The sequence below is a fragment of the Pseudonocardia sp. genome (assembly GCF_050250275.1).
Classification (GTDB): Bacteria; Actinomycetota; Actinomycetes; order Mycobacteriales; family Pseudonocardiaceae; genus Pseudonocardia.
The window spans coordinates 52415-145968 of sequence record NZ_JBFWOY010000016.1 but is presented as its reverse complement, the minus strand read 5'-3'; the positions used below and the strand labels follow the sequence as shown (position 1 = coordinate 145968).

Here is a 93554-nt window from a genome sequence, read left to right as displayed (position 1 = left end):
TCGCTCGCCGCCGCACCGACGTCATCTACGCCATGCTCCGCGACCGGCGCCCCTACGCACCACCGAGCGTCCCGACGCTGCCACCAGTGGCCGCAGCCGCTTGACAACCCCATAGAGACACCCCCCGACACCGGTGAGGCGGCGATGGACGGCATCGCGCGGGTCCTCTCCCCGGACGGCGAGCCCCTGCCCGACACGGCGGGGCCCGGCGTTGCCGCCGCCCGGCTCGGTGTCGAGGCGTGCGTCGTGACGCACCGGTCGGTCACCGCGACGTGGGACGCGCTGGTCCGGGTGATCGCCGCCCAGACCGCGATCTGGGCCGCCGTGCTCGACTTCGACTTCCAGCTCGCCACGATGCTCGACCGCAACCCGCGGAAACTGTCGTTGCACGAGCTCGAGGAGCGGTCGACGGACCTGCTCACCCTCTACGAGCGGGTGCAACGGTTCCGCGCGGAGATCGAGATGATCCCGCTGCACCTCACCGGCCGCGACCAGACGATCTGGAACCGGGTCAACGACGTGTGGCGGCTCAACGATCAGCTGTCGTCGCTCGACACGGGCCTGGGCGTGTGCGAGCACGTCCATGCCCACACCACGACCTCGCTCACCACCCGGCAGGGACGGTTCCTCAACGGTGTCGTCCTCGCCGTCACGATGCTGAGTCTCGCCACCTTCGGGCTGACGGCATGGGACTTCACGCAGAAGAACTTCGACGCCTTCCACTGGGTGAGCCTCGTCGTCGTCGCGGCGTCGCTGGTCGTGTCCGTCGTGCTGTTCCTGCGGGTGTGGACGCGGGCGACGGGCCGCGTGCCCCCCTGGACGCGTCGGCGCGCAGGCCCATGACGTCCGGGTCCTGGGTCCGCATGGGGTGTTCCAGGGATGCGGGACGCGGGCCACAACCGTGACGCCAGGTGCTTCGACGAGGGCATGCTGCAGCATTGACGAGCGCAACTGATGCGCAATACTGTTGTGTTGTCTACCACACGACATGCGCTATGCGTGCGTCGCCGACCGAGGGACTCACACGATGACCGCCAACTCCCAGCAACGGGTTCCGCAGACCCCGATCACCATGGAGGCGTGCATGATCCTCGCCTCCGGACCCGAGGACCAGTTCTGGCAGGCCCAGGAGCGCATGGGGCCGATCGTCGCAGCACAGCCCGGCTTCCGCGCCGTCATCGGCGGCCCGATCGCGGCATCGGGCTGGATGTACTTCTGCGGCAAGTTCGACTCGGCGTCCGACATGGACGCCTGGTACGACAGTCGCCGGCACAAACCTGTGATGGACAAGGCGCACACCACCTGGTTCGACGCCTTCTACATCCGCAAGTGGCGGGAGCTCGAGGCGGGGGAGCAGTTGGCCGGACCGCTGTTCAACGAGACCGCGATCGTCCCGGCCGAGGCGCTGCCGGCCGAGCGCGTCGATGCCCTCGTCGACTCGCTCCGTGAGGCCATGACGCGCCACGGCGCGCTGCCCTTCGAGACGCTCGCCGGCGAGTACGAGGGGCAGCCGTTCCAGTTCGTCGGCCCGCTCGAGGAGTTCCCCGTCGTCGCACCGGTCCGCTACCTGCTGGTGTCGCACTGGAGCGGCCCCGAGGCGCTCGACAAGTGGTTGAGCTCGCCGGAGTACGCGGCCCTCGCCGAGCTCGGCGAGGTCACCACCGAGACCCTGGTGCAGGTCGTCCACGACGCGGGCGAGCGTGAGGGTCTCAAGGCCGACGGTTCGCAGCGGGGCTGGTCGCGCGCCGCGTCGGGCGGCTGACCCGGCCGGCAACTCATGGGGACGAGGGCGGCGTCGATCCCGGCGCCGCCCTCCGCGTCGGCCGGACCCGTCGATCGTCATCGACCCGGCGGCGCCGTCCGACCGTTTGCTCCCGCATCAGCGGGGTGGGCCTCCCCGCCCACCCGCTTCGTCGTCGGCCGCCGGTGCGGACGGGCTGTCGCGCAGGTGCCCGGGCCGGGCGGCGACGACCCGGTCCCGGGCGCCGGGCGCAACCTTGCGCCAGCCGATGCGCGACGTCCGCGCCGGGCCCGGCCTCGGCGCCCTCGCGGCCGCGGGCTGCACCCCGGTCGCCGACGGCGGCGTCCACAGGCGCGACGCCGGTCGGTACCCCGGGACCCGGCCGTCGCAGCGGGCACGGCCGGCTCGCCGCAACCGACCCGGCGTCGCTGTGGCCGTCGGCCGGTCGGCTGATCGCCGGACCCGCTCCCGGCACGCGATGAGCTCTCCGGGCGGAGGTTTCGCCCGAGGTGGCCCGGGCCGGGGTCGAGGACCTGCGCCGACGTCGTTCGTCCGCGCGGGTGCCACACCCGACGTCACGTCGGGCTCGTGACCTTCGAGAAGGCTGGAACGTTTAGTCTGCTCGTGGCAGTGACGCCGAGAACATACTCGTCGAGGATGTCGACGCTGCGAGGTCCATCTTCCATGAGTCTCGGCGGCCGACCTTCCCCGGCGACGGACCATGCCCACGGGCCGCAATGCGTGCGGGCCGGCCCACATCTAGGAGAGTGAATGCGCGACACCACCGAGGACGCCGAATCCCCACCGGCCGCCGCGACTGTTCCGATGCGGATCGCGGTGGCGTCCGAGTCCGCCAAGTCGGAGACCCGGGTCGCGCTCTCCCCGGAGACCGTCGGCAAGGTCGTGGCGCTCGGTTACGGCGTGACCGTGCAGTCCGGTGCGGGTGCGCTGGCCGGGTTCGACGACGCCGCGTACGTCGGGGCGGGCGCCGAGGTGGTCGACGGGCCGGTCTGGGACTCCGACGTCGTCGTGATGATCAACCCGCCCGAGCCGGAGGAGATCGGCAAGCTCCGGTCGGGGTCGGCGCTGATCGCGATGCTCGCGCCGCGGTTCTCCGAGGAGCGCACCGCCGCGCTCGCCGCGCAGGGTGTCACCGCGCTGTCGATGGACGCGGTGCCCCGCATCTCGCGCGCGCAGTCGATGGACGTGCTGTCGTCGATGGCGAACATCGCCGGCTACCGCGCGGTGATCGAGGCGGCGCACGCCTTCGGCCGGTTCTTCACCGGCCAGGTCACCGCGGCGGGCAAGGTGCCGCCGGCGAAGGTCCTGGTCGCGGGCGCCGGTGTCGCGGGGCTCGCGGCGATCGCCGCGGCCAACAGCCTGGGCGCGATCGTGCGGGCCACCGACCCGCGCGCCGAGGTCGCCGACCAGGTCAAGTCGCTGGGGGGTGAGTACCTGGCGGTCGAGGTGGAGCAGGAGGCGTCCACCGACGGCTACGCCAAGGCCACCTCGGAGGCCTACGACAGGCGGGCGGCGGAGATCTACTCCGAGCAGGCCGCCGACGTCGACATCATCGTCACCACGGCGCTGATCCCGGGCCGCCCGGCGCCGAAGCTGATCACCGCGGCCGACGTGGCGTCGATGCGTCCCGGCTCGGTGATCGTCGACATGGCGGCCGCGCAGGGCGGCAACGTCGAGGGTTCGGTGGCCGGTGAGGTCGTCACGACCGAGCACGGCGTGACGATCATCGGCTACACCGACCTCGCGGCCCGGCTGCCCGCGCAGGCGTCGCAGCTCTACGGCACCAACGTGCTGAACCTGCTCAAGCTGATGACCCCGGACAAGGACGGGCGGCTCGCGCTCGACCTCGACGACACCGTCGTCCGCGGGCTGACGATCGCGCATGCGGGGGAGGTGCTCTGGCCGCCGCCCGCGGTGTCGGTGAGTGCGGCGCCCGCGGCCCCGCAGGCCGCCGTGGCGCCGGCGGAGAAGGCCCCGGAGAAGGAGCGGTCGCCGCTGGCGAAGGCGCTCCCGCCCGTCATCGGCGCGGTGGCGCTGTTCCTGGTCACGGCGTTCGCGCCGCCCGAGCTGGCCGGGCACCTCACGGTGTTCGTGCTGGCCATCGTGATCGGGTTCTACGTGATCGGGAACGTGCACCACGCGCTGCACACGCCGCTGATGTCGGTGACCAACGCGATCTCCGGGATCATCGTCGTCGGCGCGGTCCTGCAGATCGGCAGCGCCGGCGGCAACGGCCTGGTGCTGGGGCTGGCCGCGGTGGCGACGCTGTTCGCGTTCATCAACATCGTCGGTGGCTTCGCGGTGACCCGCCGCATGCTGTCGATGTTCTCGCGCAGCCCCGGGAGGAGCTGAACCATGCAGACGTGGACGACGGCGGCGTACCTGATCGCCGCCCTGCTGTTCGTGGTCAGCCTCGCCGGGCTCTCCAAGCACGAGACCTCCCGCTCCGGTGTCGTCTTCGGCATCGCCGGGATGACCATCGCGCTGGTCGCCACGGCGATCGTGGCGTTCGGCTCGGCGTCGGGGCTGGGCATCACGCTGCTGCTGGTGGCGCTGGTCATCGGCGCGGCGATCGGCCTGTGGCGGGCCCGGGTCGTGGAGATGACGGGCATGCCCGAGCTGATCGCGCTCATGCACAGCTTCGTCGGCCTCGCGGCCGTGCTCGTCGGCTGGAACGGCTACCTCGAGGTCGAAGGCGGCGCGGGCGGAGCCGGCGAGGCGCTGACCGGCTCGCTGCTGGGCATCCACCACGCCGAGGTCGCCATCGGCGTGTTCATCGGCGCGGTCACCTTCACCGGCTCGATCATCGCCTACCTGAAGCTGTCGGCCAAGATCAAGTCGGCGCCGCTGATGCTGCCGGGCAAGAACGTGCTCAACCTGGGCGCGCTGGTCGTGTTCGCGGCGTTCACCGTGTGGTTCGTGATCAGCCCTGCCCTGTGGATCCTCGCGGTCCTCACGGTGCTGGCGCTGCTGCTCGGCATCCACCTGGTGGCCTCGATCGGCGGCGGCGACATGCCCGTCGTCGTGTCGATGCTCAACAGCTACTCGGGCTGGGCCGCCGCGGCGTCGGGCTTCCTGCTGGGCAACGACCTGCTGATCATCACCGGCGCGCTCGTCGGCTCCTCGGGTGCCTACCTGTCCTACATCATGTGCAAGGCGATGAACCGCTCGTTCATCTCCGTCATCGCGGGCGGCTTCGGCGCGACGTCGTCGACGGCGGCCGCGGTCGAGGGCGAGCACCGCGAGGTCACCGCCGCGGGTGTCGCGGAGCTGCTGGCCGACGCCCGCTCGGTCGTCATCACCCCCGGCTACGGCATGGCGGTGGCGCAGGCGCAGTACCCGGTCGCGGAGCTGACCCGCAAGCTGCGCGACGCCGGCGTGCACGTGCGGTTCGGCGTGCACCCCGTCGCGGGGCGGCTGCCGGGGCACATGAACGTGCTGCTGGCCGAGGCGCAGGTGCCCTACGACATCGTGCTGGAGATGGACGAGATCAACGACGACCTCGCCGAGACCGACGTCGTCCTCGTCATCGGCGCCAACGACACGGTCAACCCGGCCGCGTCGGAGGACCCGGGCTCACCGATCGCCGGCATGCCGGTGCTGAAGGTGTGGGAGGCCAAGGACGTCATCGTGTTCAAGCGGTCCATGGCCACCGGCTACGCCGGTGTGCAGAACCCGCTGTTCTTCCGGGAGAACACCCAGATGCTCTTCGGCGACGCGAAGGCGCGCGTCGAGGACATCCTCGCCGAGCTCGGGGCCCACGTGCGCACCGGCTGACCTGCACGGCCACCACGCTCGACCACGGACTGCTCCCGGGGCGACCCGGGAGCAGTCCTGTGTCGGGGGTGGTCGGCCCGGCAGCCATCACCGGGCACTAGAACGTCGTGCGGCGAGCGCTACTCCCCGGCGTCGGGGTCGACCGCCTCCTGCGCACGGACGGCGATGGGTGCACCGGCGAGGTCCTCGTCGTTGCAGAGCAGCTTGACCTCGTAGTAGACCCCCTCGGGGCTGTCGTCGTAGTCGAGATGGACGCCGATGACGTCGACCGGCTCCCCGAGCCACTCCTGCACCTCGCGCAGCCAGCGGGCCGATCGCTCCAGTGCCGAGGGCAGGTCGTCGTCGCGGAAACCGACGGGTCGGAACGGTACGTCCTGGATCGCGTCGTGGCGGTGCAGCGGGCGGGGCAGACCCCGGGCCAGACCGGCGTCGTCGAGGTCCAGGGCGACAGAATTCTCACGCACCCGCCAAGGATGGCCCGCGGACCGTGGGCACGGCAAACACGACGACGCCGACGGGTGGGTCTGCGTCGGCGAGCCGCGCCCTGCGGCGCGCGGTGGCCCGGTGCCCACCGCGTGACCTGCGCGGGGCGATGCCGCTCCCGCGCCGCCCGGTCACGTCGACCGGAGGCGCAGCGCGAAGGGGATCGCGACCGCGCCCATGAGCAGCCCGCCGACGAGCGCCGAGCCGGGCCGCCCGAAGAAGGCGACGTGGGCGAGGACCGACGACGCGTACACCCACAGGTAGAGGGCCGCGGCGGGGCGGCTGACGTCGCCGGGGGCCGGTAGCAGCGCGTGCAGGATGCCGACGATGACGACGGCCACCAGCACCCAGCCCACGAAGTTGGTCAGCGGAACACCCGGGACGAGTGGGAGGCCGGGTGCCGGGTGCGTCCATGCCCAGTGCCCGGCGTCGACCATCTGCGGGTCCAGGAACACGTCCCAGGTGGCCAGGGCGAGCCCGCCGACGACTGTGACGCCGACCCTCGACGTGGCCAGGGCACGGCCCACGACCAGCGCCGGCCACGCCATCATCAGCCAGGCCAACGGCACGACGACCGGGACACCGATCAGCTCCGATCCCAGGGTGCCGGTGTAGGTGTACTCCCCGAACGGCACGCCCGTGGACACGCCGACGGCCTCGGCGACCAGCCCGACGCCACCTGCGACGGCGACCAGGGTGGCGGCGCCGCGCAGCCCGTGCCTGCGGGCGCAGTCGGCGAGCGCGGCGGCGGCGAAGACCACCACCGACAGCACGGTGACGGGGGTGCGCCAGGTGTCGGCGGTGAGCGGGTACGCGACCTGGACCAGAACGGCCGCGGCGACCAGGGACCAGGTGGCAGCCCCTTCCCGGGGCCGGCGGGCCAGGACGGTGGGGGAGCGCGACACGTACGACCTTCCGGCTCGGGCGCCGGTTCGGCGACGGGCCCGCGACGTACCCGGCCCCGCCACGGGCAAACACCGCTGTGACCCCGAGCGGCGCCGCGCCGCCCGACGCCCGCGGCTCTAGAGTCGGGCAGGGACGGTTGGTGCCAGGTCGACCACGGTGACGAGGACGGGTGATGGACGGGCTGGGGACCGGTTCGGCGCCGGTACGCGCCGTCGGCGGCGCGGTGGTGCGGACCGGTGCGGCGCTCGCCGTCGCCGCCACCCTGCACCAGCTGGTCAACCTGCGGTTCCTGCGTCGACCGCCGGCCGATCCGCCCGACGTCGACGAGACGGTGTCGATCCTGGTCCCCGCCAGGGACGAGGCGCACCGGGTGGGTGCCGCGGTGGCCTCGCTGAGGGCGCAGACGGGACTGCGCGCCGCGGAGGTCCTCGTCCTCGACGACGGCTCGACCGACGACACCGCGGCGGTCGCGGCCGCCGCGGGGGCCCGGGTGCTGACCGGCACCCCGCCGCCGCCGGGGTCACTGGGCAAGCCCCACGCCTGCGCGCAGCTGGCGGCGGCGGCCCGCGGGACGGTGCACGTGTACGTCGACGCCGACGTGGTCGTCGACCGCCGGGCTGTGGCCGCGGCGGTCACCCTGCTGCGGGAGGCCCACCTCGACCTGGTGTGTCCGTGGCCCCGCCAGCTCGCCACGGGGTGGGCGGCGCGGCTCGTGCAGCCGCTGCTGGCGTGGTCGTGGATGGTCACCCTGCCGTTGCGTGTCGCGGAACGCTCGGCCCGGCCGTCGATGGTCGCCGCCAACGGGCAGTTCCTGGTCGTCGACGCGGCGGCGCTGGAGCGCGCCGGGGGATGGGCGGCGGCGGACGCGGTGCTCGACGACATCGCGCTCGCCCGCGCGGTCCGCCGCGCCGGGGGCCGCACCGGGGTGGCCGACGGTTCCACCCTCGCGACGTGCCGCATGTACGACGGTTGGGACGAGGTGTCCGCCGGGTACCGGAAGTCGTTGTGGAGCGCGTTCGGCATCCCGGTGGCGGCGCTGCTCGCGCTGGTCTACGTCGTTCCCGCGCTCGCCGCGCTGCGTGGGTCCCGGGCCGGCCTGGTGGGTTACCTGGCGGCGGTCGTGAGCCGCGCCGTCGCGGCCGGCCGTACCGGCACCCGGGTCTGGCCTGACTCGTTGGCCCACCCGGTGTCGGTCGGGCTGGTGCTGGGCCTGCTCGTCGCGTCGCGGCGTGACCGGGCCGCGGGCAGGTTGTCGTGGAAGGGCAGGAAGGTGTGAGCCGGGTGGTCGTCGTCGGGGCCGGGCTCGGTGGGCTCGCCGCCGCGGCCCGGCTCGCAGCCGCCGGTCACCGGGTGGTGGTGCACGAGCGGGCGGCCACGCACGGCGGCAAGCTGGGGGCCTACGCCCGGGACGGGTTCACCTTCGACACCGGCCCGTCGCTGCTGACGCTGCCGCACGTGCTCGACGCCCTGTTCGCCGAGACGGGTGGTCACGCCGAGCTCGACGTCGTCCCCGTCGACCCGGTGTGCGCCTACAGGTTCTCCGACGGCACCCGTCTCGACATGCCGCACGACGCCGCGCAGGTTCCGGCCGCCCTCGACGCCGCGCTCGGGCCGGGCCGTGGCGCTGCCTGGTCGCGGCTGCACGCCCGCTCGGCCCGGCTGTGGTCGCTCGTCGGCGACCGGGTGCTGCGTGCCCCGTTCACGGGTGTCCGGGACCTTGCGCGGCTCGCGGGCGGCCCCGGCGACCTGCGGCTCGTCGCGCCCTGGCGCACGCTGGCGGGCCTCGGGGCGAGGATGCTGCCGGACCCCCGGCTGCGGACGTGGTTCGACCGTTACTCGACCTACTCCGGCTCGGACCCGCGGCGCACCCCGTCCGTCCTGTCGGTCACGCCCTACGTCGAGCAGCACTTCGGCGGCTGGTACGTCCGCGGCGGGCTGCGCGGCATCGCCGACGCCGTGCTGAAACGCTGCGTCGACCTCGGCGTGGCCGTGCACCTCGGGTCCGAGGTGACCCGGGTGAGCACGGTGGGCGGACACGTCACGGGAGTCGACGCCGCCGGCGGGTGGGACGCCGCGGACGTCGTGGTGTGCAACGCCGACGCCCACCACCTGTACGGCGACCTCGTCCGCGACCCGGCCGCGGCACCGGCGCGGCGTGCGCTGCGCCGCGCGCCCCGCTCGTCGGCGGGTGTCGTCCTGCTCCTCGCGCTCGACGGCCGCGCACCCGGGCCTGCGCACCGGGTGTTCTTCTCCGCCGACCACCACGCGGAGTTCGACGCGATCTTCGGCGTGCACCCGCGGCCGGTCCCGGACCCGACCGTCTACGTCCACGCCCCCGACGACCCGGCGCTTCGCCCGGACGACCACTGCGAGGGATGGTTCGTGCTCGTCAACGCCCCGCCGCACGATCCCGGCCGCGGCGTCGACTGGGACACGCCCGGGCTGGCCGAGGCGTACGCCGACCGGGTGCTCGCGGTCCTCGCCGAGCGGGGCGAGGACGTCCGCGACCGGATCCGGTGGCGCGAGGTGCGCACGCCGGCCGACCTGGAACGCGCCACCGGTGCACCCGGCGGGGCCATCTACGGGACGGCCTCGCACGGACCCCGGGCCGCGCTGCTGCGCCCGGCCAACAGGTCCCCCGTGCGGGGGCTGTACCTGGTCGGCGGGTCGGCCCATCCCGGTGGCGGGCTCCCGCTGGTGCTGCACTCCGCCGAGATCGTGGCCCGGCTCATCGGGGCACCGACCTGACGACGCCGACGGCCAGCTGCGCCAGTCCGACGCCCGCAAGTATCGCCCCGATCACGGTGCAGGCCGTGGCCCACTGCCAGCCTGTCAGCGGGGTACCCGCCGGCATGACCCCGGTACCGAGCGCGGCCACCAGCACCACGACGACACGGGTCGGCCGCTCCGCGACGGTCACCGCCCCCTGTCCTGCCATGCCCGCGGCCTGGGCGCGGGCCCGCACGTACTCGTGCAGCAGCACGGTCGCGCCGACGCCGACGCACCACCAGCCCGGTGCGCCGAGCCGGAACAGGACGGCCACGAGCAGCAGGTCACCGAGGCGGTCGGCGACGGCGTCCACGACCGCGCCGAGCGGGCGGGCCCGGCCGCTGCGCAGGGCGACGGCGCCGTCGAGCCCGTCGAGCAGGCCACCCACGACGAGGAGGAGCGCCGTCAGCAGCGGCCATCGCGTCGTGGCGACGGCGCCGGCGAGCGCGACCACCCCCAGCAGCGAGAGCACGTCCGGGTGCACCCTCGACAGGGGGCGGGCCAGCCACTGGACGAGCGCCACCCAGACCCGCGCGGGCAGCGGTACGCGGTCCATCCCGTGCAGGCGGGCCCAGCCGTCGACGCCCGTCGCCCGGTCCGGCCCCGCCACCGCGACAGCCTCGCACCCGGCCGCGGTGCCCGCCGGGGGCGTGGCGTGAGCAGCGTCCGCTCGTTCGTCCGCGAGGCCGGCCGGTCGTTCCCCGGCAGCGACGTCGCGCTGTGGGCTGCCGGCGCGACGTTCTTCGGCATCCTCGGGCTGGTCCCGCTCGCCCTGGTCGCGCTCCGGCTCGCGGGCGCCCTCGTCGGTGCCGATGTCGTCGCGGCCGGGATGGACACCGCCGTCACCGGGCTGCCCGGTGGGCACGGGACGGCCGAGGCACTGCGCACCCTGACCGCCACGGCGCTCGACCTCAGCCCGCTGCAGACCCTCGTCGCCCTGTTCCCGGCCAGCCTCTGGGGCGAAGGGCTGCGCCGGGCGTTCCTGCAGCTCTCGCCGCGCGACAGCGAGCGGCTGACCGGGTGGCGGGGCCGGCTCGGCCTGCTGCCGGTGGTGCTCGCCGCGCCCGTCCTCGTCGCCGGGGTCCTGGCGTGCGCGCCGTTCGTCGCCCCGCTCTACCGGGGTGGTGGCTGGTCGCTCGTGCTGGGCGTCGTCGTCGCGTTCCACGTCGTCTGGATCCTGGTGTCGATCGCGCTGGTCCTGGTCTACGCCTCGGTGGCGGCCGAGCGGCCGGGCGTCCGCGCCCTGCTGTGGGGCGGTTTCGGCACCGGCTCGGTGCTCGCCGGGTTCCTGCAGGGGTTCCTGCTGTTCCTGGCCATCCCCGTCGAGTGGTCGCTGCCCTTCGGCGGGCTCCCGGTGTTCGGGGCCGTCGCGGCCCTGGCGCTGTGGCTCTACCTCCTGCACATCCTCGTGCTGCTCGGCTACCGGGTCACCCTCGTGCTGGACGGGGTGCTCGGCGCCGGGCGCGGAACGGAACACCGGCGGTGAGCCCGCGCTGCGGCACCCCCACGATCTCCTCCGCGGCCGCGCCCACCTCGGCGAGGACGTCGTTCGCGGCGAGCACGCCGGTCAGCGCGGCGCGTTCCATCAACCCGGCCACGAACGGCGACTCGACGAAGTCACCGGCCAGGCGCACCCCGCGGGCGTCGGTGCGCACCCCCGGCCGGGTGCCCGCGGACCCGGGCGGGAACGCCGGGGCGGTGGCCTCGAACTGCTCGTGCCGGTGGACGACGCCCACGTCGCGGGTCTCCGGCCACAGCTGCCCGAGCTCGTCCCGCATCCGCGCGGTCGCGGTGGCGACGTCCGGGGCCGAGCAGGCGTAGGAGTGCAGCTCGACGACCGCGCCGCCCGTCCGGGCCGCCCACTGCGCCGACGGCTCCTCGAGTCGTGAGTAGACGGTCACCGAGTCCAGGGTCGGCTCGCCGCTGACCGCGCTGAAGACGGCACGTTCCGCCGCGACGTCCCGGTCGAGCCAGAGGCGGGCCACCGCGAACGGCGGCGCCGTGCGCAACGCGCCGACCTGCGCGGCGAGCCGCGGCGCGGCCCCGGCGGCGTCGGGGGAGTCCGCGAGCAACTGCCGCAACGCGCCGGGGTCGAGGGCCAGGACGACGTGGCGGAACGTGTCGGTGCCGGAGTCGGTGTCGAGCCGCCAGCCGGGCCCGTCGGGGGCCAGCCGGCGCACGGCGGCGCCGGTCCGCACCACGGCACCGTGACCTTCCAGGTGGCGGCGCAGCGGCGCCCAGATCGCCGTGAGGTGGTCGGTGGCAGGGGCGTCGAAGCCGATGCCCTCGGGATTGCCCAGGAAGTAGAAGTGGAACATCGCGACGAGCTCCGCCGCGGACAGCCCGTCCTGGTCGCAGAAGAAGGACCGCGCGAAGGCCTCGAACAGCATCTGCCGGGCCCGCTCGGGCATCGCGAGCCGGCCCAGGAACGCGGCCGCCGACTCGTGGTCGAGGTTGGCGGTCCCAACGCGGTCGTAGGACAGCAGCGCCATACCGGCCTCGGGGTCGGCGGCGGCCATGTCCCGCACGCCCAGGCTGGGTGACCGGGTGAGCAGCGCGAGCAGGTTCAGCGGCGGCGCGGCCGGCAACCCGCTCAGGTCCTCGTCCGGCCAGGACCGGGAGATCACCGGGTACCCGCCGACCGGGGTCAGGAAGCTCAGCGCCGGGTCGATGCGCCGCAGCACCGCCCGCCATGTGTAGTAGTGCCGGAAGAAGGCGTGGAACCCGTGCTCGACGACCTGTTCCGAGCCGTCCGGCAAACTGTCCGGCCATGCGCCGAGCCGCCCTCCCAGGGTGTCGGCCGCCTCCAGCAGGGTGACCTCGGCGCCGCGTTCGGCGAGGACGACGGCCGCGCTCGTGCCCGCCACCCCGGCCCCGACGACGGCGACGCGGGTCCCGGCCGGCACCGCGCGTGGCAGCGTGGGATCGGGGATCACCAGCCTGCGCGGGCGCATCCGCAGCGGCGCGGCCCGGCTGCGCAGCTCGTCGATCACCGGCGACCTCGCGGGTGGGCGCGGGCCACGCCATACGTGCGCGGTCGTCGGGGGTCGTGGGTACGCGTCACCGCGTCGACCCGAAGGAGCGGTCGGCGCAGCCGGCCGTGGGGCGGGATCATCGGGAACCTCCGGGGCGCTGGTCAGCGTTCAGCTACCCCGCTCCCCGTGGGTCGAACCACGGGGGCGCGTCAGGAGCCCGCGAGCGCTGCCCGTACGTCGTCGGGCCACGGGATCGCGGCCGGGGCGTCGGGCGTGGCGTTGACGACGGTCGTCGACCCGGCCGCGGCGACCGTCGTGCCGGAGCGGACCTCGAAGTCGTAGCGCATCGACGTCGTCCCGACGTGCCCGATGGTCAGGTCGATCTCGACCTCGTCGCCGAACCAGAGCCGGGCCCGGAAGTCGGTCTCGTAGCGCACGCGGGGGATGCGGCCGAAAAGGCCGGCGAGGCCGAGCCGCCCGAGCAGCTCGGCTTCGGCCGCCTCGACCCAGCGGAGCACGACGCCGTTGTAGTGGTGCCCGGAGGCGTCGGTGTCGGACCACTCGACGGTGCGCCGGATGGTGACGGCCGGCCGGGTTGCCGCCGCGGTCACGCGGTGACCGTCGGGGTGGGGTCGGTGAACGCGTACTCGCCTCCGAGCAGCGCGCCGCCGAGGGGCGCGACCGCGGGCAGGCCGAGGGCGCGCAGCATCCGGTGTGTCGTCGCGACGGCCGCCGACAGCACCGGCTTGCCCAGCAGCTGCTGCACCTCGTCGATGACGTCGAGCGAGGGCATCTGCACGCACGCCGACAGCACGACGGCGTCGGCGTCGGGCCGGTCGAGCTCGCGGGCGTGCGCGATCAGCCCGCGCGGGTCGAGGGCGGCGACGTCGAGGTTGCCGGGCACGCCGAGCGCGCGGTGGTCGAGCACGGTGACGCCCTCGGCCTCGATGTAGTCGACGACGGTGCGGGTCAGCTCCGGCAGGTACGGAGCGATCAGCACGATCCGCCGTGCGTCGAGCACCCGCAGGCCGTCGACGAGGGCACCGGCGCTGGTCACGACGGGTGCGGGGCCGCCGTTGTCGACGGTCCGCCCGTGCAGCCGCCGCTGCGACTCGCGGTGGTAGCCCGGGCCCATGCTCATGATCGCGACGAGGCAGGCGTAGCCGAGGACGTCGACGCGGGCGTCGGAGAGCTCGACGGCGCAGCGGTCGGACTCGCCGTCCATCGCGGCGAGCTCGTCGGCGGTCACCCGCGTCATGCGCATCCGGCTGGAGTGGAAGGTGAACCGTTCCGGCGCCACGGTCTCCCGTGCGCGCAGCAGCGCCGGGATCTCGGTCTCCATCGTCACGTTCGAGCTGGGGACGATCTGGCCGATCCGGTAGGGGCGGGTCATCGGGCGTCCACGACCGGGTTGCGCAACGTGCCGATGCCCTCGACGGTCGCCTCGACGACGTCGCCGGGGCGCAGGAACTGCGGCGGGTTCTGGGCCGCGCCGACGCCCTGGGGCGAGCCGGTGGCGATGACGTCGCCGGGCTCCAAGGTCATGCCGGAGGAGATGTCGGCGATCAGCTCGGCGACGGTGAACAGCATGTGGGCGGTGTTGCCCTTCTGCTTCACCTCGTCGTTGACCTTCAGCCCCAGGGCGAGGGTCTGCGGGTCGGGCACCTCGTCGGCGGTGCGGACGGCGGGGCCGAAGGGCGCGTAGGAGTCCTGGCCCTTGGAGAAGAACCACTGCCCGGAGCGGCGCTGGTCGCGCGCGGAGATGTCGTTGACGATCGAGTACCCGAAGACGTGCGCGAGCGCGTCCTCGCGCGACACCTTCCGTGCCGCCCGGCCGATGACGACGGCGAGCTCGCACTCCCAGTCGAGCTGCTCGGTGAGGTTGCCGTCGTGCAGGATCGGCTCCCCGGGCCCGACGACGGCCGTGGCCGGTTTGGAGAACAGCACGGGCCGCGTCGGCAGCTCCTTGTGGGTGTCGAGGGTCCGGGCCGACTCGTCGACGTGCTCGACGTAGTTGAGCCCGACCCCGACGATCTTCCCCGGGCGGAACGGGGCGTGCAGCCGCACGGAGTCGCGGGGGGTGCGGGGCCCGTCGAGGGCCGGGAGATCGGCGCCGAACAGGGCGCGCAGGTCCGTGACGTGCGCGGACAGGTCGACGACCTCGTCGCCGTCGAGGGCGCCGGGGCGGCCCGGGCCGCTGTCGGTGGAGAAGGTGACCAGGAGCATCGGGGTTCCCTTTCAGACGGTCTGGCGGCCGTCGTTGTCGGCGTAGGCCTCTTCGCGGTAGAAGCCGAGCGAGCGCATCACCGGGAAGTCGGTGAAGGAGAACAGGCACGCGTCGTCGGAGGTGTCGGCGTTGGCGTGCTCGTGCCAGGCCCACGACGGGATCACGAAGATGTCGCCCTCGGTCCAGTCGTAGCGGACGCCGTTGATGATCGTGTGGCCCGCGCCCTTGGCGGCGGTGTAGACCTGCGAGCCGACCTGGCGGTGGGCCAGCGTGTGCTCGCCGGGGCGCAGCATCTGCATGTGCGCGCTCATCGTCGGCATGACGGATCCGCCGGTCAGCGGGTTGGAGTACTCCATGATGATGCCGTCGTAGGGGGAGCCGTCGGAGGCCTTCGCGGCGTTCTGCAGCGCCTCGTAGGTGGGTTCCCACGGGTAGGCGGTCAGCGGTGAGTACCGCTTGTCCCACGGGTCGCCGACCGGGCGCAGCTGCCCGGCGCCGTAGGTGAGCACCGAGGAGTTCGTGACGCCGTCCTGCTTCTGGCGGACGTCGGGGTGTACCTCGTAGAACGGCGCGTCCAGCGCGTTGACCAGCGGGATGTCGAGCCCGTCCTGCCAGATCACGGCGCCGTCGGCCTCGAGGCCCTCGTTGCCGTGCTCGTGCCAGGTCCAGTTCGGGGTGATCGCGAAGTCGCGCGGACCGACCGTGAGCTTCTGCCCGTCGACGATCGTCCAGGCGCCCTCGCCCTCCAGGACGAACCGCAGTGCCGACGCCTGGTGGCGGTGCGCGGTCATCGACTCGCCGGGTGCCATGACCTGCAGGCCGGTGTAGAGCAGCCCGCAGGTGGCGGCGATGTCGCGCAGGTCGGGGTTGTAGAGCGCGACGACGCGGCGGCCGGCGTCGTCACCACTGACCAGTCCCAGTGCCTCCAGCACGAGGGGCCGCAGGTCGGCGTAGCGCCACAGCATCGGGCGCGAGCGCGGCTGCGGGTACCAGGGCTCGATCTTGTTGGCGATCTTCCACAGGGCGCCGGCCTCGAGGTCCTCGAGGCGGCGGTAGTAGGCCTGCAGCTCCGCGGTGTCGCGCACCCTGGCGCGTCCGAGGACGTCGTCACTCAGGTCGGTCATCACGTCTCCTCGTCTCTCGTCGCCGACTCAACATAGCGTCTTTTCGACGACAGCAACAGATGCTAATGTTGCGTTCAGTCGACCAGGGTCAGGAGTGAGGAATATGAGGATCGCCGTCGTGGGTGGAGGTCCGGGCGGCCTCTACCTCGCCGCGCTGGCGAAGCAGCTCGACCCCGACCGCGAGGTCGTGGTGTTCGAGCGCAACGCCGTCGACGACACGTTCGGCTTCGGCGTCGTCTTCTCCGACGAGACCCTCGACGGCCTGGAGCAGGCCGACCCGGTCCTGTTCGCCGCGTTGTCGGCCCGGTTCGCCCGCTGGTCCGACATCGACGTCGTGCACCGCGGCGAGACGGTCACCTCCGGCGGGCACGGGTTCTCCGCGATCAACCGCCGCGTCCTGCTGGAGCTGCTCGCGACCCGCTGCGCCGAAGTGGGCGTCGACCTGCGGTTCCGCTCCGTCGCCCCGCCCGTCGAGGCGCTGCGCACGGACTACGACCTCGTCGTCGCCGCCGACGGCGCGCGCTCGGCCATCCGCGCCGCGCACGCCGACGTCTTCGGCCCCGAGCTCGACGTCCGCAGCGCCCGCTACATGTGGCTGGGCACCGACCGGGTGCTCGACGCGTTCACCTTCGTCGCGAAGCAGACCCCGCACGGAACGCTGATGGTGCACTCCTACCCGTTCTCCGACCAGCGGTCGACGTTCATCGTCGAGACCGCCGAGAAGACATGGCGCGCACTGGGTTTCGACGCCGTCGACGCCGACTCGCTGCCGCCCGGCGCCAACGACGAGGCGAGCATCGCCGCGATCGCCGAGCTGTTCGCCGACGAGCTGGGCGGCGCCGCGCTCGTCGCGAACAACTCGAAGTGGCTACGGTTCACCACCGTCCGCAACCGCCGCTGGCACGACGGCAACCTCGTCCTGCTCGGCGACGCCGCGCACACCGCGCACTTCTCCATCGGCTCGGGCACCAAGCTCGCGATGGAGGACGCGCTCGCGCTCGCCGCGTCGCTGCGCCGGTACGCCGACGTCCCCACCGCGCTCGCGGCCTACGAGGCCGAGCGCCGGCCCGTCGTCGAGTCGACGCAGCGCGCCGCGCAGGCGAGCCTGGAGTGGTTCGAGGACGTCGACCACGTGACCGGCCTCGACCCGCAGCAGTTCGCGTTCAACCTGCTCACCCGCAGCCGCCGCGTCACGTTCGACAACCTCGCGGTCCGCGACCCCGAGTACGCCACGCGCGTGCGTACCCACTTCGCGCCCGGGGCGCCCCCGCTGTTCCAGCCGTTCCCGCTCGGGAACCTGGTGCTGCCCAACAGGGTCGTCGCCGCACCGGTCACCGTCGATGCCGCCCGCGACGGCGTTCCCGGCGACGCGGAGATGCTCCTGCTGTCGGCGGCCGCCGTCGGGGGAGCGGGGCTGGTGCTCACCGGCGGGACGGCTGTCGCCCCCGACGGGCGCGCGTGCGCGCAGAGCAGCGGGCTGTGGTCCGACGCGCACGTCGCCGCCTGGCGCGCCATCACCGACCGCATCCACGCGACCTCCGACGCCCGGGTCGGCGTCCAGCTCACCCACGCCGGGCGCCGCGGCGTCGCCCCCGTCGCACCGACGCCGATCCCGTACCGCGACGGCGACCCGGCGCCCGGTCCCGTCGACGAGGACGGCGTCGTCGCCGCCTTCGCCGCGGCCGCCCGCCGCGCCGCCGACGCCGGGTTCGACGTGCTCGAACTCCACGCCGGGCACGGCCACCTGCTCTCGTCCCACCTGTCGCCGCTCACCCACCCCGGCTCCCTCGCCGACCGGTTGCGGTTCCCGCTGCGCGTGCTCGACGCCGTCCGCGCCGTCTGGGCGGGCCCGCTGCTCGTCCGCATCTCCGCCGTCGACCACGCACCGGGCGGGCAGACCGTCACCGACGCCGTCGAGATCAGCCGGGCGCTCGCCGCACACGGCGCCGACATGATCGACGTGTCGTCCGGCGAGGTCGTCGCCCACCAGCGGCCCAACTACGGCCGCAGCTACCAGACCCCCCTCGCCGAGCGGATCCGTCACGACGCCGGCGTCCCGGTGATCGCCGTCGGCGGCATCTCCACCGCCGACGACGCCAACTCGATCGTCCTGGCCGGGCGCGCCGACCTCGTCGGTGTCGGCCGGGCGATGCTGCACGACCCCGCCTGGGCGCTGCACGCCGCGGTCGCGCTGGGCTGGGACGAGATGCCGTGGCCCGCGCACCTGCGCGCAGGCGCCGCACCGCCACCCACCGCCCGGCGGGTCCCGCCGCGGCTCACGCTCACCGATCCCGAGCCCGTGCCGGTCCACCGGCGCTGGCGTCCGCTGCTCACCTCGGCGAAGGGCTGACCGCCATGCTGGAGCTGCCGCGTTTCACCGCCGCCGCCGTCCAGGCCGCACCCGTCTACCTCGACGCGACGGCCACCGTCGCGAAGGCCGCCGACCTGGTCGCCGAGGCGGCCGGGAACGGCGCGACGCTCGTCGCGTTCCCCGAGGCGTTCGTGCCGGGGTACCCGTACTGGAACTGGACGATGAACCCGGTGCAGGGCTCGCCGTGGTTCGAACGCCTGTACCGTAACGCGATCGACGTCCCCGGCCCCGAGGTCGACACCCTGCGCGACGCGGCGCGGCGCCACGGCGTCACCGTCGTCATCGGGGTGAACGAGCGCGGCGCGCACAGCCTCGGCGTCCTCTACAACACGATGCTCACGATCTCCCACACCGGCGAGCTGATCGGCGTGCACCGCAAGCTCGTCCCGACGTGGGCGGAGAAGCTCACCTGGACCGGCGGCGACGGCAGCTCGCTCGTCGTGCACGACACCCCCGTCGGCAAGCTCGGTGTGCTGGCCTGTGGGGAGAACACCAACACCCTCGCCCGGTTCGCGCTGCTGGCCCAGGGCGAGCAGGTGCACGTCGCCTCCTACATCGCGCTGCCCGTCGCGCCCGAGGACTACGACATGGCCGAGGCCATCGCGATCCGCACCGCCGCGCACGCCTTCGAGGGCAAGGTCTTCTCGGTGGTGGCGACGTCGGTCGTGTCCGAGGAGATCGTCGACGCCGTCGCCGGTGACGACGAAGCCGTCCGCAAGCAGCTGTCCCGTCCCCGCAACGCCCTGTCCGGCATCTTCGGGCCCGACGGCCGCCCCGTCGTGGAACCGCTGATCGACGACGAGGGCATCGTCTACGCCGAGATCGACCTCGCGCGCAGCATCCAGGCCAAGCAGATGCACGACATCATCGGGCACTACAACCGGTTCGACGTCCTGTCGCTGCACCTCGACGCGACGCCGCGGGTGCCGCTCGTGGTCACGGGCCGCGCGGACGTCGTTCCCGGCGAGGACACCGACGCAGGGGAGGTCGAGCGATGAGCGCCCACGTCGACACGTTCTGCCGCGACGGGCTGCCACCGGCCGGGCAATGGCCCGAGCTCGTGTTCGACCTGCCCGAGCTGCGCTACCCGGCCCGGCTCAATGCCGCGACCGCCCTGCTCGACGACACGATCGCCCGGTTCGGCCCCGACCGCCCCTGCCTGTGCTCGCCCGCAGAGACCTGGACCTACGGCGAGGTCCTGGCCCGGGCCAACCGGATCGCGCACGTCCTCACCGCCGACCTCGGCGTCGTCCCCGGCAACCGGGTCCTGCTCCGCGGTCCCAACACCCCGTGGCTCGCGGCCTGCTGGCTCGCGGTCCTCAAGGCCGGGGCGGTCGCCGTCGCCACCATGCCGCTGCTGCGCCGCCACGAGCTCGACAAGATCGTCGCGACGGCCCGGCCCACCGTCGCGCTGTGCGACGAGCGCTTCCTCGACGAGCTCCCGCCCGAGGTGCCGGTGGTGTCGTTCGGGAAGGACCTGCAGGCCCGCTGCGCCCGGCACCCGGCGACGTTCGCCGACGTCGAGACCGCCGCCGACGACGTCGCGCTGCTCGCCTTCACCTCGGGCACCACCGGCCGCCCGAAGGCGACGATGCACTTCCACCGCGACGTCCTCGCCATCGCCGACACGTTCTCCGCGCACGTGCTCGAACCCCGCCCCGACGACGTGTTCTCCGGGACCCCGCCGCTCGCGTTCACCTTCGGCCTCGGCGGGCTGCTCGTGTTCCCGCTGCGGGCGGGCGCGTCGGTGCTGCTGGTCGAACGCGCGACACCCACCGAACTGGCCCGGACCGCCGCCGAGCACGGCGTGACCGTCCTGTTCACCGCGCCGACCGCCTACCGCGCCATCCTCGAGACCGGCGACGGGCACCTGCTCGCCGGTGTCCGGCGCGCCGTGTCGGCGGGGGAGGCGCTGCCTGCCGAGGTGGCCGTGCACTACCGCGAGACCGTCGGACGGCCGTTGGTCGACGGCATCGGCGGCACCGAGATGCTGCACGTGTTCATCTCCGCCGCCGGCGACGACGCCCGCCCCGGCGCCACCGGCCGCGTCGTCCCCGGGTTCCGCGCCGAGGTGCACGACGTCGACGGCCGGCCCGTCCCCGACGGCACCCCCGGCCTGCTCGCGGTGAAGGGCCCGACCGGCTGCCGCTACCTCGACGACCCCCGCCAGACCGACTACGTCCGCGACGGCTGGAACATCACCGGCGACGTCTACGTCCGCGACGCCGAGGGCTGGTTCCACTACGTCGCCCGCGCCGACGACATGATCGTCTCCTCCGGCTACAACATCGCCGGCCCCGAGGTGGAGGAGCTGCTGCTCACCCACCCCGACGTCGTCGAGTCCGGTGTCGTCGGCGCGCCCGACCCGCAGCGCGGGTCGGTCGTCACCGCGTTCGTCGTGCTCCGCGACGGCGTCGCCCCCGGCCCGGCGACCGCCAAGGCACTGCAGGACCACGTCAAGGCCGTCGGCGCGCCGTACAAGTACCCGCGCCGGGTCGAGTTCGTGGATGCGTTGCCGCGCAACGCCTCCGGCAAGCTGCTCCGGGTCGCGCTGCGCGAACGCGCGGCGGCGGCCGCGGCGGGTCCCGGGAGCCCGGCCACCAGCCCGGCCCCACGCACGCCCGCCACCGCATGACCTGACGAGCGCGACGTCCACCTGCGCACCGCGCCGGCCGCCTCCGCCGCGACCGACGACGAGCAGCGGGCCGCGGACGCGTTCGCCGCCCCGCACCCGGGCCGGGCCGGGCCGCCGCGACGGACACCTGATGCAACCGGCCCCGGGTGCGTCACACTGGCGGCCCGATGTGCGGTTCGGCGCGTCGACGAGTGTGGCGCCGCCCGGGCGGCCCGGCGTCCGGGAGGTCGCGTGCAGAGCTGGGCCGTCCGTCTCGACACCCGCGACGTCGACCTCGCGCGCGACCAGGTGGCCCGCTCCTACTGCCCGCACGCGCTGGCACCCATGGGCGGCGGGTTCCACGCACGGCACGCCGAGGCCGGCTCGGCCGACCTCGGCGTGTTCTCCCTGTCCTACGGCGAGGGCGCGGTGACGGTGCGACCGGAGCCGTTCGGCGACTTCGTGCTGTTCTCCCGGCCGCTCGCAGGAGCGCTCACGGTGCGCGGATCGGCGGGACCGACGACCGTCGCCCCGGGACGGACCGTCGCGCTCGACGCCCGCACCGCGCACGACCTCGACTTCGGGCCCGGCTGCCGGCTGCTGACGATCAAGCTCCCCACCACGCTCGTCGGCCGCGCCGGCGCCGCCTCCGGGCGGGCGGGGGACGTCCGCACGGGTACGGCGGGCGATCCGCGCCCCTGGGACGCGGTGACCCGGCTGCTGCTGGCCGACGTCGTCCCGCAGGGGCTGCTGCACACCCCGTTCGGCGCCTCGGTCGCGCAGCTGGCGGCCGTCGCCGCGCTCGACTCCTTCGGGGTCGCGCAGGCGCCGGACCGTCCACGCGCAGCGGCCGCGGACGTCGTGCGCCGGGCCTGGGAGTACATCGACGCCCACGCGGGCAACGGGATCGGGCTGCTCGACATCGCCGAGGCGGCGGGCGTCGCGCCCCGGACCCTGCAGGACCACTTCCGCGACCGGCTCGGCGCCAGCCCCACCGCACACCTGCGCCGGGTCCGCCTCGAACGGGCCCGCGCCGACCTCCTCGCAGGCCGCGGCGAGACCGTCGCCGCCGTCGCGTCACGGTGGGGGATCGGCAACCTCGGCCGCTTCGCCGCCGAGTACCGCCGCGCGTTCGGCCGCTCCCCGTCCGACGACCTGCGCCGCTGACCCGTGCGCCGCGTGATGTGGCCGTGCCGCGCCCGGCGGACAGGGCAGGCCGTGCGCCGCGCCTAGCCTCGCCGCACATCCCTCGACACCGGAGGCCCGCATGAGCACCTACGTCCTCGTCCACGGCTCCTGGCACGACGGCAGCCTGTGGGAGCCGGTCGCGACCCACCTCACCGGCATGGGCCACGACGTGCACACCCCGACCGTCGCCGGGCACGGCGCCGGCGTGCCCAAGAACGTCACCCACGACGACTGCGTCGCCTCGATCGTCGACCACATCACCGGCGCCGACCTGCGCGACGTGATCCTGCTGGGGCACAGCTTCGGCGGCACCGTCATCGCCCGCGTCGCCGAGGAGATCCCCGACCGGCTCCGGCGGCTGATCTTCTGGAACGCGTTCGTCCCGGCGCCGGGCAACAGCCTGCTCGACGAGGTCCCGCCGCACTACCGGGACCTGTTCGACCAGCTCGCGGCGGCGACCGACGACGACACGATCGCGATGCCGTTCCCCATCTGGCGGGAGGCGTTCATCCAGGACGCCGACGCCGAACTGGCCGCCTCCACCCACGCCCGGCTGTCGACGGAGCCGTACCAGCCGTTCCGCGACAAGCTCGACCTCAGCCGCTTCTACGCCTCCGAGCTGCCCAGGAGCTACATCAACGCCACCGAGGACACCGCGCTGCCGCCGGGTGAGTGGGGCTGGCACCCGCGGATGTCGAGCCGGCTGGGCCTGTACCGGCTGGTGCAGCTGCCGGGCAGCCACGAGGTCATGTTCACCGCGCCGGAGCGGCTCGCCGTCGCCATCGACCAGGCGGGCCGGGACTGAGTCAGCCGGCCGCGGGCAGCGAGTCCGCCGGCCCGAGCAGGGCCTCGACGTGGCGGGCGGCGGGCTCGCGCAGCCGGGCCGACAGCGCCGCGAACAGCTCGTGGGCGCGCTCGCCGTTCCATCCGGCGGGCAGCAGGTCCAGGGGCAGGCCCGGGTCGGCGTAGGGCAGCCGCCGCCACGCCGTCAGCATGTCGACGAGGTCGACGAACGCGCGGGCGTCGTCGTCGGGGCCGCCCGCACCGGCGAGCCAGCGCGCCCCGACGGGCTCGAACCGCTCCAGGAAGTCGGCGTAGAGCGCCTGCAGCCCGTCGAGATCCCACCACGACGCGACCAGCCCGGCCAGCTCGCCGCCCGCCACGTGCGGGCCGGTGAAGACCTGCGTGAACCCGGCCAGGCCCGCCCGCTCCAGCGTCTCGACGGTCGCGGTCTCCAGGTGCCGCGGCGCGATCCAGGTGCCGGGGGACACCGTGCCGAAGCCGAGCCGGGTCAGCGTCGAGCGCAGCTGGTAGCGCTTGGCGCGCTCGGTGTCGGGGACGGAGAACACGACGAGCACCCAGCCGTCGTCGGCGCGGCCGCGGGTGTGCCCGAAGATGCGCACGTCGCCCTCGGCGAGCAGGCCGTGGGCGTCCGCGGACAGGGCGTACCCGGCGGCGTCGGCGCGGCGCTCGGCGTCGACGAGCCCGCGCCGCTTGAGCCGGTGGATCGCCGACCGCACGGCCTGCACGTTGATCCCGACCTCGCCGAGCAGCCTGACCAGCCCGGCGATCGGCAGCCAGCCACCGCGCTCGCGCGCGTAGAGGCCGTACACGGTGAGGATCAGCCGACCCGGCTGGCCGCCGGCACCTGCGCCGTCCTCCGCCTCGATCGTCACGGGGCAACCCTACTGGCGCCGCTCACCGGCGCCGCTGCAGCGTCTGCGACGCCACCCGCCGAACCGGTACCCGCGTGACGTCGCTGATCCCGGCGTTCACGAGACCCCGGCCGTCGCGCAGGCGCCGGTGGCGATGGTCGCGGCCGGAGGTCCTGCCTGCGGTGTCAGCCGGGCGCGCCCGCCCGATCAGGCAGCGGGCGGCCCGTAGGTCATCCGAACCACGCCGTTGTCGTAGGTCTCGGTCTCGAGCAGCCGCAACGGGATCCGCTGCCCGGCGCCGAAGAGCTTCTCCCCGTCTCCCAGCGAGACCGGGTAGACGAACAGGTTCAACGTGTCGACCAGCCCGTCGGCGAGCATCGCCCGGACCAGCACGGCGCTCCCACTGACGTAGATGCCCCCGTCGACGGAGTCCTTCAGCTCCTGGATGCGTCGCGGGTCGTAGGGGCCCAGCACGGTCGCGTTCTCCCACTCCAGAGGATCGGCCAGCGTGGAGGTCACGACGTGCTTGGGTGTGCCGTTGAAGAACGCCCCGCCGGACTCCACGTCGTGCCCGCGGGCCGACCACGCCGGGTAGAACCCTTCGTATGTGGTGCGCCCCAACAGGATGGCCTGGTCGCAGAGCTTGCCGATGGCAGCCCCCATCGCTTCGGTGAAGCCGTACTCCGCCGTCCACGACGGGTCCTCGATCACGCCGTCGAGGCTGATGAACTCGTGCACATCGATGGTCCCCACGATGATCGTCTCCCAGGGTCAGTCGGTCGGGTCGTCAGCAGTGACCACCGCGGCGCCCCGAACTCATCTGTGAGTCTCGGATCTGCTCGCCCGGTCTGCCGGATTCTCTGTGATCGTCCCGGGCGGTGGCGGCGTTCGGGAGCGTGCCGCTCCACGCGAGGACGACAGAGGTGCTCAGGGAGCTCTGGCAGCGACGACGGCGGGACGACCGGACCGCGCCGGCCCTGGACGTCGCCGCCGGCGATGTCGCGTCGGCCACGGAAATCGTCGAGCGCCGGCAGGCGATCGAGGGCCTACGACGCGACCCGGGCGCACGGCGCCGAGACGTTCACGCTGCTCATGGCGCCCGCCCGCGCGCTGGGGGGCCGTCCCGGCCGCCGCGGCCACGCCGACCGCACGGCGGGACGCCGCTACCTGGGACGCGAGTCGCGCTGCGCTGCGGGAACAGCTCACTAAGCTGCGAGGGTGAGTCCAGTTTCGGGCGATTCGCCTACCCCCACGACGTCGGTCACACCCCCGGACGAGCCGCCCGGTCCCGTGCCGGCGCCGGTCCGGGTCAGGCGGCTGTGGCCTGCCATCGCTCTCGTGCTGATGCTGTGGCTCGCCGTCGGCGCGATCGGCGGCCCCTTCCAGGGCCGGCTGGCGGAGGTACAGACCAACGACTCGAGCACCTTCCTGCCCGCCGACGCCGAGTCGACCCGGGCCGCCGAGGAACAGCGGACGTTCACCGGGCCCCAGCCACTGCCCGGCGTCGTCGTCTTCGAACGCCCCGGCGGCCTGACCGCACAGGACCTGGACACCATCCGTGCCCGCGCCGCGGACGCCGCCCGGTCACCCGGGGTGGAGTCGGTCTCGCCGGTCATCCCGGCCCCCGACGGGGGCGCCGCCCAGTTCATCGCCTTCTACCCCGCCGACGCGCGCGACGGTCTCGACGAGACGGTTCCGCAGCTGCGCGAGACGATGGCCGCGGGCCTGCCCGCCGGGCTGACCGTGCACGTCACCGGACCGGCCGGCCTCGCCGCCGACCTGAGCGCCGCGTTCGCCGGGATCGACGGCCTGCTGCTCGCCGTCGCCGCGGGCGTCGTCGCGCTGATCCTGCTGATCGTCTACCGCAGCCCGCTGCTGCCGGTGCTGGTACTGCTGTCGGCGGGACTCGCGCTGTGTCTCGCGGTGCTCGCGGTGTACCTGCTCGCCGACGCCGACATCATCACGCTGTCCGGCCAGACCCAGGGGATCCTGTTCATCCTGGTCGTCGGCGCCGCCACCGACTACGCGTTGCTGCTCATCGCCCGCTACCGCGAGGAGCTGCGCCGCACCGAGTCCACCTCCGCCGCGATGCGCAGCGCGTGGCGGGCCACCGTCGAGCCGGTGCTGGCGTCGGCGGGCACCGTCGTGCTGGGGCTGTTGTGCCTGCTGCTGTCGGGGCTGAACTCCAACCGTGGTCTCGGACCCGTCGCCGCGCTCGGCATCGTCGCGTCGGTCCTCGCCGCGCTGACCTTCCTGCCCGCCGCACTGCTGCTGTTCGGGCGTGCCGCGTTCTGGCCGTTCCGCCCGCGTGCCGGCACTGCCGAGGCCACGAGCGGGCTGTGGGCGCGGATCGCCGCCGCCGTCGGCCGCCGGCCGCGGCGGCTGTGGATCGTCACCGCCCTCGCGCTCGGCGTGCTCGCCGCGTTCGTCCCGCAGTTCCAGGCATCCGGGGTCGCCCAGTCCGACTTCTTCGTCGACAAGTCGTCGGTCGACTCCGTGCAGGGCCAGGAGGCGTTGAGCAGGCACTTCCCGGGCGGGACCGGCTCACCGGCCGTGGTCTTCGTGTCGGCGTCGGCCGAGGAGCAGGTCCTCGCCACCGCACGGACGGTGCCGGGGATCGTGTCGGTCGACCGCGGCGAGGACCGCGTCGTCGACGGGCGGGTGCAGCTCGACGCCGTACTCGCCGACCCGGCCGACAGCGAGGCGGCGGTCGCGACCGTCGCCGAGCTGCGCCGCAGCCTGGCCGCCGTCCCCGGCGCGTCCGCGCTGGTCGGTGGCGTCACGGCCACGCAGCTCGACACCCAGGAGACCGCGACGCGCGACCTGCAGGTCGTCGTCCCGGCGGTACTGATCGTCGTGTTCCTGGTGCTGGCGCTGCTGCTGCGGGCCCTGGTGGCGCCGTTGCTGCTCGTCGCCACGGTGGTGCTGTCGTTCGCCGCGACCCTCGGGATCGGGGCGCTGGTGTTCAACAACGTCCTGGGCCTGCCCGGGGCCGACCCCAGCGTGCCGCTGTTCGCGTTCGTGTTCCTCGTGGCGCTCGGCGTGGACTACAACATCTTCCTGATGAGCCGCGTGCGGGAGGAGACGACCAGGGTCGGGACCACGGAAGGGGTTGTCCGTGGGCTGCGCGTCACCGGTGGCGTGATCACCTCGGCGGGTGTGGTGCTGGCGGCGACCTTCGCGGCGCTGGCCGTGCTGCCGATCCTGTTCCTGGTGCAGATCGCGTTCCTCGTCGCGGTCGGCGTCCTCGTCGACACGCTGCTGGTCCGCTCGATCCTGGTCCCCGCGCTCACCCTGGACATCGGCCGGCGGGTCTGGTGGCCGTCGGCACTCGACCGGCCGGCCCGGACCGCGGACGCCGCCCCCGCACACGAGCGGACGGGCTGACCGGCCCCGCCCGTCGGCGACCCCGGCCCGGGTGCCGCCGCCGGGCCCGTCGGGACGTGAGCCGTCCCGGCCGTCGGGCGAGGTGGCGGCGGGGGGTTGAACCGGCGTCCGGTGGGAACGTCCAGCCGTGCCCATCTCCGATCTTCCCGAGCGGGTCGCCCCGTGAGGGTGCATCTCCTCGCCCCGGGCCCGCCCGACCACGGGGTCGTCCGGCACTCGGCAACGCTGGCCCGGCTGCTGCTGGGGAGCGGGGCGGAGATCGTCGACGACGCACCCGCCGCCGACGTCGTCCACGTGCAGTTCACCGACGCCCTGTGGGGCCCCGACATCGCCACCGCCGCGGGCGGGTTCGCGGAGTGGGCGACGAGGGTGCGGGCCCCGCTCGTGGTCACCCTGCACGACGTCCCGGGCGGGGACGTCGACCCGAGGCGTGACGAGCGGCGGTGCCGCGGTTACGCCCGGGTCCTCGCCGCGGCCGACGTCGTCGTCGTGTCGGCCGCGCACGAAGCGGCGAAGGTGACCGCCATGAGCGGACGCCAGGCGGTCGTCGTGGGGCTTCCCGTCGAACGCCTGCCGTGCGGCCCCCGCCCGGACTGGGCCGACCGGCCGACGCTCGGCGTGCTGGGGTTCGTCTACCCCGGCAAGGGCCATGACGACGTGGTGCGCGCCGCCGCGGCCCTGCCGCAGCGGCCGCGGGTCGTCGCGGCGGGCGCGGTCAGCCCCGGCCACGAGGCGGTGCACGCGGACCTGGATCGCCGCGCCGCCGCGCTGGGCGTCGACCTGGTCCTGACCGGGCGGCTCGACGATGCCGCGATGGGTGGCGCGGCGCGCGCGGTGACCGTGCCGGTCGTGCCCGGCCGCGCGGTCAGCGCGAGCGGAACGCTGGCGACGTGGTGGGCTGCGGGGAGGCGACCGCTGGTCGCGGACGGCGTGTACGCCACGGACCAGGCGCGCACCTACCCGGACGCCCTGGTCCTCTACCCGCCGGGCGGCCTGGTCGCCGCGGCGGCCGCGGCCCTGGCCGGACCCGCCACGACGCTGCTGACGGGTCCGCGGACGTGGCCCGACGCGGCCGCGGCCCATCTGCAGGTCTACGCGAACCTCCAGGGGGTGCGGTGCTGACCGACGTCCTGGTGCCGCACAACCGGTGGGACCTGCTCGCGGGCCGGCCGGTGCCACGGCCGCGGGTGAGTGTCGTCGTCGTGCACTACGACCAGCCGCGCCAGCTCGCGCTGACCCTCGCCGCGCTCCGCCGCCAGACCCTGCCGCCGCTCGAGATCGTCGTCGCCGACGACGGCTCCCGCGAACCCGTGCGCCCCGGCGACGGCCCGGTCCCCGTCAGCGTCGTGCGGCAGGAGGACCTGGGCTTCCGCGCCGCGGCGGCCCGGAACGCGGGCGCCGCCCGCACCCGCGGCGAGGTACTGGTGTTCCTCGACGCCGACACCGTGCCCGAGCCGGGTTTCGTGGAGGCGCTGACGGCGCCGGTCGCGCTCTGCCCGGACGTGCTGGCCGTGGGCCGCCGCCGGCACGCCGATCTCGTGGCCCTGGCCCCCGGCGACGATCCCGCGGCCGCGCCCGAGTTGGCGGCGCCGCGGTGGCTCGCCGACGGCTACGCCCGCTCGGGAGACCTGCTGCACGCCGACGGTCGCAGTTTCCGCTTCGTCATCAGCGCCGTCCTGGCCTGCCGGCGGTCCCTGTTCGACGACCTCGGCGGTTTCGACGAGCGCTTCGTCGGCTACGGCGGCGAGGACTGGGACCTGGCGTACCGGGCGTGGAACGCCGGCGCCGTCCTCGTCCACCGGCGCGACGCCGTGGCCTGGCACGACGGTCCCGACTGGGCCGAGCGCGACGTCGCGCGCGGGCAGAAGGAGGCGGAGGCCGCGCGGCTGGCCGAGCTGATCCCCGAGCCGGGCACCCGCGGTGGTCACCCGGCCGGCGAGCTGCCCGACGTGCTGGTGGAGCTCGGCGTGGACACCGCCGGTGTGCGCGCCTCGCTCGACGTCGCGACCCATCGCGACCTGGCGATCCGGCCGCTCCACCGGCCGTGGTCGGCCGATCAGCTGCGCCGTGCCCGGGCCCGTGTCGTCGTCCACGACGTCCTGCCGCCCTCGGCGATCGCGGACGCGATGCGGTTGCTCGAGGGCCGGGACGCGGGAGAGATCACGATCGTCGACGCGGGCACCGGTGCCCACCTCGCCGACCTGACCAGCACCCGCGCCGAGGGCCGGGCGCGTCGCTGGGCGGGTTCGTCGGGTCTACCCCGCGACGAGGTGGTCCAGCGTGCCTTCGGCAGGACGACCTGCCATGTCCGCAGCGCGACCGGGCGAGGCGCGCCGTGACGGCCGCGGAGGTCCGTCGAAGGATCGGCCCCGTCGTCGCCGCCGCCCGCCCCGCTCGCACGCGGCCGGCCGGTTCGTCCTCCGTACCGGGTTTGGGTCCCGGTGCCGGGGGCAGGCGATGGGAGCGCCGCGTCCCGCCGGCGCCCGAGCGGTCCAGCAGCGCGCCGCGATCCCGGCACACCCGATCCCACACCGGAGGTTCGTCCGTGTTCCTGCACCGCCAAGAGCTGCAGTTCAAGTCCACCCCCGACAAGCCCGACGCCGTGTACGCGCGCAAGCTCCAGGAGGTGCTGGGCGGGCAGTACGGCGAGATCACCATCGCCATGCAGTACATGTTCCAGGGCTGGAACATGCACATCCCCGGCAAGTACCGCGACCTGGTCTTCGGCATCGCGTCCGAGGAGATCGGGCACGTGGAGATGCTCGCGACCATGATCGCCCAGCTGCTCGAGAAGTCGCCGCTGGGCATCACCTCCGATGCGGTGCAGGACGATCCGACCGTCGCCGCGATCGTCGGCGGAACCGATGTCCAGCACGCGATCGTCGCCGGTGCGGGCGCCCGGCCCGTGGACAGCAACGGCAACCCGTGGCAGGGCTCCTACATCACCGGTTCCGGCAACCTGCTGGCCGACTTCTCGCAGAACGCCGCCGCGGAGATGCAGGGACGGGTCCAGGTCGCGCGGCTCTACCACATGACCGACGACACCGGCGTGCGCGATCTGCTGGCATTCCTGCTGGCCCGCGACACGATGCACCAGAACATGTGGCTGGCCGCCGTCGCGGAGCTGCAGGAGGAGGGCGCCGAGAAGCTGCCCGCGCCGAGCAACTTCCCGCAGTCCCAGGAGCACACCGAGGTCGCCTACCAGTACCTCAACTTCTCCGATGGCGCGCACGCCGGCGACGGCCGCTGGGCCAAGGGCCCCAGTCCCGACGGGAACGGTGAGTTCACCTACCACGACGGGCCGACGACGAGCGTCCCGATGCCCCCGCCCACGCATCCGGACAGCCGCTTCTACGGCACGACCGAGCTGCCCAATGCCGTGGAGAAGGTTGCCGGGGCGGCGCAGGACGCGTTGAACAAGGAGTAGCCGTGGTCTCCGCCGCCCGGTACGGCCCGGTTCCCCGATGATCCCGCCCTTCGGCCGGCAGCACGAGCCCGTGCTCGACGACGACATCGTCCGTCCCCACCGGCCTGGGCGAGGTCCCAGGGGCGGCCGCGCCGGTACGCGGACCCGTCGGCGGGTGCGGACCGTCGCCGCCGTGGTCGGTGGGGGCGTCCTGCTCGTGCTCCTCACCGCCGCCGACGACCGGCTGCAGCTCGTCGTCGCGGTCGTGCTCGTCGGCCTGGGCATCGTCCTCGGGCGGCGCGCCGCCCGGACGCCCTGACCGTTGCGGCGGGGTCCGCGCGACCGGGCCCGGGCGCGACCTCGGTTCCGGGTGCCCGGCCCCGGGGTGGGCGACCGCGGGCCGGCGGCCGCTGCGCAGCCGGCCCGCGGTGGCTCAGCCGTCCCCGGAGCCGGAGCCGCTGTCGCCGGAGCCGTTGTCGCCGGAGCCGTTGTCACCGCTGTGCTCGGCCTCCCAGGCGCGGACACCGCCGAAGCCGTAGGTGGGGCCGTCGTAGCTCTGGCCGCGCGCCGCGAACTCCTCGGACGCCTTCACGACCTGCACGGTGTCGCCCATCTGCAGGTAGTCGTACCAGGCCTTGGCGTCGTCGGCGGCGAGGTGGATGCAGCCGCCCGACGCGGCCTCGGGGTTGCCCTCGTGGAAGGCGATCCCGCCGTCCTCGAAGAACACGCTGTAGGGCATGGGGTCACCGACGCCGTTGGTGAAGGACTCACCGCTGACGTGGTCGATGTCCTTGAGGTAGACGTGCAGGTCGTGCCCGACCGGTGTCGGAGCGGTCTTCCCGCCCGATGCGACGTTCACCGGGCCACGGACGACGGTGCCGTCCTGGATGAGCCAGGCGCGCTGCGAGTCGAGATCGACGCACGCCTTGGCCGTCACCGAGCACGGGGTGCCCGGGACGAGCGCCTGGGACCGGACGGCCGTGGTCGCCGCCGACTCGCCCGTCGCCGGATCGGGGGCGGTGTTCGCCGCGAACGCGGTGCCCGCGAGCAGGACGCTCGTCGCGACCGTGACGACCCCGAGCCCGACCGCACCGTACGCGTGCCGCCTTCTCACAACGGTTCTCCTCTCGAGCCGGCCGTCGAACACATCGACCGCCGATACAAGGGGAGACGACCCTCGCCCGATCGGGTTGCGCGTCCGCACCGGAAAACCGCTCGTCGTCGCCCAGCTGCGCCTGGTTCACACCGGATCGTGGCGGCATGGGCGGTTCGTGTGCGCGGCCCCGCTGCGGGGTGTGCGGTGACCGGGCGGACGGTCCGCGGCAGGCGTCGCCCGTCAGCAGGCCCCGATGACCTCGAGCCCGGCACGGGCCCGGTCCCAGGTCAGCGAGAACTCCACCGTCGTGGCGTCCGTCCCCGGGATGGGGAAGGTGATCGTCGAGCTCCGGCCGACGGCCAGCCGGTCGAGCGCGCAGGCCGCGCCGGCGTCGTCACCGTGGCGGGCGATCCAGTCGCCGACCATCAGCCGGTGGTAGCCGGCCGCCTCGTCCCACTCGCGGAACCGGTGCTCCTCGTCGATGCCGCGCACCAACCACATGGGGCCCTCCTCCCGGATTCGCCGCCTCCCAGTATGCCCGCGGGCGCCCGTCGTCACCGCCGGTCGACGTGGGCCGGTCCGGGCCCGGTCGTCGGCGCCCAGCGCCCACCCCGGCACCCGGCGCGGCTGTCCGATCAGGTGGCGTCGAGGACCTCACGCAGCGTCGCGGCGAACTCCGCGGGCTTGCCCGCGTAGCCGTGCTCCCCACCGAGGAACCCGCCGTGGTGGCTCGGGAAGACCGTCGCCTCCAGGCCGAGCTGCGCGGCGAGTGCGACGGAGGTGCGGCCGGTGAACACCCCCGCCGACTCCTCGCCGACGCCCACGACCACCCGCGTCGGCGCCGCGGTCAGGGCCTCGACGTCGGGGCGGTAGCTGCTCACGGCCCAGGACACGTCGGAGAGCAGCGGGTCGTCGCGCGACCCGTCGTCCTCCGACGGCATGCCGAACATCGCCGGGTCCGGGGCAGGCGCGGCGAAGTACTCGGGCGTGTACTCGCCCTGCCACGACGTCATGGCGATGAACGCGGCCATCCCCGAGCCGGCTCCCTTGGCGTTGTAGATCTCGGTGACGCCACCGCGGGCGCGTTCGGCGGCCTCGGCGTCGGGCAGGACGGGGATCGAGGGCGGCTCGTGGGCGACGAGGGTCCGCACGTCGGCGGGGTGGGCGGCGACGAGCGCGAGGCCCACGACGGCGCCGCCGCTGCTGCCGAAGACGTCGACGGGCCCGGCGCCGAGCTCCTGGACCAGCAGGTGGAGGTCTTCGGCCTGCACCTCGGGCCGGTGGTCGCTGCGGCCGTCCTTGCGGACGCTGCGGCCCAGCCCGCGCGGGTCGTAGGTGACGACCGTGCGGTCGCGGAAGTGGGAGGCCAGCGTCGTGAAGCCCGCCGCGGTCATCGGCTGGCCGATCATCAGCAGCGGCGGCCGGCCGTCAGCGGTGGGCAGCGGGCCGATCACGTCGTAGGCGAGGTCGGCCTCGGCGGTGGTGAGGGTGTGTGTCGTCATACAGCTCAGACGGCGGGGCGCGGCGGAACTCATCGCTGCACCGGGACCGGGTTCGGGGGTTCCCGGTTCGCCGGCGGGTGGGCGCGGCCGGGTCCGGGGTGGCGGCGCGTTACCGGATGCGGGCCCCGTACACGTGGTCGACCGTCATCGTCATGAGAACGCGGCGGTCCTCGACCATGGTCCGGCGGTACTCGTCCCAGTCGGGGTGCTCGCCCGCGGCGGCGCGGTAGTAGCCGACGAGCGCCTCGACCTCGGGACCGTGCGGGTCGCTGCCGGGCCCGACCAGCGTGGCGACGCCCTCGACCGTCGCCCACCCCCAGCCGTCGGCGCTGGTCACCTCCAGCGTCGCGCGCGGGTCGCGGCGCAGGTTCGCCGTCTTCGCACGACCGTCGGTCATCGAGACGTGCACGACGCCGGCGGACCGGTCGTAGAACGGTGTCACCGGTGACAGCTGCGGGCGACCGTCGGACTTGATCGTCGCGAGGACACCGATGCGGCTCTCGGCGAGCAGGGCGTGCGGGTCGAACGAGGACGCTGCCATGTCCGGGCCAACCCGCGTGGTGCTGCCCCGTATTCCGCCGCCGGCCCGTGTGGACGCCGCGGTCAGTGGAACGGCTTGTGCGGGATGTCGGCGTCGTTGAGCTGCTGCTCGGGGTCGACCCAGATGGCGTCGTCCTCGATCTTGCACGCGTAGACCGGGATCGGGCTGACCGCGGGCACCCCGCGGGGCTCGCCCGTGCGCAGGTCGAAACAGGAGTTGTGGGCCGGGCAGATGAGGGTGTCGTCCTCCTGCAGGTAGCCCTCGTTGAGCGGCTGCTGCTGGTGGGTGCAGGTGTTGTGGACGGCGACGGCCTCGTCCTCGTAGAGCCGGACGACGCAGATCGGCTCGCCCTTCATCTCCACGACCATCATGTCGCCCTCTTCGAGCTGGTCGAGATCCGCGACCGCTTCCCATGCCATGGCTGCCTCCTAGGTGGTGGTGGGGGCACTGCGTGTCCGGGTGCGGCCTTCGGCAGGCCCGGTCGTGGATCCCGCGGCGGCCTTCGTCCCGCGCGCCCGGGGCAGGGAGCCGCGCACCTCGACCCAGCCGTTGCGGATCCGGGTGGGCAGCACGGGCTGGGGATGGTGGGCGGGGCCACGGACGATGCGCCCGTCACGCAGGTCGAACAGCGACTCGTGCAGCGGGCAGGAGATGACGCAGTCGACGACCTCACCGCGGCTGAGCAGCCCACCGGCGTGGCTGCACAGGTCGTCGAGGGCGTGGACGGTGTCGCCGGAGCGGTGCAGCACGACCTGCCGTCCCTCGACGGTGACGCCGGTGGTGGCGCCGTCGGGCAGGTCGGTCTCCTCGATCGCCTTGACCCAGCGGTTGGGCCCGGTGGTGGTGGCGACCCGGTTGACCATCACGGCGCGGCCCTGCACGAGGTGCCCGCCGACGTAGCCGGCAGCCGCGGTGACGGCCATGCCCGCCATGCCGAGTGCCTGCGCGGGCCGGCGTCTCCCGGCGAGCCGCGCGGCGAGCGACGCCGCGGCCAGCGTCGTCCCGGCGAGGTTCATCATCCCGTGCAGGAGCCCGACGCGGCGGTCCTCACCGTCGCTGACGGTCCAGTCGGTGGCGCCCGTCGCGACGGTGGCGGCGGCCGCGGCGATCCCCGCGGCGCTGAGCGCCCCGGCCGGGTCGAGCCGGCTGCCGGAGGGGCGGACGTCCTTGCCGAGGACGTCGAGCACGACCGAGCCGGCCCAGAACCCGATGGGCAGGTCGCTGAGCGCGGCGTGCAGCGAGTGCCCGGCCCACCGGCCGCCGTGCATGAGCTCGACGACGAGGTTGCCGCGGTGGCGGTCGTACACGGGCAGGACGGCGGCAGCGACCTTCTCGTCGGCGTCGCGCAGCCACGGCCACGCGGTGATGGCGGCGAAGAGGTCGCGATGCCACGTCGTGAGCCGGGACGCGCCTTCGGGCGCGGGCGCGCCTGCCGGTGTGTCCGAACTCGACATCGCTGCTCCGCTCGTCTCGTGCCGCCCCGTCGCGACGTCTCGCATGGTCGCATCGCACGCGCACGCCCACCATCACCGTGTTTCTCGTCCAGTGATGATCGGACGGTCCCCTGACGATCACCGCTGGTCCGGGCCGGGTCCGGATCCGCGGGGCCCGCCGGCAACGGTCTCGTCGCGACCGCGCGCGTCCGGTCCACCGGCCTCGACACCGGGCGGCCCGGCTGCTTCCATGACCCGCGCAGCCCGGTCCCCGTGCCGCGGGCGACGCCCACCGGTGCGCCGGGCGCCGGCGCCGGCGGCTCGCATCGAGTAGTGAGAAGCTGCCGTGCCGCCGCCCGAACCGCGCCTGGTCCTCGACGAGGACGAAGCGCTCGAGGTACTCGCCTACCTGGTCACCGCCGCCCGCACGCAGGTCGACGAGGCTGCCGAGTACGGCCCGCTACGGCTGTTGACGGCGGCCCGGCGGCTGGCGGGGTTCCTCGGGCCCCGCTCGTCGGCCGAGACGGCGGTGTTCGCCCGTGACCACGTCGAGCCGATGCCCGAGCTCGCCGTGCCGAGGGAGGGCCGGGAGGAGTACGTGGCGCGCCTCGACGAGCTGTGTGCGCAGCTGGGCGGGCTGCTGGCCCGCCGCTATGGCGGCGGGCCTTCGTCGTGACGGGGGACAACCCGGTGCTGGCGGCGATCCGCAGCCGCCGCGTCGTCCGCGCGATGACCGACCAACGGCTGCCGAGGCAGACGCTCGAACAGATCCTGGACGCCGGCCGGTGGGCGCCGACCGCCGGCAACCGGCACCTGCAGCGGTTCGTCGCCAGTGACGACTCCGGCACGCTGCGGGCGCTGCGCATGGTGTCACCGGGGATGCTGCAGCGACCCGTCGCGGTCGTCGCCGTCTGCGTGGACCGGGCGCTCGCCGTCGACTTCGGGTTCGCGCGCCAGGCCCACAGCCTGTCGGTCGACGTCGGCACGGCGGCGGCGACGCTGCTGCTCGCCGCGCACGCGCTCGGCGTGGGCGGCGGGCCGGTGACGTCGTTCAGCCGGGCCGCCGCCGCAGCGGTGCTCGGGACCCCGCAGGGCTGGACACCGGAGTTCCTCGTCTGTCTCGGGTACCCGGCCCCCGGCGGTCCCGCCCCGATGCGCCGCGGCAGGCGGCTGACGTGGCGCGACCTGACGGTGTGGGCCCCACGCGAGGGCGCCTGACCCTCAGGGGGCGTCGGCCCACAGTTCCAGGGCGATGTTGTCGGGGTCGCGGAACTCCAGCAGGCAGCCGATCCCGATGTCCTTGACGCCGTCGTGGGCGACGCCCAGCTCGTCGAGCCGCGCGGCGGCGGCGTCGAGGTCCGCGCGCGACGGGACCGCGAAGCTCAGGTGGTCGAGCCCCGCGCGGTTCTCGGTGAAGGAGTCGCCGGCGGGCGCGACGGGCCGCAGCCCGAAGAACCCGCCGGGCACCTGGTAGACGACGCCGTCGAAGAGCCACCACAGCTGCTCGCGGGTGGCCTCGTCGGCGTCGGCGGGCATTTCGAAGGCCACCGGCAGTCCGAGGACGTCGTCGTAGAAGCGGCGGGACCGCGCGATGTCGGTGACCGTGATCCGGACGTGGGAGAAACCGCTGACGGGGATCGGCATGGCCGGATCCTGGCCCCGCGCGGGGCCCGCCGCCACCGGGCCGGTCACGGGCGGCCGAGCTCGTCGAGCGCCACCCCGACCGACGGGAACGTGCGGAACCGCAGCAGCACGTGCCGGTCGCGGCCGCTGAGTGCGACGGTGTGTTTCGACGTGCCCACGAGGTCGACGGTCAGCCCGTGGGTGTCGGCGACCTGCCTGGCCCGGTCGAGCACCGCCACCGTGCCCGGCGCCAGCGCCGTCACCCGGGACAGGTCGAGCAGGACGTGCCGGGTCGGGCACTCGCCCGCGGCGACGAGGCAGCCGCGGGCGTCGACCAACCGCAGCACCCGGTTGGCGGTCGCGGGATCCAGGCCGCCGCTGATGCGGACGAGGTGCACGGCGGGTGCCGGCGACTCGATGGCGAGGAATCCGTGGGGTGCGAGCGTCATCGATCGCCTCCGTGTGAGTGCGGGAGGCGGCTTCTTCACCCCGGGGGAGCGGGCGCCCGGCGCCCGTCCCGCAGCCTACCGCCCGGAGCGTGCGAGCACGTCGCGCGCGGAGCGGACCACGGCCTCGTCGAGCATCCGGCCGGTCCGGGGGTCGATCGCGATGCCGGACCGGGCGGCGTCGAGGGTCTCGACGACCGCGCGGGCCCGGTCCAGCTCGTCGGCGGTCGGCGTGAACGCGGCGTTGATCACCGGGACCTGCTTGGGGTGCACCGCGGTGCGCGCCCGGAACCCTTGGCGCAGCAGCGCCACGGTGGTCGCGGTGAGCTCGTCGTCGGTGGCCGTCAGGTCGGTCTCGACGGGTGCGACGGGTGCGACGAGACCGGCCGCCGCGGAGGCGACGACGATCGCCGCCCGGTGCGGGGCGAGCTCGGCGCGGTCGGGACCGGGCAGGAGGCCGAGGTCGGCGGCGAGGTCGGCCTCGCCGATGGCGAGCCGCTGTACCCGCGGTCCGCGGGCGAGCACGGCGACCCCGAGCAGCCCCGCCGCCGTCTCGACGACCGGCACGACCGGCACCGTCCCCGGCGCCACACCGGCGGCGCGCTCCGCGTCGTGGAGCAACGAATCGGTGCGGCCCAACGACTCCGGCGTGGCCTTGGGCAGCAGGATGCCGGTGAGCGCGGCGCAGGTCACCGCGGCCACGTCGGCGGCGAGCCCGTCGGCGTTCACGCGCACCCATCGCTCGGGACCGGCGGCCGGTGCCGCCCGCAGGTGTGCCGCGACCGCGGCCCGGGCCGCCTGCTTCGCCGGTGGGGCGACGGCGTCCTCGAGGTCGAAGACGAGTGCGTCCGCGCCGCGCTCCGCGGCGCGGGCGAAGCGCTCGTCCCGGTCGCCGGGCACGTAGAGGTAGCTGCGCGGCCGCACGCCGGTCAGCTCCGGCCGGTCGGACGGTGCAGGTATGCGCCGACCGCGTCGCCGACGACCTTCCGGTCGGCCAGCACCTGGTGGCCGCGCACGAAGGTGTCGGTGACGACGGCGTCGAGCTCGAAGCCCTCGAACGGCGTGTACTCCTGCGCCGACTCCGAGTCCGCGGCCCGCACGGTCCAGTGCACCTCTGGGTCGAGGAGCGCGACGTCGGCGTCGAACCCGACGGCGATGGCCCCCTTGGTGCGCAGGCCGAAACGCCGCGCCGGGTTCCACGCGGTGAGCTCGGCCATCCGCTGCGTCGACAGCCCGCGCCTGGTGCCCTCGGAGTACAGGCCGGCGAGCAGGTACTCGGCGCCGCCGAACCCGGACTTCGCGACGAACACGTCGTCGCGCGGCTCGCCGAACTTCAGCTCGTCGCGGCAGCAGGCGTGGTCGGAGACGACCCAGTCGAGCTCGCCGGCGAGCAGGTGCCTCCACAGCGCCTCGACGTCCTCGCGGGGACGGATCGGCGGGTTCACCTTGGCGCCGATCCCGGAGGCGGTGTCGACGTCGGCGAGCAGGTGCCCGATCGTCACCTCGCGGCGGAAGTCGATGTGCGGGAAGGCGCCCGCCATGCGCAGCGCGGCGTCGACGGCCTTGGCCGAGCTCAGGTGCAGCAGGTTGATCTTGGGCAGGCCGGTCTCGTGCGCCAGGTAGGACGCGATCGACACCGCGAGGCCCTCGGAGTGCGGCGGGCGCGACGCGGAGTAGGCCCGCAGCCCGGTCAGCGAGCCGTCGGCCTCGACGATCTTCTGGTAGGCCGTCATGATCTCGGCGGTCTCGCAGTGCAGCCCGAGCGAGATCTCCTCGGCCAGGTCGGGGAAGCGCTCGCGGGCGGCCTGGATGCCGCGCATCACGAACTCGAAGTGGGCGATGTCGTAGCGCTCGCCCTCGGGTGTCATCAGGAACGAGCGCTGGTCGTCGGAGCGCCCGTGCAGCCCGTGGCCGCCGTAGAACATGAAGATCTTGAACGAGGTGACGCCGAACTCCTCGATCAGGCGCGGGATCTCGTCGATATGCTCGCGCATCATCGGTGCGAGGTGGAACGCGTAGTCGACGACCGCGCGCCCCGCCGAGGCGTCGAGGACCTCGGGGAAGAAGTCGCGGTAGGGGCCGCCCTTGTTCAGGTAGTACTGCCCGGTCCGCATGTAGTTCAGCGCGGTGGTGACGCCGCCCTGCGCGCAGGCCCGGCTCTCGATCGCGGTGTCCTGCGACAGCGGGTTGTAGATGCCCCAGTGCTGGTGGGCGTCGACGACGCCGGGGAAGGCCACCTTGCCGGCGGCGTCGACGACGGTCGCCGCGTCCTCGACCGGGATGCCCGGCTCGAGCCGGACGATCGTCCCGTCGAGGACACCGATGTCGAGGCGTTCGGGTGCGGGCCGGTCGTGGCCGGCGACGGCGGCGTTCGTGATGAGCAGGTCGAGTGCCACGTGCTACTCCTCGAAGTCGGAGCGGGTGTCGGAGCCGGTGTCGGAGCGGGCCGGGGTGAGCCGGGCCAGCGGGGGGCCGCCGACCGGGGGGTCGTGGGCCGCCGCCAGGGCCAGCACGGAGTCGGTGACCTCGGCGGCGACGGCGGCGGCCACGTCGGCCGGCAGCGTCGTCGCGAGGTTGTCGAGGAACTTGCGGGCGAGCTCGTCGTCGGTCAGCGGCCGGTCGGGGCCGCCGCGGTTGGTGAGGACCTCCTCGGTCCACTCCCGGCCGTCGGCGGTGGTGACGGTCAGGACCGCCGGGAACTGGTGGGGGAAGACCGCGTCGCACCGCGCGTCGGCGACGACGTCGACCTTCGCCATCAGCGCCCGCCGCTGCGGGTCGCGGGCGAGCGCGTCGGTGTAGTCGCCGAGCGCGGCGCCGAGCCCGCCGCCGCCGAACAGGCCGACGGCGACGGCGTAGGGGCCGGAGAACTGCGCCTGGTAGCCGGTGACGGGCGCGCGCTTGGTCTCGATCGGCTCGCCGATGGTGCGGATCACCGCGCCGGGCACGCCCAGGGTCGCCGAGGTGACCTCGCCGGGCCGGACACCGCGTTCGCGCAGCCGGGCGGCCGCGTCGACGGCGGTGTGGGTGAAGTGGTTGGCCGGGTAGGGCTTGAAGAAAATCCCCGGCACCGCCCACCGCTCGCCGAGCCCGCCGGTGACCGCGGCCGCGTGGGCCTCGCCGCGCAGGAACGCCTCGAAGAACCCGAAGCGGCCCTCCAGGACCGTGGGCGGGCCCGTGAACCCGCGGCGGACCAGCTGCGCCGCCGTGACGGCCGAGTGCGCCGCCCACCCGCAGTGCACCCGCTTCACGGTGCCGCCGGTGCGGTTGGCCTCGATCAGCCCGGACGCCATCGAGGCGGTGACGCCCAGCGCGTCGCGGACCCCGTCCTCCCCGAGGTCGAGCAGCAGCGCCGCCGCGGCCGCGCCGCCCATCGCCCCGCAGATCGACGTCGCGTGCTGGCCGTGCTCGAAGAACACGGAGTTGCCCAGGCGCTCGTCGTAGCCGGCCATGCCGAGCCGCACGGTGATCTCCAGGCCGACGGCGATCGCCGCGACCGTCCGGGCACCCGATGCGCCCGCGTACTCCGCGGCGGCGAGCGCGGCCGGGACGACAGCGGCGCTGGGGTGCAGCACCGACGGCAGGTGGGTGTCGTCGTAGTCGAGCGAGTGGGCGGTCACGCCGTTGGCGAACGCCGCCCACGCCGCAGGGATCGCGGTGGGCAGTCCGATCGCGTGCGCCTGCGGGGCACCGCCCTGCTCGGCGACGTGGTCGAGCGCCGCGCGGCTCGTCGGCAGCGGGAGGGCGGCGACGCAGAGCCCGAGGACGTCCAGGACGCGGCGCCCGACGCTCGCGGTGACCTCGTGGGGCAGCGGGCTCTGGGTGGACTTCGCGGCGAACGCCGCGAGGTGTTCGGCGAGGGTGCTCTCAGGCACGGGACACCACCGCGAGGGGGCGGGCGGGCGACCCGGTCGCGCCGAACAGCGGCAGCGGGCTGAGCACGAACAGGAATTCGTGGACGCCGGCGGCGGCGAGGTCGTCGAGCGCGAGGGCCTCGATGATGTAGATGCCGGCCTCGACCAGCAGGACCCGGTGGGCGGGCAGCACGGCGTGCCCGGCGCCGGGGGCGAGCCGTTCGAAGGCGATGGTGTCGGCGCCGGCGGCGTGCGCCCCGCGCTCGGCGAGCCACCGCGCGCCGGCCTCGGAGACCCCGGGGACGCCGGAGTCGTGCCCCACGTAGGTGCGCGGGTCGGGGTCGGCGAAGTGGCGCCCCCAGCCGCTGCGGACCAGCACGACGTCGCCCGCGGCGGGCACTGTGCCCTGCCGGTCGACGGTCGCGTCGAGGTCGGCGGGGGTGATCTCGTAGCCGTCGGCGCAGTGCGGCAGGCCCAGTGTCGCGGGGACGTCGAGCAGGATCCCGCGGCACACGATGGGCGCGATGGTGTGCGCCCCGAGGTCGGTGTAGAGGCCGCCGACGCCCGCCTCGAGCGCGTCGGACCCGTCGTGGAGCCGCCCGTCCTGGGAGACGTGGGAGAGCGCGTCGATGTGCGTGCCGACGTGCGTGCCCATCGTGATCATGTCGTTGGCGGCCGAGGCGCCGTCGGGACGGACCCGGTCGCCGTGGCGGCGCGGGAGGGTGTGCCAGTACGGCGGGTGGTTCGGCGACTGCGGCATGCCGATGGTCAGCGGCCGGCCCAGGTCGTGCACGGTCACACCGGCGGCGAGTGCGGCGAGCAGCGGGTCGACGCGCTCGGTCGTCGTGGGGGTCATGGGTCCTCTCCGTTCCTGGACGCGGTGTCAGGCGACGACGCCGCGGTCCCGCAGCTCGGCGACGGCGGCCGGGTCCATCCCCAGCTCGTGCACGAGCAGCTCGTCGGTGTCGGCACCCGGCGGGCGCCCGGTGAACCGGATCGACCCGGGGGTGCGCGACATCCGCCACATCACGTCGTGCATGGCGATCGGCCCGAGGTCCGGGTCGTCGACGGTCCGGATCATCCCGGTCTCCCGCACGTGCGGGTCCTCCACGATGTCGCGGGCGTCGTAGATCGGGGCGACGGCGGCGCCGGCGGCGGCGAACGCGTCGGTCACCTCGTCGCGGGTGCGGGCGGCGATCCAGTCGCCGACGTAGCGGTCGAGCAGGTCGGCGTGCTCGGCACGCCGGGCGCCCGTCGCGAACCAGGGCTCGTCGATCACCTCGGGGTGCCCGACGAGCTGCAGGACACGTTCGGCGACCTTCTGCGCACTCGTCGACACCGCGACCCAGCGGTCGTCCTTGGTGCGGTAGGTGTTGCGGGGTGCGTTGTTGACCGAGCGGTTGCCGTTGCGTGTGCCGATCTCGCCGAGCTGGTCGTAGACCGTCGGGCCGGGCCCGACCGCGGTGAGGATCGGGGCCAGCAGGCTCATGTCGATCACCTGGCCGCGGCCGCGCTCGTCGCCCCGGCCGTGGTCGCGGGCGTAGAGCGCCATCGACACCGCCGACGACGCCGCGATCCCGGCGATGCTGTCGGCCAGCCCGAACGCCGGCAGCGTGGGCGGCCCGTCGGCCTGCCCGGTGAGGTGGGCGAACCCGCTCATCGCCTCGGCCAGGGTGCCGAACCCGGCGCGTGCGGCGTAGGGCCCGGTCTGGCCGAACCCGGTGACGCGCACCAGGATCAGGCCCGGGTTGAGCTCGTGCAGCACGTCGGGGCCCAGGCCCCAGCGCTCGAAGGTCCCGGGCCGGAAGTTCTCGACGACGACGTCGGCCTCGCGCACGAGGTCCTTGAACACGGCGGCCCCGTCGGGGTCGGACAGGCGCAGCCCGATGGTGCGCTTGTTGCGGGAGATCTCCTTCCACCACAGCGGGACCCCGTCCTTGGACCGGCCGTGCCCGCGCATGCTGTCGCCCGCGACGGGGTGCTCGATCTTGACGACGTCGGCGCCGTAGTCGCCGAGGATCTGGGCGCACAGCGGCCCGGCCAGGATGGTCGAGGCGTCGATGACACGGACGCCGGCGAGCGGGCCGGCCGGGGCCGTCGGTGGGGTCGGGGCCGTCCGTGGGGTCGCGGCCGTCTGGGGGGTCGGGGCACTCACAGCGCGTCCACCACGCCGTCGGGCTGCCAGCCCAGCTCCAGACTGATCTTGTGGGCCGCCGCGACGACCCGCTCGCCGTAGTCGGCGGTGACCTCGGCGTCGAAGCGGTCGACGGGCCCGCACAGCGACACCGCGCCGAACACGCCGCCGTCGGCGAGCAGTACCGCGGCCGCCACGCTGCCGGCGCCGTGCTGGCGCTCGCCGCGGCTCGCGGCGTACCCGCACTCGCGGATCGCGGACAGCTCGGCGCGCAGCACGTCGGCCGAGGTGATGGTGTTGCCGGTGACCGCCGCGAGCGCGTGCGAGTCCAGGTAGTCCTCGACCTCGGCGTCCGAGAGCGCGGCGAGGATCGCCTTCGACGACGAGCCCGCGTGCAGCGCGTGGGCGCTGCCGAGCGTGACCGACATCCGGATCTCGTGCGGGGACAGGATCTGGTCGATGTAGACCCGCGCCGCCCCCTGGCGGGCCGAGAGCGTCGCGGTCTCGCCGGTCGCCTGGACCAGCCGCTGCAGGTGCGGCCTGGCCACGCGCGGCACGTCGAGACCGCGCAGCGCGGCCATCCCGACCTGCAGCGCACCCGTGCCCAGCCGGTAGCCCTTCGTGACCTCGTCGAACGCCAGGAAGTCGAGCGCGACGAGCTCCTTGAGGATGCGGTGCGCGACGGTCTTCGACAGCCCCAGCTCGCGCGAGATCGCCGAGACCCCCATCGGCTCGGGTGCCCGCTCCGCGAGCGTGCCGATCACCCCGAGTGCCCGGGCCAGGCCCGAGCGGGAGCCGACATCGGCCGCGACGGCCTCCTGCGGCGGGTCCCCTCCCGTCGACAACACGTGCATGTCCCCCCTGTCGTTCCTCGTCACGGCGCGCCTCGGCCGTCGGGCGTCGCCCCGGCGCCCCCACCGCGCGGCGCGGTGGAGCGCGGGCGCGCCGCGTGGGCGCGGTCGACGAGGTCGGTCCGCGCCGCGCTGATCCTGTACCGGCCGTCGTGGCCGGTGGACGGCGAGGCCGCGACGGTGTCGGGCGCGGCCGTCACCGGGCACCGCCCGCGGACGCGGGCTCGCGCAGCACCCAGCGGGCCAGCTCGTCGGCGAACGCCTCGGGCTGCTCGTCGGCGACGAAGTCGGTCCCGCCCGGGATGGTGACCAGCCGCGCGTGCGGCAGCGCGGCGGTGACCTGCGGGGTCATCCGGTCGACGAGGTCGTCGCCGCCGTGCAGCAGCAGGACCGGGAACGTGTCGAGCCGGTCGGTGTCGACGACGTGGTCGAACACCGCCCGGTACGCCGTCGCGTAGTCGGGGCCGGTCTGCAGGTACTCGATGACCTGACGGTCGGTCTCGGCGACGGGCAGGCGCGGGTAGAGGCCCGTGACCCGGTCCCGGATGACCCGGACGTGGCTGCCGTCCGCGGCCGGCTCGTAGGGCGGGGCGTAGCCCGTCCGCTTCCGGTCGCGCTCGGCGTCGTCGTAGAGCGGCAGGCCCTGCAGCACGAGCCCGTCGACGCGCTCGGGCCTGCCGAACGCCGCCTCCACCGCGATCACGGCACCGGTGTGCTGGCCGAGCAGGTGCACCCGGCCGAGCCCCACCTCGTCGGCGAACGCCCAGACCGCCGCCGCGTACTCGGGGATGGTCCACGGTGCGGGGGTCGGGTCCGACATCCCGAAGCCGGGGGTGTCGGGTGCGACGACGCGCAGCCCGCGCCTCACCAGCGGCTCGACGACGGCCTCGTAGGTGGCCGACGAGAGCGGCGACTGGTGCAGGATCAGCACCGCGGGCGCGTCGGCGTCGCCGCCGTGGCGGTAGTGCACCTGTCCCCACGGCAGGTCCACGTAGCCGCGGCGCGCGCGGCCTCCCAGGCTCCTCACGCCGACCCCCCGGTGGTGCCGTCGGGCACCGCCATCGCGGCCATGACCTCGATGACGTGCTTGATCCCGGCCCGGTAGTCCTCGAGCAGGATCTGCTCGTTGGGCCCGTCGACCCCGGAGTCGGCGCGCGATACCCCGACCCCGACGATCGGCCGGTCGGCGAGCACCCCCTGGTTGCCGATCCACTGCGTGTAGGGCTCGATGACCGGCTCGCTGCCGTAGGTGCGGCGGGCGGCGTCGGCGACGAGCGCGACGAACGGGTCACGGTGGTCGGTGAGGCTGGGCCGGCTGGTCGCCATGACGTCGATCGCGACATCGGAGAAGCCGGTCGCGTCGAGGTGGGCCCGGATCGCGTCGACGACCTGCTGCGGGTCCTGCCCGGCGACGAGCCGGACCTCGACCTTCGCCGACGCCGTCGACGGGATGCCGAGGGTGACGTCCTGGCGGTCGTCGCCGCCGGCCAGGCTCGCGATGGTCATCGTCGGCCGGGTGCGGATGGCGACCGCGGCCTCGCGGTCGTCGAGGCCGCCGAGGAAGCCGTCGACGCCCGCACGGCGGCGCAGGAAGTCACCGTCGAACTCGACGTCGCCGAGCAGCTCCAGCTCGGCCTCGGTCGGGGGGCGGGCGCCGTCCGCGAACCCGGGGACGGCGACGGTGCCGTCGGGGGCGACCATCCCCGCGATCGCGCCGACCAGCCGCGTCGTCGCCGAGGCGAGCAGCGCGGTGTTCTGGCTGGTCAGGTCGCGGGGCAGGGTGCGCACGGTCAGGCGCAGGTAGAGCACGCCCTTCTCGGCGAGCTTGAGCAGCGGGCGCCCGTTGCTGTCGCGCCAGGAGTTCTCCCACAGCGCGGCGTCGGAGGCGACCCGGTCGGCGTGTGCGGCGGTGAACGAGCCCAGCCCGGGGGAGTGCAGCATCTGCTTGCCCTCCATGATGAACACGCTGGTCACCGGCGGGGTGAGCCCCGCGAGCCGCCACGCCGCCACGGCGTGCAGCCGCGACATGATGGCGCCCTTGTCGTCGGCCACCCCGCGGGCGTAGAGCGCGCCGTCGCGGATCGCCGCCTCGTACGGTCCGCTGACCCACTCGGAGTCGTCGCCGGCGGGCTCGACCTCGACGTCGTAGTGGGTGAAGTGCAGCAGCCGCTTCGGGCCGCCGGGGGCCTCGGCGAGCACGTAGGGGTGCGAGTGCTCCCACGGGATGACCTCGGCCGAGGCACCGTGGCGGCGGGCCGCGCCGGCGAGCCACTCGGCGGTCGCCTGCATCTGGTCCGGTTCCTGGCGGCGGCTGCGGAACCGGCACAGCTCCTGCAGCTCGGCGACGAACTCGTCGAAGTGGGCGTCGACGGCGGCGAGCGCCGCTTCGACGTCGGCACGGGTCGGTGCCGGGGCCGTGCTCACCTGGGTGCTTCCGGGCGCGTCGCCCACTGGATCCTCCGGGAGGTGGTGTGAAGGGGAGAGGGGCGGTCAGTGAATGGTCACGCCACCGTCGACGAAGATCGTCTGGCCGGTGACCATCCCGGCCGCGGGGCTGAGCAGGTAGCTGACCGTGTCGGCGACGTCCTGGGTGCCGGCCATGCGGCCCAACGGGATCGTCGCCAGTTTCTCGGTCATGTAGGCGTCGTCGACGCGCAGGTCGGCGGTCATGTCGGTCGCCACGATCGTCGGCCCGACGGCGTTGACCCGGATGCCGTCGGGCGCCCACTCCAGGGCGAGCACCCGGGCCATGTGCATGACGCCGGCCTTGCTGACGCAGTAGCCCAGCGTGTTCAGCACGGCGATCCGGCCGTTGGTCGAGCCGATGTTGACGATCGAGCCGGACGTCTGCGCGAGGGCCGCACGGGCCGCCCGGCAGACGCGGAAGGTGCCGGTCAGGTTGACGTCGAGCACCTCGGTGACGTCGTCGTCGGACATGGTCGCGGCGGGGCCGCGACGGACGATGCCCGCACCGTTGACGACGTGGTCGAGCCGGCCGTGCCGCGCCAGGACGTCCGCGACGACGGCGTCGGCCGACTCCTGGGACCGCACGTCGAGTGCGTGGCGGGAGTGCGGGTCGCCGAGGTCGTTGCTCCAGTCCGCGGGGGGCAGCACGTCGGCGCTCGCGACGGTCGCGCCGCGCTCGGCCAGCGTCGCCGCGATCGTCGCGCCGATGCCGCGCGCCGCGCCGGTGACGAGCGCGACCCGCCCGGCGAAGGAGTTGGGGTCGGGCCTGCTCACGCGGTGATCACCCGGCTCTCCTCGGCCCAGAACGCGATCTTGCGCTGCGCGAACCGGATCAGGAAGTGCGCGACCAGGCCCATCACCGACAGCACGACGAGCACTGCGAACATGCCGGCGATGTCGAAGTTGTAGTTGGTCTGCAGCAGCAGGTACCCCAGGCCCTCCTTGGCGCCGATGAACTCACCGACGACCGCGCCGAGGATCGCGAACACGATGCCGATGTCGAGGCCGGCGAAGATGAACGGCATCGCGCTGGGCAGCCGCACCATCCGGAAGATCTGCAGCTTGCTCGCGCCGAACACCGTGAGCATCTGGATGCGGTCGGCGTCGGCGGCGCGCAGGCCCTCGATCACGTTGATCAGCATCGGGAAGAACGAGATGACCGCCGCCATGACGACCTTGCTCGTCAGGCCGAAGCCGAACCAGACGACGAACAGCGGCGCGAGTGCCACCTTCGGCACGGTCTGGAACGCCACCACGTACGGCATCAGGGTCTTCTCGACGAGGCGGACCTGCGAGATCGCGGTGCCCAGCAGGACCGCGGAGCCCACGCCGATGAGGAAGCCGAGCAGCGACTCCCGCAGCGTCACCTCCAGGTGCCCCCAGAACAGCGCGTCGGTGAGCTGCATCCACAGCGCCTCGACGATCCGGGACGGGACGGGCAGCACGTAGTCGTCGACGAACAGTGGGATCACGAACTCCCACAACGCCATCAGGGCGACGAAGACGCCGGGGACGAGCAGCAGCTCCGGACGTTCGCGGACGTCGAACCGGCCGCCGCCCTTCTTCCGGGCGGCCTTCTTCGCCTTCTTCGCAGCCGGGCCCGGCGGGCCGGCGACGGGTGCGCCGGTGGGGGTCGCGGTGGTCATCAGGGTCCTCCTCTCCAAGCCGCGCCGGGCTCAGTCGATGACGCTGGTCGCGTTGAAGTGGCGGCGGATGCGGTCGACGTAGACGCCCGCCCGGTCGCTGGACATGATCGACAGCTCCCGCGGCCGGTCCAGCTCGACGTCGACGACCTCGGCGACCCGGCCGGGCCGCGCGCTGAGCACGACGACCCGGTCGGACAGGAACACCGCCTCCGGGATGGAGTGCGTGACCAGCACGATCGTCTTGCCGCTCTGCTGCCAGATCCGCAGCAGCTCGACGTTCATGTACTCGCGGGTCATGGCGTCGAGTGCGCCGAACGGCTCGTCCATCAGCAGCACGGCCGGGTCGTGCACCAGCGCGCGGCAGATGCCCGCGCGCTGCTGCATGCCGCCGGAGAGCTCGTAGGGGTAGCTGTTCGCGAACTCGGCGAGCCCGACCATCTCGAGCAACTCGTCGGCGCGGGCGCCGAACTTCTCCTTGTCGAGGCCCTGGACCTCCACGGGCACCATGACGTTCTGCCGGACGGTGCGCCACGGCAGCAGCGTCGCCGCCTGGAACACCATCCCGATCTCGGGCAGCGGCCCGCGGACGTCGGTGCCGGCGATCTCGACCTCGCCCTCCGTCCGGCCGACGAGGCCGGCGAGGATCTTGAGCAGGGTCGTCTTCCCACACCCCGACGGGCCGACCACCGAGACGAACTCGCCGCGGCGCACCGACAGGTCGATGTCCTGGAGCGCGACCGTGGGCTCGGAGCGGCGTGCCGGGTAGGTCTTGTCGAGACCGGCGACGCGGATCCACGCGTCGGTGTCGGTCTCGGCCGCGGTGGCCGGACTGGTCTGCCGGCCGGGTGCGCGCAGGCTCACGGCGTGTCCTCCATGGTCGGGGGTCGGCCCGTCGGTGGGTGTGGGGATCAGGGCTTGTAGTCGGCGGCCTGCTTGACGACGGCGGCTGCGTCGAACTGGTTGGCGGTGCCGAGCTGCGACGGGTCCCAGAGGGTGTCGAGCTGGACCGGGCCGGTGATCTGACCGGCCTCCTGGGTGTAGGTCTGGGTCTTGGCCCACTCGGCGTCGCTGATCGCGCCCCAGTCCTTCCACGACGCGGGCTCACCGGACAGCGGGGTGGCCGTCTTGATCCAGGTCTCGAGGGTCTGGGTGTCGTTGGCGATGCGGGTGGCCGGGTCGGCGCCGCCGAGGATCTGGGGGAACACCTGGTAGCCGATGCGCATGGCAGCCTCGGGGTTCGCGGCCGAGAACGTCATCGCCTTGTAGGCGGCGCGCAGGAACTTGCCGTAGGTCTCGGGGCTGTCCTTGAACGCGCTGGTCGACACCGCCCACGACAGCGAGCGGATGCCGTCGAAGATGTCGGGGTTGTCGAGGTAGGCGAGCTTGGTGCCCGAGAGCTCGAGGACGGTGTAGGCCTGGGTGTAGAGGGCGAGCGCGTCGACCTGGCCGCCGTTGAGCGCCGCCGCGGCCTGGGCGCCGACGCCGACCGGGACGAGCTCGACGTCGGTCTGCGGGTCCAGCCCCGCGGCCTTGACGAACGCCCTGGCGTACGGGGCCGAGCCCGAGGCCAGGCTGATGACGCCGAGCCGCTTGCCCTTGAGGTCGGCGCCGCTCTTGATCGGGGAGTCGGTCTTGGTGGCGATCTGCCACGGCCAGTTCTGCACGAGGCCGCCGATGGTGGTGATCGGCACGTTCTTCTGCGCGGCCGCGAGCAGCGAGCCGGTGTCGGAGGCGGTGATGCTGCCGCTGCCCGAGGCCACGGCCTGCACGGCCGCGACCGAGCCGTCGGCATTGATGGTGTCGACGGTGAGGCCCTCCTCGGAGAAGTAGCCCATCTTCTGCGCGACGGCGAAGACGGCCACCTCCTCCTTCGGGCCGATGACGGCCGAGGCGATGGCCATCGTGAGCTTCGCCGGTGCGGCGGCGCCGCCGCCGCTGTCACCGCCGCTGTCGCCGCCGCCACCACAGGCGGACAGCAGGAGGATGCTGCCGGCGGCGAGCGCGCCGAGCAGCTTTCGTCCGGTGTTCATGAGGTCGTCTCCAGGGGGATGGGGGACGCCGCGTCCGCCGCGGCGATCGAGAGGTCGTTGAACACGTGCTGCTCGGCGATGCGGTCGCCGTCGAACACGAACACGTCGACGAAACGGATCCCGGAGAAGGACGTGCCGTCGAGCCACCGCCCGGACAACGTGCCCAGGCAGGTGACGGTGGTGGCCCCCGAGCCGTCCGCACCGGCGAGGTAGCGCCGCTGCGGTTTACCCACCTGCAGATATCGACCCGCCGCTGCCGCCACCATCGACGGCAGGTCGGTGTGGACCACCCCGCCGGGGAAGACGAGCCGGGCGCCGGGTGCGAGCAGCGTGGCCGCCTCGTCGAGACGGCGCTGCTCGCAGAGCGTCAGGTACTCGTCGACCGTCGCGGTCGCGGCCGCGGCGTCCATCAGCCGGCCTTCGAGGTGAGGGCGTCCTCCCACTGCTCGCGCAGCGGGTGCTCGGCCGGGCCGGACTCGGTGATGATCCGGACGAGCCGGCGGGTGTAGGCGTCGCGCTCACTGTCGAGCGTCCCGGCCTCGTCGGCGGTGGCCCGGAACGCGTCCAGGTCGCCGGCGGTCAGGGTGCCGGACCGGACGAGCAGCGCCTCCAGCGCGCGGGTGCGCTGCCGGCCGACGTGGACCTCGGTCGCGAGCTGCAGGACGAGGTCGAGCAGCTTGGAGATCCGGCGGTCGCCCAGGTAGTCGAACTCGTCGCTCATGCGGTCACCTCGGCGGTCGTCTCGGTCGGTCGGGTCGCGGTCAGCACCGCCCACGGGAAGTGCCATTCGCGCCGCGGTCCCCATCCCTGGGGGCGCATGCCTTCCAGGCGTTCGTCGAACGGGGTCCAGCGGGCGTCGACGAGCCCGTGCCGGGCACAGATCTCGACCAGGTCGTTGTCGAACAGGTCGTGGAAGAACGGTTCGTTGTTGCGCTCGGCGTGCTCGACGATCGTCACGTCGCGCAGGGCGTGGCCGGTCGGCTGGAACTCCAGGAACGCGACGGTGCCGCCGGGCTTCACCACCCGCGCGGCCTCGGCGATGGTCTCCTCGATGACCGTCGCCGGCATCTCGTGCAGCAGCATCGTGCCGGTGACGACGTCGCACGTCCCGTCCTCGACGCCGGTGGCGCGGGCGTCGGCCTGGCGGTAGTCGACCGCGATGCCGGCGTCGGCGCCCTCGGCGTGGGCCAGCCGCAGGTTCGGCGCGGCCAGGTCGACGCCGATGACCTCGGCGGTCGGGTAGCGCAGCGCGAGGGGGCGGGTGCTCTTGCCGAAGCCGCAGCCCATGTCGAGCACCCGGGTGGCCGCGGGCAGCTCGGGGAGCGCCGTCGTCGCGAACAGCTGGTGGAACTTGTAGCCGTCGTTGTCGCGCAGCATGACGATCCGCGCGCCGAACTCGTAGACGTAGGCCGACAGGTCGTCGGAGAACACCCCGCCGGGCTGCACGTGGATGTCGTAGTCGGTGTACCAGTCGGGCAGGTCGAGGTCGGGGTCGAGCTGCAGGCGCCCGCTGCCGGCGGGTGTGTCGTGCAGCTGGCCCAGCAGCTCCTCGCGGCGGCTGATCACCGCGTCGCCGGCGATCCTCCACAGCATTTTCTGCTGCGCCCGCTCGAGGTGGCTGAACCACGGGTAGAGCGGCAGGTCGTGCAGCGCGGCGTCGGCGTCACCGGCGGTCGCCGGGTCGGCCCCTGTTGCGGCGAACTCCTCGACGAGGGCGGGGTAGATCGTGTCGGACCAGCGTTTGCGCAGGCTGAGCACGAAGTCCACGGCTGAGCGCTCGTCGAGCGTCAGTCGTTCCTCGATGTCGAGCACGGATGAACCTCCGGGTCTCGGCCGGGCGGCTGCCGGCGGATCGGTGGGGTGTCGTCGGTCGGGCATGCGGTCAGCGGGTGAGCGCGAGCAGGAACGGGTCGGGGTCGGGCACCGTCGTGTGGACGGCCCCGGCGAGCCGGCCCTCGTAGACGGCCTCGAGTGCGGTCCGGGGCGAGTTGGCGTCCCCGGCGAGGTGCAGCCGCGGACCGGCGCGTCCGGCGAGGGCCGTGTCGAGGGCACGGTGCAGTGCGTCGTCGGCGACGCCGGTGCCCGCGTCGACGACCACGGTGACCTTGTCGACGCGGATCCGGTCGCCCCCGACCGACGTGACGAGCTCGACGGCGTCGGGCCCGGCGCCTGCCGGGCTGCACATGAGGTGGACGTGCACCCCGGCCTCGGCCAGCCGCGGGACGAGCGCGAGCCGCGAGTACGTCGTGATCTTCGGGCTGAGCGCCGCGGACGGTGACACCAGGTGCACCTCGGCGCCGCGGCGGGCGAACCGCTCGGCGAGCGAGGCCGCGGGCCAGCCGCCGTCGTCGTCGAGGACGACGACCGTGCCGGTGACGGGCTCGTCGGCCTCGGCGAGGTCGACGGCCTCCCACAGGTCGACGACCCGCGGGCCGCCGGGCAGCTCCCGGCGCGCGGGCCGCGACCCGGTGGCCACGACGACGTCGTCCCATCCACCGGTGAGCACCTCGTCGGGGGTCACCCGGTGTCCGGTCACGATCTCGACGCCGGCCTCGCGTACCGCGCGCTCCGCGTCGGTCACCAGCAGCCCGAGGCGTTCCCGGCCGCCGACGCGGGCGGCGGCGACGATCTGGCCGCCCAGTCGGGGCGCCGCCTCGACCAGCCGCACGTCGTGCCCGGCGCGGCGGGCCGACAGGGCGGCCTCCATCCCGGCGGGGCCACCACCGACGACGAGCACCCGCCGCGCGGGGACCGTCGCGGTGCGGGCGCGGTGGCCTTCCCATTCGGCCTCGGCACCGACCTCGGGGTTGACGACGCAGGAGATCGGCAGGCTGAGCTCGACCCGGGCGATGCAGCCCTGGTTGCAGGCCAGGCAGTTGCGGACCTCGTGGGCCCGGCCCTCGGCGACCTTGCGCACCAGGTGGGGGTCGGCGATGTGCGGGCGGGCCAGCGCCACCAGGTCGGCCTCGCCCTGCTCGACCAGCTCGGCGGCCTCGCCGAGGGTGTCGAGCCGGCAGACGGCGATGACGGGCAGTCCGGGCAGGGCGCGGCGGAAGGCTCCGGCGTGGTGGCGGAACGGGGCGTGCCCGAAGCTCATGTCGGCCATCTGCGTCGCCAGCGACCAGCTGCCGTGGTAGGCGGAGTGGCTGACGTGCACGTAGGCGAGGGGGAACTCCTCGCGCAGCAGGCCGACGATCTCGATGGTCTGGGCCACGTCGAGCCCGCCGGGGAGGAACTCGTCGGCGCTGACCCGGATGCCGACGGGCAGGTCCGTGGCGGCGCCGACCGTCTCGAGCACCCGCCGGGTCAGCCGCAGCCGGTTGTCGAGCGACCCGCCGTACGCGTCGTCGCGCAGGTTGGTCACGGGGGAGAGGTACTGCTGTAGCAGGTGTCCGTGGCCGAGGTGGACCTCGATGCCGTCGAGTCCCGCGAGCTGCATCCGGGTGGCGGTGGCGCCGAACGCATCGACGACCGTGTCGAGGTCGCGGCGGCCCATCGCCCGGGGGACCGCTGCTCCTGAGGTCCACCGCAGCGGCGAGGCCGACCAGGCGACGGTGCGTGTCGCGTCGCCGTTGGCCTGCCGGCCGGCGTGCATGATCTGGGCGAAGAGTGCGGCCCCCTCGCCCTGCACGGCCTCGGCGATGGCGGCGAACGCGGGGATCGACGTGTCGTCGAAGCTGCCGAGGCTGATGTGGCGGCCCGCGCTCGTCGGGTGCACCCGGACGGCCTCGGTGACGATCAGGCCGGCCCCTCCGCGGGCCCGCTCGCGGTGGTAGGCGACGTGTCGCGGCGTGGGGAGGTTGGCGTGCCCGAAGTTGGTGGTGTGGCCGGGGACGACGACGCGGTTCCGCAGGGTGAGGCCGCCGACCTCGACCGGCGCCAGCACCACGTCGACTTGCCCCATCGCAGTCTCCCTGTTCCGGTCAGCCGTACGGCATTCCGATCAGAGGAACGTATGGGTGTGTCCTTCAGAAGTCAACGATTCGGGTGTAAGGGTCAGGTTTCGCCCGGCGCAACGCTGCGAGCAGCGGCGATCTTCGGCGGACCGTGTGGAGCCGCCCCCCGGCACACGGGAGCCCGGACAGCCGGAACCGCCGGGTCCGGCATCGGGCCGCTCCGGTCGATCTCGGAGCAACCCGGTGCCCAACCCGGCGGCGGAGGCCCTCGGGCGGGTTGGCCGGGCGGGTGCGGTCAGGCGCCGTCGCGGTCCGCGGCCAGCGTGATCGCGACGTCGATGATCATGTCCTCCTGGCCGCCGACGTAGCCCAGCTCGCCGCAGCGGCGCAGGATCTCGTGGGCCGGGACCTTGTAGCGCTCGGCGGCCCGCTCGGCGTGCAACAGGAACGACGAGTACACCCCGGCCCAGCCCTGCACGACAGCGTTGCGGTCCATCTTCGGCCAGCGGGTCAGGTACGGCCGCACGACGTCCTCGGCCGCGTCGAGCAGCAGGCCCGCGTCGACACCGGCGTCGATGCCGAGGCGGTCGAACACCGCGGCGAGCACCTCGGTGGGGGAGTTGCCCGAGCCCGCGCCCAGCGCGCACAGCGACCCGTCGATCGACCGGACGCCGGTCTCGTAGGCGATCACCGAGTTCGCGACGCCCATCGAGAGGTTCTGGTGGCCGTGGTAGCCGACGAGCGCCTCGTCGCCCACCTCGTCGAGCAGCGCCTCGAAGCGCGCCTTCGCCTCGTGCATCAGCAGGGCGCCCGCGGAGTCGGTGACGTACGGGCACTCGCACCCGGCGTCGACCATGATCCGGGCCTGCTTCGCGAGGTCGGCCGGGTCGGTGCGGTGGGCCATCATCAGGAACCCCACCGTCTCCATGCCCAGCTCGCGGGCGGCCGCGAAGTGCTGCGGGGAGACGTCGGCCTCGGTGCAGTGCGTCGCGACGCGCACCATCTCCGCGCCCGCGTCGTGGGCGCGCCTGAGGTCGTCGACGGTCCCGATGCCGGGCACGAGCAGCACGGCGATCCGCGCCTGCCGGGCCTCCTCGCGGGCCGCCGCGATCAGCGTCATCTCGTCGGTGCCGGAGAACCCGTAGTTGAACGACGAGCCGCCGACGCCGTCGCCGTGCGACACCTCGATCCACTCGACGCCGGCCGCGTCGAGGGCCCGGACCGTGTCGCGCACCTGGGTCTCGGTGAAGCGGTGCGCCATCGCGTGGCTGCCGTCGCGCAGGGTGGTGTCGATGATCCGGACGTCGTTGCGGAGGGCGGGCTTGCTCATGCGAGTGCTCCCAGCTCGGCGCGGGCCATCAGCTCGCCGGTGCGCGCCGCGGCCGCGGTCATGATGTCGAGGTTGCCCGCATAGGGCGGCAGGTGGTCGCCGTTGCCCTTGACCTCCAGGAAGACGGCGACGCGGGCGTGCCCGCCCCACTCGTCGGTGGGCTCGTCGAACTGCGGCTCGGCGCGCAGCGTGTACCCCGGCACGTACTCCTGGACCCGCAGGACCATGTCGTGCACCGAGGCGGTGATCGCGGCGCGGTCGGCGTCGGCACCGATCATGCAGTAGACGGTGTCGCGCATGATCATCGGCGGTTCGACCGGGTTGAGGACGATGATCGCCTTGCCGCGCACCGCCCCGCCGACCTCGGCGACCGCACCGCCGGTGGTGTGGGTGAACTCGTCGATGTTGGCGCGGGTCCCCGGGCCGGCCGACCGCGACGCGATCGACGCGACGATCTCCGCGTACGGCACGGGCGTCACCCGCGAGACGGCCGCGACCATCGGGATGGTCGCCTGTCCGCCGCAGGTGATCATGGAGACGTTCACGGCGTCGAGGTGGTCCGCGCCGTTGACGGCCGGGCAGACCATCGGGCCGAGGTGGGCGGGGGTGAGGTCGACGGCGCGGATGCCGGCGGCCTCGTAGCGCGGCGCGTTGGCGGCGTGGGCCTTGGCCGAGGTCGCCTCGAAGACGATGCGGGGCAACGGGTCCTGTGCCAGCAGCCAGTCGACGCCACCCGCGGAGGCCTCGACGCCGGCCTCGCGGGCCCGGGTCAGTCCGTCGGACTCGACGATGCCGGCGACGTAGCGCAGGTCGAGCACGTCGCTGCGCTGCAGCTTGACCAGGAGGTCGGTGCCGATGTGGCCGGGCCCCACGATGGCGACCGGCACCTTGGGGGTGTCCATGTGCTGGACGATCGCACCGCGATCGCGCAGGCTGGAAGCCGTGCGGTCCACTCAACGGAACGGTTCGCCCGACGCCCCGAACTCGGTGCTCGGGCGCGCTCTGACCGTGCTGACCGCCTTCGGGCTCGGCGACGACGAGCTCTCCCTCGCCGAGCTGGTGCGCCGCACCGGCATCGCGAAGGCGACGGTCCACCGGCTCGTCACGGAGCTGGCGCAGTGGGGCGTCGTCGAGCGCACCCCCGGCGGCGGGGTGCGCCTGGGGATCCGGTTGTTCGAGCTGGGCCAGCTGGTCCCACGACAGCTCGGGCTGCGCGAGGCCGCCGCGCCGTTCCTCGCCGACCTGTTCGAGGCCACGCACGAGACCGTCCATCTCGCGACGCCCGAGGGCACCGAGGTCGTCTACGTCCAGAAGCTGGAGGGCCGGGCGGGGCCGCGGGTGCCGTCGCGGGTGGGCGGGCGGATGCCGATGCACTGCACCGGCGTCGGCAAGGCGATCCTCGCGTTCGGCTCACCTGCGCTTCTCGACGCCGTCCTGCGCGCCGGTCTCGGCCGCCGCGCCCCGCGGACGATCATCGCCCCCGGGCTGCTGTGCGCCGAGCTGGAGCGCATCCACGAGCGCGGCGTCGCCTACGAGCGTGAGGAGTCGGGGATCGGCGTCACCTGTGTCGCCGCGCCGGTTCTCGGTGTCGACGGGCACGCCGTCGCGGCACTGTCGATCACGGGGTGGGTCAACCGCTTCGATCCGGAGCGTCTGGCCCCGGCGGTCCGCACGGCCGCGCTCGGCCTCACCCGGGCGCTGGCAGGCAGCTGCTGACCGCTGCGGCCCCGTAGGCACGCCGCGCTCCCGCGGTGCGCCCGGATCCCTGGTCCGCCGCGGTGCGGTGGCGCGCGGGCGGTGTGTCGCCGGCGTCGGCCGCGGGCGTCGGCCCGGCCGGCTCAGGCGCTCTCGTCGACCTTCAACGCGGACTCCAGCCGTCGCGACAGGAGCTCGCCGGCGTTGAGGAAGTGACGTTCGGTGACCGACCGTGCCCGCGCGGGGTCCCGGTCGACCAGTGCCGCGATCAGTTCCTCGTGCTCGACCCGGCTGCACGCCACCTGCTCCGGGACGACCGTGAAGAAGGACTGGGGAACCAGCCGGCCGGTGTTGCGCAGCTGGTTCAGCAACGGGACCGAATGCGATGCACGGTTGATCTCGCGATGGAACTGCCAGTTGAGCTGGACGAGGTCTGCCCCCGACGCGGCCGCGAGCAGCCGGCCGATCCCGACGACGCGGTCGCGCTCCTCGTCGGTCATCCGTTCGGCTGCCCACTGCGCCGCGACACCACACAGGACCGCCATCACCGTGAAGTTGTCACGGACGTCCTGGGGTGACAGGCCGATGACGGTGGCCCGGCTCCGCGGCGCGATGTGGGTCAGTCCCTCGTGCGCGAGCTTGAGGATGGCCTCGCGCACCGGGGTGCGGCTGGTGCGGAACTCGGCGGCGAACTCGTCGAAGTCGAGGCGGCTCCCGCGGACCAGCTCGCCGTTGAGAATCCGTTCGCGCAGGACGTCGGCGATACGATCGCGGACGGTGCCGCCGATGTTGTGGTGGGTGGACGCGCCGGGGCCTCCCGGCCACGGGTTGACCGCGTCGAGCGAAGGATCGTCCACCGAGGCCATGCGTGCTCCCTGCTGATCGCCACGGACAGCGATATCTAGCATATCAATGTCGGATGTCCGATCCCCCGTGCGCTGCCGCGGTCGCCCAGGTCGCCGCCTCGAGCGGCAGCTCTCCGAGCGCCGGCGCACGGTGGTCGTCGCGGTGGCGGAACTGCCGCGCCAGCGGGCTGGGCATCCGGACCGAACGGCCGTCGGGAGTCGGCTCCAGCACGTGCCGCTCCCGCAGGTCGGGATCCGCCACCGCCTCCGCGACGTCGGCCACGAGAGTGCAGGCGCAGTCGGTCTCCTCGAAGGCGCGCTGCCAGTGCGCGCCGTCGCGCCCGGCGATCGCCGCCCTGACGGCCGTCATCGTCGCCGCGGGGTCGACGCTGTCGTCGCGAAGCGGCCCGTGCAGGCCGACGACGTCGCAGAAGGCGTCCCAGAACCGCTGCTCCAGCGGTGTCGCCGCGACGAACCGGCCGTCGGCGGTCTCGTAGACCTGGTACCGCGGCGACCCGCCGGTGAGGCGACCGGCGCCGGGCGGTGGTGACTCGCCCCGAAGGCCCGACTCCAACGTCCAGTACTGCAGCGGCCACAGGTTGTCGGCCATCGACACGTCGAGTCGTGAACCGCGGCCCGTGACCGACCGCGCGGCCAGCGCCATCAGGATGTTGAGCAGCGCCGGGTAGCTGCCGCCGCTGACGTCGGCCAGCGTGACGTGGGGGAGCGCGGGCCGTCCCGACCCGTCCCGGACGACGCCGAGCAGGCCGGTGGCGGCGACGTAGTTCAGGTCGTGGCCCGTCCGTCCGCGTCGCGGACCGGTCTGGCCGAAGCCGGTCACCGAGCAGTACACCAGGCGCGGGTTGCGCGCGGCGACCTGCTCGTAGCCCAGGCCGAGCCGCTCCATCACCCCGGGTCGGAACTGCTCGACCAGGACGTCGGCGCCGTCGCACAGGTCGAGCACCCGCTCGCGATCGGCGGGGTCGCGCAGGTCGGCGACGACACCGGTCTTGCCGGCGTTGAGCATGGCGAACTCGGTGGCCGAGACCCGGCGCATCTCGTCGCCGGCCGGTTTCTCGATCTTGATCACGGTCGCGCCGGCCTCGGCCATGAGCAACGTGGCGAAGGGTCCGGGGAGCAGGGTGCTGAAGTCGAGCACCCGCACGCCGCGCAGCGGCGGTACCTGTCCCGGCAACTGGACCTCCCACGTCGACGGCCTTGCGGCCGACTGAAACCTAATATATCAATGACGGACCCGTCGAAGGGATCGTCATGACAGCGCGTCGCGACCCGGCCGCAGGGTCGGGTGGGCCCCACCTGCTGCCCCGCCGTCGGGCGTGCGGGTCGTGAGCACCCTCGGTGCCTTTCTCGACGAGGCCGCCGCCCGCGGGGGCTGCATCGTCGAGGCCGGGAGCGGTCGCCGCCTCGACTGCGCTGAGCTGGCCGCCCGCGCGACCCGCGTGGCCGCCGCACTGCACCGGCTCGGCCTGCGCCGTGGCGACCGGCTCGCCCTCCTGCTGCCCAACACGATCGACTGGTTCGTCCTGCACGCCGCGGCGGCTCGGCTCGGGGTCCTGACCGTGCCGCTGAACACCCGATACACCCGCACCGAGATCCGCGATCTGCTGCGGGTGAGCGAGGCCAGGGCGATCGCGGTGGACCCCGACTTCCACGGCCTCGGCCTCGGTGCGCTGGTGCACGAACTCGCCGAGGTCGACGGCGTGCCGCTCGACCTCGTGATCAGCACCGGGACCACCGGCCCCGGCATCGCCTGGCAGACCCTGCTCGACCACCCGGACACCGATGGTCTTCCGCCCGATGTGGACGGTGGCGCACCACTCGTCGTGTTCGGCACGTCCGGCACCACCTCGGCCCCCAAGCTGGCACTGCACCACCACGACGGGGTCACCACACACGCCGTCGCCGTGGCGGCCGGCTTCGGGCTGGGCGGCGACGACGTCGTCCTCGGCATGCTGCCGCCGTGCGGCGCCTACGGGTACACCGTCGCGCTCGCGGCGCTGACGGCCGGCGCGCGGCTGGTGCTGCTGCCCTCGTTCACCCCCGCGGAGCTCGCCGGGCGGGTCGCCGACCTGCACGTCACGTTTTTCGCCGCGACGGAGGCCATCCTGCGTCCCGCGCTGGCGGCACCGGATGCGCTCGAGCGCCTCTCGACGTGGCGCATCGGGGCGACCGCGGGCGGCAGCGTCGGCGACGTCGTCGCCCGCCTCGGTGAGGTCGGCACCACCCTCGTCAACGTCTACGGAGCCTCCGAGGTCCTCGCACTGTTCGCGATCCGGGACCCCGCCGGACCCGCCGATGCCCGCAGCGTCCCGGGAGGCAGCCCGGTGCACGACGCACTGCAGGTGCGGGTCGGCGACATCGGGACCGGAGCCGCCCTGCCCCCCGGATCGACGGGTGAGCTGCAGTTCCGCGGCTACAGCGTCTTCAGCGCGTACCTGGCCAACCCGGAGGCGACCGCGGCGGCCTTCACCGCCGACGGCTGGTTCCGCTCCGGGGACCACGGGCGCGTCGCACCGGACGGCCGCAGCTTCGACTACCTGTCCCGGCTCACCGACACGATGCGTCTCAGGGGATTCCTGGTCGACCCCGCGCAGATCGAGGAGGTGCTGCTCGCCCACCCTGCGGTGCGGCAGGCGCAGGTCGTCGGCGTGCCCAGCACCGAGACGGGCGAGGAGGACGCGGTGGCGTTCGTCGTCGGCGACGCCGTGACCGAGGCCGAGCTGCGCGTCTGGTCGCGCGAGCGGTTGGCCGCGCACAAGGTCCCCAGCCGGGTGGCCGTGGTCGAGGAGATCCCGACGACGCCCAGCGCCAACGGCGACAAGGCACTCAAGCGGGTTCTGCGCCATCGCGCCGCCCGCCTCCTCGAGGAGAGCACATGAGCGTGCACACCCGCCCGCCCGACGTCATCACCGTCGCCGGGCACGACCTGGTCGGCGAGCTGATCGGCCGGCGATCGTTCACCGAGATGATCCACCTGCTCACAACGGGGGGTACACCCGATCCGGGGCACGTCGCGATGATCGATGCGCTGCTGGTGACGTTCGCCGACCACGGTGTCACCCCGAGCTCGATGGTCGCCCGGCTCACCCTGCTCGGAGCCCCCGAGGCTTTCCAGGCCGCGGTGGCGGCCGGGCTCTGCGGTGCCGGGTCCGTCTTCCTCGGCACTCTCGAGAACGCCGTCACGATGCTCACCGACGCGGTGTCGACGTCGGCGTCGACGACGCCGGACGCGCGTGCCGACGAGGTCGTCGCCGCCGCCCGGGCAGCGCGCGCCCAGGTCGTCGGGCTCGGCCATCCCGAACACAAGCACGGCGACCCCCGGGTGCCCCGGCTGCTGGAGCTCGCCGACGAACACGGGGTCCGCGGGGCGCACACCGACCTGCTGCTGGCGCTGCCGGCCGCCCTGCAGCGGGCGGGCGGGCCGCTGTTGCCCGTCAACGCGGCCGGGCTCGGCGGTGCCCTGGTCGCCGACATGGGCCACGGCGCGTCGTTCGCGCGTGGGATCGCGGTGATAGCGCGGGCCGCGGGACTGGTCGGGCAACTCCTCGACGAGCAGCGCAACCCCGTCGCGCGGGCCATGTGGGACCGCGAGCGCACCGAGCCCACCCCGGCATGAGCCGTCCGCCGGGCCGACACCGTGAGATCGGAGAACTCAGTCATGACAGGTGAGCTGGAGGGCCGTACGGCGCTCGTCACGGGGGCGGCGCGGGGCATCGGCCGTGCCTGTGCGCAGGCCCTGCTCGACGGGGGCGCGCGGGTTGCGCTGCTCGACATGGACCCGGCCGTCAGCGAGGCCGCGAAGGCACTCGACCCCTCGGGCGCCGCCACGCTGGGCGTCACCGCAGACGTCGCCGACCTGGCTTCGGTGCTCGATGCGGTGGCCGCTGTGCAGGACCGGTTCGGCGACGTCTCGATCCTGGTCAACAACGCCGGGTTCCCGCGCGACGCGTTCCTGTCGAAGATGGACCCCGCCGACTGGCAGCGGGTGATCGACGTCGTGCTGACCGGGGCGTTCAACTGCAGCAAGGCCGTCATCGAGGCGATGATGGCGCAACGGTGGGGGCGCATCGTCAACATCTCGTCGCGGAGCCACCTCGGCAATCCCGGCCAGACCAACTACTCCGCGGCCAAGGCCGGCCTGATCGGGTTCACCCGCGCGCTCGCCCTCGAGTCGGGTGGGTTCTCGATCACGGTCAACGCCGTCGCGCCGGGCTTCGTCGAGACCGAGGGTATGACGTCGCTGGACAACTACGACGTCCTCAAACAGCGCTCGATCGACAAGTCCCCGCTGCGCCGGGTCGGGCAGCCGGAGGAGATCGCCGACACGGTGGCCTTCCTCGCCGGTCCCCGCGCTGCCTACATCACCGGCGAGACCGTGCACGTCACCGGGGGGAGGTACGCATGAGCGACGCCGCCGTCCACGACGTGGCCCCCCGCCTCGTGTACTTCGACGACCTCACCGAGGGCGAACGGCACCGGACCGCCACCCGGAGCGTGACCGAGGCCGACGTCGTCAACTTCGCCGGTCTGTCCGGTGACTACAACCGGCTGCACGTCGACATCGAGTTCGCCGCGGCCACCCCGTTCGGCGAGCGGGTCGCGCACGGGCTGCTCGTGCTGTCCATCGCGTCGGGCCTGTGCACCCGGCTGCCGGTCAGCGAGGCGATGCAGCAGAACATCCTCGGCCTGCTCGACCTGCAGTGTCGCTGGCCGGCGCCGACCCGGATCGGCGACACGGTGCACGTCGTCCTCACCGTCACCGACCTCACGCCGACCCGATCGCCCGGTCGGGGGGTGGTGACGATGCGACGTGACGTCGTCAACCAACGCGACGAGACCGTCATGGAGAGCACCTGGAAGCTGCTGGTCCGTCGGCGTCCCGCCGACGACCGGAACGGAGCCGGGCGATGAGCGCGACATCCCGTCGGGTCCTCGGCTTCGTCGGTGACGTGATGGTCGACCGCCCGGAGCCCGACTCGGCGTTCGACCTGGTCCGGGAGGCACTCGCCGGACCCGACCTGCTCTTCGGCAACGCCGAGTGCGTCTACACCGACGAGCCGAGGCTCGCGCCCAGCGCGGCGGTGGTCGCCATCGCCCCGGCGCGCAACGCTGCAGCGCTCGGCCCGGCCGGTTTCGACGTCATGTCACTGGCCAACAACCACATCGTCGACGCGGGGCACGAGGGGATCCTCGACACCGCGCACGCTCTGCAGAAGCAGGGCATCGCCACCGTCGGGGCGGGTCGCAACCTCGCCGACGCCACCCGGCCGGCCGTACTGACGACGGGGGACGTGCGCGTCTCGTACCTGGCGTACTCGTCGTTCTTCCCCACCGGCTACGAGGCGAGGGCGGACTGGCCGGGGCTCGCCCCGATGCGCAGCCGCAACTTCTACGTCGAGAAGTTCGCCAACCTGTGGGCGCCGGGCGCACCGGCGGTCTGCCACTGCGTGCCGGTGCAGGAGGACCTCGAGCACCTGGAGGCGGACCTGGCCGCCGCCCGGGAGAGCTCCGACGTCGTCGTGGCCAGCTTCCACTGGGGGGACTACCAGAAGCCCTTCCACCTCACCGACCACGAGACGACGATCGCGCACTTCGCGATCGACCACGGGGCCGACATCGTCGTCGGGCACCACCATCACATGCTGCGCGGGATCGAGTGGTACCGCGGGAGCCCGATCTTCTACGGCCTCGGACACTTCGTGTTCGACCTCGCGCTGCCCGAGAGCGGCCCCGCGGCACTGGTGGAGAAGCAGGTCGTCATCGACCCCGGCAACGACGACTACTACGGACTCGCCCACCGCGAGGGGTGGCCGTTGCACCCGTGGCATCCGGACGCGCGGATGACGGGCGTGGCGTGGGTGGGGCTCGACGGCGCCACGGTCGACAGCGCCGGGTTCCTGCCCTGCCGGCTCAACCCGGCGGGCCAGGTCGTGCCGCTCGACGCCAGGAGCCCCGAGGGTCGCGCGGTCGTCGACTACGTCGACACCGGCTGCACGACCCAGGGCCTCGGTACCCGGTTCGAGGTTGCCGAGGACGTGGCCTTCGGTGGGCTGACCACCGTCAGGGCCGTGCCAGCAGGCGGTTGACCTGCGCAAACAGGTTGAACCGGGTACTGAAATCTGATATATAGCATGCCGTACTGATCGTCGCTGACGCCGAACAGACAGGACACACCATGAGCAAGTACCTCAAAGCCTTCGCCGACTACATGGCTGCGTCCAAAGCGGCGGCGCTCGCCGAGCCGAACCCGCATCGGCAGGCGATCCTGCTCAACTACAACCGGCACGCCGCGCTGGAGTTCTCCGACATGTGGCAGCAGATCTTCACGCCCGAGATGACCGTGGCGCACCCGAAGTACAAGGTCCACCTCGGTTCACCGGAGCTGATCGACTTCGACGGCGAGGCGGCGGTGAAGGGCTTCTACGGCGCTCTCAACGAGAGTGTCGTCTGGCTCCAGGACGAGGAGCTCTTCGTCAACGACCACGGGCTGTCCTCGTTCTCGACGTTCGGACAGTTCGTCTCGGGCAAGGACGCCATCGCAGCCGGCTACGACGGGGTGGACGACCCGGACGCGACCTACGCGTTGATGTGCCCGCTGGCCATGTTCTGGCCCTACGACGAGAACGCCAAGCTCATCGGCGAGGAGGTCTACCAGCTCACGCCGCTCGAGCTCGTCAAGCCCGACCCCGAGGACGTGTTCACCTTCGAGGAGCGCGCGGCGGTGCTCAAGCCCTACATCTGACCGCCGGGCGCGCGGCGCCCACGACCGGACCGAGCGCGGTGTCGCCGGGGGACTCCCCGGCGGCACCGCGCTCGTCCGTGTTCCGACGCCGGACTCCGGACTCCGGACGCCGGCGCGGGGTCGCGGGTCCTGTCGCGGGTGGGCGGGCGGATGGCAATGCACCGGGTACGCGCCGCCTCTCGCCCGGGGCGCTCCGGGCGCTCGACGCGGGCGTCGGATGTGACGCCGCTGTGACGGTGCCACGTCGACGACGTATCGATCCGACGCGTCCAACCGGAAGCTCTTGTGTGCAATCTGCCCACAGGATATTTTCTATTCATTGCAGGAGCCAGCGGAGGGAGCCTCCCGTGGGACGTCGTCGACGGTGGTACCTGCAAGATTTGCTCCGTGACCGATCCTGAGGTTCCGACCCACCAGACGAAGTCGGAGTTGGCCCTGCGGGTTCTGCGTGAGCGGATCCGCAGTGGGCAGCTGGAGGTGGGGTATCGCCTGCAGGTCGACGAGCTGGCGCGCGAGCTCGGGATGAGTCCGACTCCCATCCGGGAGGCACTGCGGCTGTTGCAGGCGGACCGTCTCGTGCACTACGAGGCCCACCGCGGCGTCGTGGTGGCGCGGCACTCGCCGGAAAAATTGTCCGATGTGTATGCAATGCGAATGGCGCTCGAGCCGTTGGCGACCCGGCTGGCGATCGAGCGGATGACCGACGCCCAGAAGGAGGAGCTGCAGACGATCCACGAGAACTTCCTCGCGGCCGGTCGTGCCGGGCGCGGGAAGCGGATGGCCCAGCTCAACTCCGCGTGGCACCTGGCGATCTACCAGGCCGCCGGCTCGGACATGTTGCAGCAGTTCACCGGCCGGCTCTGGGACGTGTTCCCGTGGCGGACGAACTGGGCCGTCGAGCAGCGGACGGCCGACAGCATGCGCGAGCACGACGAGGTGATGGCGGCCGTGCGGGCGGGAGACGCCCGGGCGGGCGCCGCCGCGATGTTCGCGCACATCGACGCCGGAGCGGCCTCCGAGCAGCCCGAGCTGGGCGACACGGAACCAACGACGCAGTAGCCCCCATGACGCAGTGAGGACCCGATGACCCTGCAGTTCACCGAAGCCGACGTGCCCGGCCCCCGGCGCGATCTCATCGGGTACGGCGCGACGCCGCCCGCCGTGGAGTGGCCGGGCGGGGCGAAGATCGCCGTCAGCATCGTGGTGAACGCGGAGGAGGGCTCCGAGATCTCGTGGGCCGCCGGCGACGCGCGCAACGAGGGCCTCGGCGAGATTCCGTACGGGATGCCGGCGGAGTACCGCGACCTGTGCGTCGAGTCGATCTACGAGTACGGCGCGCGTGCCGGTGTCTGGCGGCTGCTGCGGTTGTTCGAGGAGTACCGGGTCCCGACGACGTTCTATGCCGCGGCGGTCGCGTTCGAGCAGAACCCCGAGCTCGCGAAGGCGGTCGTCGCCGGTGGGCACGAGGTGTGCAGCCACGGCTGGCGCTGGGAGGAGCCGTGGACGCTCTCGCGCGAGGAGGAGCGCGAGCACATGCTCGAGGCGATCGCGTCGTTCGAGCGCACGTGCGGGACGCGGCCCGTGGGGTGGTACTGCCGCTACGGGCCCAGCGTGCACACCCGTGAGCTCCTGGTCGAGGAGGGCGGCTTCCTCTACGACTCCGACGCCTACAACGACGACCTGCCGTACTACGCGAGCGTCGGCGACAAGCGTCAGCTCGTCGTCCCGTACACGATGGTCTACAACGACGTGAAGTTCGCGATGCCGCCCGGCATGGCCAGCCCGACCGACTTCTTCGACGTCTGCGCCCGCGGTTTCGACGAGCTGCTGCGCGAGGGCCGGGGCGGGCACCCGCGGATGATGTCGATCGGTCTGCACCCCCGGTGGGCGGGGCAGGCGGGCCGGACCTCGGCGTTGCGCGAGTTCATCGAACACGCCCAGCGGGAGTCGGACGTGTGGTTCGCGACCCGCGAGCAGATCGCTCGCTTCTGGTTGGAGAACCACCCCGACGAGGGCGCCGCGTGAGCGCACGCGGGTCCCGCCGTACAGACACTATTTATAGAATATTTTCTGTATCGAGGAGCTGCGCGGCATGACCGATCTACCCCTGCAGGGTCTCAAGGTGGTCGACGCGGCGTCGATCTTCGCGGGCCCCGTCGCAGCGACGCTGCTCGCGGACTTCGGCGCCGACGTGCTCAAGGTCGAGCATCCGCGCGGCGACAGCCTGCGGTCCATGGGCTGGAACGTCGAGGGCGAGTCGCTGTTCTGGGCGCTGGTGTCGCGCAACAAACGGTGCGTCACGCTGAAGCTGTCCGCGCCCGAGGGCGCCGAGATCCTCAAGAAGATCATCGCGGACGCCGACGTGTTCGTGGAGAACTTCCGCCCCGGCACGCTGGAGCGCTGGGGCCTGGGCCCCGACGTCCTGCACGAGATCAACCCGGGCCTGGTCATCCTGCGCACCACCGGGTTCGGCCAGACCGGCCCGTACGCCAACCGGCCCGGCTTCGGCACGCTCGCCGAGGCGATGTCGGGGTTCGCCCACATCAACGGCTGGCCGGACAAGCCGCCGGCGCTGCCGCCCTTCGCCCTCGGCGACTGCATCGCGGGGTTCACCGGCTGCTTCGCGATCATGTTCGCGCTGTGGTGGCGCGAACACGGTGGCAACGGCAAGGGGCAGGTCATCGACCTGTCGATCTACGAGCCGATGTTCTGGATGCTCGGACCGCAGACGATCCTCTACGACAAGACCGGCGAGGTCGTCGGTCGCTCGGGCAACCACACCCCCTACAGCGCCCCGCGCAACGCCTACCAGACCAAGGACGGGCGCTGGCTGGCGCTGTCGGCGACGGCGCAGTCGATCGCGGACCGCGTGGTGAAGCTGGTCGGGCGGCCCGATCTCGCCGAGCAACCGTGGTTCGCCGGCAATCCGGGACGAATCGCCCACACCGAGGAGCTCGACGAGGCGATCGGCGGTTGGATCGCCGAGCGCACCGCCGAGGAGGTGCTCGCCGAGTTCGAGACCGCGGAGGGGGCGATCGCTCCGGCGTACACGGCGGCGGACATCGTCAAGGACCCGCAGTATCTCGCGCGGGAGTCGATCGTGCGGGTCCCGCACGAGGGCCTCGGCGACGTCCTGATGCAGAACGTCGTGCCCGTCCTGTCCGACACCCCGGGCAAGGTCCGCCACGCCGGCGCCCCCAAGGGGTCGAGCAACCGCGAGGTCTACCGCGACCAGCTGGGCATGACCGACGAGCAGCTGGCGGCCCTCGAGGCCGACGGCGTCATCTGAGGGCGGGGACATGGGCTTCGAGGATGTCGGAGAGTTCTACGCCGGTCGCGGCATCGGCGCCAAGGCCGGGACCGGGTCACGGCCCGCGGTGCTCGTCGTCGACGTCTCGCGGGCGTTCACGTCGAGCGCCTACGGCGTCGGTGCCGACGACGTGCCCGCGGTCCCGCACATCGCCGGGCTGCTCGGCCACGCCCGCGAGGCCGGGGTGCCGATCGTGTTCACGACGATCGCCTACGCCCCGGGCGAGGACGGGGCGTCGTTCGCCGCGAAGGTCCCGGCCCTGCGCGAGCTGCGCACCGACGACCCCGCGGCCGTCGAGATCCACCCAGAGCTGGCCCGCCGGCCCGACGAGCTGGTGCTGGTCAAGAAGTTCCCGTCGGCTTTCTTCGGGACGCACCTCACGTCGTACCTGGTGCAACGCGGGGTCGACACCGTGGTGGTGACGGGATGCTCGACGTCCGGATGCATCCGGGCGAGCGTGATCGACGCGGTCTCCTACGGGTTCCGTGTCGTGGTCCCCGGGGAGTGCGTGTTCGACCGGGCCGAGGAGCCGCATCGCGCGAACCTCTTCGACATCGGTTCGAAGTACGCCGACGTGGTGCCGCAGGACGAGGTGGAGAAGTACCTGGCGTCCATCGCCGCCGGCGGCCGGTAGACCGGTCACCGGACCATGCGCTCTCTAGGAGGAGAGATGCTGTCCAGTACTACGAAGAAACGGGTGGCGACGGCCGCCGCGGCCGTCGTGATGTTCGGCCTGGTGGCCGCCTGTTCATCGGGCGGCGGTTCGGGGTCGGGTGCCGCGGCGGGCGGCGGTGGCGGCGCGAGCTGCGACCTCTCGCAGGTCGACGCCGCGCTCGACAAGTACTCGAAGGTCCCGACGTACACCGACCCCGGCCCGCCCGTCGACATGAGCGCGGCCGAGGGCAAGACCATCTTCAACATCCAGGAGTCCAGCGCCAACCCGTTCACCCAGGCGCTCACGACCTCGATGACCGAGGCCGCGGGCAAGGTCGGGATGAAGGTCGTCGACTACCCGAACCAGGGTGACCGCACCCAGTGGATCCAGGGCATGAACGCGGCCATCGCGCAGAAGCCCGCCGCGATCACCCTCACGGGCGGCACGATCAGCCCCACCTACTTCCAGCCGCAGGCCGCGGCCGCGAAGGCGGCGGGCATCCCGATCATCACCGTGCTCAACGAGGACCTGACGCAGCCGCAGGGCCCCGAGGTCGCGGCCCGCGTCGCGCAGCCCTACGACCTGGCCGCACGCCTGTCGGCGGACTTCATCATCTCCGACACCAACTGCGCGGCGAACGTGCTGGTCCTGACGTCGAAGGAGGTCATCGGCAGCCCGGCGTCGATCGACGCGACCAACGACGAGTTCAAGAAGTACTGCCCGAGCTGCAAGCTGACGTTCCAGAACGTGTCGGTGCCCGACTGGTCGACACAGATCACGAACATCACGCGGTCGGCCATCCAGTCCGACCCGAGCCTGAACTACGTGATGCCGCTCTACGACTCCATGTCGCAGTTCGTCGTGCCCGGCATCCAGCTCGCGGGCGCGACCGGCAAGGTGCACATCGCCACGTTCAACGGCACCCCGTTCGTCCTGAAGATGATGCAGGACGCCGACGTCGTGAAGATGGACGTCGGGGAGAACCCGTCGCAGGTCGGGTACGCCGTCGTCGACCAGATCGGGCGCATCCTCTCCGGCGCCGGCCCGATCGCCTCCGGTGACGAGGGCATCCAGCTGCGGGTGTTCACCAAGGCCAACGTGAACGAGGCCGGCACCCCGCCGGAGCTGGGCAAGGGCTACGGCGACTCCTTCGTCGCGAACTACATGAAGCTGTGGGGCAAGGCGTCCTGATGTCGGTCCCGGCACACGCCGGCGGAGCGCCCACGGGCGCTCCGCCGGTCGTCGAGGCGCGCGGCGTCTCCAAGTCCTTCGCCGGGGTGCGGGTCCTCGACTCCGTCGACCTCGACGTGCTCCCCGGCGAGATCCACGGCCTGCTCGGGGAGAACGGCTCGGGCAAGTCGACGTTCATCAAGGTCCTGGCCGGCTTCCACGAACCCGACCCGGGCAGCGGCTTGAGGATCAACGGGGAGGACGTCCCGCTGCCGCTGGCCCCGGGCGCCTTCCGCGACTACGGGATGAGCTTCGTCCACCAGGACCTCGGGCTGATCACGAGCCTGTCGGTGCTGGAGAACCTGCGGCTCGGGACGTTCAGCCGGGCCCGCAACTGGGCGATCGGCTGGCGGCGCCAGCGGGCCGACGCGCGGCGGCTGTTCGAGGAGTTCTCCGTCGACCTGGACCCGGCGGCCCGCGTCGCCGACCTGGACGGCACGCAGCGGGCCCTGCTCGCGATCGTGCGGGCCGTCCACGAGATGCGGACACTGCGCGGCGGCGCCCGCACCGGTCCGGGGATGTTGATCCTCGACGAGCCGACGGTCTTCCTGCCCGAGACGGGACGCCGCCAGCTGTTCTCGCTGATGCGCGAGATCGCGAGCGGCGGCTCCGCCGTGCTCTTCGTGTCCCACGACCTCGACGAGGTCCGCGAGATCACCGACCGCGCGACGATCTTCCGCGACGGCAGGCTGCGGGCGACCGTGCAGACGGCCTCGGTGTCCGACACCGAGCTGATCGAGCTGATCATCGGTCGCGAGCTGCCCGAGCACGGCGGCGAGCGTGCGGACGTCGTGGCCACCGCCGCGGACGCGGCCGTCGTCGTCGACGACCTGTCCGACGAGCGGGTCGAGTCGGTGTCGTTCGCGCTCGGCGACGGCGAGGTGCTCGGCATGACCGGGCTGCTCGGCTCGGGCTTCGAACGCATTCCGTACCTGCTGTTCGGCGCGTTCCCCGCGGCGACGGGGACGCTGCGCACCGGCGACGAGACGTTGTCGCTGCCGGCGATGGACCCGGTCAAGGCGATCGGGCACCGGATGGCGCTGATCCCCGCCGACCGCCAGCGCGACGGCAGCGTCGGCAGCATCAGCGTGCGGGACAACGCGATGCTGCAGATCCTCGACCGGTACACGACGTGGCGGGGTCTCGCACGCCCGCAGCTGGCCCGCGACTGCCAGGAGACCCTGGACCGGTTCGACGTGCGGCCGCCGGTTCCCGGCATCGCCTACCAGTCGTTGTCGGGTGGGAACCAGCAGAAGGTGCTGCTGGCCAAGTGGCTGGCCGCCGACCCGCGGGTGCTGCTGCTGCACGAACCGACACAGGGCGTCGACATCGGTGCCCGCGCCCAGATCTACGAGGTCGTCAACGACGCGGCGCGCTCGGGGTGCGCCGTGCTGTGCGCGAGCTCGGACTACGAGCAGCTGGCCGCCATCTGCGACCGCGTCCTGATCTTCGACCGGGGCCGCGTCGCCCGGGAGCTGCGGGGCGCCGACATCACGAAGGACCGCATCGCGCACGAGTGCTACACGCTCGCCGACCGCGCGGTCCCCGCGGGCCCGGGCGGGCCGACCGAAGGTGAAGGTGACGGGCGATGACCCGGACGAAGAACTCCGAGCCGACCACCGACGTCGTGGAGGCCGGGCACTCCCCGGGTGTGAAGGTGGCGCGCTCGCTCGCGCAGCGCTTCTCCATCGTGATCGCGCTGGTCGTCGTGATCGCGGTGTTCGGGTCGCTGCGGCCCGACACGTTCCTCACGACCTCGACGCTGCAGGGGATCCTCGGCTCGCAGGCGGTGCTCGTCGTCCTCACGTGCGCGCTGCTGATCCCGCTCACCGCCGGCGACTACGACCTGTCGGTCGCGGGCGTGCTCATGACGTCGCAGATGATGATCGGCGTCCTCAACGCCCAGCTCGGCATGAACATCTGGCTGGTCATCGTGCTGTGCCTGGTCGCGGGCGTGGTCATCGGCCTGCTCAACGGCTGGTTCGTGCTGCTGTTCGGCGTCGACCCGTTCATCGTCACGCTCGGCACCGGCACCATCCTGTCCGGCGTCGTGCTCTGGATGGGCGACTCGACGACGATCAGCGGCATCTCGACGGGCCTGACCGACTGGGTCATCGTCAACCGCTTCCTCGGTGTCCCGCTGGCGTTCTGGTACGGGCTGGTGATCACCGCCGGGCTCTGGTACTTCCTGGAGTACACCGCGGCCGGGCGGCGGCTGCTGTTCGTCGGCCGGGGCCGGGCGGTGTCGCGGCTGTCCGGTCTGCGGGTCACCCGGATCCGGTGGGCCGCGCTGGTCGCGTCGGCCACGCTCGCCGCGCTGGCGGGCATCCTGTACGCCGGCACGACGGGCGCGGCCGACCCGGTCTCGGGCGAGGCGTTCCTGCTGCCGACGTTCGCCGCGGCGTTCCTCGGCTCCACGGCGATCCTGCCGGGCAAGTTCAACTCGTGGGGCTCGTTCATCGCCGTGTACTTCCTGGTCGCCGGCACCACAGGCCTCACGATGCTCGGTGCCCAGTCCTACGTCTCGGACCTGTTCTACGGCGGCGCGCTCGTCGTCGCGGTCTGCGCCTCGCGCTACAGCAGGCGCAAGGAGGTCCGCGAGTCCGGATCGCTCTAGCGACCCCCACCACGGAGAAGAAGGACACATGCCGTTCACCGAGCGCCCCAGCCGGGCGCTGTACGAGGGTCCGGAGCGCGCCGCGGCACGCTCCTACCTGCGCAACATCGGCTTCACCCCCGACGACCTGCGCAAGCCGGTCGTCGGGGTCGTCCACAGCTGGACCGGGACGATGCCGTGCAACCTCAACCACCGCGACCTCGCCGCGCACGCCTGTGCGGGTCTGCGCGCCATCGGGTGCACCCCGATGGAGGTCAACACGATCGCGATCTCCGACGGGATCACGATGGGCACGCCGGGGATGCGGGCGTCGCTGGTGAGCCGCGAGCTCATCGCCGACTCCGTCGAGCTGGTCGCGCGCGGGCACATGTTCGACGGGATCGTCGGCATCGCGTCGTGCGACAAGACGGTGCCCGCCATGGCGATGGGCATGGCGCGCGTCGACCGGCCGTCGGTGCTGCTCTACGGCGGCACGATCCTGACCGGGCGGTTCCGCGGGCGTGCCGTCGCGGTGCACGACGTGTTCGAGGCGATCGGCGCCCACGCCGCGGGCACGATCACCGACGACGACCTCGACGAGATCGAGGCCGCCGCCTGCCCGGGCGCAGGAGCGTGCGGCGGGCAGTACACCGCCAACACGATGGCGATGGTCATGGAGGTGCTCGGGCTCTCGCCCGCGCGGGTCAACGGCATCCCGGCCGTCGACGCGGGCAAGCCCTCGGCCGTCGCGGAGGCGGCCGCGCTCGTCGAGACGGTCGCGACGAAGGACCTGCGCCCCAGCAGGCTGCTCACCCGGCCCGCGTTCGAGAACGCCGTCGCCGCGGTCGCGGCCTCCGGTGGCTCGACCAACGCCGTCCTGCATCTCCTCGCGCTCGCCGCGGAGGTCGGCGTCCCGCTCACCCTCGACGACATCGACCGCATCTCCCGGCGCACGCCGCTGCTGTGCGACCTCATGCCCGGCGGCACCTACAGCGCCGCCGACCTGCACGCCGCCGGCGGCACGATGCTGCTGGTCTCCCGCCTCGTCGAGGGTGGGCTCGTCGACGGCTCGACGCTCACGGTCACCGGCCGGACCCTCGCCGAGGAGGCCGCGGCGGCCACCGAGACCGCCGGGCAGCAGGTCGTCTCCCCGCTCGGGCAGCCGTTCGCGGCCGAGGGCGGCCTCGTCGTGCTGCGCGGCAACCTCGCACCGGACGGCGCCGTCGTCAAGATCACCGCACACACGCCACGCGCGCACACCGGGACCGCCCGGGTGTTCGACGGCGAACGCGCGGCGCTGGACGCCGTGCTCGGCGGCGGGGTCGGGCCGGGCGACACCGTCGTCATCCGCAACGTCGGGCCGCGCGGGGGACCCGGCATGCCGGAGATGCTGCAGGTGACCTCGGCCATCGTGGGACGCGGGCTGGGCGAGACGGTCGCCCTGGTCACCGACGGCCGCTTCAGCGGCGCGACCCGTGGTCTCATGGTCGGACACGTCGCGCCGGAGGCCGCGGCAGGCGGCCCGATCGGGCTGCTGCGCACCGGCGACCGGATCGTCCTCGACGCCGACACCCGCACGATCGCCGTCGACGCGGACCTGTCGACACGCACACCCCCGCAGCCCTCGCCGCGGGAGTTCACCACCGGCGTCTTCGCCAAATACGCCGCCACGGTCGGGTCGGCGGCCCACGGCGCGACCACGTCCCCCTGGAACGGAGCCCCCGCATGACGGACCCCCGCTCGCTGCTGTTCATCCCGTCGAACCGGCCCGACCGGTTCGAGAAGGCCTCCCGCAGCGGCGCCGACGCCGTGATCCTCGACCTGGAGGACTCGGTCGGGGTGAGCCAGAAGGTCGCCTCCCGCGACAACCTGCAGCAGGGCGCCGACCTCGCCGTCGCCGCCGGACAGTCGGTGTACGTGCGGGTCAACCCCGTCGACACCGAGTGGCACACCGAGGACCTGGCCGCGGCGGCCCGCATCGGCGCACGCGGGGTGATCGTCCCCAAGTGCGAGGACGCCGACGTCGTCGGCCGCATCGACCGCGACCTCGCCGCGGGGCTCGAGCTCGTCCTCATCCTCGAGACGGCGGCCGGGGTGCTCAACGCGGTCCCGCTCGCCCGCCCCACCGACCGCGTCCGCCGGATCTCCTTCGGCGCCTACGACTTCGCGCTCGACATGGGCGTCGTTCCGGAGCAGGCCCACGCACTCATGACGTCGTCGCGCATCCACGTCGCGATGGCCGCCGCCGCCGCCGGGGTGCAGTCGATCGACACGGCGTTCGCCGACGTCCGCGATCCCGACGCGATGCGCCGCCAGACCGAGGAGGCCCGCGGCATGGGCTTCACCGCCAAGTTCGCGATCCATCCCGGGCAGGTGCCGATCGTCAACGAGGTGCTCTCGCCGAGCCCGGCCGAGATCGACACCGCCCAGCGCATCCTCGCCGCCTTCGACGAGGCCGAGCGGGACGGGATCGCGGCGATCACCGTCGACGACAAGCTCGTCGACTACCCGATCGCCCAGCGCGCGCAGGCGACGCTGGAGCGGGCGGCGCAGTTCGGGCTGGTGGCGTCGTGAGCCTCGAACAGCGGCGGTCGGCGTCCGGGCTCGACCTGCACGTCCACACCGGCGACGGCTCCGGCGCGGCGCCGATCATCGCGCTGCACCCGTGGTTCGGCTGCTGGCAGTTCTGGCTGCCCGTCGTCGAGCTGATGCCCGAACGGGACTGGGTGCTCGTCGACATGTACTCCGGCGCGGGCACGATCCCGGCCGACGACGGCGCCTTCGACGCCCTCGCCGCGGCGATCACCTCGGCGGTCGAGGAGTACACCGACCAGCCCGTCGTGCTGATGGGCAACTCGACGGGCGGGTTGCTCGCACAGGTCATCGCCATCGCCGGGCGACCGCCGCTGGACTGGCTCGTGCTCGTCGGCACGGGCGCCACGGCCGCCGGGGTGAAGGCGCCGTTCCGGGCGACGCTGGGGGAGTGGCTCGACGCGGGCGGCAGCGCCGCGCCCGCCTCGACCGCCGCCGTCGTGCGCTCGCTGCTGTACCGGGACCCACCCGCGGACGACATGGCGCTCTACGCCGAGGCCGTCGAGACCGCCGACTACCCGTTCCTGTCCGCGGTGCTGCGCGGTGTGCTCGGCGGCGACGTCGTCGACAGGCTGCCGCAGATCTCCGTGCCCACCCTGGTGATCCGGGGTGCCGAGGACGCCGCCCGCACCGAGGAGCACGTCGCCACGCTGATGGCCGGCATCCCCGACTGCCGGGCCGTGGAGATCCCGCTCGCCGGGCACTCGCCGCAGGTCGACACCCCGGCCGAGGTCGCCGCCGCGATGCGAGACCTGTTGCGGGACAGAGCATGACGGGCCCCGGCGGGCGCGACGTCGTCGGCTACGGGCCGAACCCGCCGACGCGGCGCTGGCTCGGCGACGACCGGCTCGCGATCTCGCTCGTCGTCAACTACGAGGAGGGCTCGGAGCGCTCGCTGCCCGCCGGGGACGCCACGCAGGAGGCGCTCACCGAGTGGGGCGCGTACCCGTTCCCCGACGGCGTGCGCAACCTCGCGATGGAGTCGATGTACGACTACGGCTCCCGGGTCGGCGTCTGGCGGATCCTCGACGTGCTGCGCCGTCGCGGCGTGCCCGCGACGTTCTTCGCGTGCGCGCAGGCGTTCGAGATGGCACCCGCGGTCGCCGAGGCGGTCGTCGCGGCGGGGCACGAGGTGTGCAGCCACGGCTGGCGCTGGGAGGAGGTGTGGCAGCTCACCGAGGACGAGGAGCGCGAGCACATCCGGATGGCCGTCGAGTCGCTGGAACGCACCACCGGGTCGCGGCCCGTCGGCTGGTACTGCCGCTACGGCCCCAGCGAACGGACCCGGCGGCTCGTCGTCGAGGAGGGCGGCTTCCTCTACGACTCCGACTCCTACGCCGACGACGTGCCCTTCGAGGTCGACGTCGACGGCACGTCGCACCTGGTGGTGCCCTACACGGCCGACACCAACGACATCCAGTTCTGGCTCGCCGACCCGCTCGCGACGTCCGAGCAGTTCTTCACCTACCTCAAGGACGCCTTCGACACGCTCTACCGCGAGTCGGAGCAGGCACCGCGGATGATGTCGGTCGGCCTGCACTGCCGGATCATCGGGCGCCCGGCCCGCATCCGCGGGCTGGAACGGTTCGTCGAGTACGCGTCGGGGTTCGACGGTGTCGTCTTCACGACGCGCGAGCGCATCGCGCGCGGATGGCGGGCGGCCGAGGGAGCCGTCCCCCCACCCGTGACCGTGCTGCCCGCCGAGCCGGCGGGCGACGGCTCGTGGGCGCGGATGATCGTCGACGCCGACTCGGTGCCCGGCGCGACCGCGACGCTCGGGCGCTCGCACGTCCTGCCGGGGGAGTCGACGCCGATGATCCGGCACACGACCGAGGAGGTCTGCCTGGTCGTGGAGGGGTCCGGGGTGCTGCGCACCGACCTCGGCGACGTCGCGTTCACGGTGGGCGACGCGCTGCACATCCCGGCGGGCCGGCCGCACGCGATCGTCAACACCGGTGACGTCCCGGCGGGCATGGTGTTCTCGTTCCCGGGCGCCCGGCGGCCGCGGACGGAGGAGTGTCCCGAATAGCGACTACTAAACCCTTGTCGCGTCCCGGCGCAGAGGTCTAACCTCTCGCCATGCAGAGGACGGGCCAATCGCGAACGCGGCTGTACATCGCCGTGGCCCAGCAGCTGCTGACGTCGATCGCCACCGGGGAGTACGTGCCCGGGACCCGGCTGCCGGGCGACCGCGACCTGGCAGAACGCCTCGACGTCTCCCGCACCACCGCACGCGAGGCCATCCTCGCGCTGGAGCTCGTCGGGGCCGTCGAGGTCCGCCACGGCGACGGCACCTACGTCCGCGCCCACCCCGCGGTCGAGGCGATCGAGGAGACGGCGCTCGACGTCGCACCCCGCGAGCTGATCGAGGCCCGCCGCAGCGTCGAACCCGCCGTCGCGGCCCTGGTGGCCACACGCGTCGACACCGGCACGATCACCCGGCTGCAGCGCATCGTCGACGAGTCCGCCGAGCTCGTGGCCGACCCGGCCGCGCTGACGCGGTTCCTCGAACTGGGCCTGCGCTTCCACGCCGAGCTGTCGCTGGGCTGCGGCAACACCATCCTGGCCGGGATCGTCGGCCAGTTCGTCAGCGCCGAGTCGCACCCGCTGTGGGTGCTGATCAACCAGCTCGCCGTCAGCTCGATGGCCGCGCGGCAGGGCCAGCTCGACGACCACCGGCTGCTCGTCGCCGCCATCCGCGCGGGCGACACCGCCGAGGCGTCGCGGGTCATGACGGACCATCTCGCGGCCGTCGACACCGTGATCTTCCATCCCGCGGCGAGCGAGGCCGCCCCACCCGCCAGCTGAGTCGCCCGAGAGCCGAGGAGAGTCACCCATGACTGCGCCCACGCACGCCGATCTGGTCGTCCACGGCGGCACCGTCGTCAACGCCGGCGGCAGCGGACCTGGCACGGTCGTCGTCAGCGGCGGGCGGATCGTCGCGGTCCAGGACCCGTCGCTGCCGCTGCCCCCGCACGACCGGGCGATCGACGCCACCGGCTCGCTCGTGATCCCCGGCGGGGTCGACCCGCACTGCCACATCGGGCAGCGCCTCGGCGAGTACGCCCAGCTCGACGACTACGAGTCGGCCAGCATCGCCGCGCTGTGGGGCGGCACGACGACCGTCGTCGACTTCGCGATCCCGGACCCGGGCCAGCGCCCGATCGACGCCGTTCACGAGCGGCGCAAGCTCGCCGAGATCTCCCGCTGCGACACCGCGCTGCACGGCTGCGTCATCGACTGGGACGACTCGACGCCGGCCCAGATCGCCGAGATGGCCAACACCGGCGTGCGGACGATCAAGCTGTTCACGACGTACAAGGACGTCGTCATGGCCGGCCCCGACACGGTGCTGGAGGTGCTGCGCACCCTGCACGCCCAGGGCGGCATCGCCTACGTGCACGCCGAGGCCAACCACGTCATCGAGGACGCGCAGGCCCTCGCCGTCGCGGCGGGGGAGGCGGCCGCGGGTCACATGCCGCGCACCCGGCCCGAGCTGGCGGAGGCCTCGGCGGTGTCGCAGGTGCTGGCCACGGCCGAGCACGTCGACGCGCCCGTCTACTTCGTCCACCAGACCACAGCCGAGGCCGTCGACCTGGTCCGCGCGGCGCGCCGCCGTGGGGTGCGTGCCTACACCGAGACCTGCCCACACTACCTCTACCTCGACGAGCGCACCTACTCCACCGAGCACCCCGAGCGGTTCGTCTGCTGCCCGCCGCTGCGCGCGCCGGGGACGGTCGCGCAGCTGCGCGCCCGCGCCCTCGTCGGCGACGTCGACACCCTCGGCTCGGACCACTGCTGCTACTCGACGAGTCAGAAGACCGAGCACTCCCACGACGTGCGGGTCATGCCCAACGGCCTGCCGGGCGTCGAGACGCGCCTGGCGGTCACGTTCACCCAGCTCGTCGTGCGCGGCGGGATGCCGGTGGAGCGGTTCGTCGGCATGTTCGCGACGAACCCGGCCCGGCTCAACGGGCTGACCGGCAAGGGGGTCGTGGCGGCGGGCCACGACGCGGACCTCGTCGTGGTCGACCCCGCGGCCCGGCGCCATGCCCGTAGCGGTGACCTGCACATGGCCACCGACTACACGCCCTACGAGGGCGAGGAGCTGGCCGGCTGGCCGTCGGTCGTCGTGAGCGGCGGCCGCGTGGTGCTCGACGCCGACGGCTTCCACGACCCGGGTCCCGTCGGCCGTGCGCTCGAGGCCGACCCCATGCCCGACCACCTCATCACCTGACGCACGTCTGCACGTTTGCACGTCCGCACGTCTGCACTCCGGAAGGCCCGCACTCACGAGGTACGCACACCGTACGGAGCCCGACATGTCGCATCCCCGCAGCAGCACGACCGACGGCGGTCCCGGACCGTCCGGAGGGCCGGGTGCGCCGGTCGGGTGCGCCCCCGACAGCACGACGTACAACCGGCCGACGCCCACCGGGCGTCCGGCGCGCAGCACGACCGTCGTCCGGAGTCGGCTCCGTGACGACCGTCGGTGCGCAGGTCGCGATCATCGTGGTCATCCCGATGGTGGTCGTGGCGTCAGGGGTCGGGCCGGCGTGGCCGCGAGGGCAACGTCCGTGATCGAGGCGGCGGCCCGTTGCGGGTCCGGGACGCGAGGCGGCTTCCTCAAGGAGATCACCGAGATCGGCAGGCGCTGACCGGCGCCGCTGCGTGGAGTGGTCCCCGCCCGGCGCGGGGCCGTCGTGGCGGGGCCGTCGTGGCGGGACCGGTGGCGACGTGTCGCCGAGCGTCGCGCAGGGCCCGGCGACGGCCGTCGAGCACCCCTGCGAGGAGGGTCCCGCCACGCCGGGGCGCGGACCGGCTGCGGGCTGTAGCCGTTCAAGATTGCATACCGATCGGGCGCAGTCACCGCGTGCTTACGAAACTCAACAGTTACAAACCGGTCGCCAGATCTGTTGACTGAGGAGCGGAAACCCGCTTCGATTGGCCGATCGGGGGACTGAATCTGGTCCGAGAAGAGGGCAGCACATGTATACACGTAGAGCCCGGCGCTGGATGGCAGGAGCCATCGCCGCCGTCGCCGTGGTGGCACTTGCCGCCTGCTCCAAGGGCGGGTCCACGTCGACGTCGACCGACTCCGGTGCGTCCGGTGCGTCCGCGGCGGCCGTGCCGCAGGCGGTGACCGACCTGATCGCGAAGTACAGCGGTCCGTCGACGTTCACCCCGCCCGGCCCGCCGATCGACGTCACGCCGCTCAAGGGCAAGAAGGTCTTCGACATCCCGGCGGTGCCGAACCCCTTCGTGCAGTCGATCTCGGCCTCCATGAAGGAGGCGGCCGAGAAGGCGGGCATGACCTACACGAAGTTCGACAACCAGGCCCAGGTCTCCCAGTGGGTCCAGGGCATGAACCAGGCCATCGCGTCCAAGCAGGACATCATCGTCCTCAACGGCGCGCCCGACCCCCGCGCACTCGGCCCGCAGCTGCAGGCGGCGAAGGCCGCCGGCATCCCCGTCATCGTGATGCACTTCCACGACAACGACATGCCGGCCGTGCCGTCCTGTGAGGGCTGCACCGACGTCACCGCCACGGTGACCGCGCCGTTCAACGAGGCCGGCAGGGCCGCGGCCGCATGGATGATCAAGGACTCCGGCGGTGCGGCGAACGTGCTGATCGTCGGCGGCAGCGACATCCTGCCCAGCCCCGGCACCATCAAGGCGATGCAGGACGAGTTCGCGGCCAACTGCTCCGGCTGCTCCAACACCGTCATCAACATCCCGGTGGCGGACTGGAACACCAAGACCCAGGGCATCGTGCAGTCCGCGCTGCAGGCCAACCCGAAGGTCAACTACGTCTACGTGCTCTACGACGCCATGGTCGCCGGAGCGATCCCCGCCGTGCAGACGCTGGCCAAGACCGGCCAGGTCAAGATCACGAGCTACAACGGCTCCCCGTTCGCGCTCGACGCGATCCGTCAGTCCAACGGTGACCTGGTCGCCATGAACGTCGGCGAGGACACCCCCGGCATCGGCTACGCGACGATGGACCAGGTCTTCCGGGTCCTGCTCGGCCAGCCGCCCGTCCCGGAGCGCACCCCGATCCGCATCTGGGACAAGACCAACGTCGCCGAGGCCGGCACCCCGGCCAAGGCCGGCGAGGGTTATGGCAACGCCTACACCGCCGGGTTCCTGAAGCTGTGGGGCCTGGGCGGCGCCTGACGTCGCACGAGTTCCGCTCCCTGACGGTCCCGGGCCGGCCGCGCCGACGCGGCCGGTCCGGGACCCGGGTGAGCAACCCCTTCCACCACGTGCCTGCCGAGGAGGACAGACATGACGAACCCGACGACCCCACTCGTCCGGATCCGCGGGCTCACCAAGATCTTCGGTGGCCAGCGTGCCCTCGACGGCGTCGACCTCACGATCATGCCGGGTGAGGTGCACGGGCTGCTGGGGGAGAACGGGTCGGGAAAGTCGACCCTGATCAAGGTCCTGTCCGGGTTCCACACCCCGGACGAGGGCACGCTCGAGGTCGCCGGCCGCGACGTCCCGCTACCGCTGCTGCCGGGCCAGCACCGCAGCCTCGGGTTCGAGTTCGTCCACCAGGACCTGGGACTCGTGCCGTCGTTGTCGGTCACCGAGAACCTGATGCTGGGCGAGATCGCCGCGTCCCGGAAGGCCGTCTACTCGTGGCGGGCCGCCCGCGAACGGGCCGCGACGATGTTCGCCCGCTACGACGTCGACATCGACCCCGACGCCGCCGTCGAACGGATCCGCCCGGTCGACCGCGCGATGCTCGCGATCGTGCGCGCCGTGGAGAGCATCCGCGACGGCGCCGCCGCCACCGGCGACGCCGGGGCGAACATGCTCGTCCTCGACGAGCCGACGGTCTTCCTGCCCAAGCAGGAGGTCGGCCAGCTGTTCTCCCTGGTCAAGCGGATCACCGCCGACGGGTCGAGCGTCCTGTTCGTCTCCCACGACCTCGACGAGGTCCGCGAGATCACCGACCGCGTCACCGTGCTGCGCGACGGCCGCACGTCCGGTAGCGCCGTCACCAGCGAGACCTCGGGCCGCGAGCTCGTCACGATGATCATCGGTCGTGAGCTCGCCGAGCACCCGCACGAGACCGCGTCCACCGCGGCCGTCGGCCGCGACGTGGTGATGTCGGTGCGGGGACTGTCCCACGGGCCGCTGCAGGACGTGTCGTTCGACCTGCACGAGGGCGAGGTGCTCGGGTTCGCCGGGCTCGTCGGGTCCGGCTACGAGGAGGTCGTGTACTCGCTGTTCGGTGCCTCGCCCGGCGCGACCGGCACGATCAGCGCGGGCGACCGCACGATCGACATCACGAACCTGACACCCCGGCGCGCGATGTCGCTGGGCATGGCGCTCGTCCCCGGCGACCGCAAGAACGCCGGCAGCGTCGGCACCCTCTCGCTCGGCGAGAACATGAACCTGACGGTGCTCGACCGCTACTTCCGGGGCTGGCGGCTGCGGCACGGGAAGATGCGCGACAACGTCCGCCAGCTCATCGGCGAGTTCGACGTCCGCCCCGCCGTGCCCGAGTTGGAGTACGGCTCGCTGTCGGGCGGCAACCAGCAGAAGGCCCTGATGGCCAAGTGGCAGCAGATCCAGCCGAAGGTGCTGCTGCTGCACGAACCCACCCAGGGCGTCGACGTCGGTGCGCGCCAGCAGATCTTCGACATGATCCGGGGCAGCACCGCCACCGGCGCGACGATCTGCGCCAGCTCGGAGTACGAGCAGCTCGAGACCATCTGCGACCGCGTCGGGATCTTCGTGCGCGGCAGGCTCGTCACCTTCGTGACGGGCGCTGACATCACCAAGGCCCGCATCGCCGACCTGTGCCACGGACAGGCGTCGGCACCCGTCCCGGCCCCATGAACGAGGAGAAAGGCGCCGACATGACGACCGCGCGCAAGGACGTCGACACCCCGGAGGCCGCGGGGCCGCCCGCGGCCGACACCGCCACTACGGCGGCCGACCCTGCCGAGAAGGCGGCCCGGCGCCGGCCCACCGGCCGGCTCGAGGCGATGGCGCTGCCACTCACGTGGCTCGCCGTGATCATCGTCTTCAGCATCCTCGAGACCGACACGTTCTTCACCTCGGCCAACGCCGCGTCGATCCTGGCCTCGCAGGCCGTGCTCGTGGTGGTGACGCTCGGCCTGATCGTGCCCCTCATCGCGGGCGACTTCGACCTGTCGATCGGCGCCGTCGTCGGCATGTCGGCGCTGATCATCGCGATCCTCAACGTCCAACAGGGCTGGAACATCTGGGCGGCGATCCTCGTCGCGCTGATCGCGGGCATCGCCGTCGGGCTGGTCAACGGGGCGCTGACGGTGCTGCTCGGCATCGACAGCCTGATCGTGACCCTCGGCATGAGCACGCTGCTGGCGGGCGTCGCGCTGTGGATCAGCGGCGCGAACACGATCACCGGCGTCGACCAGACCCTGATCGACATCGTGATCTCCTACCGCCTGTTCGGCATCCCGCTGGAGTTCTACTACGCGATCATCTTCGCGCTGATCCTCTGGTACGTCTTCGCCTTCACCCCGCTGGGCCAGCGGCTGCTCGTCGTCGGCCGCAACCGTGAGGTCGCCCGGCTCTCGGGCATGCGGGTGTCGACGCTGCGCATCGGCGCGCTCGTCACGTCGGCGTTCGTGGCCGCGCTCGGCGGCGTGCTCATCGCGGGAACCTCCGGCTCCGCGGGCCCGACCACCGGTCTGGACCTGCTGCTGCCGGCGTTCGCGGCGGCGTTCCTCGGATCGACGACGATCAAGCCCGGCCGGTTCAACCCGTGGGGCACGGTGATCGCGGTGTACTTCCTCGTCACCGGCATCACGGGCCTGCAGCTGCTGGGCCTGCAGTCGTTCGTGCAGAACATCTTCTACGGCGGCGCCCTCATCCTCGCCGTGTCGTTCTCGCAGATCATCCGGCGCCGCCGGATGAAGCGCGGCATCTGACCAGGTGCCACGGAAAGTCCCAGGACGACCACCCTTCGCGCTGCGCGAAGGTGTCGCACTCTCGGTATCGGCCCTGGCGGCCGGCGGCTTCGCGGTCGTCGGCGCCTCGGCCAACGCGCCACTGATCCGGGCCGATCTCGGCCTGTCCGAGGTGGGCGTCGGCGCCATCGCGTCGGTCGCCTACCTCGGCGCCATGCTGACCGCGCGCCCCGCCGGGCGCGCCACCGACCGGTTCGGCCCCGCCGTCGTCCTCGCCACGGGCCTGCTGGTCATGGCGGCCGGCGTGACCGTCGTGGCCACCGCGCCGGTCACCGCGGTCTTCTTCGCCGGCATCGCGGTGGCCGGTACGGGCTACGGCATCATCAACCCGCCGACCAACGTCCTCGCCAACCCCGGCCGCGCGCAGCGCCGCGGGCTGGTGATGAGCGTCAAGCAGGCGGGCGTGCCCCTCGGCGGCATCCTCGCCGGTGCGCTGCTCCCCGCGCTCGGCTCGGTGTACGGCTGGCGGTGGGCCGCCGTCGTCCCGCTCGCGACCTGCGTGCTGGCCGGCCTGCTCGTCGCGGTCCGCGGCCGGCTGCGGTCGGCCTCGGTCGGCGACGGCACCGCCCTGCTCCGCCCGGACGTGCGGATGCGGCTGCCCCACGGCTACGGCTACGGCTTCGTGATGGCCGGCGCCCAGGTGAGCATCTTCGCGTTCACCACCGTCTACCTCGTGGAGCAGCGCGGCCTGACGGCCGCCGAGGCGGGCCTGGGCGTGGCGTTGCTGCTGGTCGGTGGGGTGTGCGGGCGCCCGCTCTGGGGCTGGTTCTCCGACCTGCGTCCCGAGCTGCGCCTGCGCCACCTGCAGGTCGTGTCGGTGCTGGGGGCCGTCGCCGTGACCCTGCTGTGGGTGGTGCCGGCGGGTCTGCTGCCGGTGGCGCTGCTCGTCGTCGGGTTGTGCGCGGTCGGCTGGAACGGCGTCTACGTCGCCGCGGTCGCCGAGGCGGCCGAACCGGGCCAGGTCGGGGGGACGACGGGCGCGTCCCTCGTGCTGATCAACCTCGGCGCCGTCGCGTGCCCACTGCTGATCGGGTTCGTCGTGTCCCTGGCCGGTCGATGGTCGATCGGCTGGATCGTGTGCGCGGCGCTGAACCTGGCCGGGGCGGCGATCGTCGCGGCGTCGCGCGCGGTACCGGCGCAGGCCGGCCCGTCCACCGGGTCCGCACGCTCGCCGGAGCCGGCCGAGGAGACCGAGGAGACCGAGGAGATGCAGCCGTGACCGTCATCGACCGCGACTGGGCCGTGCTGGGCAGCACCGGGCTGCCGGTCACCCGCTTCACCCTGGGCACCGCGACGTTCGGAGGCCAGTGCGACGAGAAGGAGTCGCACGCGATCCTCGACCGCGCCGACGACCTCGGCATCGCCGTCCTCGACACCGCCGACAAGTACCCCATCGGCAGTGACTGGGACCGGGCGGGCGTGACCGAGGAGATCGTCGGGAGCTGGCTCTCCGACGGCAGGCGCGACCGGTTCCTGCTGGCCACGAAGCTGCACGGGCGCACGGGGCCGCGGCCGTGGCACGGCGGGCTGTCGCGCGCGCACGTCGTGGCGGCCGCGGAGGCGTCGCTGCGGCGGTTGCGCACCGACCACATCGACCTCTACCAGCTGCACCGCCCCGATCCGCTCACCCCGATCGAGGAGACCCTGCACGCCCTCGACGACCTGGTCAGGGCGGGGAAGGTCCGCTACATCGGGTGCTCGAACTTCCTGGCCTACCAGGTGGCCCGCGCCCTCGGGCGCAGCGCGCTGCACGACCGGGCCGCGTTCGTCTCCGTTCAGGCCCGCTACAACCTGCTGTTCCGCGAGCACGAGCGCGAGCTGTTCCCGCTCTGTCGTGAGGAGGGGCTCGGTGTGCTGGCCTACAACGCGCTGGCCGGCGGGATGCTGACCGGAAAGCACCGCCGTGAGGGCGGCACCGCCGGCGGCACCCGGTTCGCCGACGCCGGCGCCGGCGCGCTCTACCGCGGCCGTTACTGGCACGACGACGCGTTCGACGCGGTCGACCGGATCCGTGCACTGGCCGGTGAGGCGGGCCTGGCGATGCCGGTACTGGCGACGGCGTGGCTGCGGTCGCGGCCGGGTGTGACGTCGGTGATCCTCGGCGCCACCCGCCCCGACCAGCTCGATCTCGCCGCCGCGGCCGCGGCGGTCGAGCTCGACGACTCCCTGGTCGCCGAGCTCGACACGCTGACCGCGCGGTTCCGGACCGGCGACGCGATCCAGTGAGCCGCTACTTCTGCAGAGCCGAGTTGCCGCGGGCCGGCGCGTCGATGTGCTGCAGGGCCTCCTCGTGGAACTCCTGGTAGGTCCCGTACTTCGACACCCGGCCGTAGGTGGGCAGGCCGATGATCTCGGCCGTCCGCTCGGCGGCCTTGCGCACCGCGCCCAGGTCCACGCCGGTGCGGATGCCCATCTCGTCGAACATGTTGACGACGTCCTCGGTCGGCACGTTGCCCATGCCCAGCACCGAGACGGGCATCGAGATGCCGCCGCCGTAGCCGCCGGTGCACGTCTCGAACAGGGTGGCGCCGTTGTCGAACGCGGCGACGATGTTGGCCAGCGCCATGCCGGTCCGGTCGTGCATGTGCATGCCCAGGGTCAGCTCGGGCCAGCGCGAGGTGATCGCCGCGACCCGCTTGGCCACCATGCGGGGGTTCGCCATGCCGATGCTGTCGGCGATGCTGACCTCGGTGATCCCGAAGCCGACGAACGTCTCGATGAGCCCGAGGACGTGCTCCTCGGTCTGCTCACCCTCGTAGGGGCACAGGAAGCAGCAGCCCATGCTGACGTTGACCTCGACCTTCTCGGCATGGGCGAGTTCGGTGATCAGCCGGATCTGCTCGACGTTCTGCGCGAGCGTCATGTTCGAGTTCTTCTTGTTGTACGTCTCGCTCGCGACGATCAGCGACGACAGCTTGGTGCAGCCCGCGGCGACGGCCCGCTGGGCGCCGCGCAGGTTGGGCACCAGCGCACGGAACACCGTGCCGGGCCGGTCGGGCAGTCGCTGCACGACCTCGCTCGCGTCGGCGAGCATCGGGATGACCTTCGGGTGGACGAAGCCGGTGACCTCGAGCTCGGGGATGCCCGCGTCGGCGAGCATCTCGATGAGCTCGAGCTTCTCCTCGGTCGTCGGGACGTGCCAGTCCGACTCGTAGACCATCGTCTGCAGCCCATCGCGCAGCAGGACCTCGACGATGTGGGCCTGGGGCTCCTCGGCCATGCGTGCGTCCTCTCGATGTGATGATGATTCACGCTGAATGTATACGATTTATTGGCTCGATACCATGCTTTGCGGACCTGGTCCCGCTTGCTGAAATGGCCTCTCGATCAGGCTGTTCTTGGTAGCTGCCGATGTGCGAGTGTGGACCAACGGTACGGGCTGTACACGGCAAGTCGCATACAATTGGAGTGTTCGTGACGGAAGTGCGCGCAGGGTGGGGCCGGGTGCTCACGGCCGTCACCTGCTCGGCCACGCTGACGATGCTGCCGGTCTTCCTCCTGGGCGCGGCCGCCCCCGGCATCGCCGCCGACCTGCACTTCGACGCCGGCCGACTCGGCCTCGCGGTCTCCGCCTTCTGGATCGCCATGGCCGTCGCCGGGCTCGCGGGCGGACACGTCGCGCACGCCCTCGGCCCCCGCGTCACGACGCTGGCGGGCATCGCCATCGGGATCGCCTCCCTCGTCGGCCTCGCGACCGCCGCATCGTTCCCGCTGCTGGTCGTGTTCGCCGTCGTCGGCGGGATCGCGACGGCCGTCGCCACCCCCGCGGGCGACATGGCCCTGTTCGCCGTCGTCCCCGCCGACCGGCGCGGCCTCGCCTACTGCATCAAACAGGCCTCCCTCCCCGGGGCGTCGCTGCTGGCCGGGCTCGGCGTCCCGCTCGTCGTCCTCACCTACGGCTGGCGCTGGGCCTTCGCGGCCGCCGTCCTCGTCGCGCTCCCGGCGCTGATCGCGTTGCCCCGCAGGCTTCCCCGCTCGCATGCGCCCGCGTCGTCCGAGCCGATGCCGCGGCGGGCGGTCAAGCCGCGCGGCCTCGTCCCCGTGTCGGTCGCCGTCGGGCTCGCGATGGCGGCGGTGTCGGCGACCGGCGGCTTCTACGTCGTCGCCGCCGTCGCCGGTGGTACCGCCCCCCCGACCGCGGGGTTCCTGCTCGCGCTCGGCGGTGTCTGCGGGATCGGCGGGCGCTTCATCGCGTCCTGGCGCTTCGGGACGGCCCGCCGGCCGCTGCTCGTCTGCGCCGGCCTGATGGCCGCCGGTGGTGTCGGCACCGCCGGACTGGCCACGACCGGCACGACCGCCGGCCTCGCCGCCGCCACCGTCCTGGCCTGCGGCGCCGGGTGGGGCTGGAACGGGCTGCTCACCCAGGACGTCGTCGCCTCGCACCCGGAGGCCACCGCCCGCGCATCCGCCGCGATCATGGTGGGCGCCGCGGTCGGCGGGGTCGCGGGCCCGGCCCTGTTCGGCCTCGTCGCCACGGCCGTGAGCTACACCGTGGCCTGGTACTGCGCCGGCGCGTGCCTGCTGCTCGCCGCTGCGGTCCTGGCCGTGCGCGAGGCCCGCCGCCGGCTCCCGGCCTCCGCGGCCCGGTGAGCGGTGACGGCCGCGGCCGCCACCACCGGCCGAGCGGCGTGGGGCCCACCGTCCGCGCGCAACCCCACCGTTGTTGCGGGGGCACCGCCACGACCGTGAGGTTGCGCGCAGCGTGGGGCGCGCTGCCCGGTGCCGCGCCGCGGCGCGGACACGACGGTGGGGGTGCGCCCGGCCCGGACATGCAGGTGCCCGGACCCCCCACCGCGAGGGCCCGGACACCGGCAGGGGCGGCTACTCGCCGCCCACGTCCAGCAGGATCTTCCCGTAGTGCTTGCGAGCGACCAGCTCCTCCTGCGCCTTGGCCGCCTCCGCGAGCGGGTACACCGAGTGCACCCGCGGCGAGAACGTCCCGTTGGCGACGAGCCGCAGCACGTTGGTCATCTCGTCGCGCGTCTGGGTGTGCGAGGAGATGTAGGAGATGTGGCGCCGGAAGAACTCGATGATGTCGAACGGCACGACCTCACCCGCGTGGGCGCCGATGCTGATCAGGCGGGCGTAGGGCCGCATGACCTGCATCGACTTCCCGAACGCCTCGCCACCGACCACGTCGAACACCAGGTCCACCCCGCGCCCGCCGGTGGCCTCGAGCACCTCGGCGTACAGATCGGGGGAGGTCGTGTAGTTGATGACGTGGTCGGCGCCGTCGGCCTTGGCCCGCTCGAGCGTCGCGTCCTGGCTCGCGGTGCCGATCACCGTGGCACCCGCCGCCTTGCAGATCTGCAGCGCCGCCGACGCGACACCGGAGCCGATCGAGTGGATCAGCACCGTCTCGCCGAGCTTCAGCCCGCCCCGCGGGACGAGCGCGTGGTAGGCCGTGCCGAACGCCGTCAGCGAGGCGGCGGCGTCGGCGAACGCGAGCCCGTCGGGAAGGGGCAGGCAGTGGTTCGCCGGCGTCAGCAGCTTCTCCGCGTACGCGCCGCGGATGTGCTCGCCGTAGAGCCGCCGGTTCTCGCACAGGTTGTCCTGCCCGCGCTTGCACCACTCGCAGTACCCGCAGGTGCGGATGTAGGAGACCGCGACGCGGTCGCCGACCTTCGGCGACTCGACGCCCTCACCGACCGAGGAGACGACACCCGCGCACTCCAGCCCGAGGATGTGCGGCATCTCGAAGTCGAAACGCGACACCCCCTCGCGGATGTCGATGTCGACGTGGTTGAGCGCGGTGAACCGCACGTCGACGACGACCTCGCCCGGCCCCGCGACCGGGTCGGGCATGTCGGTGTAGCGCAGGACCTCCGGGCCGCCGAAGGTGTCGAAGACGACGGCCTTCACCGGTACGCCCCCGCCGTGACGGAGGAGATCGCGGCGATCGCCTCGTCGCTGCTGACGACGTCGGCGTACTTGCCGTCGAGGTCGATCAGGTTGGCGCGGTGCTGCTCGGGGCTGCGGTCACCGACGGCGTCGGCGACCACGACGGAGCGGAACCCGTAGGCCTGTGCGTCGACGGCGGTCTGGCGCACGCAGCCCGACGTCGAGCAGCCCACGTTGATGATCGTGTCGATCCCGCGCTTCTGCAGCACCTGCTGCAGCTCGGTGCCGATGAACGAGCTGCTGTGCCGCTTGGTCAGCAGGTAGTCGCCGTCCTGCATGGCGACCCGCTCGTCGATCTCGACCCAGCGGCTGCCCAGCGTCAGCGCGCCGAGCGCCGGCACCTTCTCGACGAACAGCCCGCCGTCGGCGAGGTCCGGGCGGAAGGCGACCCGGGTGTAGATGATCGGCACCGCGGCCTCGCGGGCCGCCGCGAGGATCGTCTTCGTGACCTCGATCGGCGCGTCCTGGTTGGCCGAGCCGAGCGGGCACTCGGGGTCGGTCATGCCGTACTGGAAGTCGATCACCAGCACGCACGGCGAGGACCCGAAGCCGGTGCGACGGCGCATCCCGCGGGAGGCGTAGTCGTCGAGTGTCGCGTCGTCGATCGCGGCGCGGCCCGTCGCCGCGTCGGTCACGGTCATCAGAACGTCTCGGGCGTCGTCGCCGGGACGAAGCGGCCGACGTTCTGCGGGCCGACGAACTCGCCCTTGTCGATCATGACGTTGCCGCGCAGGATCGTCGTGACGGGAAGGCCGTTGACGTCCCAGCCGTCCCAGTTGCTGTAGTCGCAGTCCGAGTGCAGGTTCTCGCCCTGCTTGTAGGTGTGGGTGAAGCCGTCGTCCATGATCACGATGTCGGCGTCGGCGCCCGGGCGCAGCACGCCCTTCGTGCCGTAGATGCCGAACAGGCGCGCCGGGTTGGCCGCGGTCAGCTCGACGAACCGGGGGACCGACAGCGTGCGGGCGCGCACACCCTCGGACCAGAACACCGACATGCGCGTCTCGACGGAGTTCGTCCCGCCGGTGACGTTGTCGACGGTGTCACCCATCATCTTGTTGTCCCACGGGATCGTGTAGTCGTCACTGGCCAGCGTGTGCAGGCTGCCGTCCTGGCACGCCGCCCAGAGGGCGTCGCGGTGCTCGATCGACTTGTTGGGCGGGTAGTTCATGTAGCGCTGGCCGTTGGGCTTCTTGTACAGCTCGGGGTCGAACACCAGGTTGGGGTGCAGGACCTCGCCGAACGCGTGCGTGCCCTTCTCCCGGAACTCGCCGATCGCCTCGACGGACTCCTTGGCGGAGACGTGGACGATGTAGAGCGGGGAGCCGGTGCGCTGCGACAGCAGCAGCATGCGCCGGATCGCGGCCTCCTCGGCCAGCGGCGGACGGGCCTCACCGATGTTGGAGAAGTGCTCGCGGCCCTCGCTGTAGAGCTTGCGGACGTTGTAGTCGATGATGCAGTCGTCCTCGCAGTGCACCATCACGATGCCGCCGTGCTTCTCGGTCTCGAGCATCGCCGAGTAGATGCGGCCGTCGTCGGTCATCATGCCGCCGATGGCCTCGGAGCCCCCGAACGTCGTGAAGAACTTGAACGACGTCACGCCGCCGCTGACGGCCTCGCGGATGCGGTCGGCGTTGGACTGCGGCCAGTTGCCCGTCATGATCGCGTGCAGGGCGTAGTCGCTGTAGAGGTTCTGCGAGTTCGTCTTGTCCATCTTCGACTGGATGGACTCGACGAGGTCCTCCTCGCCCCACGAGATCGAGAAGTCGATGTAGGTCGTGGTGCCGCCCCAGAGGCCGGCCCGCGAGCCCGCCTCCGACGACTGGGCCTTCATGGCCTCGGAGATCTGCAGGTCGTAGTGCACGTGACTGTCGATGCCGCCCGGCAGCACGTACCGACCGGCGGCGTCGACGACGGTCGCCGCACCGGTCTCGGTGAACTGGCCGTGCGTGCCGACCGCGACGATCTTCTCGTCCTTGACGGCGATGTCGAGAGGCTGCACCGTGCGGTCGTCGGCGACCAGCCCGTTGGTGACGATGAGGTCGTACATTCTCGCTCCCTTGCCCTGCGGTGGGTTGTAGCTCAGATGGCCCCGACGTCCTTGAGCTTCTGGTACTCCTCCTGCGACAGCCCCACCTCGTCGAGGTAGAAGCTCTCGTTGTCCTGTCCCATCACGCCACCGAGGTGGCTGACCCCGCCCGGGGTCTCCGACAGCCGCGGGTGCACGTGTGTCACCGACGTCGGTCCTAGCTCCGGGTCGTCGATGCGCTGCAGCAGCTGGCGGGCCTGGAAGTGCGGGTGCTCGGCGACCTGCTTGATGTCGTGCACCGCCGCCGCGGCGACACGCGCCTCCTCGAAGCGGCGCAGCACCTCCTCCTGCGGGTGCTTCGCCACGAACTCGGCGATGGCCTCGTCGAGGTCCGCGACGTTGCGCAGCCGCGTCTCGTTGTCGAGGAAGCGGGGGTCGGTGATGAGCTCGGGGCGCTCCATGACCCGGAACATGCGCTCCACGATGGCCTGGGTGCCGCCGGAGATCGAGATCCAGTGCCCGTCCGAGCACTGGTAGGTGTTGCGCGGCGCGAGGTCGGCCAGGCGGTTGCCGGAACGCTGGCGCACGACGCCGCGCTTCTCCCAGTCGAGCATCGTGTAGTCGATCAGCCGGTAGGTGGCCTCGGTGATCGCGTTGTCGATGACCTGGCCCTTGCCGCCGTTGACGTCACGCCAGTAGACGGCGGCGAGGACGGCCATCGCCCCGGTCAGGGCGGCGACGCCGTCGGCCAGCGGGTAGCCCGCGATCGACGGCGGCCGGTCGTCGGCACCGGTGATGTAGGCGAGGCCGGAGAAGCCCTCGGCGAGCGTGCCGAACCCGGGGCGCTCGGCGAACGGGCCGGTCTGCCCGTAGCCCGAGGTGCGCAGGATGATCAGCTTCGGGTTGATCTCCTGGAGGACCTCGGGGGACAGGCCCCACCGCTCCATGACGCCCGGGCGGAAGTTCTCGATGAGGATGTCGAACTCCGGGACCAGCTTGCGCACGAGCTCCTGGCCCTCGGGCTTGTTCAGCGCCAGGGTGATCAGCCGCTTGTTGCGCGCCAAGGTCTTCCACGCCAGCGACACGCCCTCGAACTGGGTGCCCCACTTGCGGACCGGGTCACCGGTGCCGGGCAGTTCCGCCTTGACGACGTCGGCGCCGTAGTCGGCGAGGTAGGTCGCGGCCCACGGCGCCGCCATCATCGTGGCCAGGTCGAGGACGCGCAGGCCCTCGAGCGCGCCGCGCCCCTTCTCGACGGGCGAGAGCGCCGAGACGTCGACGGTGTGCTCTGTCATGACAACCTTCCGGTCTGCCCTGGTGGGCGTGGGCGCTGGTCAGCGAGTGGGGATGGCGGCGCGGGCGGTGTGCCAGTCGGTGACGTCCTGGTAGGCGCACGCGATCTGGAACAGGACGGCCTCGCCGAAGCGGGGCGCGGAGAGCGCGACCCCGACCGGCAGGCCGCTGCGGGGATGGAAGCCAA

89 protein-coding genes (1 of these 89 cut by a window edge) are annotated in these 93554 nt (G+C 73.0%); 45 read left to right on the top strand and 44 right to left on the bottom strand.

The window, feature by feature from the left end; genetic code table 11:
• Positions 1–144: 144 nt before the first annotated feature.
• From AB7F12_RS16395 to pntB, 4 genes are all read left to right on the top strand, one after another.
• A complete protein-coding gene (locus AB7F12_RS16395) occupies positions 145–843 on the top strand; it encodes a hypothetical protein (RefSeq protein ID WP_428502539.1) in 699 nt (232 codons plus the stop codon).
• Positions 844–1027: 184 nt separating this feature from the next.
• Entirely contained in the window at positions 1028–1762 is a 735-nt protein-coding gene (locus tag AB7F12_RS16390; protein ID WP_428502540.1) for a hypothetical protein, read from the top strand.
• A 750-nt stretch (positions 1763–2512) separates the two neighbouring features.
• Complete coding sequence (locus AB7F12_RS16385; protein WP_428502541.1) at positions 2513–4114, top strand: Re/Si-specific NAD(P)(+) transhydrogenase subunit alpha; 1602 nt, start codon at positions 2513–2515, stop codon at positions 4112–4114.
• Positions 4115–4117: 3 nt separating this feature from the next.
• Positions 4118–5539, top strand: coding sequence for a Re/Si-specific NAD(P)(+) transhydrogenase subunit beta (gene pntB, locus AB7F12_RS16380; RefSeq protein WP_428502542.1), 1422 nt, complete (start codon positions 4118–4120; stop codon positions 5537–5539).
• Between the two features lie 119 nt (positions 5540–5658).
• On the opposite strand, the gene AB7F12_RS16375 is transcribed toward pntB, so the two are convergent.
• Entirely contained in the window at positions 5659–6003 is a 345-nt protein-coding gene (locus tag AB7F12_RS16375; protein ID WP_428502543.1) for a hypothetical protein, read from the bottom strand.
• A gap of 150 nt (positions 6004–6153) precedes the next feature.
• On the bottom strand, positions 6154–6927 hold the full coding sequence (locus AB7F12_RS16370) for a carotenoid biosynthesis protein (protein WP_428502544.1): 774 nt from the start codon (positions 6925–6927) through the stop codon (positions 6154–6156).
• A 173-nt stretch (positions 6928–7100) separates the two neighbouring features.
• Between AB7F12_RS16370 and AB7F12_RS16365 the strand changes: the two genes are divergently transcribed.
• Positions 7101–8204 carry a glycosyltransferase gene (locus AB7F12_RS16365; protein WP_428516711.1) on the top strand — a complete coding sequence of 368 codons (1104 nt, stop codon included), beginning with the start codon at positions 7101–7103 and terminating at the stop codon, positions 8202–8204.
• Between the two features lie 5 nt (positions 8205–8209).
• Positions 8210–9676, top strand: a complete 1467-nt coding sequence (locus AB7F12_RS16360; protein WP_428500953.1) for a phytoene desaturase family protein — start codon at positions 8210–8212, stop codon at positions 9674–9676.
• On the opposite strand, the gene AB7F12_RS16355 is transcribed toward AB7F12_RS16360, so the two are convergent.
• Entirely contained in the window at positions 9657–10307 is a 651-nt protein-coding gene (locus AB7F12_RS16355; RefSeq protein WP_428500954.1) for a CDP-alcohol phosphatidyltransferase family protein, read from the bottom strand. The genes AB7F12_RS16360 and AB7F12_RS16355 overlap by 20 nt on opposite strands.
• 45 nt (positions 10308–10352) lie before the next feature.
• Between AB7F12_RS16355 and AB7F12_RS16350 the strand changes: the two genes are divergently transcribed.
• On the top strand, positions 10353–11183 hold the full coding sequence (locus AB7F12_RS16350) for a YhjD/YihY/BrkB family envelope integrity protein (RefSeq protein ID WP_428500955.1): 831 nt from the start codon (positions 10353–10355) through the stop codon (positions 11181–11183).
• Here the strand turns inward: AB7F12_RS16350 and AB7F12_RS16345 are convergent.
• The 5 genes from AB7F12_RS16345 to AB7F12_RS16325 all read right to left on the bottom strand — a co-directional run bounded on the left by AB7F12_RS16345 (position 11125) and on the right by AB7F12_RS16325 (position 16023).
• The gene (locus AB7F12_RS16345; protein WP_428500956.1) at positions 11125–12690 is read right to left on the bottom strand and encodes an FAD-dependent oxidoreductase; all 1566 of its coding nucleotides are present in this window, start codon (positions 12688–12690) and stop codon (positions 11125–11127) included. The genes AB7F12_RS16350 and AB7F12_RS16345 overlap by 59 nt on opposite strands.
• Positions 12691–12881: 191 nt before the next feature.
• Positions 12882–13283, bottom strand: coding sequence for an acyl-CoA thioesterase (locus tag AB7F12_RS16340; RefSeq protein ID WP_428500957.1), 402 nt, complete (start codon positions 13281–13283; stop codon positions 12882–12884).
• Positions 13280–14065, bottom strand: a complete 786-nt coding sequence (locus AB7F12_RS16335; RefSeq protein ID WP_428500958.1) for a maleate cis-trans isomerase family protein — start codon at positions 14063–14065, stop codon at positions 13280–13282. Before AB7F12_RS16335 ends, AB7F12_RS16340 begins: the two co-directional genes overlap by 4 nt.
• On the bottom strand, positions 14062–14898 hold the full coding sequence (locus AB7F12_RS16330; RefSeq protein WP_428500959.1) for a fumarylacetoacetate hydrolase family protein: 837 nt from the start codon (positions 14896–14898) through the stop codon (positions 14062–14064). The genes AB7F12_RS16335 and AB7F12_RS16330 overlap by 4 nt, the downstream gene beginning before the upstream one ends.
• Before the next feature lie 12 nt (positions 14899–14910).
• Positions 14911–16023, bottom strand: a complete 1113-nt coding sequence (locus AB7F12_RS16325; RefSeq protein WP_428500960.1) for a cupin domain-containing protein — start codon at positions 16021–16023, stop codon at positions 14911–14913.
• A 103-nt stretch (positions 16024–16126) separates the two neighbouring features.
• Here AB7F12_RS16325 and AB7F12_RS16320 point away from each other — a divergent pair, with 103 nt between their 5' ends.
• The 5 genes from AB7F12_RS16320 to AB7F12_RS16300 all read left to right on the top strand — a co-directional run bounded on the left by AB7F12_RS16320 (position 16127) and on the right by AB7F12_RS16300 (position 23001).
• On the top strand, positions 16127–18373 hold the full coding sequence (locus AB7F12_RS16320) for an FAD-dependent monooxygenase (protein WP_428500961.1): 2247 nt from the start codon (positions 16127–16129) through the stop codon (positions 18371–18373).
• Positions 18374–18378: 5 nt separating this feature from the next.
• Positions 18379–19392, top strand: coding sequence for a carbon-nitrogen hydrolase family protein (locus AB7F12_RS16315; protein ID WP_428500962.1), 1014 nt, complete (start codon positions 18379–18381; stop codon positions 19390–19392).
• Positions 19389–21029 (top strand): AMP-binding protein, encoded by a 1641-nt coding sequence (locus tag AB7F12_RS16310; RefSeq protein WP_428500963.1) that lies wholly within the window; start codon positions 19389–19391, stop codon positions 21027–21029. Before AB7F12_RS16315 ends, AB7F12_RS16310 begins: the two co-directional genes overlap by 4 nt.
• Positions 21030–21260: 231 nt before the next feature.
• A complete protein-coding gene (locus AB7F12_RS16305; RefSeq protein ID WP_428500964.1) occupies positions 21261–22175 on the top strand; it encodes an AraC family transcriptional regulator in 915 nt (304 codons plus the stop codon).
• 100 nt (positions 22176–22275) lie between these two features.
• Positions 22276–23001, top strand: a complete 726-nt coding sequence (locus AB7F12_RS16300; RefSeq protein WP_428516709.1) for an alpha/beta fold hydrolase — start codon at positions 22276–22278, stop codon at positions 22999–23001.
• Position 23002: 1 nt separating this feature from the next.
• Here the strand turns inward: AB7F12_RS16300 and AB7F12_RS16295 are convergent, their stop codons facing one another.
• Entirely contained in the window at positions 23003–23872 is an 870-nt protein-coding gene (locus AB7F12_RS16295; RefSeq protein ID WP_428500966.1) for a PaaX family transcriptional regulator, read from the bottom strand.
• A 186-nt stretch (positions 23873–24058) separates the two neighbouring features.
• The gene (locus tag AB7F12_RS16290; RefSeq protein ID WP_428500967.1) at positions 24059–24604 is read right to left on the bottom strand and encodes a dihydrofolate reductase family protein; all 546 of its coding nucleotides are present in this window, start codon (positions 24602–24604) and stop codon (positions 24059–24061) included.
• Between the two features lie 591 nt (positions 24605–25195).
• On the opposite strand from AB7F12_RS16290, the gene AB7F12_RS16285 reads away from it, so the two are divergent.
• The 5 genes from AB7F12_RS16285 to AB7F12_RS16265 all read left to right on the top strand — a co-directional run bounded on the left by AB7F12_RS16285 (position 25196) and on the right by AB7F12_RS16265 (position 30963).
• Positions 25196–27238: an MMPL family transporter gene (locus AB7F12_RS16285; RefSeq protein WP_428500974.1), complete on the top strand. Its 2043-nt coding sequence runs from the start codon at positions 25196–25198 to the stop codon at positions 27236–27238.
• Positions 27239–27349: 111 nt separating this feature from the next.
• On the top strand, positions 27350–28360 hold the full coding sequence (locus AB7F12_RS16280; RefSeq protein ID WP_428500968.1) for a glycosyltransferase: 1011 nt from the start codon (positions 27350–27352) through the stop codon (positions 28358–28360).
• Positions 28354–29577, top strand: a complete 1224-nt coding sequence (locus AB7F12_RS16275) for a glycosyltransferase (RefSeq protein WP_428500969.1) — start codon at positions 28354–28356, stop codon at positions 29575–29577. The genes AB7F12_RS16280 and AB7F12_RS16275 overlap by 7 nt, the downstream gene beginning before the upstream one ends.
• Before the next feature lie 206 nt (positions 29578–29783).
• A complete protein-coding gene (locus tag AB7F12_RS16270; protein ID WP_428500970.1) occupies positions 29784–30665 on the top strand; it encodes a manganese catalase family protein in 882 nt (293 codons plus the stop codon).
• A 154-nt stretch (positions 30666–30819) separates the two neighbouring features.
• On the top strand, positions 30820–30963 hold the full coding sequence (locus AB7F12_RS16265) for a hypothetical protein (protein ID WP_428500971.1): 144 nt from the start codon (positions 30820–30822) through the stop codon (positions 30961–30963).
• Between the two features lie 114 nt (positions 30964–31077).
• On the opposite strand, the gene AB7F12_RS16260 is transcribed toward AB7F12_RS16265, so the two are convergent.
• From AB7F12_RS16260 to AB7F12_RS16235, 6 genes are all read right to left on the bottom strand, one after another.
• On the bottom strand, positions 31078–31758 hold the full coding sequence (locus AB7F12_RS16260; RefSeq protein ID WP_428500972.1) for a L,D-transpeptidase: 681 nt from the start codon (positions 31756–31758) through the stop codon (positions 31078–31080).
• A gap of 222 nt (positions 31759–31980) precedes the next feature.
• Entirely contained in the window at positions 31981–32241 is a 261-nt protein-coding gene (locus tag AB7F12_RS16255) for a hypothetical protein (protein WP_428500973.1), read from the bottom strand.
• A 134-nt stretch (positions 32242–32375) separates the two neighbouring features.
• Positions 32376–33242, bottom strand: coding sequence for an alpha/beta hydrolase (locus AB7F12_RS16250; RefSeq protein ID WP_428516707.1), 867 nt, complete (start codon positions 33240–33242; stop codon positions 32376–32378).
• Between the two features lie 109 nt (positions 33243–33351).
• On the bottom strand, positions 33352–33783 hold the full coding sequence (locus AB7F12_RS16245; protein WP_428500217.1) for a PPOX class F420-dependent oxidoreductase: 432 nt from the start codon (positions 33781–33783) through the stop codon (positions 33352–33354).
• 62 nt (positions 33784–33845) lie between these two features.
• On the bottom strand, positions 33846–34202 hold the full coding sequence (locus AB7F12_RS16240) for a Rieske (2Fe-2S) protein (RefSeq protein WP_428500216.1): 357 nt from the start codon (positions 34200–34202) through the stop codon (positions 33846–33848).
• A gap of 9 nt (positions 34203–34211) precedes the next feature.
• Positions 34212–35237, bottom strand: coding sequence for a Rieske (2Fe-2S) protein (locus AB7F12_RS16235; RefSeq protein ID WP_428516705.1), 1026 nt, complete (start codon positions 35235–35237; stop codon positions 34212–34214).
• A gap of 325 nt (positions 35238–35562) precedes the next feature.
• Between AB7F12_RS16235 and AB7F12_RS16230 the strand changes: the two genes are divergently transcribed.
• Together AB7F12_RS16230 and AB7F12_RS16225 are read left to right on the top strand one after the other, a co-directional pair.
• On the top strand, positions 35563–35892 hold the full coding sequence (locus AB7F12_RS16230; RefSeq protein ID WP_428500214.1) for a DUF6092 family protein: 330 nt from the start codon (positions 35563–35565) through the stop codon (positions 35890–35892).
• Positions 35889–36434, top strand: coding sequence for a nitroreductase family protein (locus tag AB7F12_RS16225; protein WP_428500213.1), 546 nt, complete (start codon positions 35889–35891; stop codon positions 36432–36434). The genes AB7F12_RS16230 and AB7F12_RS16225 overlap by 4 nt, the downstream gene beginning before the upstream one ends.
• A 3-nt stretch (positions 36435–36437) precedes the next feature.
• Here AB7F12_RS16225 and AB7F12_RS16220 read toward each other — a convergent pair whose 3' ends face one another.
• From AB7F12_RS16220 to AB7F12_RS16125, 20 genes are all read right to left on the bottom strand, one after another.
• The gene (locus AB7F12_RS16220) at positions 36438–36860 is read right to left on the bottom strand and encodes a VOC family protein (RefSeq protein ID WP_428500212.1); all 423 of its coding nucleotides are present in this window, start codon (positions 36858–36860) and stop codon (positions 36438–36440) included.
• Between the two features lie 44 nt (positions 36861–36904).
• The gene (locus AB7F12_RS16215) at positions 36905–37288 is read right to left on the bottom strand and encodes a hypothetical protein (RefSeq protein ID WP_428500211.1); all 384 of its coding nucleotides are present in this window, start codon (positions 37286–37288) and stop codon (positions 36905–36907) included.
• A gap of 75 nt (positions 37289–37363) precedes the next feature.
• Positions 37364–38209 (bottom strand): HpcH/HpaI aldolase/citrate lyase family protein, encoded by an 846-nt coding sequence (locus tag AB7F12_RS16210; protein WP_428500210.1) that lies wholly within the window; start codon positions 38207–38209, stop codon positions 37364–37366.
• 5 nt (positions 38210–38214) lie between these two features.
• Positions 38215–39681 carry a dihydroorotase gene (locus AB7F12_RS16205; RefSeq protein WP_428500209.1) on the bottom strand — a complete coding sequence of 489 codons (1467 nt, stop codon included), beginning with the start codon at positions 39679–39681 and terminating at the stop codon, positions 38215–38217.
• A gap of 3 nt (positions 39682–39684) precedes the next feature.
• Positions 39685–41157, bottom strand: a complete 1473-nt coding sequence (locus AB7F12_RS16200) for an MmgE/PrpD family protein (RefSeq protein ID WP_428517954.1) — start codon at positions 41155–41157, stop codon at positions 39685–39687.
• The gene (locus tag AB7F12_RS16195; RefSeq protein WP_428500207.1) at positions 41150–41992 is read right to left on the bottom strand and encodes a cyclase family protein; all 843 of its coding nucleotides are present in this window, start codon (positions 41990–41992) and stop codon (positions 41150–41152) included. Before AB7F12_RS16195 ends, AB7F12_RS16200 begins: the two co-directional genes overlap by 8 nt.
• Before the next feature lie 27 nt (positions 41993–42019).
• On the bottom strand, positions 42020–43291 hold the full coding sequence (locus tag AB7F12_RS16190) for a CaiB/BaiF CoA transferase family protein (protein ID WP_428500206.1): 1272 nt from the start codon (positions 43289–43291) through the stop codon (positions 42020–42022).
• Entirely contained in the window at positions 43288–44124 is an 837-nt protein-coding gene (locus tag AB7F12_RS16185) for an IclR family transcriptional regulator (RefSeq protein WP_428500205.1), read from the bottom strand. The genes AB7F12_RS16190 and AB7F12_RS16185 overlap by 4 nt, the downstream gene beginning before the upstream one ends.
• A 193-nt stretch (positions 44125–44317) precedes the next feature.
• Complete coding sequence (locus tag AB7F12_RS16180) at positions 44318–45148, bottom strand: alpha/beta fold hydrolase (RefSeq protein ID WP_428500204.1); 831 nt, start codon at positions 45146–45148, stop codon at positions 44318–44320.
• Positions 45145–46545 carry a M20/M25/M40 family metallo-hydrolase gene (locus tag AB7F12_RS16175; RefSeq protein WP_428500203.1) on the bottom strand — a complete coding sequence of 467 codons (1401 nt, stop codon included), beginning with the start codon at positions 46543–46545 and terminating at the stop codon, positions 45145–45147. Before AB7F12_RS16175 ends, AB7F12_RS16180 begins: the two co-directional genes overlap by 4 nt.
• A 66-nt stretch (positions 46546–46611) precedes the next feature.
• A complete protein-coding gene (locus AB7F12_RS16170; protein ID WP_428500202.1) occupies positions 46612–47361 on the bottom strand; it encodes an SDR family NAD(P)-dependent oxidoreductase in 750 nt (249 codons plus the stop codon).
• Positions 47358–48233 carry an ABC transporter permease gene (locus AB7F12_RS16165; protein ID WP_428500201.1) on the bottom strand — a complete coding sequence of 292 codons (876 nt, stop codon included), beginning with the start codon at positions 48231–48233 and terminating at the stop codon, positions 47358–47360. Before AB7F12_RS16165 ends, AB7F12_RS16170 begins: the two co-directional genes overlap by 4 nt.
• Positions 48234–48263: 30 nt before the next feature.
• The gene (locus AB7F12_RS16160; protein ID WP_428500200.1) at positions 48264–49094 is read right to left on the bottom strand and encodes an ABC transporter ATP-binding protein; all 831 of its coding nucleotides are present in this window, start codon (positions 49092–49094) and stop codon (positions 48264–48266) included.
• 47 nt (positions 49095–49141) lie between these two features.
• A complete protein-coding gene (locus AB7F12_RS16155) occupies positions 49142–50263 on the bottom strand; it encodes an ABC transporter substrate-binding protein (protein ID WP_428500199.1) in 1122 nt (373 codons plus the stop codon).
• Positions 50260–50673, bottom strand: a complete 414-nt coding sequence (locus tag AB7F12_RS16150; RefSeq protein ID WP_428500198.1) for a hypothetical protein — start codon at positions 50671–50673, stop codon at positions 50260–50262. The genes AB7F12_RS16155 and AB7F12_RS16150 overlap by 4 nt, the downstream gene beginning before the upstream one ends.
• Positions 50673–50984 carry a hypothetical protein gene (locus tag AB7F12_RS16145; RefSeq protein ID WP_428500197.1) on the bottom strand — a complete coding sequence of 104 codons (312 nt, stop codon included), beginning with the start codon at positions 50982–50984 and terminating at the stop codon, positions 50673–50675. The genes AB7F12_RS16150 and AB7F12_RS16145 overlap by 1 nt, the downstream gene beginning before the upstream one ends.
• The gene (locus AB7F12_RS16140) at positions 50981–52075 is read right to left on the bottom strand and encodes a class I SAM-dependent methyltransferase (protein WP_428500196.1); all 1095 of its coding nucleotides are present in this window, start codon (positions 52073–52075) and stop codon (positions 50981–50983) included. Before AB7F12_RS16140 ends, AB7F12_RS16145 begins: the two co-directional genes overlap by 4 nt.
• Positions 52076–52145: 70 nt before the next feature.
• Positions 52146–54167 carry an FAD-dependent oxidoreductase gene (locus AB7F12_RS16135; protein ID WP_428500195.1) on the bottom strand — a complete coding sequence of 674 codons (2022 nt, stop codon included), beginning with the start codon at positions 54165–54167 and terminating at the stop codon, positions 52146–52148.
• Positions 54168–54454: 287 nt separating this feature from the next.
• Positions 54455–55489, bottom strand: coding sequence for a 4-hydroxy-2-oxovalerate aldolase (gene dmpG / locus AB7F12_RS16130; RefSeq protein ID WP_428500194.1), 1035 nt, complete (start codon positions 55487–55489; stop codon positions 54455–54457).
• Positions 55486–56391, bottom strand: a complete 906-nt coding sequence (locus AB7F12_RS16125) for an acetaldehyde dehydrogenase (acetylating) (protein WP_428500193.1) — start codon at positions 56389–56391, stop codon at positions 55486–55488. Before AB7F12_RS16125 ends, dmpG begins: the two co-directional genes overlap by 4 nt.
• A gap of 40 nt (positions 56392–56431) precedes the next feature.
• Between AB7F12_RS16125 and AB7F12_RS16120 the strand changes: the two genes are divergently transcribed.
• Positions 56432–57205 (top strand): IclR family transcriptional regulator, encoded by a 774-nt coding sequence (locus AB7F12_RS16120; RefSeq protein WP_428500192.1) that lies wholly within the window; start codon positions 56432–56434, stop codon positions 57203–57205.
• 122 nt (positions 57206–57327) lie between these two features.
• On the opposite strand, the gene AB7F12_RS16115 is transcribed toward AB7F12_RS16120, so the two are convergent.
• Positions 57328–58050 (bottom strand): GntR family transcriptional regulator, encoded by a 723-nt coding sequence (locus AB7F12_RS16115; protein ID WP_428500191.1) that lies wholly within the window; start codon positions 58048–58050, stop codon positions 57328–57330.
• Positions 58051–58093: 43 nt separating this feature from the next.
• Positions 58094–59224, bottom strand: coding sequence for a CaiB/BaiF CoA transferase family protein (locus tag AB7F12_RS16110; protein WP_428500190.1), 1131 nt, complete (start codon positions 59222–59224; stop codon positions 58094–58096).
• A gap of 151 nt (positions 59225–59375) precedes the next feature.
• Here AB7F12_RS16110 and AB7F12_RS16105 point away from each other — a divergent pair, with 151 nt between their 5' ends.
• From AB7F12_RS16105 to AB7F12_RS15990, 24 genes are all read left to right on the top strand, one after another.
• On the top strand, positions 59376–60929 hold the full coding sequence (locus AB7F12_RS16105) for an AMP-binding protein (protein ID WP_428500188.1): 1554 nt from the start codon (positions 59376–59378) through the stop codon (positions 60927–60929).
• Positions 60926–61666: a citryl-CoA lyase gene (locus AB7F12_RS16100; protein ID WP_428500187.1), complete on the top strand. Its 741-nt coding sequence runs from the start codon at positions 60926–60928 to the stop codon at positions 61664–61666. Before AB7F12_RS16105 ends, AB7F12_RS16100 begins: the two co-directional genes overlap by 4 nt.
• A gap of 42 nt (positions 61667–61708) precedes the next feature.
• A complete protein-coding gene (gene fabG, locus AB7F12_RS16095; RefSeq protein ID WP_428500186.1) occupies positions 61709–62455 on the top strand; it encodes a 3-oxoacyl-ACP reductase FabG in 747 nt (248 codons plus the stop codon).
• Positions 62452–62961 carry a MaoC/PaaZ C-terminal domain-containing protein gene (locus AB7F12_RS16090; RefSeq protein WP_428500185.1) on the top strand — a complete coding sequence of 170 codons (510 nt, stop codon included), beginning with the start codon at positions 62452–62454 and terminating at the stop codon, positions 62959–62961. Before fabG ends, AB7F12_RS16090 begins: the two co-directional genes overlap by 4 nt.
• On the top strand, positions 62958–64136 hold the full coding sequence (locus AB7F12_RS16085; protein WP_428500184.1) for a CapA family protein: 1179 nt from the start codon (positions 62958–62960) through the stop codon (positions 64134–64136). The genes AB7F12_RS16090 and AB7F12_RS16085 overlap by 4 nt, the downstream gene beginning before the upstream one ends.
• Before the next feature lie 89 nt (positions 64137–64225).
• Positions 64226–64792, top strand: a complete 567-nt coding sequence (locus AB7F12_RS16080; protein WP_428516703.1) for a hypothetical protein — start codon at positions 64226–64228, stop codon at positions 64790–64792.
• A 387-nt stretch (positions 64793–65179) separates the two neighbouring features.
• Positions 65180–65851, top strand: a complete 672-nt coding sequence (locus AB7F12_RS16075; protein WP_428501160.1) for a GntR family transcriptional regulator — start codon at positions 65180–65182, stop codon at positions 65849–65851.
• A 24-nt stretch (positions 65852–65875) separates the two neighbouring features.
• The gene (locus AB7F12_RS16070) at positions 65876–66817 is read left to right on the top strand and encodes a polysaccharide deacetylase family protein (protein WP_428501159.1); all 942 of its coding nucleotides are present in this window, start codon (positions 65876–65878) and stop codon (positions 66815–66817) included.
• 67 nt (positions 66818–66884) lie between these two features.
• A complete protein-coding gene (locus AB7F12_RS16065; RefSeq protein WP_428501158.1) occupies positions 66885–68081 on the top strand; it encodes a CaiB/BaiF CoA transferase family protein in 1197 nt (398 codons plus the stop codon).
• A gap of 10 nt (positions 68082–68091) precedes the next feature.
• Positions 68092–68736 (top strand): isochorismatase family protein, encoded by a 645-nt coding sequence (locus AB7F12_RS16060; RefSeq protein WP_428501157.1) that lies wholly within the window; start codon positions 68092–68094, stop codon positions 68734–68736.
• Between the two features lie 36 nt (positions 68737–68772).
• Positions 68773–69948: a sugar ABC transporter substrate-binding protein gene (locus AB7F12_RS16055; RefSeq protein ID WP_428501156.1), complete on the top strand. Its 1176-nt coding sequence runs from the start codon at positions 68773–68775 to the stop codon at positions 69946–69948.
• A complete protein-coding gene (locus AB7F12_RS16050; RefSeq protein ID WP_428501155.1) occupies positions 69948–71579 on the top strand; it encodes a sugar ABC transporter ATP-binding protein in 1632 nt (543 codons plus the stop codon). The genes AB7F12_RS16055 and AB7F12_RS16050 overlap by 1 nt, the downstream gene beginning before the upstream one ends.
• Entirely contained in the window at positions 71576–72604 is a 1029-nt protein-coding gene (locus AB7F12_RS16045; RefSeq protein ID WP_428501154.1) for an ABC transporter permease, read from the top strand. The genes AB7F12_RS16050 and AB7F12_RS16045 overlap by 4 nt, the downstream gene beginning before the upstream one ends.
• Positions 72605–72632: 28 nt before the next feature.
• Positions 72633–74312, top strand: a complete 1680-nt coding sequence (locus AB7F12_RS16040) for a dihydroxy-acid dehydratase (RefSeq protein ID WP_428501153.1) — start codon at positions 72633–72635, stop codon at positions 74310–74312.
• A complete protein-coding gene (locus AB7F12_RS16035; protein ID WP_428501152.1) occupies positions 74309–75157 on the top strand; it encodes an HpcH/HpaI aldolase/citrate lyase family protein in 849 nt (282 codons plus the stop codon). The genes AB7F12_RS16040 and AB7F12_RS16035 overlap by 4 nt, the downstream gene beginning before the upstream one ends.
• The gene (locus AB7F12_RS16030; RefSeq protein ID WP_428501151.1) at positions 75154–75948 is read left to right on the top strand and encodes an alpha/beta fold hydrolase; all 795 of its coding nucleotides are present in this window, start codon (positions 75154–75156) and stop codon (positions 75946–75948) included. The genes AB7F12_RS16035 and AB7F12_RS16030 overlap by 4 nt, the downstream gene beginning before the upstream one ends.
• Positions 75945–77204, top strand: coding sequence for a polysaccharide deacetylase family protein (locus AB7F12_RS16025; protein ID WP_428501150.1), 1260 nt, complete (start codon positions 75945–75947; stop codon positions 77202–77204). The genes AB7F12_RS16030 and AB7F12_RS16025 overlap by 4 nt, the downstream gene beginning before the upstream one ends.
• Before the next feature lie 50 nt (positions 77205–77254).
• Positions 77255–77983: a FadR/GntR family transcriptional regulator gene (locus AB7F12_RS16020; RefSeq protein ID WP_428501149.1), complete on the top strand. Its 729-nt coding sequence runs from the start codon at positions 77255–77257 to the stop codon at positions 77981–77983.
• A 28-nt stretch (positions 77984–78011) separates the two neighbouring features.
• Complete coding sequence (locus tag AB7F12_RS16015) at positions 78012–79412, top strand: amidohydrolase family protein (RefSeq protein ID WP_428501148.1); 1401 nt, start codon at positions 78012–78014, stop codon at positions 79410–79412.
• Positions 79413–80191: 779 nt separating this feature from the next.
• Entirely contained in the window at positions 80192–81352 is a 1161-nt protein-coding gene (locus AB7F12_RS16010; protein ID WP_428501147.1) for a sugar ABC transporter substrate-binding protein, read from the top strand.
• Between the two features lie 111 nt (positions 81353–81463).
• Positions 81464–83029: a sugar ABC transporter ATP-binding protein gene (locus AB7F12_RS16005; RefSeq protein ID WP_428501146.1), complete on the top strand. Its 1566-nt coding sequence runs from the start codon at positions 81464–81466 to the stop codon at positions 83027–83029.
• Positions 83030–83049: 20 nt separating this feature from the next.
• Entirely contained in the window at positions 83050–84108 is a 1059-nt protein-coding gene (locus AB7F12_RS16000) for an ABC transporter permease (protein WP_428516701.1), read from the top strand.
• A 4-nt stretch (positions 84109–84112) separates the two neighbouring features.
• A complete protein-coding gene (locus AB7F12_RS15995; RefSeq protein WP_428501144.1) occupies positions 84113–85366 on the top strand; it encodes an MFS transporter in 1254 nt (417 codons plus the stop codon).
• Entirely contained in the window at positions 85363–86373 is a 1011-nt protein-coding gene (locus AB7F12_RS15990; protein ID WP_428501143.1) for an aldo/keto reductase, read from the top strand. Before AB7F12_RS15995 ends, AB7F12_RS15990 begins: the two co-directional genes overlap by 4 nt.
• Positions 86374–86377: 4 nt before the next feature.
• Here the strand turns inward: AB7F12_RS15990 and AB7F12_RS15985 are convergent, their stop codons facing one another.
• Entirely contained in the window at positions 86378–87367 is a 990-nt protein-coding gene (locus tag AB7F12_RS15985) for a hydroxymethylglutaryl-CoA lyase (RefSeq protein WP_428501142.1), read from the bottom strand.
• Between the two features lie 194 nt (positions 87368–87561).
• On the opposite strand from AB7F12_RS15985, the gene AB7F12_RS15980 reads away from it, so the two are divergent.
• Positions 87562–88737 carry an MFS transporter gene (locus tag AB7F12_RS15980; protein ID WP_428501141.1) on the top strand — a complete coding sequence of 392 codons (1176 nt, stop codon included), beginning with the start codon at positions 87562–87564 and terminating at the stop codon, positions 88735–88737.
• Between the two features lie 231 nt (positions 88738–88968).
• Here AB7F12_RS15980 and AB7F12_RS15975 read toward each other — a convergent pair whose 3' ends face one another.
• The 5 genes in view from AB7F12_RS15975 to AB7F12_RS15955 are tightly spaced (at most 39 nt apart) and all read right to left on the bottom strand, a layout consistent with a single transcriptional unit that may run on beyond the window.
• Positions 88969–90009 (bottom strand): alcohol dehydrogenase catalytic domain-containing protein, encoded by a 1041-nt coding sequence (locus tag AB7F12_RS15975; RefSeq protein WP_428500643.1) that lies wholly within the window; start codon positions 90007–90009, stop codon positions 88969–88971.
• Positions 90006–90689, bottom strand: coding sequence for an isochorismatase family protein (locus AB7F12_RS15970; RefSeq protein WP_428500644.1), 684 nt, complete (start codon positions 90687–90689; stop codon positions 90006–90008). The genes AB7F12_RS15975 and AB7F12_RS15970 overlap by 4 nt, the downstream gene beginning before the upstream one ends.
• Positions 90689–92095, bottom strand: coding sequence for an amidohydrolase family protein (locus AB7F12_RS15965; protein ID WP_428500645.1), 1407 nt, complete (start codon positions 92093–92095; stop codon positions 90689–90691). The genes AB7F12_RS15970 and AB7F12_RS15965 overlap by 1 nt, the downstream gene beginning before the upstream one ends.
• Before the next feature lie 32 nt (positions 92096–92127).
• Complete coding sequence (locus tag AB7F12_RS15960; RefSeq protein WP_428500646.1) at positions 92128–93369, bottom strand: CaiB/BaiF CoA transferase family protein; 1242 nt, start codon at positions 93367–93369, stop codon at positions 92128–92130.
• 39 nt (positions 93370–93408) lie between these two features.
• Positions 93409–93554, bottom strand: partial view of an amidase gene (locus AB7F12_RS15955; protein ID WP_428500647.1) — the end only. 1219 nt of this gene lie beyond the right edge of the window; 146 of the gene's 1365 nt are visible here — the last part of the coding sequence; its start codon lies off the right edge, out of view; it ends in the stop codon at positions 93409–93411.

Excerpts from the sequence above, each read along its gene's own strand:
- AB7F12_RS16395 (WP_428502539.1), top strand. The coding sequence starts at position 145 with ATGGACGGCATCGCGCGGGTCCTCTCCCCGGACGGCGAGCCCCTGCCC.
- AB7F12_RS16390 (WP_428502540.1), top strand. The coding sequence starts at position 1,028 with ATGACCGCCAACTCCCAGCAACGGGTTCCGCAGACCCCGATCACCATG.
- AB7F12_RS16385 (WP_428502541.1), top strand. The coding sequence starts at position 2,513 with ATGCGCGACACCACCGAGGACGCCGAATCCCCACCGGCCGCCGCGACT.
- pntB (WP_428502542.1), top strand. The coding sequence starts at position 4,118 with ATGCAGACGTGGACGACGGCGGCGTACCTGATCGCCGCCCTGCTGTTC.
- AB7F12_RS16365 (WP_428516711.1), top strand. The coding sequence starts at position 7,101 with ATGGACGGGCTGGGGACCGGTTCGGCGCCGGTACGCGCCGTCGGCGGC.
- AB7F12_RS16335 (WP_428500958.1), bottom strand. The coding sequence starts at position 14,065 with ATGACCCGCCCCTACCGGATCGGCCAGATCGTCCCCAGCTCGAACGTG.
- AB7F12_RS16330 (WP_428500959.1), bottom strand. The coding sequence starts at position 14,898 with ATGCTCCTGGTCACCTTCTCCACCGACAGCGGCCCGGGCCGCCCCGGC.
- AB7F12_RS16325 (WP_428500960.1), bottom strand. The coding sequence starts at position 16,023 with ATGACCGACCTGAGTGACGACGTCCTCGGACGCGCCAGGGTGCGCGAC.
- AB7F12_RS16320 (WP_428500961.1), top strand. The coding sequence starts at position 16,127 with ATGAGGATCGCCGTCGTGGGTGGAGGTCCGGGCGGCCTCTACCTCGCC.
- AB7F12_RS16315 (WP_428500962.1), top strand. The coding sequence starts at position 18,379 with ATGCTGGAGCTGCCGCGTTTCACCGCCGCCGCCGTCCAGGCCGCACCC.
- AB7F12_RS16310 (WP_428500963.1), top strand. The coding sequence starts at position 19,389 with ATGAGCGCCCACGTCGACACGTTCTGCCGCGACGGGCTGCCACCGGCC.
- AB7F12_RS16300 (WP_428516709.1), top strand. The coding sequence starts at position 22,276 with ATGAGCACCTACGTCCTCGTCCACGGCTCCTGGCACGACGGCAGCCTG.
- AB7F12_RS16285 (WP_428500974.1), top strand. The coding sequence starts at position 25,196 with ATGCTGTGGCTCGCCGTCGGCGCGATCGGCGGCCCCTTCCAGGGCCGG.
- AB7F12_RS16255 (WP_428500973.1), bottom strand. The coding sequence starts at position 32,241 with ATGTGGTTGGTGCGCGGCATCGACGAGGAGCACCGGTTCCGCGAGTGG.
- AB7F12_RS16250 (WP_428516707.1), bottom strand. The coding sequence starts at position 33,242 with ATGACGACACACACCCTCACCACCGCCGAGGCCGACCTCGCCTACGAC.
- AB7F12_RS16245 (WP_428500217.1), bottom strand. The coding sequence starts at position 33,783 with ATGGCAGCGTCCTCGTTCGACCCGCACGCCCTGCTCGCCGAGAGCCGC.
- AB7F12_RS16240 (WP_428500216.1), bottom strand. The coding sequence starts at position 34,202 with ATGGCATGGGAAGCGGTCGCGGATCTCGACCAGCTCGAAGAGGGCGAC.
- AB7F12_RS16235 (WP_428516705.1), bottom strand. The coding sequence starts at position 35,237 with ATGTCGAGTTCGGACACACCGGCAGGCGCGCCCGCGCCCGAAGGCGCG.
- AB7F12_RS16220 (WP_428500212.1), bottom strand. The coding sequence starts at position 36,860 with ATGCCGATCCCCGTCAGCGGTTTCTCCCACGTCCGGATCACGGTCACC.
- AB7F12_RS16215 (WP_428500211.1), bottom strand. The coding sequence starts at position 37,288 with ATGACGCTCGCACCCCACGGATTCCTCGCCATCGAGTCGCCGGCACCC.
- AB7F12_RS16195 (WP_428500207.1), bottom strand. The coding sequence starts at position 41,992 with ATGACCCCCACGACGACCGAGCGCGTCGACCCGCTGCTCGCCGCACTC.
- AB7F12_RS16185 (WP_428500205.1), bottom strand. The coding sequence starts at position 44,124 with ATGCACGTGTTGTCGACGGGAGGGGACCCGCCGCAGGAGGCCGTCGCG.
- AB7F12_RS16165 (WP_428500201.1), bottom strand. The coding sequence starts at position 48,233 with ATGACCACCGCGACCCCCACCGGCGCACCCGTCGCCGGCCCGCCGGGC.
- AB7F12_RS16155 (WP_428500199.1), bottom strand. The coding sequence starts at position 50,263 with ATGAACACCGGACGAAAGCTGCTCGGCGCGCTCGCCGCCGGCAGCATC.
- AB7F12_RS16150 (WP_428500198.1), bottom strand. The coding sequence starts at position 50,673 with ATGGACGCCGCGGCCGCGACCGCGACGGTCGACGAGTACCTGACGCTC.
- AB7F12_RS16145 (WP_428500197.1), bottom strand. The coding sequence starts at position 50,984 with ATGAGCGACGAGTTCGACTACCTGGGCGACCGCCGGATCTCCAAGCTG.
- AB7F12_RS16135 (WP_428500195.1), bottom strand. The coding sequence starts at position 54,167 with ATGGGGCAAGTCGACGTGGTGCTGGCGCCGGTCGAGGTCGGCGGCCTC.
- dmpG (WP_428500194.1), bottom strand. The coding sequence starts at position 55,489 with ATGAGCAAGCCCGCCCTCCGCAACGACGTCCGGATCATCGACACCACC.
- AB7F12_RS16125 (WP_428500193.1), bottom strand. The coding sequence starts at position 56,391 with ATGGACACCCCCAAGGTGCCGGTCGCCATCGTGGGGCCCGGCCACATC.
- AB7F12_RS16115 (WP_428500191.1), bottom strand. The coding sequence starts at position 58,050 with ATGGCCTCGGTGGACGATCCTTCGCTCGACGCGGTCAACCCGTGGCCG.
- AB7F12_RS16100 (WP_428500187.1), top strand. The coding sequence starts at position 60,926 with ATGAGCGTGCACACCCGCCCGCCCGACGTCATCACCGTCGCCGGGCAC.
- fabG (WP_428500186.1), top strand. The coding sequence starts at position 61,709 with ATGACAGGTGAGCTGGAGGGCCGTACGGCGCTCGTCACGGGGGCGGCG.
- AB7F12_RS16090 (WP_428500185.1), top strand. The coding sequence starts at position 62,452 with ATGAGCGACGCCGCCGTCCACGACGTGGCCCCCCGCCTCGTGTACTTC.
- AB7F12_RS16085 (WP_428500184.1), top strand. The coding sequence starts at position 62,958 with ATGAGCGCGACATCCCGTCGGGTCCTCGGCTTCGTCGGTGACGTGATG.
- AB7F12_RS16080 (WP_428516703.1), top strand. The coding sequence starts at position 64,226 with ATGAGCAAGTACCTCAAAGCCTTCGCCGACTACATGGCTGCGTCCAAA.
- AB7F12_RS16070 (WP_428501159.1), top strand. The coding sequence starts at position 65,876 with ATGACCCTGCAGTTCACCGAAGCCGACGTGCCCGGCCCCCGGCGCGAT.
- AB7F12_RS16065 (WP_428501158.1), top strand. The coding sequence starts at position 66,885 with ATGACCGATCTACCCCTGCAGGGTCTCAAGGTGGTCGACGCGGCGTCG.
- AB7F12_RS16060 (WP_428501157.1), top strand. The coding sequence starts at position 68,092 with ATGGGCTTCGAGGATGTCGGAGAGTTCTACGCCGGTCGCGGCATCGGC.
- AB7F12_RS16055 (WP_428501156.1), top strand. The coding sequence starts at position 68,773 with ATGCTGTCCAGTACTACGAAGAAACGGGTGGCGACGGCCGCCGCGGCC.
- AB7F12_RS16050 (WP_428501155.1), top strand. The coding sequence starts at position 69,948 with ATGTCGGTCCCGGCACACGCCGGCGGAGCGCCCACGGGCGCTCCGCCG.
- AB7F12_RS16045 (WP_428501154.1), top strand. The coding sequence starts at position 71,576 with ATGACCCGGACGAAGAACTCCGAGCCGACCACCGACGTCGTGGAGGCC.
- AB7F12_RS16040 (WP_428501153.1), top strand. The coding sequence starts at position 72,633 with ATGCCGTTCACCGAGCGCCCCAGCCGGGCGCTGTACGAGGGTCCGGAG.
- AB7F12_RS16035 (WP_428501152.1), top strand. The coding sequence starts at position 74,309 with ATGACGGACCCCCGCTCGCTGCTGTTCATCCCGTCGAACCGGCCCGAC.
- AB7F12_RS16025 (WP_428501150.1), top strand. The coding sequence starts at position 75,945 with ATGACGGGCCCCGGCGGGCGCGACGTCGTCGGCTACGGGCCGAACCCG.
- AB7F12_RS16020 (WP_428501149.1), top strand. The coding sequence starts at position 77,255 with ATGCAGAGGACGGGCCAATCGCGAACGCGGCTGTACATCGCCGTGGCC.
- AB7F12_RS16015 (WP_428501148.1), top strand. The coding sequence starts at position 78,012 with ATGACTGCGCCCACGCACGCCGATCTGGTCGTCCACGGCGGCACCGTC.
- AB7F12_RS16010 (WP_428501147.1), top strand. The coding sequence starts at position 80,192 with ATGGCAGGAGCCATCGCCGCCGTCGCCGTGGTGGCACTTGCCGCCTGC.
- AB7F12_RS16005 (WP_428501146.1), top strand. The coding sequence starts at position 81,464 with ATGACGAACCCGACGACCCCACTCGTCCGGATCCGCGGGCTCACCAAG.
- AB7F12_RS16000 (WP_428516701.1), top strand. The coding sequence starts at position 83,050 with ATGACGACCGCGCGCAAGGACGTCGACACCCCGGAGGCCGCGGGGCCG.
- AB7F12_RS15985 (WP_428501142.1), bottom strand. The coding sequence starts at position 87,367 with ATGGCCGAGGAGCCCCAGGCCCACATCGTCGAGGTCCTGCTGCGCGAT.
- AB7F12_RS15970 (WP_428500644.1), bottom strand. The coding sequence starts at position 90,689 with ATGACCGTGACCGACGCGGCGACGGGCCGCGCCGCGATCGACGACGCG.
- AB7F12_RS15965 (WP_428500645.1), bottom strand. The coding sequence starts at position 92,095 with ATGTACGACCTCATCGTCACCAACGGGCTGGTCGCCGACGACCGCACG.
- AB7F12_RS15960 (WP_428500646.1), bottom strand. The coding sequence starts at position 93,369 with ATGACAGAGCACACCGTCGACGTCTCGGCGCTCTCGCCCGTCGAGAAG.